The sequence below is a fragment of the Flexithrix dorotheae DSM 6795 genome, assembly GCF_000379765.1.
In the GTDB taxonomy this organism is placed as follows: domain Bacteria; phylum Bacteroidota; class Bacteroidia; order Cytophagales; family Flammeovirgaceae; genus Flexithrix; species Flexithrix dorotheae.
The window spans coordinates 1-115,343 of record NZ_KB903439.1 but is presented as its reverse complement, the minus strand read 5'-3'; the positions used below and the strand labels follow the sequence as shown (position 1 = coordinate 115,343).

The following is a 115,343-nucleotide window of genomic DNA, read 5'->3' as shown; positions in this document are numbered from 1 at the left end:
CAGTTTTCGATATTTAACTTTCAACCATAAAAGTGAAACAGGCAAAATAATCAATTTATTTTGCCTGTTCATTTCAGTATTAGGAAATACAGTCCATTACTATTGACAATTGATACAGTCTTCCTTGATGATGTTACCTTCCTTATCACTTAGTTTGACTTTAAAAGCTGCTTCAGGTCCTTTTTGGTGCTTGAATACATACTGAAGGTTTTTATAACCGTGACCAAGGTAACTATTTTCAAATACTACCCAAATTATCTGATTATTTTCATCGTAAACAGCCAGTTTTGCTCCCTCCACAGGAGCTTTAAGCTGACATTTTAAGATCCCTCTTTTAACTATAGGGGCATATCTTTTCGCATCATCCGCCTCCAGGTGGAATTCTTGTGCAACAATGGTTTTTCCATCTGCTTTTACTTTAAGGAAATATTTTTTCCCAAAGGGCAATGATCGGCCACTTTGGAAAATGGATTTATTAAATCCTTTTGGCAAAAGTTTATGATCTGCCAGTAAAATGTAGAGTTGATCATTTTCATCATAAACTCCAACACTGGCTTTAGTATCTTCAGGAAGCTCGTAGGTTACAAATTGTTCTGTTTTCATTTCCTGTAGTTTGATAATGGTATCAGAAATCACAACTTGTTTCTCAGAAATGATTCTAGCAGTAGTTTCCAGTTTTAGGTTAAATCTGGCAGAATCTCCCAGTGTATGGTTCATCCCAATTTTAAATTGGTAGAACCCGGGTTGCAGGTCTTTTTCTGAAAAATAGGACCTTATTCGATTTCCATTTTCATCATACATGGTGAGGGATAGGTTTTCAGCATAATCGGGAATCAAACATTCAAGGCTGGTTTTAATGGAAGTAATGCTGTGATTTCTGGGTTGCAGATTTTTACCAGTGCATGGTTGGCCGGTAGCTTCACTTACCACTTTACATAATTCCTTCACCATGGTTGTATCCTGGCCATAAATTTCACCTATAGAATTTCCATCAGTTATAGCCCAAACAGCAGATTGTGCGGTACTTGTCTGGTAATTTTCTGCATCAATCAATTTGGTTAGTTGCAAAAGATAACCTTTTGCCAAAGTTCCTAAATGATAAAGTTCATCGGTGTCGGGTCCTGCATTTTTCAATTGTGTGCACATGGTTTCTAATACAAATGATGCCGTGGCATTTGGATTGAGTTTAAAAGCAAGTCTTTTCACTACTATTAAATCCTGAACCCAATCATTGTCGCTTAAAAAAATACTTCCGGGTTCAACTGCAAGGTTTAGCCTGTAAGAAGATTTATTAGTCACTACAATTTCCAGACATTCTCCCCTATAACAACCTTTGCCTTTTATTTTTACCTGTACAAGTTTTTTAGAAATGGCCTCCTGCAGACTTGTATCATCAGCAGCAATTAATGGAAGATGAAGATAGGTTAAAAATGGAAATAAAAGTAAAATTTTAATGAGTGAAGGTGGCATTTTTAAAGTTCAGGATTTAGTTCAAAACTTTTAACTTCAAAACACTTACCAATATTTTCAGGTAGAATAAATTCAATTTGGTAATTACTTTGTCAATCAGACTTTGGTATATCCATGGAAAGGAAACTGAAGAATGGAATTTTATTTTTATACTTTAATATTGTCGAATTAAAGAATTTAACACCTAAGCATCAAATATTAAAGAAATTTTATTTTAATTGTAGTTTTTTTTGAAAGAAGGAAAATTCTAATAAAAAAATCCTTACTTCCGCTAATATCGGAAATAAGGATTTTATCAATTATTCAAATTCAAAACAATCTACTTGGCATATTGGAAAACCAGTTTGTTCAGTTTCTTCACTAAATCTTCCAATTCCTTCATTGATTTTTTATCCTGATCATTAATTACCCTGTTCATACTGGAAAGGATATTCGCTTTTATACTTTTCAGTAATTCATCTCTTTGCATAAAAACATCACCTCTTTCATCCCATTCTGCAGAGATATTTCTGGTTTCTTCCTGCATCACTTCGGTAAGACTGGCTTCCATTTTTTTGTCCTTAATTCTTTTAGCTTTAAGCCTTAAGTCCTTTTCATTATGAATCCTGGTCTTGCCATCGGCCTCTGAAATTAACTGCACTTCAGCCCTGTTGACCCTGATGTCTCCCGACAAAATTTTGTTTTTAAGTACAGGATTACTTTTGGCTATTAATTCCAAACCTTTAGTAAATTGAGCGTCCCTTTTGATAGTATTTTTACTGACTTTAAAGACATCTGCAAGTAATTCTGATGTCAAAGGGCCTTTCTGGTCTTTCAACTTTACATATTGATACCCCCCTTTTTTCTTTTTCATTCGCTCATATTTGAACCCTCTGAAGTAACTAAGTTGGAATGGATTGAGGTTTCTTCGTCCTAGTTGGTTGTCAATCATCCAGTCCTTTACCTGATCAATATTTTTGAAAGTTTTAACTTCGAGTTTGAAATCAACCCCGTGTTTTTGGCAAATCTGATATCGGTTGTGTCCATCAATTAAAACATACTTATCATTATTTTCCCAAACCACTAAAGGGTCTCTACATCCGGCTTCAAGGATATTGTTCTCCAAAAGCTCCAACTCCTCTTTTGTAAGTGGAGTAATAAAATGTTTTAACGTATCTAAAATTGTAATTTCCTTACCTTCCGCGGCCATACTAGATTAAGGTTTGATTAAAAAATAAATGGTTTATTTGATACAAAAGTTCTTTGGAATTGTTTGAGTCTTCCTTTCATTAATGACGTAAACTTAATTTTATTATCTAGGTAAATATTCATTTTAAAAAGTTTCTGTCTACATTTTCCTACTACAAAAATAATAAATCATCATTTGATTTCATCATTTATTTTATTCTTCCTTTTCCTCCTTCAGCACAAAATAGAAGGCTGGGTCACTTTAATGCAAGCGATGCTCAGACTTACCTATTTGGATTATCGGATTCCGGCAAAGTTTAATATCAAACTTAAAATGAATCAGAATAGTAAATACAAAATTGGTCCATTGATTCCTACAATAAGAAATCAATGGATCAATTTTGTATAAATCTGAAAATTATTGGTAGGAAATCCTTTGTTTATGGTTTTCCTTATTTTCAGTAATATTTTTGTTCTCTTTTTGACTTTTTTTATAGGCTATTAAAATCTTGTAAAATTCCTTTTCAGTTTGTCTTACACTCATGTGACTGGGATCCATAGGTGCATGGCCTTTTTTTATCTTTTTATAACCAAAATAAGTATCGTTATATGTCTTGTTAAAATAGTTTACATAATCAGCCAAATTGGGAACCTGATATTTTACATGGCCTAATTCGTGTACTAAAAAAGCAAGTGCCTGTTCCAGAAATTTGTAAACTACCGACACACAAACTGTTTTGTCTCCATAAGCTGAAGTATATACATGAGGATTATCCTTTGACTGATTCAGGTTGGTGATCCCCCAAAATTTGCCTTTAAAAAAAGAAACATCCACAGCCTTAATATAAACGTCTGTTATATTTTCCTCCTTATCTTTTATATTGTCAATTTGAAGGAATAATATTGGGTGGATAGTATTGAGTGCATCAATTAATTTTTCGGTTTTGTGATGGAGTTGTTTTAGGCGTTTTAATTTTTGCTCAGCAATTTTCATTCGGGTTTGAAGAAAATCCCTTTTTTCGGGGCTTAGGTTTCCTGAGCCAATGTACTCAAGATTTTGAATACATTTTTCAGCAACTTTTATGGCTGGAAAGTAGCCATTTTTAATTTTGGCAATTACATTACAATGAAGAAAATAGCCAATCATTAGAGTGGTGAGTAGTAATTTCATGATATAAAAGTTTTAGGTGGTAGTACTTCATTTTCCAGACAATTACCTATGTGAGGATCAGGGTTAGTCTGGAGAAAACAAAGGAAGGGAAATCGCTGTGGGATAAAAGAAGTAATGTTTCAAATGTTTTAACAAATGGCTCAAATCTCCATATTTTGGAAAATATGAAACATTTGTGTTAGTAGTATTTAAATTATTCAATCCAATTGCCCAATAATTTCCCGGCATATAAATTTGGTATTTGGTGAAAAAAAAACTTTCACAAAAAGATGCTTGGCGTAATTCAGGATCGGATACTTTTATAATTGCAAGGATATTTAATTTTAAGCACCAGTGCTCCACACCGGGGTACTATTATTTACGAGAAAATGTAATCTCTCTATCAGTCTCAGAATTTATGGCAGAATAATACACGAATAATTTTGAATTACTATTTAATTATGCTTTTAGAAAACATTTTCCCAATTTGGGTTGTTCAACAAGCATGATTAATTCTGCCTTAAAACCCGATAAAACCTCGCACAAGTTTCTTCCTTCAAATGAAGAACTGGATGCCTTTCGCCAGGTAGGAGATCAGGAAGCTGATGCCATCATAGAGGAATTGATGGAGGTTGGTAAAAAAGAAGAGTTATATAAGGTTTTCAAGGCCAGAACTTTTAAGGATATAGCCTTGCTGAAAATCACAAATGAAAAACTTCGGTCTTTCTTAGAATCCAATAATCAGCTTCCCGAATGGGTAAATTCCAGTCAAATGAAAATTGCCGGAGAATTATTTAGAAAGCGGGCTAATGATTTTTTATTCGTTTTGGGAACGGTTTCATTGCCTTATTGCTATGCTGGGGCTAAAGGAGCGACAGCTTTATACCATACTGAAAAAATAAGAAAAAATACGGAGTTGAGATTATTGGATACTACATATTTTGTAGTGGAAATTATGGGTGAAAATGCTTTTAATGATTCAGGAGATGGTTTTTTATTGGTTAAACAAGTGAGATTGAGGCATGCCCTGGCCAGGTATTTCCTCAAAAAAATACCAGCAATTCAGGAGTTAGAGGAAACCCCCGTGAACCAGGAAGATATGGCCGGAACTAATCTGGCTTTTTCCTATATTCTCCTTCAGGCAATGGGTAAAATTGGAGTGAAACTTTCCCTTACCGAAAAGGAAGCTTATCTACATTTTTGGAAGGTAATGGGTTACCTTCTGGGAATTAAATTAAGTTTGTTGCCTTCAAGCTTAAAAGGAGCCTTCTGGCTCGAAAAGCAAATTGCAATGCGCCAGTTTTATCCATCTTTGGAAGGAAAATCCCTTACCAAACAATTGATTTCACATTATAAAAATACCATCCCTAATACTGGGACTAAAATTCTTATGCAGCCATTAATTGCATACTTGAATGGTAAGGAAGTTTCAGATGTAATAGGCATTTCTGATTCCAACCGAAATTCAACCTTACAAAAAATCATGGTCTTATTGCCACTTTTCAGAAAATATATATTCCCTCCTGCACAACCTTACTCTACCATAAAAAATCAAATTTTAAACAGAATGGAATTGATTAATAAAATCTAAATATGACAATTTAAAATTTTATAAATTAATTATTTAAACAAATTAAATCATAATAATAAATATTTTATAGAATAATAATTTCATAAATTAAATTATTTAAAAAATTAACCGCATATTTTATTATGGAATGCTGAATGCCTGCCTGTTATTCGATGGTTGTAACTCCTCATCGGGTTATTACCAGTATTTAGTAACCATTTTTAGTAGTTTTTAATTTTTTTTTTCATTTTCTGCTTTATTATTAGAATTTTATTCTTAAATTGGAAATGAAACCTTTTAAGGGTCCTCTTTTATTAAGTGATCTTCTTTTTCGGATGGAGTATGAATAAATGACTAACTATTTATTACAGGCTAGAATTTATTTAATTTTAAAAATTCCATGAAACATTTATTTTTTTTAGTGATACTAAGTTCTTTAACCTCAATTTCCTTTTCCCAGGAAAAGGAAATTGAGGTTTTGCACTACGTTTTTCCCGAATTTACACAAGGGACAGTTTTAATGAAAAATGGGAAAATCAATAAAGCTAAAGTGAATTATAATTCCATAACTGAGGAAATGCTTTTCCAGGATAGGGGAAATGTAATGGCCATTGGCAGAGATGAGATGAAACAGATTGATACCATTTTTATAAGCGAAAGAAAATTTATCCCCCTTAACCAAAAATTTGTGGAATTAGTCATTCAGTCAGATATTGAGTTATTTGCAGAATATAAATGCAAAGTGATTCCTCCGGGAAAAGATGTAGGACTTGGCGGTACTACAGAAACCACCGCAGTCAAGAATGTCTCAGCAATTAATTCTTCCGGCAGACTTTATGATTTAAACCTGCCAGATGATTATGATGTAAAACCATATACTTTCTATTGGCTCAAAAATGAAGGAAAACTGAAAAAGTTTACCAACCTGAAGCAACTAATGAAATTATATCCCGAAAAAAAGGAATTATTTAAAGCATATGTCAAGCAAAATGATTTAGAATACAATGAGCAGGAAAATATTGTAGAGCTCATTAATTACATGGAATCCATCTGATACCTTTCAAACAAATATTTTATTGAAAATTACCAATAAAGCTACCGGGGCAAAAAGTTTTATTAAGGTAGATTTTCTTTTAGAATAATAATGAAAAGTTATGGTTTCGCCTTTTCATGCCAGTCATGTTGTTTTTTCCAAACCCATTTAGAGCTTGTTTAAAATTAAGGATTCCTAAATGGGTGTTTCCAGCGCGAGATACTTCTCATTTAAGCATGTGCTTAAATGAGAAGTAAAAATTATTCTTTCCCATTTATTTATCCTATTTTTTTCTTTTAGTATTGTGAATGTCCTGAATAATCAGGTGGTTATGTTCCATGAATGAAAATAAATTTTGTAGAAGGGACTAAAAGTCCTGATGCCAATAAGCTTTGTATTAACTTTAGGGTATGGTCAAAAAAAAACTACAGAATAACCATTTAACTTACTAAATTGAAAAATATTGAAAATGAAAATCATCCATCTTACCTTAGTTTACACCACTTTATTTATAATTTATTCTTGTAATAATTTAAAGGATTCTAGTCAGAATGCAGGAGAAGCTGTACCACCACCTTCACCAAATATTATTTTCATTATGGCTGATGACCTGGGATTTGGTGATCTTGGTGTTTATGGTCAGAAGATTATCCAGACACCAAATCTTGATCAAATGGCAAAGGAAGGACTTAGATTTACCAATTGCTATGCAGGATCACCGGTTTGTGCACCTTCCAGAAGTGTATTGATGACGGGCTTTCATACGGGGCATACAACCGTAAGGGGAAATAACGGAAAAGGAGGAGTTGTAGGACTTGGGGGAAAACCGGGAAGAATTCCACTAAAAGCCAGTGATATTACCATTGCCTCCATGTTGCAGAAGAATGGCTATACCACAGGCATAATTGGGAAATGGGGTTTGGGTGAACCTAATACTACAGGGGAACCCAATGATCATGGTTTTGATGAATGGTTTGGATATTTGAACCAAAGAAGGGCACATCATTACTACCCTGAATTTTTGTGGCACAATAAGGAAAAGTATCCAATTCCGGAAAATGAAGGTGGAGCGTATGAAGTTTATTCCCACGACTTGTTTATGGAGAAAACCTATGAATTTGTAAAAACTAATAAGGATAACCCCTTTTTTCTTTACCTGCCTCTTACTATTCCCCACGATTTGTATGAAATTCCATCTAAAGTGCCATACGATGACAAGCCCTGGACCGAGGATGAAAAGACCCATGCAGCCATGATTACCCGGATGGATTCTGATTTAGGAAAATTGTTTGCATTATTGAAAGAATTAAAAATCGAAGAAAATACTGTCATATTTTTCTGCTCAGATAATGGAGCTGCAAGAAGATGGGAGGGAAGGTTTGACAGTTCAGGAGATTTAAGGGGAAGAAAAAGAGATGTGTATGAAGGGGGCATACGTACTCCCATGATTGTGAAATGGCCAAATAAAATTTCTCCAAATAGCCTGGATTCGGTAAATAGCTGGTATTTCGCTGATGTTTTTCCCACCTTATTGGAAATTGCTGGCATTGACCAAAAAAATGATAGGGATGGCATTAGTGTTTTGCCCACTCTTCTTGGAGAAAATCAGAAGGAATTAAAGGAAAGGCCGCTTTATTGGGAGTTTTTGGAACAGGAAGGAAAGCAGGCACTTAGGAAAGGAGATTGGAAGGTGGTAAGGTTGGATGTACATAAAAAAGGTTTTCATACGGATCTTGAATTGTATAATGTAAGGGAAGACCCTGCTGAAGAAAGGAACCTGGCTCAAAAAAACCCTGAAAAAGTAGCAGAGTTGATGACAATTATGGATGAACAACATATCCTCTCCGGGTTTTTTCCTTTTGAATTTGAAACGGTACAATAATTAAGTGTAGCAGACGGTATTGCGCAGCCTCTCCGGCCTTTTCTGGAGAGGTGAAACGTTGAGTTTGATTATTAACCAGGGTTGTTTAGCTTGCGGATTATCTTATGGTTTTTAGAAGAGGTTAATAAAAAAATAGCAAACAAATTCGTCATTTTAGATATAGGTGGATTTACCAGTTTAAGTATTAATTCAAAATTAATCGTGTACTATTTTGCCCTAAAAAACTGATAGAGAGATTACTATTTCTTGGAATTGATAGTACCCGGAGTGGAGCACTGGTGCTTAAATTAAAATTCTGTAAATAATGGATTGGAATGAGGAATTAAATCATATGAAGCACAGGAAATTTGAAAAAATCAGATATTTGGAAAGTTGGAATCCTGATTCAGATAATTTCATGAGTTGAGTTCAGCAATTAAATGATAATTATGCTTAAATTTATCATTACCAAAAATTTAATCAGAACCAGTACTAATTTTTATTGAGAAATATCATTTCATTATCAAACAGTTATGGCACAATTGAATAGATTTAATTTTGTCCAAACACTATTATATGAAATAAACACACATGAAGAGCAGAATAACCATTTTTATAGGCTTTCTAAGCCTAATGATATTTACATATTGTGGAGATGAAAACAAAGAAAAGGAGGCTAATAAAGAAGTCCCCAAAAAGGTAAGTTTTAATTTTCATGTTAAACCCATTCTTTCAGATAAATGCTTTGCCTGCCACGGGCCGGATAACAATAGCCGAAAAGCAGGGTTGAGATTGGATACAGAAAAAGGCGCTTTTGCAGCCTTAGAAGAAAATGAAGGTTTTGCAATTATTGCCGGTGATTTGGATAAAAGTGCAGTTTACCACCGGATAATTACTGATGATCCGGAGTTGGTCATGCCCCCGCCAGAATCTAACCTGACCCTGACAGCCTACGAAAAAGAGGTCATTACCAAATGGATAAAGGATGGCGCCAAATGGGAAAAGCACTGGGCTTATAATCCTCCTAAACAAGTAGAACCACCAAAAGTTGGAGATGAAGACTGGCTCCAAAACCCAATTGATAATTTTGTATTGTCCAAAATGCAGGAGAATAAATTGAAGCCTGCCGAAAAAGCTACCAAAGCACAATTAATTCGAAGAGCAAGCTTCGATATTACAGGCCTTCCCCCAACCTTAGAAGAAATTGACGATTTCCTGAAAGATGAAAGCCCCGATGCATTTGAAAAAGTAGTTGACAGATTATTTGCTTCCCCTGCCTATGGTGAAAAAATGGCTTCTATTTGGCTGGATGTGGCAAGATATGCAGATTCTCATGGCTATCAGGATGATCGGCCCAGAACCATGTGGCCATGGAGAGACTGGGTGATAAAGGCATTCAACAGCAACCTTACGTATGATAATTTTGTCACTCAGCAGTTAGCTGGTGATTTATTACCCAATCCCACTTTTGAAGAAATTATTGCCACAGGTTTTAATAGAAACCATGCCATCACACAGGAAGGAGGAATCATTGAAGAGGAATATTTAACGGAATATGCAGCTGATCGGGTGAATACTTTTTCTACTGCTTTTATGGGGGTGACAATGGAATGTGCCCGTTGCCACGATCACAAATACGATCCCCTTTACCAGAAAGAATATTTCCAATTAATGGACTTTTTCAACAATATTCCAGAACGGGGAAAAGTAGATTATCATAATCTGGCTCCAGAGCCAGCTGTGTTGCTACAGGATGAGGAGCTGGAAAAAACCATTGCTTATGTGAATGCCCAAATAAAAACTTTGGAAGAAGAATCGAATGAAAAAGAAACCAGTTTTTCTCCTGAGTTTGAAAAATGGCTTGACAATCAGTTTTCGAAAAAAGTGATTGAGGAAAATCTTCCTAAAGGTTTAATTGCCAAAGTTGACTTTGATAACAGGGAAGCCGAGAGTTACAAAAACAATGTAAATCCGGAAATTCCGGTTAGGGTTAACCTGGGTTTGCCTGCTAAAATTCCTGAACCGCAAATGGTGGAGGGAAAAAATGGAAAAGCCCTTTCCTTTGATGGAGATAATTATGCAACACTTGGAGATATTGCCGATTTCGATCATTGTGATCGATTTTCTTTCGGTGGGTGGATCAAACATTCAGGAGTACATGAGAAAAATGCTGGGCTTTTTGCCAGAAAGAATGGAGAGATAAAAAGAGAAGGCTATCATGTGGCCTTAACCCCACAAAATAAAATTCAGGTCAGATTACTCAATAGTCCATATAACCAGCCCCGATATCCCAAACATGGTTTGGAAGTGATGACAAAAAATACCATTAAAAAAGGAGAATGGGCACATGTATTTGTGACTTATGATGGTTCATCCAAAGCCCATGGTGTAAATGTTTTTATAAATGGAGAAAAACAAAAATTAGAGGTTATTCAGGATGATCTGGACAGACATTCCATTCTGAATGGCAATACCTTCCTGGTAGGGAACTGGAATCATCGAGCCAGAAAAACAGGAGAATTGATGGGTTTTGAAGGAGGGTTAATTGATGAGGTACGTATTTACAATCGGGAACTTTCTCCATTGGAGGTAAAACAAGTTGCTGGTTTTTCTATTGATCAATATCTGGCCAATAAACTTACAGATGAGCAACTAAAGAAAGATGTTTATCAGTTCTACCTGAATAATTTTGATGAGGATTATTTGGAAAAAGCCAAAAAACTCGATCATTTCCGGTATCAGGATGTGACTATTCCCTATGTGATGGTGATGGAGGAAAATGAGGAACCTAAACCTACATTTTTACTGGCTCGTGGGGTATATGATGCTCCCACAGAAAAAGTGGAGGGGGCTACTCCGGTGACCATTTTACCCTATCCAGAGGAATTTCCGAAAAACAGAATGGGGCTATCTAACTGGCTTTTTGATGAGAAAAATCCCTTAACGGCCAGAGTGATGGTGAATAGGTTATGGGCTAATTATTTTGGAAGAGGTTTGGTGAAAACTCCAGAAGATTTTGGTAATCAGGGTGATCTGCCTTCCCATCCGGAATTACTGGACTGGCTGGCTGTAGATTTTCGGGAGAATAACTGGGATATGAAAGCCATTCAAAAGAAAATGGTCATGTCGGCTACCTATCAGCAATCTTCTAAAATTGAGAAGAAAAAGTATGCAAAGGATTCGGAAAACAAATACCTGGCAAGAGGACCTCTTCAGAAGTTATCAGCTGAAATGGTGAGGGATAATGTATTGGCAGTGAGTGGTTTATTGGAAAATAAGATTGGAGGAAAATGGGTAAAACCCTATCAGCCTGCTGGAATATGGAAAGCTATGGCCAACCAGATTGGGGAAAATAAATACCGAGAAGGCAGAGGAACAGAACTTTACAGGAGAAGTCTATACACTTATTGGAAAAGGACAATTCCCCCACCATCACTGATCACGTTCGATGCCCCGGAGCGGGCGGTATGTACGGTAAAAAGACAGGCCACCAGTACACCTTTGCAATCTCTGGTATTGCTAAATGATCCTCAGTATGTAGAAGCATCCCGACATCTGGCTCAGCGAATAATCACGGAAGGAGGGACTTCTTTGGAGGAACAGTTGACTTTTGGTTTCCGTTTACTCACTTCCCGCTTTCCCCAGGATAAGGAACTGGAAATTTTAAAGGGATTATATGAAGAAGAAATCAAAAGGTTTGACCAGGCCCAAAAGCAGGCAGAAGCCTTAATTACAGTAGGAGCTTCCGCAAATGATGAAAAACTGGATAATAAAATGGTTGCGGCTTTTACTGTAGTAGCCAATGCCATGATTAACCTGGATGAAGCGAAATACAGGGGTTAATTTAAACTTACGATATTCAAAATATTAAAATAAAAGAACTATGGATCCTATTCAGGAACATTTGAATCAACTTAATCGAAGACATTTTTTAAGCAAGCTTAGCCTTGGCCTTGGGGGGATGGCTATGGGAAGCCTGCTGGGTTGTAGCAATGAAAAGAAAATTGTAGAGAATCCTTTGTCAGGAATCCTGGACAATACCCATGTGCTTTCTAAAGCCAAACGGATTATTTATTTATTCCAAAGTGGAGGACCATCACAAATTGAATTATTCGATTATAAACCCATGTTGGGCAAGATGCATGGAGAAGAATTACCCGCATCTGTTCGAATGGGACAAAGGCTGACGGGAATGACTTCTGGTCAGAGTTCTTTGCCATTGGCTTCTTCTCTTTTCGATTTCAAACAATACGGACAAAGTGGGGCATGGGTAAGTAACCTAATGCCCTATACCAGTCAGGTGGTGGATGATTTGTGTTTCATTAAAACCATGCACACGGAAGCCATCAATCACGATCCGGCCATTACCTTTTTTCAGACAGGTTCTCAGCAACCCGGAAGGCCGAGTATGGGTTCCTGGATGAGTTATGGTTTGGGTAGTTCTAATCAGAATTTACCTACTTTTATTGTACTGCTTTCCAGAGGAGCGCAAAGGCCTCAGCCTATTTATTCCCGATTGTGGGGAAATGGTTTTTTAGCTTCATTGCATCAGGGAGTACAATTCCGATCGGGAAATGAACCTGTTTTGTACCTGAATAATCCTAATGGAATTGACAGTAAAGCCAGAAGAGTAGCTTTAGACAAATTGGAAGAACTGAACCATTTCCGAATGAAGGATTTTGGGGATCCGGAGATTGAATCCCGGATCGCACAATATGAAATGGCATATCGAATGCAAACTTCAGTTCCGGAGGCACTTGATTTGTCGGATGAACCGGAAAGTACATTTGAAATGTATGGTCCGGATTCCAGAAAACCGGGGACTTACGCAGCCAATTGTTTACTGGCCAGAAGGTTGGCAGAAAGAGATGTGAAATTTGTGCAGTTGTACCATTTGGGGTGGGATCAGCATACTGATTTGCCTAGGGAAATTACTTCGCAGGCAAGAGATACTGACCAGGCTTCTGCAGCTTTAATTAAGGATTTGAAACAGAGAGGATTACTGGAAGACACTTTAGTAGTCTGGGGAGGTGAATTTGGCCGAACCAACTATTCTCAGGGAAAACTCACCAAGGATAATTATGGGAGGGATCATCATCCAAGATGCTTCACCATCTGGATGGCTGGTGGGGGAGTGAAGCCGGGAATTTCTTATGGGGAAACCGATGATTTTAGCTATAATATTAAAAAGGACCCCGTTCACGTGCATGATTTCCAGGCTACTCTAATGCATTTGATGGGTGTTGACCACGAAAAACTGACCTTCAAACATCAGGGAAGAAGGTATCGCTTAACAGATGTTCATGGAGAGTTGGTGAAGGGTATTTTGGCGTGATCATTTACATTTCCCTTTTTTGTCTTTGCAGGGTCTTCCCCAGGAGACCTTGCTTTCTGTGAGAAAAGGAGTACCAATTATCATTACTATACTGTGCTTTTTTGGAGGGCTTTTGATTTTTTATTTTGGGTTAATGATATGAACCACCCAGTTCAAGACCTGTACGTCAGGTAGGGAAACTTGATTTGCATTAATTTAAGTTGATAATTATAAAATCTTGCTCAAACTCCTTTTGATTAAAAGGTTTTTTATTCCTAACGCTTTCTAAAAAGGCGGCATAAAGGTTTAATTGCTTGTTATACTGAATAATCTGTGTTCTCAACTCTGATGTATCTGGCTGGTCAAACATATCCTTATAAAGATACCTCATAAGATATCCTGCAGTGTAGCTTTCATGCCCGAAAAGTTCTTTTTGTGAAACTTGTATCAATGAAGAATTTGACAACTCATCGAAAAGTGGAAATGGCTTATCTTCCTGGGTATTTGCTAGCATAAGAATAGGGATCGAGTAATCCAACTTGTGCCTATCAATTGTATCGAAAAGCTCCGGCCATCCATCTTCTGATTTTAAATAATCTACCGGTTTGCCTTCAAGTGTAGTTTCCAGTGACACGAATGCATTTGCCCAGTTGTTCTCATGAAGGAATTTGAAGCCTACCTGAGCACCGGCACTATGCCCAATAAAGAACAATTGATCATTGGTAGTTAAGGTCTTTGCAAATTGTATTACGCTTTTTGGAAGGGTAGTATCGTCAAATTCTATACCCTCGTATCCATAAACTTTATTTTCGAATGGTAAGTGAAAGTTGGATGTGACAACTATATAACCTCTGGAAGCAAAGTATTCTGCTAATATGAAGTTCTCATCAGATAAGCCTTGGCCTCCATGGTGGTACACAATAACCGGAAATTCCAGCTTATCATGAATTTTTTTGAATTGACTTCTGGTCAGAAATGTCTTTAAGGTATCCAGTACTTGAAAATAGGAAACACCATTATAGTCAATTGAATCATAATCTGTGAAATCCTCAATGATGTTGTATTGGATAAAGAAAGAATCCATTTTTGCAATTAATGGTTCGTACACACTTTGTAATTCATATTCCAGGTTTCGATTCCGAAAGTCTTTGAACATCATGTGTTTAAGATTCATTTGTTCTATAGGATGCCAGATTTGGAGAAAAAGGGGTGTTGGGCCTTTGTAATCATATTGAGAATAACTAGGACCTTCTACAGGGAGAAAGTCGAACCTAACATCAGCGTTATATATAACAGTATTAAAAAAACCAATACCGTATTCTCCCATTTGCAATGTATTGTAGAAGGAATCCCTTTGATTCTCAGAATCAGTTATTTTTTTTGGGGATGTATTACATCCAATAAAAATCAAAGAAAGGTAAACAAACAAAGACGCTTTATTCATATGGTATTCTCATTAATGCAAACAAATAGTGTTTTATAGTATGTTTGCTTAAACCATCTGTATAAATCTAATGAAAAGGTGTGATTTAATGGTAGAATACAACTGAAAATTCAGATTTAGCATATATGTTTCCTAAGTTGGGGCACGCGTGTGTCATTTTCTCAGCCTGTAAAATTTCTTGGCTGGAGGAACTCAATAAACACACTAACTCAAAATTCCTTTGATCACATTTCCATGTACATCAGTGAGTCTGATGTCCCTGCCTCCAAAATGAAACCTTAATTTTTCATGGTTCACTCCAAGCAGGTGAAGCATGGTGGCATGGATATCATGCACGGTCACCTTGTTTTCGATTACCCTATAACCGTAATCATCTGTTTTACCATAAATAACTCCGCCTTTAATGCCTGCCCCAGCCATCCACATGCTCCCTGCTGATGGATTATGATCTCTGCCATTAGTACCCTGGGCAAATGGCGTTCTGCCAAATTCTCCTGTCCAGATGACAAGTGTTTCTTCAAATAGACCTCTGGATTTCAGGTCTTTTAACAAGCCTGCAATAGGCTGATCTACAGCATGTGCATTCCGTTCGTGGCCATCCTTTAAATCACTATGCTGATCCCATCGGTCTGCTTTTACCTGAGGACAGGTTAATTCCACAAAGCGGACACCTCTTTCCACCAATCTTCTGGCAAGCAAACATTGAGCTCCATAACTTTGGGTATGCGGATCATCTGAATTCATGCCATATAAATCTTTGGTGGCTTTAGTTTCTCCCCTGAAATCTGTCAATTCCGGAACGGAAGATTGCATTCTGTAAGCCAATTCATAATTGGAAATGGCGGATTCTACTGCATCAGGATTTTTAAGTTTCCCCACCAGAGAATTATCGATTTGCTTAATAAAATCCAGTTTTTGATTTTGCAACCCTGGAGTTTCTTCCAATGGATTGATATTGGCCAGGGGCACTTTTCCCGCCCTCAAAATGGAAGCCTGATGAGATGCAGGTAAAAAACCACTATTGAAATTATCCACTCCCCCCGGAGGAATTAACCCGCCATCCAACACTACATAACCCGGTAAATTATCATTTTCACTGCCCAGACCATAAGTGACCCAGGCTCCCATACTTGGCCTGCCCTGAATACCGATTCCGGTGTGGAGGAAATAATTGGCATTGGTATGCTCTGGAAAATCAGAAACCATGGATCTTACCAGGGCAATGTCATCAACACAAGTGGCAATATGCGGAAATAATTCACTTACCGGCATGCCACATTCCCCATAGTTTTTAAATTTCCAGGGGCTTTTCAGGATTTTACCCACATTACCAAATTGGGTATCATCCACTTTGAATTTTTTATTGGGATCTTCACCATTTTCCTTTTCCAAACGGGGTTTGGGATCGAAGGAATCTACCTGTGAAACACCTCCATCCATATACAGAAAAATCACATTCTTAGCCTTTGGAGCATAATGGGGGATATTACCAGGAATCTGGGAAAATAATTTGGATTCGGCTTTTTTGCTACAGGAAATAGGAAGTGCTCCAAAAAGGCTGACAAAGGCCAGAGAGCCAAATCCTCCTTTACAAAGTCCCAGCATCTCTCTCCTGGAAATTGGTCTGCCGGTAGCATGGTTTCTGTTCGTCATATCAGGTAAATAAACTCTTTTAAATTAAAAATAGAATGACAATAGGCTTTCCATATTGCTGTATTTTCCAATAACTCCTGTTCAGGAATTTCAGCATTTTTTGCCAGGGATTGTATAAAAACTTTGGCTTGTTCCTTTTCTTCTGATTTTGCATTCCGGCTCAATGTTCTTAAATAAATTACATCAATTTTTTCATCTATGTCCAGATTTTTTTCATTGACTATTTCCTGCGCTAAAAGGCCGGCCTGCGCTTCTACAAAAGGATCATTCATTAAAATTAAAGATTGAGCAGGTACATTGGTTACATTCCTTTTCCCAAAAGTAGAGAAGGGGATAGGACGATCGAAAGTGAGCATCATTGGCTGTAAAAAATTTCTTCTTACTTCCAGATATATGCTTCTTCTGCCATTTCCATCCATAGGTCCTGATCTGTAGGGTCTGCCTCTTCCCTGCATAAAAGGGGTGAGATAAACGGGCACAGGAGCACCGTACATGGTTTCATCCAGATTACCTGCCACCATAAGCAAAGCATCACGAATGGCTTCAGATTCCAACCTGCGGATGGGGAAATTTGCCAGATAAAGATTATCAGGATCGTTGGATTTGTTGCCATCAGGAACTTCCACGGCTCTTCTGAAAGTTTGGGACATCACCATATATTTTATCATTTGTTTGATGGAATACCCCTCATTTTGAAATTTTAAAGCTAAAAAATCGAGCAGCTCAGGATGACTTGGGAGTTTTCCCTGCAGCCCAAAGTTGTCCACTGTTTCTACCAATCCTCTGCCAAACAAATAATGCCAGATTCTATTGACCATCACCCTAGAAGTTAGTGGGTTTTCCGGATCTACAATTGCATTGGCGAGTTCCATCCTTCCACTACCTTCAGAACGAAACTGATTTTTTGAAAAAATTCCTGAAAGAAAGCCTCTTGGTACTACATTTTTGGATAATTCATTGTGGCTTCCCCGAATAAAAATTTTACTATTAATGGCAAAACCATCTGTAATTCCTTCAAAAAAGGAGGTATCCTGCATTTGGCCCTGAAGCTGATTTATTTTATTGGAATAGGTGTTGATTTGATGATAATTTCCCCGAAATTGATTCGTGGCAATAAGTTGGTTTATAGCCCTGATTTCCTCAGGAGAAGCGGAATTTTGAGCCCAGTTTTCCAGGGCAGTATTCATTTCAACCGGTTTCTCAAAAGATTCATTAGTGGGAACCTGAGGCCAGTCTCCATTAAATGCAATGATATATTTTGCCTCCACAAACGCCTCTTTGGGAAGTTGGTAAACATGTTTGTTATATTGTCCGGGAATAATTTCCACATAGGCTTTATGTCCCTTCCATGCGGCAACATTGAACTTCAAATCAGTCCATTCATCTGCCTCTACTTTTTTAGTTAAACCACCATAAATAGGGTCTTGAATGAGTTGGAAATTATCAATTATAATCCTAACGATAGCCTTCTTACCCAGTGCTTTTACCCCAATAAAGTCTTTTTCTATTATAAAATCCGGAGACCTTAAAGCACCAAAAATTCCAGGGCCAAAAGTTTTACTGGAGGCTTTTCCAGTACTTAAGTTTGTCAGCTGACTATTTTTCCCAAAGACAGGATTACCCAAAGTGGTTCGTTTTCCAAATGCAAGCCCGTCACTTTTCCAGCCATCCAGATTTGCTCCCCGAAAATCTCCTAAAATTTCAAAGTCGGAAGATTCAGAAACTTCATTGCTCATCTGTTTTAGTTCGGAACTCAGGGGGAATTTTTGGTTTTCCCACTTGCTGGCCAGAAAGATTTTGATAGAATCCTTTAAAGCGGAAATAGCATCAATATCTTTTTGTTGATGGTAGGTCACATTAGTTGGTTGTGGGGAAATCCGGGTACTTTCGAATATGCCATAAAGGCTATAATAATCAGAAGTGGGAACTGGATCGAACTTGTGATCATGGCATTTGGCACAGGAAACGGTTAAGCCCTGAAAGGCTTTTGTAGTCACATCGATAATGTTATCAATTCGGTCAACTTCTTCCTTTTTAATGTCAACCGGGCTGTGTTTGCCTTCTCCTAAAGTATAAAAAATTGTACCCAGCTGTGATTCATTCATGCCATTTTCAGGGTTCCACCTTACGGTATCCAAAAGGTCACCGGCAATTTGTTCTTTCACTAGCTGATCGTAGGGCACATCCTCATTAAATGCGCGAATTAAATAATCCCTGTATTGCCATGCCCCTGATATTGAATAATCAAATTCATGCCCTTTGGTTTCCGCATATCGGGTAATATCCATCCAGTGTCTGGCCCACCTTTCTCCAAAAGCTTCATCATTTAAATAATGATCTACCATTTTTTCATAGGCGTTTGCACTGGAATCTGCCAGGTAGTTATTGAGCTTTTTGGGAGTAGGAGGCAAGCCTGTCAGGAGGTAGGACACTCTTCGGATAAGGGAATTTTTCCCGGCTGTAGGTGCATTGTTGAGTTTTTTGGAAACAATCTTTTCCTCGATGTAATCATCAATTTCGTTTACCGAATTGTTGAACTTTTCTGGTTCAGTAATTTTCGGGGGAATAAAGGACCAATGAGGTTTCCATTCTGCTCCCTGATCAATCCATTTGGTAAGAATATCAATCTCATACTGGCTTAATTCCAGGTTAGATTCCGGAGGAGGCATCACCAGGTTAGGATCATCATAATTTATCCGTTTTACCACCTCACTTTTACCAGGATGACCAGGATCAATAGCCTTTCTGCCTTCTTCCAATAAGGCGGTTGCCCCTTCAAAAGTATCCAGCCTTAAATCACCTTCCCTGCTACTTGGATCCGGACCATGGCAAAGAAAGCATTTTTGAACTAAAATGGGTTTGACATGAAAGTTGAAATCGACTTTTTTAGGAAGAGTAGAAGAATAATCCTGAGTACATTGATGAAAGCTCGCGCTTAAAATGGACAGGAAAAAAACCCAAATCAGGAGTTTTAAATATGAGTTATTTATTTGGTTAAACACTTTTGAAACCTTCATTAAATCTAATAATACAATTTCCCAAAAAATTGAGAAATACCAAAAAAATCAATATACAAAATGTGTATTTTTCCAATTGGAAGCAATTATTAAGTAAATTTAATTTTTAGAACTTTCAAACAAGATTGCTTGGAGAAGGGTGTTTTGTCCGCTATAACCAGAAATTCCGGGCTGGAATAAGATTACAAAATAAATAAGTGGACGACTGCTAAATTGAAAAAACATAAAAATTGAAAATGAAAAACAAATTAACTGCAGACCTCCAAATATTAATCATTAGCCTTTTCTTTATTCTTCCAATTCATTCATACGCTCAGGAATCAGATATTGAAATTTTGAGGAACCGTCTTGTAGAAGGGGCCTTAAATTTAGAGTTTAGACCGAGAACGGATCGTTATATTGCTTCCGACTACAGTAAAGCAAATGTTTATTTAGCAGAAATGAATTCTAATGGTAGTTGGAATGATGTGGACTATCAGGACAGGGACAACAATTGGTCTGCATTAGTCCATCTGGATAAAATGTTGGTGATGACCATCAATTATTCCCGGGAATCTTCTTCCTATTTTCAGAATGAAGAACTTTTAAATGGCCTGGAAAAAGCCCTCACGTATTGGTATCAGGTAAACCCGGTTTCTGATAATTGGTATAAAAACAAGATTGCCAAGCAGTTTTATTTAAATATTATCGGATTACTACTGCAAAATAAAATAGACAATCAGCTTCATGAAAAGATAGTTAGTGACCTGACTCCCGTTCCTACCATGACTGGCTCCAACAGGACATTACTGGCCACTTCTACCCTTTATCGGGGAGTAATTGAAAGGAATGAAGATCGTATCAAATCGGGAATAAAGGGAGTGACTGATCAAATAGAAATATCATCTGAGGAAGGCATTCAGCCGGATTTTAGTTTTCATCAACACGGTCATTTTATTTATAATGGCAGCTATGGGCTCAATCTTTTGAGAGAATCCATCTGGCTGGCTACCATAGTACATGGGACTGCTTTTGCCTATTCCGAAGAGCAAATTGAAACGCTGAGAAAATACTTTTTGGAAGGAACCCGCTGGATGATACGAGGAGGATTAATTGATTACAATGTGAGGGGAAGACAAGTAGGCAGAACAGATGGAGATTTATTACTTGGAGAAGAACTTTTACCTCAACTGGAAAGGTTAAAAATAGTCGATCCGGCCTTTTCCTCTCCTTATCAAAGCTCAAAAACGCACATTGAAAATAAAACATCTCAGGAAATTGAGGGGAACAAACATTTTTGGAGATCAGATTATACCGCTCACCACAAGGATGGTTATTTTACAGCATTGAAAATGTGTAGTGAAAGAACTGTAGGAATTGAGCTGAATATGAATTCAGAAAATAAACTGGGCTACTGGCTGCCCTATGGGCTTACCTATATTTACCGAAGAGGAAATGAATACCAGGGAATTTTCCCAGCCTGGGATTGGGCCAAATTGCCCGGAGTTACCAGCCCTCATCAGGAATTTGTAGAACAGAAAAAAGGGCCAAATTACACACAGAAAACCAGTTTTGTAGGTGGGGTAAGTGATGGGAATTATGGCGTTTCGGCTATGGATTTTTCCAAAGATAAAACCAAGGCTAAAAAATCCTGGTTTTGGTTTGATGAGGAATGGGTGGCTTTAGGTGCGGGAATTAATTCCTCCCATGAAGCTGCAATTGTAACCGGGATAAACCAATGTCACTTGCAAGGTGAGATTGAAATTGATGGCCGGAAATTTACGAATACCATGCAAAGTTTGAAAAATCCAAAATTGATCGTGCATGATAGCATTGGCTACATTTTTCCAACAGATCAGACCGTGGAAATTAAATCTGATGTGCAGCAGGGTAATTTGCAAAGGATATATGGATTGGGAAAAGATACAGTTTATGCCCCAAGAGTATTTTCACTCTGGTTTGATCATGGACCATCGCCTAAAAATGCCCAATATGCCTATATAGTGGTTCCTGGAAAAAGCTCCGAAGAATTAGCCGCATACGCTAAAAATACCTCTATAGAAATACTTTCCAATACACCAGAATTACAAGCAGTGAAAAATGCTCCATTAGATATGATTGGAGTGGTATTTCACAAAGCGGGGAATATTGAGGTAGGGCAGGGGATTAGTCTTCAGGTCAATCATCCAGCTTTGGTTTTATTAAATCTAAAAAATGGTGAGGTTTCTGTAAGTGATCCGACCACCAGACTCGGTGAATTAAAAATCACATTAACTAAAAAAGGAGCTCATCCCCAAACGCAAAACATTGCTTTACCTTCTGGTGAAATGGCTGGAAAATCGGTAAATTTTTCTATCGCTTTTTCCACCAAATGATAAAGCCTGTAATAGGTAATGAGGACATAATCAGAGAAGCCAGGAAAACCAAAAGCCTGCCAGGGAATGAAAAAATATTACCCAAATGGATAGCGTAAACTAATCCATTTATGGTACTAAAAGTAGAGGCATCTTTATAAAGTCCGTTTTTAAAATTGCCAGTAATTTCTTTCCCGGTATATCGGTCGAAAAAATAATGGTCAATTTTATGGACCAGCATTTCCGGACTTGCCACCGTTACATTTATCGGATCAGTGGCTTTATGTGGATTACTCACCCTGATATAATTGTCGGGGAATTTCTTGTGGAAAGTTTTCAAAAGACTGTCCATCAATAAAAACTGGTTATTCCCATTTTCTTTTAAGGTTTCATCTGATTTCGGAATGTCATAGGTCAGTTCATTTTCTCCTGTGATATGCTGTAATCCGGTTCTCACCATTTCAAAACCCCAGAAAAGCCCTGTAATGACACTGAAAATGGCTATCCAGGTGGCATAAAAACCAAATACATTGTGCAAATCGTAATTCAGTTTTTTGGGTTTAGCATTCCATTTTATGGTAAATCTCGATTTTCTGGAAGCCTTAGTTTGAGGCCACCAAATCACCAGTCCGGTAATCATCATGATGAGGAAAAGCAGGGTAGTCCAGTGCACGATTTCCTCTCCAACTTTCCCCAGCAACAAATTACGGTGAATTCCTTTGAGGTAATTCAACCAGCCTTTTTTCATATCCTGCAGATGAATTAATTCTCCGGAATAAGGATTGACCTGGGCGATATAATATGTACCGGGCACAAATAATAATACCTCTATGGCTTTCGCCTTATCCTTAAAAAATACGGTTCTGAAATCTCCCTCAGGAAATTCTTTCTCCATTATTTTTTTGATTTCCGGTACCGAAACAATGGGTCTGTTTTCCGGAGTAACATTTTGTTTATATTGAATGGCACTAAATTCTGGTTCCCAGGTATAAATAGCTCCTGAAAACGAAACGATAAAAAAAAGGATGCCTAAAGGAAGTCCCAGCCACAGGTGAATTTTTGTAATAAAAAATTTCATAAAAGAATTAAATGTAAATCTGCAAAAATGCTTCAGACAGATTGCCCAAAATAAAGAAATGTAACTGACATCCCAAAAATGCTAAACAGGAGAATATTAAATCATTTTTAAGCAAGTAGATTGTTGGTAGTCGCAAGGGGATTTTTCTATATTGTATTTAGAAGAAATCTTACTTATTTATATATTCACACCAGCCATTTACACCAACTAAAAATTTCATCCCTTTAAGGGCAATTCAATACATTTTTTAAACACAATTCTGCTTATAACTATCATGGTAAAATCACTGATTCTATTTCTACTTTTGGCATGCACTTTTCCCGGGTATGCACAAGACTATTTTTTCAAAAAACAAGCTCCCTTTAATCCGGATATTCCCTCACCAGAAGATTTTTTGGGCTATCCCATTGGTTTCCAGCATACCAGGCACGATATGATTGTGGCTTATCTGGAGAAATTGGCGGAGGCTTCTGACCGGGCAACTATAACCTATTATGGAAAATCTCACGAACATAGAAAACTGGTGATCCTGAATATCAGTAGTCCTGAAAATATCAATAAACTGGAGGATTTGCGTCTTCAGCAGGTCCAGGTAGCTGATCCGACTAGTAATATGAATGCGGATAATTTACCCATTTTTGTAAATCTGGGATATAATGTACATGGTAATGAGCCGTCCAGCTCAGAGGCAGCCTTATTAACAGCTTACGTATTAGCTGCTTCTACCAACCAGGAAATTGTTGATTTACTGAATGAAACAGTAGTTTTTCTCGATCCCACTATCAATCCTGATGGCAGAGACCGGCATACGCATTGGGCCAATACGCATAAAGGAAATCCCTTGGTCGATGATCCTATGGATATTGAGCACAATGAAATTTCCCCCTCGGGAAGAACCAATCATTATTATTTTGACCTTAACCGGGACTGGTGGCTGGCCATACATCCGGAAAGCCGGGGAAAGCTGAACTGGTACCATCAATGGTATCCGAATGTGGTGACAGATTTTCATGAAATGGGTACGAACAGTACTTACTTTTTCGAGCCTATGAAGGTGAATGCCAGTAAAAACCCGATCATGCCAAAGGAGAATTATACTACCCTGAATGAAGCTTTTGCAAAGCATTTTTCCAAAGGTTTGGATGAAATTGGTTCCATGTATTTTACCAAAGAAGTGTTTGATGGTACCTATCCTGGTTATGGTTCTTCTTATCCGGATTTGCAGGGTGGATTGGCTTTATTGTTCGAACAAGCCAGTTCCAGAGGACATGTACAAAAGCAAAATACCGGGGAGCAACTGACTTTTGCCTTTACCATTCGCAACCAATATACCTCTTCCCTTACGACTTTAAATGCAGCACTGGAAAATAAAACCATATTGCAGGAATATCAGAAGAACTTTTTCAAAAGTGCCATTTCGAATGCGGCCAAAAGTAGGGTGAAAGGCTATGTATTTGGAGATGAAAATGATAAAGCCAGGACAAATGCCTTCATCGATAAACTACTGATTCATAGAGTGAAAGTATATGAATTGGGACAGAATATCAATACTGGTGGAAAATCTTTTAAAGCTGGGGAAGCTTATGTAGTTCCTACCGAACAGCCCCAATACAGGTTGGTGCAAAGTGCATTTGAAACTTATAATGAATATACCGATAGTGTTTTTTATGATGCTTCAGCCTGGTCACTGGCTAATTTTTACAATATGCCCTTTGGTGAAGTTTCTAGTTTTCAAATGGGAAAAGAATTGAAAGAAGTTCCGGTCTCAGGTTTCACCGCTCCTCAAAAATCATCCTATGCCTATATCATGACCTGGAATGAATACAATGCTCCGGCTGCTTTGTATTTTCTGCAATCAAAAGGAGTAGTGGCTACCAGTGCCTTCAAACCTTTTGAGATTACCACTGATAAGGGTAGGAGGAATTTTGGTTTTGGAACCCTAGTGTTTCCAGTGGGGAGGCAATTTATCTCAGCCGATTCGCTTCATCAATTATTAACCCAGGTAGTGAAGGATTGGGAGGTAGATATTTCTACTACAAAAACCGGATATAGCACATCGGGAATCGATTTGGGAAGTGGAAACTTGAAGGTGCTGGAAAAACCCAAAGCGGTGATGTTGGTAGGAGAGGGGATCAATTCTTACGAGCATGGGGAAGTCTGGCACCTTCTGGATACGAGGGTAAATATGCCAATCACCAAAGTACCCATGAGAAATTTCAGCAGACTCGATTTGAATAATTACAATGTAATGGTGATGGTATCCGGCAGTTATAACCAATTGGATTCAAATGACATTTCAAAAATTAAAGATTGGGTCGGTGCGGGAAATACACTCATTACTTCACGAACAGCCTCTAAATGGGCAATTGAGAAAAAACTGGTAAATGAGACATTAATTGAAGAAGAAAAAGATACGATCCCAAATAAGGAAGTTAAGCGACTGGATTTTGTAGATTCCCGGGAGCATATTGGGAAAAAATCAGTTGGAGGAGCCATTTTTGAGACAGATTTGGATATTACCCATCCGCTGGGCTTCGGCTACACCAGCCGAAGGCTACCGGTTTATCGGAATAGCACAGTTTGGCTGGCTCCAAGTAAAAGTCCTTATGGCACTGTGGCAAAATACACTGAAAATCCTCACATCGATGGATTTATTACAGATGAAAACCTGAATAAATTTCTTAAACCCTCGGCCTCCTTAATTGTGAGTCCTGTAAAATCAGGAAGGGTAATTTTATTTGCGGATAATCCTAATTTCCGAGGGTCCTGGTATGGCACCAACAGGCTGTTTCTCAATGCGCTGTTTTTGGGTAAATATGTTGCTGTTCCAAAATAGCAGGAATTCATAAATTGGCATATTGCTGTAAAACATTAAAAATTGGTTGAAATGATAAGGCAAAAAAGGAGGGTGCTCACCTCCAAATTTCACTTGGTTTCAACCAATTATTTTATTAGAAAAAGACTTACTTCTTTTCAAGAATATGTCTTTTTACAAAAATTACCGGGAGTACCTGTAGTTAAGAGAGGTTTGAAAATTAAAAAAAACAGACAAACCATTAGGAAATTAACATTTTGGGAAATGAATATACCCGGATAATTCACCCAAGATTTCTATAAAATTCCAATTATTTATAAAAAGAATTGTAAATCCTAAAGCAAATTTCTAACTTGGAATTGAAGAAAAGTTGTACTAAATAAAAATTACCCATAAATCATTTTCTTACGTCTGGTTAATACTAACATTCAATTTGAAGGAAACTCTGGTGATTTTCTTAAACATTTTCCTTAGAATAATGTTTCCCTCACAACTCCCTTTTCTTTCAACCAGAGTAAGAATAACAATATTTATGGAGACTCAATACTACTGATATGAAAATGGAAAAACTGCGGAAAAATCCACTTACGGATGCCAAAAACCTTCATCCTTACCCTGAGAAGGAAAGTAACCCGCGAGCTTATTTTAGTCAGAAAAGTGAATTACAAATTTGGAAAGAATTTAAGAATGGTAGTGAGGTAGCTTTGATCAATATTTACAAGTTCTACTACAAAACATTGTACAATTATGCCAGTCAATTTACCTTCGATAAAAACCTGATTCACGATGTTATTCAGGATTTATTTATTGAATTAATCAAAAAAAGGCAAAAACTTTCGGATACCACCTCTATTAAATTTTACTTGTTCAGGTCTGTTAAAACCAGATTGATTGGCAAATTAAGAAAAAATAAAAAAATTGATTACAAGGAAAATATACTGGATTGTTACGACTTTGCTATTAGTTTTTCCACCGAAAGTATTTTGATCAATCAACAAATAAAAGAAGAGCAGAAAAAAAGGCTAAATGCGGCATTACAAAAACTAACCAGTAAGCAAAGGGAGATTATCTATTATTATTATTTTGAAAATTTAAATTTGGCAGAAATTTCAGTCCTCATGAATTTTTCTAATCCTAAATCTGCCCAAAATTTATTGTATAAATCAATTCATCACCTTAAAGGAATAGTGTTAATCTCCTACATCATTATTTTAACCTACCTTTTCAGGTTTCTTTAAAACATATCAAGAGGCATTTGCAGAGCAAAATCTGAACTTTTTAAAGTTTTTTTTAAAAAAAATAAAAAAAACGATGGAAAATGAAGGCCTGGGGTCTTTTATAATCAAAGGGATAATTTATGAAGTATAATCAATACGATATTGAAGATTTTTTAATGGATCCTGACTTTATTGCATGGGTTAAGGGGGATCGTCCGGAAAATGAATCATTTTTTCAGGAATGGATCAACTCTACTAATGAAGAGAGCAGGGAGAGGGCCTTAATGGCCAGAGAGCTATTGTTTGGAATGAAAAGATCCACTTTAGAACCTTCACATGCTGAATATGAACGAACTTTAAATAGCATTTTGTCCTATCAACCTGAAAATGCTTCTGAAAAAAGCTTGAAAGAAAAGGGTAAAGCACAAACTTTTGTATTCAATAACTTTTTTAAAGTGGCAGCCACCATTTTACTTTTTATTGGAGTGGGCTGGTTTTATTTAAATGAGGATGGACCGACAGAGGAAAAAAAGGATACAAAAACCGAGTGTATAACAAGGAGTACAACCAATGGAAATAAGCTTTCTTTAAAGCTTCCCGATGGCAGTATGGTTAAATTAAATGCGGGAAGTAAAATAACTTTTCCCAAGCATTTTTCACAAAACAGAAAAATATCCCTGGAGGGAGAAGCCTTTTTTGATGTAGTCAAAAACAAACATTTTCCCTTCATTGTGAACACGGAAAAATTAAAGATTAAAGTTTTGGGGACCTCATTTAATGTAAAGTCCTTTCCGCAGGAAGAAACAGTGGAGGTTGCGGTACTCTCCGGTAAGGTAATGACCTCTGGAAATGAGGAATCAGAAATGGAATTTAGTGAGGTATTAACTCCAAATGAGGTTATTTCTTTCAGAAAGAAAACAGGTCAGTATCAAAAGGTATTCGTAGAGAATTTAAAAATTTATTGGAAGGATAACATTCTTGTATTTAAAAATGCAGCTTTTCATGACGTAATCAAGGAGCTGGAAAGATGGTATGGGTATGAATTTATATTTCCCGGTGGAGATTTCCACGATATTCCGGGAAAAATAAACGGTACTTTTTCAGATAAATCCCTGGAAAAAGTAATTGAAGGTTTGCAGTATTCCCTGAAGTTTAAGGCAAAAATTAACACGCAAAAAAAACAGGTCATTATACATAAAACTGAAACTTAATATGAACAGCAGCTAAAAAAAACGGAGCCCTGAGGCTCCGAGATTTGATTTTTTTCAATTGCTCTAATTTGATTGGTCGTCAGACGAGCAATGGAAAATAAGCAGAAAAATTTTCCCACTTAACATTTAAAGATATGAAATTGAAACTACTAAGACAAATTTGGTATATGTCTAAATTAAGTTTTTACGGGTTCATTCTCCAACTGACATTTTTTAATTTTTTGTCGGCTGAGAATACATCCGCACAGGTCAAAAGCATCGAAGATGTTTATCTGAACATTGATGCAGAAAACGAGCAGCTCAAACAAGTGTTTTCTAAAATTGAAGAGAATACCGGTTTTAGCTTTACTTATAGTGGCGAATTGGTGAATGACCGATTCAGGATAAATGCCAATCAAAAGAATGTCTCCCTGGCCAACCTTTTAAGAAGCATTTCCAAAGAAACTGGTTTGGGTTTTAAAAGAATTAACGAAAACATTTATGTAACCAAAAGGAAAATAGGTCAGCCTAAAATCAGGGAAGAAATAGAGGAATCCCTATTCCAAACAGTTATTTCCGGATCAGTATCTGCCTCCGGAACTGATGAACCTTTACCAGGGGTAAGTATTATCGTGAAAGGCTCGAGCACCGGTACGACCACTGATATTGATGGGAATTATAAAATTTCTGTTTCAGTGGAAAATGCTATTTTGGTCTATTCCTACATTGGCTATGTAACCCAGGAGGTTACCGTAGGCAACCAATCTTCCATCAATGTACAGTTGGAAGAAGATCTTCAACAATTGAAGGAAGTAGTGGTAGTTGGATACGGTACTCAGGAAAGAAGAGATCTGACAGGAGCGGTTTCATCCGTTTCCGGGGATGAATTTAAAAACGTTTCCGTAACCACAGTGGAACAAGGATTACAAGGAAGGGTGGCCGGAGTAAATATTCAGCAATCAGGAAGACCGGGTGGTGCCATGGATGTACAAATCAGGGGAGTAGGCTCTATAGGCAATTCTCAACCACTTTTTGTAATTGATGGAATCCCTGTTATTAATGCTAATATTGGAAGTGGAAGGGTAAATGCATTAGCCAATATCAATCCTACTGATATAGAGTCAATCGAAGTATTGAAAGATGCATCAGCCGGGGCAATTTATGGTGCAAGAGCGGCCAATGGTGTTATCCTGATCACTACAAAAAGAGGAAAAGCCGGGAAAACGCAAGTTACTTTTAACTCTTATATTGGTACACAGGAACCTTGGAGGAAGCTGGAATTGACAGATATCAATGGATATAAGGAAATTTCTGATGCTTTAACCGATAATGCTGGACTTCCCAGAGTGGTAGCACTTCAGGATCCTAACGAACTTGTGAATCTTACCGACTGGCAGGAAGAGGTTTTCCAAACTGCTCCAATTTATAATATTGATTTTGGTGTTTCCGGTGGTACAGAAAATGCCAGATTTAATGTATCGCTAAATTATTTCGATCAGACGGGAATAGTAAGAAGTACAGGATTTGAAAGATATAGTTTAAGAGTCAATACAGACTTTAAACAAGGGAAATTTAAATTTGGTCAGACTTTAAGTGTAAGTAGAACTTTTACAGATGAAGCTGATATTGGAGGCATTTTCTTTGGCATGCTTCATTATCCTCCCAACAGACCAGTTTATGATGAAAATAATGCGGGAGGCTTTTCAGGAAACAGAATTATTGATGAGCAGGATGCCAATAATCCGGTAGGGGTTGCAGAATTATTTGATGATCAAACCACTCGTCATAGAATATTGGGTAATGTTTACGGGGAATATGAGATTTTGAGAGGCTTGAAATATAAATTAAGTCTGGGAGGAGATGTTATTATTGCAAACAGATATTCATTCCGGCCAATTTATGAATTTGGAGATAGAAGGAACCAGCCATTTGCTTCTTTATCAGAAAACAATGTCACCTCAATTTCTCCTTTGATTGAAAATACCCTTACTTACAGTAAAAACTTTGGAGAGGAACATTCCCTGGAAGTAATTGCCGGATACACAAGACAAACCTACGACCAGAGGAATGCACTGGCCTCAGGAAGAAATACTACTAATGACATTGTAAGGGTATTAAATGGAGTAAATGCGGTACCTGCGGTAAGTGGTACTTTACAAAAATTTGCCCTGGTATCTTATCTGGGTAGGGTAAACTACAGCTTTAAGGATCGTTACCTGTTAACAGCCAATATCAGGCGGGATGGTTCTTCAAGATTTTCAGATGGAAATAAATGGGGTGTTTTCCCCTCAGCCTCTTTAGGTTGGAGAATAAGTGAAGAATCATTTTTCGATAATGTGACCTTCATTAGTGATTTAAAAGCAAGGGCAGGATGGGGACAAACTGGTTTTCAGGAAATTGGTAACTATAGTTTCCAGCCTGTATTGGAATCCACCATCAATTATATTTTTAATGGGACCCTGGCCACTGGAGTTGGGCAAAGACAATTAGTCCCTGCCACTTTGCAATGGGAAACGTCTACTCAAACCAATGTGGGGCTGGATGTTGGTCTTTTTGATAATAAGCTAATCCTGAATATGGATTATTTTGTGAAAGAAACAGAGGATATTCTTATTCCGGTTCCGCCTCCGGTATCCACTGGTATCACGAATGCCCCTACCAGAAATGTGGGTTCAGTAAGAAACAAAGGATTTGAACTGGCGGCTACCTACCGAAAATCTTTTGGGGAATTTCAATATAGTGTTTCAGCCAATTTTGCTACACTTGATAATGAGTTTCTTGATTTAGGTGGAGCCCAACCTATTGTAGATGGAAATGTAAATGTAACAAATGTAACCAGAATAGATGAGGGGATTCCAATCGGATCGTTCTATGGGTATGAGATGGATGGCATTTTCCAGAATCAAACAGAAGTGGATAACCATGCTACTCAGCCAAATGCGGCACCTGGAGATATTCGATTTAGAGATTTGAATGGGGATGGCGTCATCAATCCTGATGACAGAACCTATCTTGGTGATCCTATTCCTGACATCACTTATGGATTAACCTTAAATGCATCTTATAAAGGATTCGATTTTAATATGTTTTTACAAGGTGTAGAAGGTGTGGAATTGTATTATGGTTACAGGTACTTTTCCGAAGGAATGTTGAGAACCTTTAATTTCGAGCAAAGAACCTTGGGTTATTGGAAAGGGGAAGGAACTTCCAACACTATTCCAAGAGCAATTGGTGGTGATCCGGCAAATAATACCAGAGAATCAAGCAGATTTATTGGAGATGGAGCTTATTTAAGAGCCAGAAATATCACCTTTGGTTATAATTTCTCTCCGGCTATCCTGGAAAGTTTTAGCAATGGAGCTATTTCCCGATTGAGACTTTATGCTACCGCCCAGAATTTATTTACCATAACAAGTTATGAAGGTTATGATCCTGAAATCAGTTCTGATACTCAGGATCAAAGTCCGGGTTCTTACAGCAGGTCAAGAGGTATAGATGCTAACAATTACCCTCAACCAAGATCATTCCTGTTTGGTGTTCAGGTTACCTTCTAATTAACCATGTTAAATTAAAATTGATAGAAAATGAAAAGATATTCATTATATATAAAAACAGGGTTGGTAACGCTGGTTTTACTGACCTCAGTCATTATTTCCTGTAATGACGAAAAGCTATTGGATATTGATAATCCAAATGCAGTAACTGTAAACACATTTTACCAGACTGAACAAGATGCTTTGTTGGGACTTACCTCAGTTTATGCCTCCTGGCAGGCCAGAGGCTTATGTAACCGAATGTATTTTTTTGGTAATGATATGCCTACTGATGAAAGTCTTGGAACCAACAACCTCCAGGCTGTTTTAAGACAGATGCTGGATTACAGCTGGGAGTCGGACAATACAGTAATCTTTGAAATGTGGCGGGATTATTACCAGGGTGTTTCCAGGGCTAATAGGTTCCTGGCAGGGGTTGCAGATATTGAAATGGACGAAACTCTTAAGAACAGATTAATTGCTGAAGCAAGATTTTTAAGAGCTACCTTTTACTTTGACCTTACCAATAAGTGGGGAGGGGTACCATTGATTACGATTCCCCCGGATGATGCAATTAACCAGCCAAGAGCTTCTCAGACTGAAGTTTACAATCTCATTCAGGAGGATCTCACATTTGCCAAAAATAATTTACCCACACGATCGGAATATGACGGAAGTGATGCTGGAAGGGCTACTTCCGGGGCTGCTGCCGGTTATTTGGGTAAAGTATATCTTTATCAGGAAAAATGGGCTGAGGCCGAAGCTGAATTCGATGCAATAATTAACGGGAATTATGGATTATACGGGCTGGTGCCTAATTTTAGATGGAATGGTATAGGGGAAGAACAAGAACCACTTGCCGAAAATAGCGTTGAATCCCTTTTTGAAGTTCAGTTTCAGGATGCTCTTGGATCTGTTTGGGGAATTGATAATAACGGAGGAGGTGAGAACACTTTTAGAGGAGTAGAATATGCCTTTGCAAGTTTCAATAACGTGCGACCAAGACAGGATTTTGCTGATAGATTTGAATTGGGTGACCCAAGATATGAACAAACCTTTTACGATGACAGTGTAGCCTGGTTTCAGGGAACTTTCACCAAAGAGGAGTTCGGTGGTTTAATTGCCTGGAGAAAATACCATAACTATGATATTAGAGATGACAGGAACCAAAGTTCTGGCATTAATTTCCGGTTAATGAGATTTGCGGATGTGCTTTTGATGGCGGCTGAGGCAAAATTGAATAATGGAAAGCCAATTTCCGAGGTGTTGGAATTGGTGAATAGAGTAAGAAAAAGAGCGCTTGATCAGAAAACCAATCCTAATATTCAATTGTATATGGACAGAACACTGGATCATGACCTGACCCTTTATCCTACAGCGGATTATCCAGCCAATACCACCGAGGATGTGATGAAAATCATAATGCATGAAAGGGAAGTAGAATTGGCCGGAGAGCAACACCGTTACAATGACCTTAGGAGATGGGGATTAGATGATGATATGGCGCTGGCCGATGGAAAACCGTATGTGGTGGGTAAACACGAGTTGTGGCCAATTCCGCTTAGAGAAATTGATACCAATTCCGAAATAAGTCAGGCAGATCAAAACCCAAATTACTAGTGTCACAGGAATTAAATAAGAATAGGAGTTTCGTATTGATAGTCAGCTTGTTAATTCACTGATAGATCTCTCTTATTTTCTTAGGACAGACTTTCTAAAAGTCACACTAGTTCACCTATTTTTCACAAAAAGGATTACTGAAAAAGTAATCCTTTTTTTAGTGATAATGTGCCGATTTTTTTGACTCGAAATCCAAAATTTTTAAATGAATTTCCTCCTGCCTGGAATTGTTTTCCCTTAATCTGTAATATTTATTCACCTCCAGGTTTTGGAAAATTTGAGGGTTTTCATTTCCAGTCCAAAAAACACTCAATTGTTTAATTTTTCTAGCCAGTCCCAACCCGATGTGCTGTCGGAGAGGATTACTGCCAAAGCTCCCACCCGAGTTTACATCTCTGTAAATTTTCCTTATGCCTGTTGAATCTTCTATCTCAATCTCTATTCTGCAACCAATCCCAAACCGGTTGGAGGTTTCCCCAACCAGGGAAATCATCACCCAGTTGTTTTCCTCCGGAGTTCCTGCTATCGGATTCTGGTAAAAAGTATTTTGATAGACATCGCCTTCAAAAGCTCCTCCCATGGAAATAAGTACATCCTGGTCACCATCATGATCCAGATCGGCAAAGGCCACGCCATGTCCTTTCTGAATGTTTCCAAACCCTCCGGCAGTAGTTACATCCTGAAAAGCTTCTCCATCCTTGTTGCGAAACATCTTATTTGGCATAATGGTATTCAATTCTATATTTCCAGTTCCCAAATACATATCCAGAAACCCATCGTTATCCAGATCTCCAAAATTTGCCCCCATGGCATAAATAATTCTATTCAGGTTGGTTGCTTCGCTGACATTTTGAAAAGTGCCATCCCCATTATTTTTATATAAAAATCCCTTTTCTGCCTGATGAGCTATCCCCGAATATTCCAGGGCAATGTCCTTGATGATACTTCCTCTGAATTCTCCTCTGAAATAACTTGAAGCAAAAATATCCGGATGACCATCATTATTGTAATCCCAAAACCAGGTGGAAAAAGTAGAATTTTGCCCACCTAGCCCTGCCTCTCTGGTAACATCGGTAAAAGTCAATTCGCCATTTTCATTTACCCCATTATTTCTGAACAAAAAATTCTGGGCCTTTTTAAATACCCCAGTAGAAACATAAATATCCTGCCAGCCATCATTATTATAATCCCCGGATGTCACTCCTTTAATGTAATAGGAAGATAATCTAAACCCTGCCTTATTGACAAGCAAACCCGCTGAACTGGCTTTATCGCTAAAAGTCCCATCCTGATTGTTGAGGAATAATTCACTGAAATGAAAGCCTTCATTTGTTCCGTTAGATTCATTCCCAATAAATAAATCCAGCCAGCCATCATTGTTAAAATCATTCCAGGTGGCGGACTGGGTAGGATGGTATGACAAAAGCCCTGAAGAAATGGTTACATCACTAAAAGTATTGTCTCCATTATTTTTAAGCAAAGAATTGGGTTGCTTGCCAAATTCATTGAGCCATGCCCCCCTAAGGATGAAAATATCCAGGAATCCATCATTGTTATAATCGGCCTGAATCATGTTTAACCCTCCGGTAATTTCCTGAATTCCCGCCTGTAGAGTGAGGTCGGAGAAGGTTCCATCTCCATTGTTATTTAAATAATGCAACTGATCATCCGGACCCCATTCCGAAACCATAATATCCAGCAATTCATCATTATCGAAATCATCCACAATTAACCCACCGGCTAATCCTCTGAAATCAAACCCAATGTTTTGTGCAATATCGGTAAACGGGGGAAGCGGATAGTCAGATGCAAATGCAGAAAGTGGAATTAGCCAGTCTGAAGGAACCTGTTCCGGATATTTCCCCAATGTCATATAAGCGATATTCAAAAGCCACCTGGTAGCAAAATCATTAGGTTCATTTTTCAGGATTTGTGTAAAAGTTTCTATCGCCATTTCGGAACCTTCCTGTTTGGTATGAAAACCTTCATGGGAAATGGGAATGATACAGGAAGCTGAAGTATGGTTTAAGATACAATTTTCCTGTTCACCAATCCTCAGATAGCTCAATCCAAGATAGAAAGGAATTTTCCGGATTTTATCCATGAATAATCCCGACTTTAATAAACGCTCCTTTTTTTCCTGTTGGAGCTGGTTGAAAATTTGAGCTGCCTCATGAGAATGACCGGCTCTTAGTAAATTGATGGCTTTTTCATATAATAAGGGGAATTTTTGTTCCTCAGCGGAAACAGCTAATAAACTATCCAAATATTTAATTCTTGAAGAATTGGCAAATAGGTTCTGACCATTTTCAAAATTCAGATTCACTTCCTTCAAAATTTCCGTCATTTCTTTGTGATTACTCTGGTCCGATTCCTCATTAGTGGTCATACAGGCTGAAAAAACGAATATGGAAAATAGCAATAATTGTAATTGAGGGAAAGATGTGGCTCTTAAAAAGTTTTGGTGCATTTCATAGAATTAGATAGTATCAGTATAAAAATACATATAATACCTAAGGATAATAAAAGAATTATGGTAAAATGGTTTGCTGGTTTGCAATGAAAAAATGCCCCTTTCCGATCAGGAAAGAGGCATTTAACAATTTACTTAAAAATTAACTCCAGAGTCTGTCCCAGGCTCGGATTTCATTCCATTCAGGAGTAGGAGCGAATAATTTTTCCCCTTTGATCAGGTACTTTTTCACCATTTCCTCATTCAATTCCACCCCAATTCCCGGTTTTTCCGGAACGGTTACATAACCATCTTTTACAATCGGGCCGTCAAATCCGGTGACCAGATTCTCCCAGTCTTTTTTGTCTACGGCATGGTGCTCCAGCCACATAAAGTTTTCAGTTGCAGCTGCACTATGTACACAACCCAGGAAGGATATTGGACCTGCCGCATGATGATGCATGAACCCAATGCCATGTTTTGAAGCAAAATCACCAATACGTTTGGTTTCTAAAATACCTCCGGCTGTATTGGGATCGGGATGTACAATATCTACCGATCGGGTAGTGATTAATTTTTCAAAACCGCCTTCCAGCATATAAATATCTTCACCAGTCTGAGTAGGTGTAGTAGAAGACATGGTGATTTCTTTCCATTGTTCATCCATTTGCCAAGGGATAATATCTTCAATATAAGCCAGGTTATATGGCTCGGCTGCCCGGGCAATTTTTATGGCTTCATTTACCCCAAAATGTCCCCAATGGTCGGTACCCATTGGCACATCATACCCAATTTTCGATCGCATTACATCCAGATATTCCATCAGTTTATCCAGTCCCTTTTCTGTGATTTGTACCCTGGTAAACGGATGTTTGGTTTTGTTGTAATCGGTATAATCATATTGATAAGGATTATACTTGGCATCCGGAGAATTGATCAGGGCTCCGGGAATATCTTTTATCAGATTGATACCAATATCCATTTTTAATGCGGTATAACCCTGGTCTATCCGAGCCTGCATTCTGTTCGCATATTCCACCGGATCTTTAGAAACAGTGGTGTCACAATAAACCCTTACTTTTTCCCGGTATTTGCCCCCCAGTAACTGGTATACCGGAACACCATAGGCTTTTCCCACAATATCCCAAAGGGCCATTTCCACTCCGGAAACGCCTCCACCTTGTCGGCCATGATGCCCAAATTGTTTGATAATGCCAAATAACCTTTCTACGTTACAAGGATTTTCTCCAAGCAATCTGCTTTTTAGAAATAAAGCGTATTCTTTGGCTGCTCCATCTCTTACATCTCCGTGTCCAATAATTCCCTGATTGGTATAAATTCTCACAATTGGAGTTCTGAAAACCACATCTCCCCCGATTTCTGCTATTCGCATGTCGGTGATTTTTAGTTCTGAAGGACTGGAATGCCGGCTAACGTTTTGAGTAGCATATGCTACCTGGTCCTGAATAGAAGCCATGCCTAATCCAGCCAGACTCAAACCTCCTAATCCTGCTTTTTTGAAAAAAGAACGTCTGTTTTTAGTCTGTTGTTCTTTTTCTTCCTTTACGGTGCTTCCAAAAATTCTCTGTAGTTTTTTGTTTTTGTATATCATAGTACTGCTTTATAAAATTGATTTAAATATGTTCGGTAAAAGGTCTTTCCCTAAAAGAATTTTTCACAGGAATTTTCGGGAAAGAAATGGAATTCAAAAAATTGACTCACCTCAATTAGACATTAATTAATTTGGCTTATTTAGCATTTAACAAGCTCTGATTTTCTAAAAAAGGATTCAATAAAAAGTTATCTTATTCAGGATATTTGCTGGTTGAATTTGAGTAGATATAAAAAATCTGAATTTTGCCTAAGGGCGGGAAAAGCATCAATTTATGCTCCTCCTGCTTTTTCCAAAAAGTACCCTTTTTTGGAGAAAATATCAATTAAAACCACAAATTAAATTGTGGGCAAAACATGGTCTATCTTTCAGCTATAAGAGCCTTTAGTTGTGATAATGTATATAAAGAGAAGTGGCTTTTTTTGCTCAATGAGGAATTTATAAGTATTGGAAGGGAAATTCCGGATTTAAAAAGAGAACAGTGCAGTTATTTCCCCAACATGGAGGCAATTGGTTTTAAATTTTCACTGTAGGAAAAGACTACTTTTATCACCGCAATGATTGGGACAGCTAATATCAAACCGATCAATCCCCACAATTGTCCAAATGCCAGCAATCCAAAAATAACTGCAAGGGCATTTAAGTCTACCTGTGCACCCACAATTTTTGGGGTAATTAAATTACCCTCCAGAAACTGAACCAGCCAGTAAATTCCAACTACTCCGGCAGGATACCAGAGGGAATCTTTCGTGACAAGGGCAATTAAAACAGGTATTAGCCCTCCAACCACCACACCGACATAGGGAATAACAGTGAGCAATGCAGAAAAAACACCTAAAAGAATGGAATATTTGATTCCCAAAGCCAATAGTCCGATAGAATTCAACACGGCTATGATACTAATTACGATCAGCAAACCCAGAAAATACTGCTGTACGGTTTCTTTTATCTCTACTATAATGGTTTTTATTTTTTTACATTTCTCTGATGGGAAAAAGTCCAGAAAGGCATTTTTGAATTTATTTCTGTATAGTAACAGCAGAAAACAATAGATGGGCACAAGGGTGAGAAAGGATATTAAACCTGAGGTGGCACCAAAAAATTTGGAGAGATATTTACTACCGGAACTCATTAAACCAGAAGAGTTATTTTGGAGAAAACTGACAGGGTCTTTGACCTCAAGGCCTAATTGTTGGTTCAAATCCTGATAAAAATTCCCAGCGCTTTTTTCTATTTTGTCCTGAAGGTTAGGGAAATCCTCCAGAAAGTTATTGAATTGGGAAATAAAAAAGAAGGAAATAATCCCAACCAAGACAGTTGACATAAGTAAAACAGCAAGGATAGATATTATCCGGTTGATTTTCCAGGATTCCAGCTTCTGGCAAATGGGTAATAATAAAAGGGAAATAATGGCCGCAAAAACAAGAGGTGTTAATAGTGAGCTAAGGAAATATAGTCCCACTATTAACAATGCTGAGATAAATAGGATTTTACTCACTAAATTAACCTGCTTGTGATTTATCATTTTTGAAGCCAGATTGAAAGGGTTATTGGGGAAAAATTAATTAATAAGGATTTTAATAGGATTCAACTTCTTGAATATCATTTTCCAAAATCTGTTCAAATCTCGGTAAATCATTTTTTACAATATCCCATACTGGTCCGTGATCCAATTCAGCTTCCTGGTGATATCGGGCATTTCTAAAACTTGACATAATTTTATAAATCTCCTGGTTATCCAGAGTTGATAGATTTAGGTTGATCACTTCCTGAGCGGCCTGCCCAATTTCCTGTATTTGGGAATACAGCATTTCTTTCATTTGTTCATTTTGTTGAAATTCCTCAAAAGAAACCCCATTTGTTTCTGCCAGGGTCTGGTGAATTATTTGTAAAATGAAATTTTGATGTTGATATAATTCAGTTTTATGTTCCATGATTTTGATTTATTTTTTCTTGGTTTTACCTGAGAAGTTCAAAGATTTGTGCCAGTTGCCCAAAAGAGGCTTTAAAGGGGAGGAAATCACTTTGTTTTAATTCTGGATTTTGGTTTGCTGTAAAGTTTGAAGATTTGATACAACAATCAATCTGGTTAATCACGGAATTACTTACAAATAATTGAAAGTCAGTGTATTGATTAGTGAATTAGGAATAAGGAAAATGTGATAATTTCCAATTTTATGGGATTGAAAACAATAAAATACCAAAAATCAAAAACTAAAAATAGCAGGTAATCTGGGGAGAGGCTAAATTTTTAAAATCGTGGAATTTTACCTTCAATATTGTAGAATGGGTTCTTCAATAAAAGCTTTCCCTTACCACATGGGCTGTAGTAAGGGAATCTTTTTTAATTTACTTCATTTGATAAAGGAACTAACCGGGCTGACAAATCCGGGTCTGCCATATCTTTGTCCAATGGGAAAATAGGCCTTTTCAGTCTTTTGTAATCCAGTCGCTCCAGGTCCTGATCAACACCTCCGGGGGTAAGCGCCATTATCCAGTCTCCTCTCATATTATAAAGCTCAGGAACCAGGTAACCAATTTTTACCACCACAATATCAGATGCTTTAGGATTCAAGCCTAACCGGGTAAAATCTGCTTCCTTGTGGTAAGGCTTTCGTTTTTTTGTCACGATCACATGAATACTTCCTGTTTTTATCACCACTTCTGTTTCAGCATGGGTATCACCATGTTCAATAGCTTCAATAGTTCCTGAAAGTTTTACCGGAGGAGCATATCGGTCATCAATAGCAGCTCCGGCCAATGCTTCAATTTGTCCACCAACGCCTACTTCAATAGCTTTGGCAACAAATTCAGGCCCGGGAATAGAAGCGTAAATCAGGGAAGGTCCATTTTCTTTTTTAAATTCTGGTCTTTTCAAAATTTCATGTAATGTCCAGGTAACATCTCCGGCTCCGCCTGCGGTAGGATTGTCTCCCATATCGCTAATCATGAAGGGCTTTTTCTCGCTTTTAATGGCCATATCAAGGCTTTCTTTCAAGGTAGCAGTTGGAGCAACGAATTCAAATTCATTCCGGACATCCCAGAAGCTTTGTGCCAGCTTTTCAGCACTTTGAGTTACTTTTTCTTTATCGTCACCGTATGCCATTATTACTGCGTGGTTTCGAGGCTCATCGGCCCAGGCGTAGCCAATCCAGATGGCTGCGTCAATTACACCATCTTGTTTGGTTAAAGGGTCAACTTTGGCATATAAACTTTTCCCCGGATCAATTCGGGTACTGGTCTTCTCACCGGGTAATAAAACAGGTACTGGAATCCAGGCCTTATAAGCAGGCTTTCCTTTTCCTGCTTCAAGTCTGTCCAGTAAATTTTCAACCGCTCTTTGTTTAGATTCCAATGCATCTTCGTGAGGAGCCATTCTATAGCAGGTGATCAGGTCAGTATTTTGAGCAAGGCGCCAGGAGACATTTCCGTGCAAGTCCATACATGTGGAAATAAGGGTTTCCGGACCAACGACATCCCGAACTTTAAGGATAAAATCTCCCTCAGGATCATCAATTCCAACTACACTCATGGCGCCATGAATATCGAAGAACAGCCCATCATATGGCAGATTTTCTTTTAACATTTCAAGGGTTTTGCCCACCAGCGAATCGTAGGCTGCCCTGGTTACAATTCCACCTGGAAGCGCATGAGCTCTTAGAGTTGGATACCAGTCAGCACGTTTTCTGTTGGCTGAATCAATAGATAAAAATGGGTAAAATGAAAAAACATCATCTGCTGTCTTGGCATGAAATGCTTCTTCATGAGTTTGTGCGGGTGAAAAAGTACTGGATTCAATGGCTAACCCAGCAATGGCCACCCGGGGAAGATCTTTTTTGTTTTCTTCATTTTTCTGTTCGCCATTACAGGAAATTAGAATTTGAGCAAGTAAAAATAATGAGATATAGAATAGTCTATTCATTTTAGTTTAAACAGGTTTATTTTAGTTAATTTATTGATTTACCTGCTAAAATAGACCTAATAAAAATCTAATAGAAATTTCTTCCCATAATCTGTGCATCACAACCGCTTTTCAAGTTTTTTTTATTTTTCAGATAGATAGAAACTACTAGGGAAGCTGAGGTTAGATTTATTTACTTGCCACTAGGCTAACCATCTCCCTACAAAAAATTTACCTGGAAGGGGGAATGGCTAGCGGATTAGTTTCTAATTCCCATTTTATTCCCCCTTATTACTTTCCTAAAACTTTAATAAGCCTTTATTCATTTTTTAAATAATAAAAGTGGCCATCTTCAGCACCTAATAGCAGATCAGGTTTCCCGTTTTTATCCCAATCTACAAGAGTAGGGCTGGTGGTATGTCCTGCTAATTTGTGGTCCGATAAATTTCCTCTGAATGTCATTTGGACCTGATCATTTTTAGTGCCTGTATTTTCAAAATAAACGGCATTTATCCCATTCACAATTAGGTCCTGATCTCCGTCATTATCCCAATCCCCAAATGCTAGTTTTCTCCTGCCACTTCCCCCGTATTTCCTTTCATTCAACCTCAAATTCCCCGGAAGACTATCCACCACCTCATTTTTGCTGCTATAACCTCTATGATTCGAATGAAAAATTTTTTCTGGTGCTCTAAGTACTAATTCATTGTCTTTTTTAAATCGCTCGAAATAACATAAGTATCCTTCATGATCGAGCATTACCAGATCCATAAGGCCATCCTGATTCCAGTCTATGGCAACAGGTGTCGTTCGCCACTGGCTTACCAGCGTATTTTCTTCAGGGTCCCACCAATACCAGTCAGGTTTTGCAGAAGTGCCTTCAAGTGCTATAGGCTGCTCCTTAGCCAGTTTTGGTGCTCCGGAAGTTCCGATATTTTCATACCATAATAATTTCCCCCAAACTGAATTTACAATAATATCTTTCAATCCATCATTATTCCAATCCGCTACAGTTAAGGTGGTATACCCCCATTTGGATTCGCAAGGCCCTTGAATTGAACCATTTTCCCCAGCCTGAATTCTAATGATTTCATCTGCTGCTTTTAAATATACAGGTGGTGCCCAGCCAGGATTTTCTGAGCCATCCACATTTTCTATAAAACCGATATAACCGGCCGAATTTCCACAAATTAAATCTTCATCTCCATCATCATCCCAATCGGTGCTAAAAGGAGTGACCAAAGCGCCAAATTTTAAGTATTCTGCTTTTTGTTGAAAATATCTGGGAGATTCGAAAACAGGCATTTTGTCTTTTATAACTCCGGTATTTTCCATAAAAGCGACTCTCCCATCTTCATCCCCAACTATTAGATCTATATCGCCATCCTTATCCCAGTCAATGGAAACGGGCACAATCATTTCCAAATCCATGGTAATAATACCTTTGTCATTCGAAAGGTATTTGCCCTCGGCATATTTGGGATTTTCCCGGGTTCCAATATTCTCAAACCAGGTAAATTTATCAATAAATTCCCCGCAAATAATATCCAGGTCGCCATCATTATCAAAATCGTCAAAATTTGGAGAAGGAGCACCGTAAACATCGATTGGTTTTCCCCCCGCCAGAATTTTGTCTTTTAGTTCATAAGTCCCATCAATATTTTCAATAAGATACACGAAACCATGTAGCGGGCCATTCGTCCATACGCCTTCATCATTAAAAGCATTATCCCATCCGTAATCCTCTCCATCCTGTATCCCCACAATGATGTCCAAATCACCGTCATTTTCATAATCCACATATTTCCATTGATTAAAGCGAATTTTGTTGTGTAGTTTATCAAAAGCATCTCCGGGGAAAAGCGATTTGGGTTTTGTATCAAAGGCATTTTTAAAATCTACCAATTCCTGGCCGGGCTGTAAAACCTTTGGTTTTCCATCCACATAGGAAATTTGAATATTTTTAACTGCATCAGCAATTCGAACGGGCGGTTCAAATACAGGAAAGGCTTCACCTGTTGTATTTTCAAAGAAATAAATACCATTAAAAGGGACATCCTTGCAGGAAACCAATAAGTCATAATCTCCATCTTCATCATAATCAATTGGTAAAGGCCAGGCCCATAACCCCACTCCCAGATCAACCACAAGGTCTGAATTGTTGTAGGAAATTCGCTCAAATTGAGTAGAAGTTTTTTCCGTATCAGATTGGTTTTTCTGAGGGTTGCAGGCAATTAAAAAGGCAAAAGACAGGGCAGTAATAATGTTGTTTTTCGATATCATATTTAAATTTTAACTTATGAGGTGATTGGTTAATTTGGATGGGTTTTTAGTGAGTTTATTAAAATGTAATCTCCCTTATAAAATGGGGCATTAAAAAAGGGCTGCAATGTAATCATTAATTTTTATGAATTCAATAGTATAAAGTATTTGAAAATAGAAATTGCCCCCACAGTACAGGATGCCTTTCCGTAAAATTTCGGTTAGCTTGTGGTAATATAAATTTTATTAACTTTAATACTATCTTGTAAGCCCATCCAATTTTGTTTTAATTGCCTTATTTAACAAGGTGGGAGTATTGTGTCTGGGTACTCTTTGTTGAACTATTGCTGAAGTTTAGGTATTTGTTCCCAGAGCATTAACCAAATGAAAGTGAAAATAAATTACTAACAAAATGAATGACGGTCAAATAAATGAGTTGTTGGCTAAAATGAGGAAATTTGAGGACCTCAAAGCCTTTAAAACTATTTTCAATCATTTCTATTCAAAGCTCATTGCGGTTTCCCGAATTTACGTTTTGGATGAATTTTATGCCGAAGAAATCGTTTCTCAGGTTTTCATTAAACTTTGGGAATCCAGGAAAACTATTGGAAATATTGACAACCTTCATGGGTATCTGTATGTCATGACCAAAAGATTGTCTTTAAACCACCTTCGTGACAATCAGTTTAACAAGGCATATACAATGGATCATTTAAAAATTCCTGCAACAATTTCTATATCTAATCCAGAAGAATCCCTGCTAAATGAAGAATTAGTAAGTATTATTGAAAAAGCTTATAATAAAGTTCCCCCAAAGGCAAAAATTGTCTATCAGATGGTGAAAGAGGATGGATTGAAATATAAAGAGGTCGCCCTGGTTTTAAATATTTCCGTAAAAACTGTAGAAAAGCATGTAGGGAATGTTTTAAAAATTATGCGGCAGGAAATTGAAAAGTATAGGACAAATGCTGATATTAAAATTGTTTTATTAAATTTATTTATTCCATAAAGCTTATTTTCTCCACTCAGAATCTATTTTCCCGGAAGATTTTTTAATTTTTTTTCATTCATGAGGTAGGGTAAAACCCTTTCCTTGTGTCATCCTTTTAAAACCAGGCAAATGTAAAATTTAAATAGGACTGTAATAGAAAATGACAGGCTATTACTTAATTCATTAGTTTGTTAAATGATATGGACGAGGAATATATACATAACCTTATAGGAAAATCACTGACCAGAGAAATCAATAAGAATGAAAAGGAAGAATTGGAATCCTGGCTTTCTTTTTCCGAAGAAAATACTGAAAAGTATGATCAGATTAAAGATTTATGGCAAAATACAAATATCCAATTTAATTATGCACACAATCAGGAAGAGGTTTTTAATAGGATATTAGTGGAAATAGAGCAGGATCTTCCACATGGAAAATCAGTAGGAATTGATCTCCATCCTAAAAAAAGGAAAAATAATTACTGGAAGTTTTCTGCTGTTGCAGCTTCCATCCTCATTTTATTAGTGAGTGTATATTGGGGTTTAGAAAAATCAAAGCAACGAGAAATTTCAGTCACTCAGGTTATAGGAATAAAAGAAAAGAGAAATTTAGCTGGAGAAAAATCAATCATTACTTTAAGGGATGGAACCAAGGTAACTCTAAATTCGGGCAGTACCTTAAGATATCCGGAAATTTTTGGAGATACCAGATCGGTTGTGTTGGAGGGGGAGGCTTATTTTGATGTGGCTAAAGATACTTCAAAACCTTTCATTGTCATTTCAGATGTTTTTAAAACAATTGCCCTGGGAACCGCTTTTAATATCAGGGCATTTCCAGAGGATAATGAGTTAAAAATTTCTTTGGCAGAAGGAAAGGTTTTATTGGAGAAAAGCATAAGGAATAAAGAATGCATATCTGCATGCAAATCTATTGTTCTTAATCCGGGAGAGGAGATCAGGTACATAAAAGAAGAAAAGGCGGTGGTGAAACAAAAATTTGATCCGGAAGAAATCCTGGCCTGGAAGGATGGAATATTAGTTTTTAGAAATAAATCTTTAAAAGAAATTATTCCGGTACTGGAAAGGTGGTATGCAGTAAAATTTGAAATAAAAAATTCCACAAATACTTCCGGGAAAATATCAGATCAGTTTCAGAATGAAAGTCTTGAAATTGTGATGGAAGGGATCGCCTTTGCTTTTGGGTTTAAGTATAAAATTGAAGATCGAAAGGTAATTATTAACTAAACAAAAAAAGGAAAATGGACACCTCATAGATAAATAAAGAAAAAGCTCTCAAAACTGCACATTGGGGAATGGAATCAGTTATCGAGAGCTCCTCAAGATTAAAAATAAATTTTTAACCAAGACTTCTAAGATATGAAAATGAAATTACTTAGGCAAATAGTCATTATGTCAAAATTTGCAATTATAGGATTAGTACTACAGTGTGGGTTTTATTCCCTGCTGGTAGCTTCAGATGTAACTGCTCAAAATACCAAATTGGAAGATATTTCCATTTCGGTCACTTTGGAAAATGTCTCTTTAAAAAGAGTTTTTAATGAAATAGAGAAACAGACAGATCTTAAGTTTGTATATAACAATGCACGAATCAATGACTGGCAGCGAGTAGAAATTTTTTCAAGAGATGAATCTTTACATCATCTTTTAACTTCTATCGCTAGAGATTACGACTTGCAGTTTAAAAGAATCAACAATAAAATTTATGTAAACAAGCGTGATAATATCGAAAAGGGGAAAAAGATATATGATGAAATCATTGATGTAATTCAATTCCGGGTATCAGGAAAGGTCACCTCTTCCAGTGATAATGAAGTTTTGCCCGGGGTGAGTATTCTTGTAAAGGGAACTACAGTGGGAACCACTTCTGATATGAATGGAGCCTATAGCCTGCAGGTAAATCCCGGAGATATTCTTCAATATAGTTATATAGGTTTTTTGACTAAAGAAATTGAAGTTAACAATCAAACTGAGATAAATATTTCTCTAGAGGAAGATTTGGAACAACTTGATGAAATAATAATTGTAGGATATGGTACCCAGGTAAAGAAAGAAATAACAGGAGCTGTTCAAACTGTGGATGCTGAAGAATTAAAAGATTTTCCTGTTTCGCAAGTAACCCAAAAGCTGGTTGGACAAATGGCCGGAGTTCAAATTAATCAGACTACAGGTAAGCCAGGGGCTGGTATGTCTATAAGAATCCGTGGTCAGCTTTCAGTATCCGCAGGTAGTAGTCCATTGTATGTAATTGATGGTTTTCCAATAACCGGAGATATCAGCACCATCAACCCGGATGAAATTGAAGATATCACCGTTTTAAAAGATGCTGCATCTACTTCTTTGTATGGATCCAGAGCTGCGAATGGAGTAATTTTAATTACTACAAAAAAGGGCAAAGCCGGGCAAACGAATGTTAGTTTTAATGCTTCCTACGGAATCCAGGAAGTTCCAAAAAACGGCAGATTGGAAATGATGGATGCTGTGGAGTTCGCGCAGTTTAAGAAAGAATATTATTCTGATGCTGGTCTGCCCGTACCAGATATTTTCCAGGACCCCTCTCAGTACGAAGGTAAAACTAATGACTGGTATGATGCCTTATTGAGGCAAGCTCCTATTCAGAATTATAACCTTACAGTAACCTCTAATACAGATAGATTAAGTACAGCTGTTGTGGCAGGTTACTTCGATCAGGATGGGGTTGTTATAAATTCTGATTATAAGAGGTTTTCCCTGCGATTGAATATGAATTATGATGTTTCTCCTAAAGTGAAGGTGGGTTTTAATTTGGCTCCGTCCTACATAAAAGATAATACACCAAGAACAGATGGGACCCGGGGGACAGGTATTTTATTTAATGCTTTACATACCTGGCCAATTATGCCAATTTATGATGAAAATGGGGAGCTGACTTATTATAACCAATTTCCGGCAAGTACAGGAAATATATTCTCTTATGCCAATTGGGTGAGGTCAGCGGAGGAAATTGTAAACGAAACCACAGAGCTTAATTTAATTTCAAGTTCCTATATTGAATTTAAACCAATAAAAGATTTAACATTAAAGTCGAGTATTAATGCTGAAATTTATGGGTCAAAATATAAATTCTTTAGCCCTACTACCGCTACTTTCCGAATTAACAGACCAATTCCGGCAACTTCCGAATCTTCACGGGATGAATTTAATGATTTATCCTGGTTGAATGAAAATACAGCAACGTATGTAAAAAGTGTGGGGAATCATAATTTTTCAGTTCTTGGAGGCTTTACTTATCAAAGGTATCGTAGGGATAGGTTTAGAATGGGAATGGATACTTTTGCCGATGATAGAATTTCAACTGTACAAGGAGCTGCCAACCTCAATAGAAATTCCACCACTGATGAAGTACAGGAATGGAGTTTAGTTTCCTTCCTTTCCAGGTTGACTTATAATTATAATGGCAAATATTTATTAACTGCAGCCATTCGCTATGACGGGTCTTCGCGGTTTGGATCTGAAAACAGATGGGGTACTTTCCCATCAGTATCGGCTGGCTGGATTGCCTCTGATGAGGTTTTTTTGGAAGATGTGAATGCCATCTCTCTGTTAAAACTGAGAGCAAGTTATGGGATCACCGGAAATAACAACATTGGTAACTATACCCAATATGCTCTTATAAATAATACGGTTAATGCTGCATTTGATAATAATTTAGCACCTGGATCGGCAGTAAATTCATTAGCTAATCCTAACCTGGGTTGGGAAACAACAAAGCAATTTGATATAGGATTTGATTTAAGTCTGTTCGATGACCGTGTTAGCCTGGTATATGATTATTATAAAAAGAATACGACTAACCTGTTGTACAATGTACAGGTTCCAAGAGAATCAGGGTTTACAAATTTTAGTGACAACATTGGAAATATCCGTTTTTGGGGCCATGAATTTGGGATAAATACAGTCAATACTACAGGCAAAGTGAAATGGACGACTAATGCCAATATTTCATTTAACAGAAATATTGTAGAGTCTTTAGCTGATGGAATTGACAGGGTTTACGGGCAATATCATATTACCCAGGTAGGTCAGCCATTCGGGCAGTTTTATGGACATATTGCGGATGGTGTTTATATGAATCAGCAAGATCTGGATAGTTCACCACAAGTGCCAGGAAGATCAACTGTTGGAAGTATAAAATTAGTAGATGTGAATGGAGATGGAGTAATTACCAGAGGAGGGGATGATGATGACAGGGCGATTATGGGAAATCCCTTTCCAGATTTTACTTATGGATTTACCAATAGTGTTTCCTTTGGAAATTTTGACTTCAAGATTTTGTGTACCGGTTCCCATGGCAATCAATTATTAGTCCGTCACTTATACAGTACAACCAACCTGGATGGTGTTTTTAACCTCATGAAGGAAGTAAAACACCGTTTTAGATCGGAGGAAAATCCTGGTAAAGGCTTTTTTGGAACTACCGTTGGCGGAGGTAATGTAACCGGAATTGAAAGAGACTGGATGAACAGTCGGTTTGTGGCTGATGCCTCTTATTTGAATATCAGAAATATTACCCTGGGTTATACCTTCAAAGGAATCGAGAAGTTTTTCAAATCAGCTCGCTTGTATGCATCCATCCAAAATGTATACGTATTTACCAATTATTGGGGAGGTTCCAATCCTGAAACAAGTATGCAAAACAATGGAGATGGAGATGGTGGAAATCTCAGCCAGGGGGTTGATTTGGCCGGATATCCGGTACCGAGAATTTACAGCTTGGGTGCGAATCTAAATTTTTAATTCTATTGTGATTACATAATTGTATAAAAATATAAACATGTTGAAAATGAAAAAAATAATCTTATTAATCGGGCTTATTTGTGGGATGACGATGAGCTGTGAGGATCAACTGACAATTTTCCCGGAAACGTCCCTAAGTACACCAACTTTTTTTAAAACTGAGGCAGATTTTTTACAGGCGGTAAATGGAGCTTATGCTCCTTTAAGGGATATTGTCAATTCAAGAGCTTGGCTTTTAGGTGAGATGCATTCTGATAATACTTATTATGCCAGGAATGTGCTTTTTGGAGCTACCGAGCAACAAGAAGATATTGCAGACTTTGCCATTCCAAGTGATAATGGAGTAACTACAAATACTCATGTCTACAATCAATATGTATTAGATTATCAAATAATCGCCCGTACAAATCAAATCTTGGAGACTATTGATGATGCGGTTTTTGATGAAAGTGCAAAGGCTAATCTGAAAGGGCAGGCCCTTTTTTTAAGAGCTTATGCCTATTTTGAACTCGTGCGGTATTTTGGAAGTGTTCCTTTACACTTAACTCCGGTGACAGTGAGACAGGAAGCTGCTCTTCCTTTATCTTCGGAAGAAGAAATTTATGCACAAATTATTTCGGATGTTGAGGCTGCAATACCCTTATTGCCACCAAAATCACAGCAGGAGGCAGGAAGAGTGACCTCCGGAGCAGCCAGAACATTACTGGCAAATATTTTTATTATTCAACAAAAATGGGCAGAGGCAGAAACCCTCCTAAAAGAGGTGGTGAATAGTAATGAATATATTTTAATGCCTAAATATGAGTTGGCCTTTTCGGGAAATACCGATAATAAAAATAATTTAGAATCAGTATTTGAGGTTCAATTTAAAGAAGGTCCGGAGGGTTTAAATGGAAATTTCTTGTACAGCTTTTTACCTCGACCTATTTCTGCGGAGGAAGTTGAATCTATTACTGGTACTTCTAATCCTCAACCTGTAAATGGGGAAGGCAATAATATCCCAACTCCAGACATCATTGCTGCTTATGAGGATGGTGATTTGAGGAAGGATGTTTCCATTGGTTATATTACGCTAAGTGGTGGATTTTGGAAAGATGGGACCTATCCCTATATAAAGAAATATGCTAAAACTCATTCCTTGCATAATAATCACGGTACGAACTGGCCTGTATATCGATATTCAGAAGTGCTTTTATTTTTAGCAGAAGTTTTAAACGAACAGGGAAAAGACGGAGAGGCGGCCACTTATTTAAATCAGGTGCGAAGTCGGGCTGGTTTGGGCACTGCAACGGGAGACTTACGTGAGGCTATTTTTAAAGAAAGAAGAGTAGAATTGGCTTTTGAAAACAAACGCTGGTTCGATTTAGTAAGAACCGGAAGAGCAATAGATGTAATCACTGCATATGGAAACAGGATAAAAGCCAATCCTTCAGATTATTATTATCCAGGTGATGCTGAACCAAGAGGCAATGCTTTTTCCAATATTTCCCTTTTCTATGCTTTACCAGCTGCAGAAGCAGATTTAAGCCCCCATTTTTGATTACCCTATTCTGCAAACCTGTAACCTCACTTTTATAAAGAAGGTTACAGGTTTTATTTTACCCCACAGTACAGGATAACTATTTGATTAGTTCATGTTAGTTTTAAGTCAAAAGATTTAATTAAATGCACAAACTATTTCACCTAAGCCTTTACCTTTTACTATTAGGATTCTTTTCCTGCCAACCAGAAAAGCCAAATCAGGAAGTGGTCACTAAAAGTGCCCCCAATATTGTTTTAATTTTATCTGATGATCAGGCCTGGAATGACTATGGGTTTATGGGTCATGAAATAGTAAAAACTCCAAACCTTGATCGTTTAGCCAGTGAGGGCATTCTCTTTCCGAGAGGATATGTACCTACTGCTGTTTGCCGGCCTTCATTAATGACACTGGCAACCGGTCTTTATCCCCACGAACACAGAATTACCGGTAATGATCCGGCTGGTGGATGGAAAACCCCCAAATATCCAAGAGAAGATTTATTGGAAAATGTGGACAGGCTGCAAACACTTCCTCAAATTTTGGAAGCCAATGGGTACCTCAGCCACCAATCGGGAAAATGGTGGGAAGGAGATTATAAAAGAGGCGGATTCTCCTACGGCATGACCAAAGGACAAAGGCATGGTGATGATGGCCTGACTATAGGAAGAGAGGGAATGGATACCGTTTTTAATTTTATGGATTTTGCTGTAAAAGAAAAAAAGCCATTTTATTTATGGTATGCTCCTTTTTTACCCCATTCACCTCATAATCCTCCACAGCGCCTATTGGACAAGTACACTGAAATGGACCTTACTGAATCTCAGGCAAAGTATTATGCCATGGTAGAGTGGTTTGATGAAACTTGTGGGGATTTGATTAATTACCTTGACGAAAAAGGTTTGAGAGAAAACACACTTATTTATTATGTATGTGACAATGGCTGGATTCAAAATCCGGAAAGTAGCAAATTTGATGTGGGTTCCAAACAAAGTGCCATGGACGGGGGTGTGCGAACCCCTATTATTCTCTCATGGCCGGGAGTATTGAAACCTGAAAGACGAGAGGAATTGATTTCCAGTGTGGATTTGATGCCTACTATTTTAGATGCTGCAGGGATTGAAACTGACCAGGAGATGTCGGGAATGAACCTTTGGCCAAATTTGATTGGAAAAGATACTACGCATAGAAATATTGTATTTGGTGAAGGATTTGGGCATGACATAGTGGATAAGGATAATCCCGAAGCTTCTTTGGGTTACAGATGGTGCGTGGAAGGGGATTGGAAATTAATCTTGTGTTATGATGGGCAAATCGAAGGCCTGGGAATGTATACGCATGAGGAAATGAGAAAGGAACCTGTTCGCCTTTATAAAATTACAGAAGATCCTTTTGAAACCAATAATTTATATCAGGATTATCCGGAGATAGTCAAAAGGCTAAAAACTAAAATTGACAATTGGTATCCATTGAAGGAAAGGAAACTATTGGGGACATTGTAATGAATAAAACTAAAAATTAAACCTGTAAAAAATTCTAAATGTATATCCGAAAAGGAAATTATAAATCTTTGTGGAAATAGTATTCATGAGTAGTAAGAAATTTTTTATTTAAAGTATTATAGATGAAGAAAATTTAGGTCCTGATTTGACCGACTTCGGTATGGGAATATCGGCCTCTATATAAATTAATAATGGAATTAAATCATGATTTATTTATATTCAGGTTTATCCAGCCATTTTGTTTTAATTCCTAATTAAAACAACTGGTAATCAGGTTATTATGTAATATTGGATTTTAAATTAAAAGAGGATTGAATACAAGTATTTTACAGGTTAAACACAGAAAAAGACAAGTCATAAAGAATATGAAATTGAAACTAATACAGCTTTTACAGGGAGCATTCATTTGCTTAATTTTAATGCCATCATGTAGGGAATATCCTGATAAGAAGGCATCTAATCCCAAAATAGATAAACTTAAACTACAGGCCGGATTCCAGGCTGAACATCTTATTAGTCCTTCAGAAAATGAAATGGGTTCATGGGTATCCATGACATTTGATGATAAAGGCAGATTAATCACATCCGATCAATATGGTACACTATATCGTATGGAAATTCCCGAGATCGGAGCAAAAGACTTAAAGCCAACCATTGAAAAATTAAAAATTCAAACGGAGACACCAGTTGCCGATAGTGTAATCCAAATGGGATATGCTCAGGGTTTACTGTGGGCTTTTAATAGTCTGTATGTGATGGTAAATCACAAAGGTGATGAAAATTTTGAAAAGGGAAGTGGCTTGTACCGATTGGAAGATACTGATGGCAACGATCAGTTTGATAAAATCACTTTATTGAAGGCAATGAAAGGAGGTGGAGAGCACGGTCCTCATAGTGTCATTCCCGGACCAGATGGAAAATCACTATATGTGATTGCCGGAAATCATACCGATGATCCGGAAATGGATATTTACAGGAATCCTAAAATATGGGAAAATGATAATTTATTCCCAGAATATAAAGATCCGAGAGGCCATGCCAACAGCAGAAAAGCACCAGGAGGATGGATTGCCAAAACCGATCCTGAAGGAAAGCATTGGGAGCTTTTTAGTTCGGGATTCAGAAATCCATTTGATATTGCCTTTAATGAGGCTGGCGATTTATTTACTTATGATTCTGATATGGAGTGGGACCTGGGAATGCCCTGGTACAGGCCAACCAGAATCTGTCATGTGACCAGTGGCAGTGAGTTCGGATGGAGGACAGGAAATGGAAAATGGTCTCCTTCCTATCCTGATAATTTACCACCAGTTTTAAATATTGGACAGGGTTCTCCTACGGGAGTATTGTATGGGCAAAATGCAGCTTTCCCAGCCAAATACAAATCCACTTTATTTGCTTTCGACTGGAGTTTTGGAATTATTTACGCCATTCATCTAAAACCTTCAGGATCAACTTATTCAGGAGAAAAAGAAGAGTTTTTATCTGGCTTACCACTGCCTTTAACGGATGGAGTGATTGGTCCGGATGGGGCATTGTATTTTATGACAGGAGGAAGGCGATTGAACTCGGATTTATACAGGGTCTACTACGATAACCCTGAAAATGCAGGCAGTTCTTCACCGGTTGTGGCTTCTCCAACTGAAGAGAACAAAATCAGAAAACAATTAGAAGAATTTCATACTCAGCCAAATTCTGAGGCTATTGAGTTTGCCTGGCCATATTTAAGTCATCAGGACAGGTTTATTCAATATGCCGCCCGGATTGCCGTAGAACATCAGCCAGTTGATCAGTGGAAAGATTTGGTTTATAAGGAAACCGATACAGATGCTTTCACTCAGGGGGTTATTGCACTGGCCAGACAAGCGGATAAATCCCAGCGGGATCTCATGTTGAATAAACTTTTGGAGGCAGACTATGGAAGTCTTTCAGGAATTCAAAAAATTAACCTGATTCGGGCTTTTGAACTGACTTTAAGCAGGTTTGGATTACCTTCATCTGCTCTAAAAAATAAGGTAATCGCTTATTTAAATCCCGGATATCCTGCTCATGATCACGAGACGGACAGGTTGTTAAGTAAAGTATTGGCTTATTTGGAAGCTCCGGGGATGATCGAAAAAACCATTACGCTATTAGAAACTCCTGTGGATAAGGAGGATGCTTCAACCATGAACAATACCGCCACCGATGCATCCGATTTGATTCAAAGAAATTTGCAGTATGGACTGGACATCGCCCAAACGCTAAGTAACATTCCTCCACAACAGCATACTTATTATGCGCTGGTGCTTAGTAAAGTAGAATCGGGCTGGACTCCTGAGCTTAGGGAAAGATATTTCAAATGGTTTTACCATGCTTTTAATTTTGAGGGAGGAAGAAGTTATATCGGGTTTATCAACAATGCCAGAAAAGCAGCCCTGGCTTATCTACCCGAAGATCAATTTGAATATTACAATACCTTATCAGGTGATACTTTGCTCAGTAGTTCCGGAAATGATCTGGCTAATGTGGCAGGTCCGAAAGGTCCTGGAAAAAGGTATAAAGCTGAAGATATTAAACCTCTCTTGGCAGATGGCCTTGGCCAAAGAAATTTTGTGAATGGGAAAAATATGTTTAAATCATCCATTTGCAGTTCCTGCCATATGATGAATGGAGAAGGAGGAATTAGCGGGCCTGATTTGACTCAGTTGGGAACCCGGTTCTCTCAGGAAGATATGCTCATCTCAATAATTGAACCCAATAAAGTAGTTTCTGATCAATATGCTTCATCAGTAATCTCCCTAAAAGATGGCTCTTCCATTGTTGGGAAAATTATTAGTGAAGATGATCAAAATTTTAAGATTTCGCAAAATCCTTTTGCACCTGATATGCTTAAGGAAATTCCCAAAAATCAGGTGGTTGATCATAAACTTTCGGAAGTTTCTGCTATGCCTGGCGGGCTGATTAACCGATTAAATGAAGAGGAAGTAAAGGATTTGCTGGCTTATCTGATTTCTGGTGGAAACCCTGACCATGGTATTTATCAGGCGGAATAAAAATGTATATTGAAATTAAAACTAATTGAAAAACATGCCTTATCGAAAAAATAAAAAGCTATTAATTTTTGAAGTTATATTGCTCATAATCATGATGAGCAGTATGACACTATCTGTAGATGAAGCTGAAAATACCGACCCTGACTCTGCGAAAGCGGATTTTGTCTCCATATTTAATGGTGAAAATTTGGAGGGTTGGGAAGGTGATCCTACCTATTGGAGGGTGGAAAATGGTTGTCTGGTGGGTGAAGTAACCCCTTCAACCCTTTTAAAATCAAACACTTTTATCATCTGGAAAGGAGGCGAACCAGGAGATTTTGAATTAAAAACTGAATTTAGAATTACAGAATCTGGCAATAGCGGAATCAACTACAGAAGTGATCGCCTGGAAGGTGTTCCATTTGCCTTAACAGGATATCAGGCTGACATTGATGGAAAAAACAGGTACACTGGCCAGAATTATGAAGAAAAAAAGCGTACCACACTTGCCTATCGTGGTGAAAAGGCGGTGATCACCAGCCAGGGTAACCCAAATGAAGAAGGTTCTTTAAGGGCAAATGTGCAGAAAAATTGCTGGCAATCCAGGAAAGTTGTCAAAAGTTTGGGAGAGTCTGAAGCTTTAAAAGCTAATATAAAAAGTGAAGACTGGAATGAATGTCATCTTATAATCAAAGGAAATAAATTAAAGCATTATGTTAATGGAATTCTGATGAGTGAAGTGATTGATAAGGATGCCATAAACAGGAAATTATCGGGCTTACTAGGAGTTCAGGTGCATGTAGGCCCTCCGATGAAAGTGGAATATCGAAATATTCGGCTTAAAAAACTTTAGGACAATGGTAAAAATCGGGTTTAATGTTTTGGCATGGTCTGCGGTAAATTCTGAGGATTTAATTCCAATACTGGACCGGATAAAGGAAATCGGTTATGATGGTGTGGAGTTTTTAATTGGTTCTCCGGATATACAGGCCTATCAAAAGTTGGGTAAGCATGCACAGGATATAGAATTGGAAACTACGAGTGTTTTTGTGCTTAGTGAATCCGAAAACCTGGTTTCTTCAAATCAATCCATCAGAAAGAGTGGTCTGGACAGAATCAAATGGGCAGTTGATCGTGCTCAGGAATTAAACTCAGAGATTATTTGCGGTCCTTTTCATTCTGCACTTGGGGTTTTTTCAGGAAAAGCACCAGAGGAGCAGGAATACAAATGGAGTGCTGAAATTTTACATGAAGCAGGGGAATATGCTGCACAGGCCAATGTAGTTTTTGCGATGGAAGCCCTGAACCGATTTGAGTGCTATCTGTGTAATACCATGCAACAATTGATACATCTGGTAGAAATGACAGATCATCCAAATGTGCAGGCTATGTTTGATACACACCATGCCAATATTGAAGAGAAAAATATTTCTGAAGCAATTAATCTTATTTCCCCTAATCTGAAGCATGTGCATATCAGTGAAAATGACAGGGGGACTCCCGGAGATGGACATGTACCTTGGGATGAGGTGTTTTCCAGTCTTTCGAATATTGATTACAAAGGCTGGCTGACCATTGAAGGATTTACCAGAAATGATCCTGATTTTGCTAATGCCTTAAAAGTATGGCGGGAATTTGCCCAGCCCTGGGATATGGCTGAGGAAGGCCTAAAATTTATTAGAAGTATGGTTGAAAAACATACGCTTTAAAAAGAAATGGAAGCAGAAAAAACAAAACAGTTGTGGAAAGAAAAGATTTCCAATGCCCGGCAACTTGGTGGGATTGAAACGGCTGTTTTGGATAATGGACCGGGTAGGGGAACAAGAATTGCCTGGATCAATACCGGTACAGGATTGCGGTATAAGGTGGTGATTGATCGGGCCATGGATATTGCGGATGCTTTCTTCAATCAGCACAGTTTGTCCTGGCTGAGCCATACAGGAATTACCTCTCCTGAGCCATTTTCCAACAAAGGAATTGACTGGCTTAAAACTTTTGGAGGGGGCCTTTTAGCCACTTGTGGACTTTCCCATATAGGTGGTCCGGAAAGTGACGAATTTGGGGACAGGGGGGTACACGGACAGATTAGCAATACTCCGGCAGAAATTGAATCCATTATTCAACCTGATTTAATTTCAGGGAATTTGGGAATGAGCATTTCCGGAAAAATGAGGGAAACACAAATTTTTGGCCCAAGGCTGGAATTGAAAAGAACGATTTCCAGCACACTTGGGAAGGCAGTTATAAAAATCCAGGATACTGTCACCAATGTGGGAAATACGCCTGCACCACATATGCAGTTGTACCATTTCAATTTTGGATGGCCTTTAGTGGATGAAGGAACAGCGATTATCTGGAAAGGTAAATGGCAATCCAGAGGGGGAAAACAAGATGATGAAATTTTTAATGAAGGAAATAATTTCCGTACTTGTTCTGCTCCTTTGGAGTCCCATTCGGGAAGTGGAGAAGCTGCTGGCTTTATTGATGTCGCTGAAGACGAACATGGGAAATGCCAATGTGGATTGTACAATTCAAAATTGAATCTGGCAGTAGCATTGAAATTTAATAAAGCCCAATTACCCTGGCTTACCAATTGGCAGCACTGGGGAAAAGGGGAATATGTGACCGGACTGGAACCAGGAACCAATCCGCCTATTGGCCAGGCGAAGGCCAGAAAGGATGGAAGCCTGATTTTTTTGAAACCGGGAGAATCAAAAGTTTACGAGATAGAATTAGCATTAATAACAGATGAAAATCTTATCCAAAAATTTTATAAAATAGCCTAAACATAATTAAAATTTATGAATAAAAGATTAGCCGAAAACGCCTTAGAACAAGGAAAAGGAATTTTAAGATTAACCCCTACTTGGGTACCCAGGTCATTTTGTGTTCCGGGAAGACGAATTAAACTGCATCCTGATGATTATTATGTGTTAGGAGGTGTTCGTGGAGGAATTGATGAAAGATGGTTTTCCTCAACTACCCCTGCCAAAAATGGTCCTTTGACAGGTGAAAATGAGGGATTAAGTTTTATCGTATTGAAGGATGGTGACAAGGAAGTACAAATTACCCTGAGAGATGCTATTGATGAATTAAAAGGAAATATCATTGGCGATCGGCTTTGGAATGAATACAAAAGCTGGCCAATGTATTCCAAGTTTTTTGATAACATGGGTCCATTGCCGCATCATGTGCACCATAATGATGAAAAAGCAGCCTTAATTGGACAAAAAGGGAAACCGGAAGCTTATTATTTCCCCCCTCAGTTGAATAACCACGGTGGTGATTTTCCTTATACCTTTTTTGGAATTACTCCCGGAACTACCAAAGATCAGATTAGGGAATGCCTGGTTAATTTTACCAAAGGGGATAATAAAATTACCAATTTTTCATCCGCATTCCGATTAGAGCCAGGAACTGGTTGGGATGTTCCACCGGGAATGTTGCATGCTCCGGGTAGTCTTTGCACATACGAACCTCAAAAAGCATCGGATGTATTTGCCATGTATCAGTCCCTGGTGAATGAAGCCATTATTCCTGAAGAATTATTGTGGAATGGTACGCCAAAGGACAAAATTGGGGACTTTGATGAATTAATGGATGTGCTCGACTGGGAACTCAATACTGATCCAAATATGCTGGAAACCAGATTTATGAATCCTATTGTAATAGGAGAAAAAGATGCAGCAACTTCGGGCGCTTATGTGGAGAAATGGATTTGTTACCGTTCTGATGCCTTTAGTGCTAAGGAATTGACGGTATTCCCTGGTGAAACGGTAACCATTAAAGATAGTGCAGCTTATGGCATGATCATGATGCAGGGCCATGGAAAAATGGGGGAATTTGAAATTGAAACACCCGCCCTTATTCGATATGGACAACTGACTAATGACGAGTTTTTTGTAACGGAAGATGCGGCAAAAGAAGGGGTGAAAATCACCAATTATTCTTCTACCGATCCTATCGTCATGCTGAAACATTTTGGGCCGGAAAATCCTGACCTGAAATTGTAGAAATTAGTGGTTTGCCACTAAATTCTTTTTTAATTTAACCAGGTGGGAATGAGCCAGTTAATGGAATTTCAAATATTCAATAATTTGGTTTTAGGCCCACTATTTTTTAAACACATATTTTATTAAATATAAACAGATTGAAAATGAATAACTATCCAAAATTACATAATGCCACCTGGCCCGGAATAGTTGGGAAAGGACCGGATTCAGAACCGCCCATTCCATTCGATACCATGCTTGAAATGACAAGTAAAGCAGAAGTAAATGGAGTAAAATTCGATGGAATTGATCTGGGTTTATTAGATCCGCATATTGACATCAATGGTTCTGATGATGATTTCAAAAGGATTGCAGATAAAATTGCAGGATATAACCTTAATGTAGGCAGTTTGGTTGCTCCCATTTGGGGTGGTTCGGCCATGGGGGATAAAGCTGCCAGAGAAACCTTTGTGGATATGGTAAGGAAATCTTGCCACTTTGGGAAAATTATGCGGGAACAGGGTGTGCGTACCTATGGTGTTATCCGAATAGATTCTGCAGCGAGTCCTGATGCCTGGGCAGCCGATCCGGTGAATAACTCAAAATTAATCGTACAAACTTTTCAGCAGGCTTGTGATGTGGCTGCTGAATATGATGAAAAACTGGCTGCAGAAGGAGAAATCTGCTGGGGAGGAATGCACAGCTGGAAAACCATGGTAGAAACCCTTGAGGCGGTTGAAAGAGACAATATGGGATTTCAGGCAGATATGTCGCATACTTTATTGTATTTGCTGGGTTACAACAAACCAGAAGACAGAATTCTTCCTGAAAACTTTGACTGGAATGACAGGGCTACCCTTGAGGCCGGATTGAAAAAAGTAAGTGATGCTTTAAGACCTTGGACCATTGATTTCCATGTAGCGCAAAATGATGGCACTGTTCACGGTACGGGCTCTCACGATAAAACTGGTCGTCATTGTCAGGCTACTGATCCTAATGGAAAACTGGATGTGGCTAAAGATGCTGGTTTTTGGCTGAGAGATGGAGATGGTAAACTGACAAAAGCTTTTAAACATATTTGTTGGGATGGTTGTATGTTCGATAATTCAGTGATGATGAATCAGCAGACCTGGAATGATATTCTGGCTACCATGATTAAAGTTCGTGAGTTACACGGCTGGGAAGGGTAGTGAGTTGTTTAAAATTGAAAATGAAAATCATTAAGAAATGAGTAATCAAAAAGAATTAAGAATAGGATTAATAGGTTGTGGGTTTATGGGAAGAACCCACTCCAATGGCTATAACAGATTGGCTAATTTTTTCCCGGATCTTGAGTATAAACCCGTATTGAAAGCAGCTTGTTCCCGAAATAAGGAAAGGGTACAGGCATTTGCCAAACAATGGGGATATGAATCTTTTGAGACAGACTGGAAAGCACTGATTGCCAGAGAAGACATTGATGCAGTAGACATCTGTACTCCAAATGACACCCATGCGGAAATAGCCATTGCGGCTGCAAATGCCGGGAAAATGATTCTGTGTGAAAAACCTCTTTCCCGAACTTTGGAAGAAGGTCAGAAAATGGTAGATGCCATTGAAAAAGCAGGGGTAAAAAATACAATTTGGTATAATTACCGAAGGATTCCGGCTGTAACCCTGGCGAAAAATATTATTGATTCAGGTAAATTAGGAAAGATTTTTCATTACCGGGCCAACTTTCTACAAGACTGGACCATAAGTCCGGAATTGCCACAGGGTGGTGAAGGTTTATGGCGGCTGGACGCAAATGCAGCTGGCTCCGGGGTGACGGGTGATTTATTGGCTCACTGTATTGATACTGCCATGTGGCTGAATGGTGGTATAAAAGATGTGTCTGCCATGACGGAAACATTCATTAAAGAGCGGGTTCATCAATTGAGTGGAAAAACCCAGAAAGTGGGAATTGATGATGCCTGCTTATTCCATTGCCATTTTGATAATGGCTCGCTTGGACTATTCGAATCTACCAGATATGCAAGAGGGCATAAAGCCTTATACACTTTTGAGATCAATGGGGAGCATGCTTCAATTAAATGGGATTTGCATGATTTAAACAGACTTGAATATTTTGACCACTCGGATGATGCTATTGTGAGAGGTTGGAGATCGATATTAGTGACTGATGGAGATCAGCCCTACATGGATAAATGGTGGGTGCCTGGTTTAATTATTGGGTATGAACATACCTTTGTCCATCAACTGGCGGATTTCTTCAAAAGTTTAGAAACAGGGGAACCTTGTCATCCAACTTTTAAAGATGCTCTTCAAACCCAAAAAGTTTGTGAAAGTGTCATTGAATCGGCTAATTCAAAAAGCTGGAAAGATACCGGTGTGGAATGGGAGGAATAAAAATTGAGATTCAGTCTTTTAATTAGGTTTAAATTTAAAAGGGATTTATGGGAAACTGTAAATCCCTTTTTTTAGGGAAAAATTTAAAATTTAACCAGGAAAATGTGCTTTTCTGGAATTGAAATCCGGAAATACTATTAATTAGAAATTCAATCCGAATTTAGTTATAAGGGTTGATAAAGCGTTTTAAAAATGCTACTGGGCAAAACTTATCTAAGATGGAAATTTTCCATCTGAAATTAAACCTGTTTGTTTTTTATAATTACAGTTAAAACCTCCTCCCCGGTATCCTTGAAGTGTCAAACCATCGGGATGCCGAATCACTCCAGAGGAGAAAAATTAATTTCCACCTCGGTTATGGGGCTAAGGGTAGGGAATAAATAGACTAAATGAAGGATAAAAGATTGGATTTTCGGGAAGCTTGCCTGGGATGGAAGTAAATTCGGTTTGATTGCATTATACCAAATTTCTAAGATATGTTGATGGGTTTTAGTTTTGAAATTCTTAATTAATAATTACATTTGGAATATACCCTGTTCGATTATATAGTTTGTTTTTTAAATCCTTGAAGACCAGAAATATGGATGAAATATCCATTAATTATTAAGGGTAAATTATGTCAAAGTTTAAACTTCCCCCAATTTCCCCATTGGCAGGTACTACACTTCCCAATTTCCTGAGGGTTTTAGCCGGGAATAAACCTGGTTTCAAACACCTGCTCAAGGTAGGGCTTACCTTTATTTTAGTGGCCATTAGTACTCCTTTTCATTGGTTTGAGCATTTGATATTTAAAAAAAAACAGCGTTCGGTTGAGTTAGCTAAAGCCCCCGTTTTTATCATTGGCCACTGGCGAAGTGGGACTACTTTTTTACATAATTTACTAACTACAGATCCTGAAGCAGGGTATGTTACTACTTATCAGTCTGTTTATCCCAATAACCTGAAAAGTAAGTTTATTTTTAAAAATTTTATGAGGAGTTTGATGCCTGGGGAAAGGCCAGGCGATGGAATGAAAATAAATGTGGATTATCCACAGGAAGATGAATATGCTTTAAGCAATATTACCCATCAGTCCTTTTACCACTTTTTTTACTTTCCTTCCAATTACTACCTTTTGTATAAAAAATATGTCAGGTTTAATGGGTTGTCAGATCGTGAAAAAGAAAAGTGGAAGGGGTTGTTTAAGGAAATGGCAGGTAAGGCCCTGGTGAATACTAAAGGAGAAAGATTAATTTTAAAAAATCCTGTGAACACCGGAAGAATTTTAACCCTGCTTGAAATTTTCCCCCATGCTAAATTTATCTTCCTAATCAGGAATCCCGTAATTGTTTATTTGTCCACCAAGAAGTTTTTTACCGAATTATTTCCTACGCTTAACCTTGAAATTTTTTCAAATGAAGAAATATCCCATATGATTTTGGATTTATATGTCATGTTATTGAATGATTACTTGTCTGATAAAAAGTTGTGCCATGAGCACAATCTCATAGAAATTCGTTACGAACATCTTAAAGACAGACCATTAAGCGAGCTTGAAAAAATATATTCGAAATTGAGCATCGGAGAGTATAATGAACTGGAACCGGTCTTTTCCCAATATTTGGAATCACAGAATGGACATCGGAAAAATGGTTATAAAATATCACGAAAAGAGCTGACCAGAGTAGTGAACAAACTCAATTTTGCCATGGAACAATGGCATTATACCGTTCCTGCAGAGCTTGAAATTTATGACGATTAACTTTCCCGGATTAGTCAGCACATTTCAGGTTAAACTAAGAGCATGTTTAAATTTTAACTGTTTCGTTGCAAACGCCCAATTACGAAACCTCACTTCAAAAGAAATTTTCCAAATAGCGCTGCAATTCAATAATTTTCTTTTGAAGTGAGAACCCAAAACTGGAGGTTTTCAAGCAAAAACCTCCAATTTTAAACACGCTCTAAATACTTGCTATTTGTTCCCCTTTCCAAAAAGCGTTTAAATCTTTCTGGGTTTCCTTTGCCTCTTCAGTTTTGCCCAATTTTTTTAAAGCATTCATTTTTCCATTTAAAGCCATAGCCCGTCCGGGAGCTCTTTTGAGACTTAGATCATATTGAACAATTGCCTCTTCGTAGCGCTCATTTTCCATCAGCCAATTGGCATATAGTTCGAATGATGGATAGGGGATATCCGGTGGACCATAAGAATATTCCGAGTTGGTTTCCAATTCAGCTGCTTTTTGGAAATTTGTTTCTGCATTTTTATTATCCTTTTCCAAAAGAGCTGCCATGGCCTTCATTTGATGGATTATAATATTGGCCCTGTTCAGGCTCTCCTTATTTGGGGCATATCTGGTGGGTCCAGCACTGCATCGGGCTATTCCACCGGCTGAAACCTCCAGCTTAGCTACATCATAAAGGGTTTCTGTTTTCTTGATTTCCTCCCTAATGGCAGCCACATCATTTTGTTGAAAGGCCAGCATACTTTTAAAGAAATTTTGTTGTGCTTTTGTAGTTAGTGCAAGGTCTTCATAATCCACAAACATGGGAGCAGCTTTTTGGGCCCATTTCCCGGTGGCAATTAGTTGCATATTTTGCATGCTGATCAGATAGCTGCGTGCACCGTTTGAAGGTGACCTTTCTGTATAAGTCATCATGTCATCCAGGAGTTTTCGGGCATCCTCATACCTGCCTTGTTGTAAATATCCATAATGTAACCAGGAGTAGGAATGATATCCCCGTGCTTTGTCATCTAGGCCTTTAAGCTCCATTCTTTTCACACTGGCCGCATAGGAAGCTTCATTAGAGGAGACTACATCATTCCACATGCCCATTGCCAGATAAATATGGGAAGGCATATGTAAGGCATGGGCAGCATCCGGAGCCGTTTTAGCATATTTATTTGCCGCTTCAGTGGCAAACTGAGCGTATTTAGGATCATCGTAAGCGTGAATAATATAATGAATGGCTCCGGGATGGTTTGGGTTTTCTTCCAGAATACCTTCTGCAACTTTAGCAGATTTATTAAAAACTTCTTCATCTCTTCCCAAAGGAACAGACCACATCAGGCCCAGGGCATAAAAGGCAGCTACTTCCTGATTTCCCGGATGCTTTTGGTAAAGCGCTTCCATATGTTTGGCATATGCTTTATTTCGATCTGCCAGTTCTCCTTCTCCATATAATATTTCAATCCCTAGCCAGAAATCTTTTTCCAGTTCATTATCCGCCTTTTCAAGTCTTTCCTCTTTTGTTTTCCCCAATTTATTCATGACTTCACGTCCGGCTTCTATATCCTGAAGTCCCCAAAGGGCCTTATAATAAGACATGGTTTCACCCCAGTAGGCCATCATTTCACCCGGGTCCGCTTTTATGGCTTCCTGAAAAGATTCCCGGGCATCCTCATATTCAAAACTGTGTAATAACAACAACCCCTTGTTAAATGGTACTGCTGCCTCCTCCGATATATTAAATTCATGTTGTAAATCTCCCAAATGGGAAGCCTTCTCACCAGAATCTTTAGCAGGTTGGCAGGAACATAAAATTAAAAAGGAAGCCAAAATGGAGAATATGGTTTTCATATAAATTTGATTTGATAGAAGTAGAGTGATCTTGATATTTTTAAATTTTTATTAAAATAATTGGGCTGGCTGGGTTTTATGGAGTCATCATGAGAGCATGTTTAAATTTTAACTGTTTCGCTGCAAACGCCCATTTATGAAACCTCACTTCAAAATAAAATTTCCAAATAGCGCTCGCTGCTATTCAAAAATTTTCTTTAATCGTGAGAACCCAAAACTGTACGTTTTCGCTTTGGTCCGACATTTCGGAAAACCTAAATTTTAAACTCCCTCTAAGGAAATACATTAACTAGTTTTAATCCCCAAATTTATTTCCATTCAAGTAAACAATTTAGCGGAAGAAACCGAGTAATCCAAGAGATGGCAAAATATTCCATACTTATAGTCAAGTATATCCTGTCTTTAAGTATTTTGTTATTGAAAAGGTGAAGGTAAAGAATAAGTTGAGGAATTAAAGATAGAAAGAAAATTCCCCATCCACTAATTTTAAATTGGATTATGCAATCTATTGTGGATATGACAGCATAAATTCAAATTACCGGGAAATTCCGGGAGGATACAGATGGATAAAGACAAAAGGATCAAAATTCATTTCCTATTCATTTAAAGAAAATATTTGAATTCTATTTTTGAAATCGATAATTCTTAGGGAAAACTTTTTCTCTTTTATTCTTCTTGCATCAATTAACCATTTCAGATTATTTTGGGATGGTTTTTTTTTGTAAATTAATTCCTATAAAAGCAATTTGTTTTAAAGAATTGATCCTTTCGATGATAGCCAGTTTTGACCCTGGGAAAAATGTCTTCATTTCTTAACATTTTATTCTCCTTTAGGCCTGTTTTATTTCCTAATTTCAAAACAAAAAATCAAATGAAATTTTACGCTAAAACGTACCTTTATTTTACTTGCATTACTCTCTTTTTTGTGCCGTCACTGGTTTCTTTTGCTCAGGAAACCGGAGCAAAAATAATTGTGGACATTCCCGAAGGACCTAAGCCCTGGAATAATCTAAAGTTGAATAATAATCCTTCTACATTCCAATTTGCGATTGTGACCGATCGCACTGGTGGCCATCGGCCTGGTGTTTTCCCCGATGCCATTAATAAGCTTAATATCTTACAACCCGAATTTGTAATGAGTGTAGGAGATTTAATTGAGGGTTACACAGAAAATCAGGAAGAAATTGACCGTCAGTGGAAGGAATTTAATGGTTTTATTGACAGCTTAAGTGTGCCTTTTTTCTATGTGCCTGGCAATCATGATTATACCAATCCGGTTTTGGCCGAAAACTGGAAAAAATTATTTGGGCCATCCTATTACCATTTTACTTATAAAGATGTCTTGTTCTTATGCCTCAACAGCGAAGAAGCTACCAAAGGTTCTGGAAGAGGGGCTATTGAAGATGAACAATTTGAATACATTCAAAAAACCCTGGAGGAAAACCAGGATGTAAAATGGACGCTGGTTTTTATGCATCAACCCCTTTGGAACCAAAAGGCACCTGGAAGATGGCCGGATGTAGAAAACATGCTAAAGGATAGAAAACACTCGGTATTCGTAGGTCATAATCACCAATATGTAAAATACGAAAGGAATAATGGCAAATATTTCATACTGGCCACCACTGGTGGGGGAAGTAGCTTAAGAGGACCGTCTTTTGGGGAATTCGATCACGTAGTTTGGATTACAATGACAGATGAGGGCCCAATCATTGCCAATTTAATGTTAGAAGGGATCTGGGGAGAGGATGTGGTAACTGATGATGTGGCAAAATGGATTCATCCTCTGGGAAGAAAATTTCCTGTGGTTGCAGAGCCGGTATTTGTTTTGGGAGATAACTTTGAAGAAGCCAGTCCTCAAATTAAGCTGACCAATGATAGTGATGTGCCCCTGGAAGTAACAATAGATTTTCAGGCTAATACGCAATTAATTCCGAGCATGGCTGAAATTACTAAAACCCTAAAGCCCAATTCGGTGGAAATGCTGGATTTGGTGATTACACCGAATCAGGATTTAAAGGAAATTAGACCATTAAAAATGCGGTGCAAAGCGGCCTACCTACCGGAAAATCACCCAAAAGTTGAATGGGATTCGGAAATTAATTTATTCCCTGAAACACAGAAAAATATTGAAAGTACTTCTGAAGAGATTAAGATAGATGGAAACCTGGAAGATTGGGGAAAATTGTCTTTTTCTTCGGAAAAATCGATGTTCCTTGAAGCCAATCCTTTTTCACATAGTGGTGCAGAAGATGCTTCCTTTGAGTTCGATGTCAGGTATGATGAGGATTTTTGGTATATAGCAGTAAATGTAACAGATGATGAAATAATTGCAGCTCCCGGCCGATTACCTGCTGAACAAGATGGGGTAAGTGTATTATTGGATGCAAGACCACTGACGGTCAGTGCCCATGGAGATGGGAGTCGCCCATTTAAAGACTGGATGTATTTTGGTCAAAGTCCATTGGAAGGGGAAGGATTGTATGGCAAAAAATATATGGAAGTTCAGCCTGAATCCGCCTGGAATAGAACCGAAAATGGATATACCCTGGAATTGGCATTGCCGATGGAATACTTCAAAAAAATGCAGGATGAAGATTGGAAAACTTTTAGGTTGAATCTGGTGGTCACTGACTACGATATGGATGGAAGCCATGAATCTAAATTGTTTTGGAAACCTGACTGGAGAGGAAAAGATAATTATGTAGGGTCAGGTACTTTTTTCAGGGCAGTGGATAATTAAGTTATTTTAATTCCTGTCAGTTGAAAAGCAAAAAAGGGGAGTGTAAAATTTATTTAAGTAGTAATTCATAATTAATCGTGTTTTATTTTGCCATAAAAGACTGATAGAGAGATTACTATTTCTCGGAAATAATAGTACCCGGTGTGGAATACCCGGTGTGGAGCACGGGTGCTTACTCTCCCCTTTTGGTAATTCTAAAATTAGCTACAAAAGGCAGGTGATCGGATACCGTTTTTCTAAATCGCTCCCGTCCCATATTCATGGCCCAGTGCATCTGAAATAATCTTAAACTACCCCGGATATACTCAGTACTAAATGTTCTGCTGATGGCAAATCCATCCAAAAGATTTGCCCTGCCTGCTTCAAGAATGTGAGAGTATCGGTCTTGCAGGTCCCATGAGGAAATAAAATTCATTAAATCATCTCCTCCCAGATGATGAAAATTACTTACATCCTCTCCGGGAATCATATTGAAATCTCCCACAAGAAGAATATCTTCCCGACTTTCGTCTCTCAATTTGGTAATAAATTCACCAATTACTTTGGCCTGTTCGTCACGCAATTTCTGATCTCCTTTTCCTCTGCCGGATTTAAGGTGAACAATAATCATGATAAAATCAAAATTTCCCACCTTTACCTCAATTACAAAGGCTTTTCGTCTTTCAGGAAGATTTAAATCCGAATTTTCCAATAAGAATGGTTCGCCCACTTCAATCCCTTCCTTAAATAAAATCCCGATATTTAAATCATTGTTTTGCTTTAAAATTTTATGCTTATAATTTAATCCATTTTCCGCAAGTCCATCCTGTAATTTTTGGATTACTTCGATGGGGTTCACTTCCACCAAAGCCAATACTTCTGCATCCATTAATGTAAGCCCTTCCACCTGTTTGGCTATTCGCTCATCAGGGATTCCTCCATATCCACCTAAATTCCATGCACCTACTCTTGCTGAAGAATTTTGAAATGTATTGTTCATTTTTCTGTTTCTTTAAATGAAAAATTAATGAAAGAAGTGAAAATCATTAGAACTGTTTTGATTTCAATTTCAAAAATTTTCAGATGGGAAAAAAGTGAAACCAAAAAATTTCATCATTAGGCCATTACCCCTTAATTCTGGATTCATATCATCAAAATAACTTTGAAATATCTTAGTGTGTAGAATTCACTTCAAATAAACCTTGTGAAAAGTATCTTATAAATGTAGGGTACTTTTTTTTGTATGGTACCAGTTAGAAATTTTTCTGTTATTATAATTTGTATTGATAACCTGGTACAAATTTATAAATAATCCTATTGCCCCTCAAGTGGCTTTTTCTCACTGGAATTTACAGTCTTTTGCACAATTTTATAGCACAAAAATGAGCAGGTAAGGGTGAGTAGTCCCCCAATGATCAGTTCATATTTATTTTTGGCAAATAGGTTACCAATTGTATTGAAAGCAAAAAAGACTACAAAGACCCAAATGAAGAAATCAATAACCCAGTTATTCTTTGCTTTTTCTATCAGTTTAAACTTTATAATCAGGATGATTAAAATAAAGCTATTGACTAAAAGGGAAACAGTTTCAAATTTTTTCATTTCCTCCACAGAATTTAATTTTCCTGCCCAAATCATATCATAGGGGAGTATTTGGGCAAAAATGAGGATGTGGAATATCAGGAGTATTCCAAGGATAAAAAACATGATGATAAGGGCTATTTTTTTGCTCAAATCCGGGAAATAAAATCAGTTAAACCAGGCTTAAAACTAGCAAAATAAGAGAATTTTAAATAGTGTTATTCAAATTATTATTTAACTGAAATCACCTGGTATAGATTGCCTGATGTTTTTCTGGTGATTATTTACAAAGTTGCCTTATGAAATATTTCCTGCTAATTAAAGATTAAGCTCCTGCTCTTTCAAAAATTGGGAAGGTGGCATCCCTTTGTGTTCTTTAAAAATGCGATTAAAAGAAGATTTGGAGGAAAATCCACAACTCATTGCTATAGAAAGGATATTAAGATGTCTGTTCTCCTTTTTACCTGCTTCGTTTAAAAATTCTGATACACGTAAAGAATTCACATAAAAAGCAAAATTGGACTGGTTTACCTGATTAATTGACTGAGAAAGATATTTTGTGTTTATTTTTAGCTCCTTTGCCAACATGTCCAGAGAGAGGGAGGGGTTTTTGTATAATTTTTTTGTTTTCACCAGCTGGTCAATCTTATTAAATAAATCATCTTTTTTATCCTGCACATATTTTTCTGAGGTAATCAATATTTCCTTTTGTATTTTAGATAATAATCCCATGTTGTGAAGGAGCCAGCCTTGGTAGCCCAAAGTCAATAGGGTAATCCCACCCAGAATAAAACCTGTGAGATAAGCTTCATTCGGGTTTCCGGCCGAACTATCCAAAATCAACTGTAAGGCATGAAATACGATAAAGAGGATACTATATTTTTTTCCAAAACCTGTTTTTTCATCTTCCTGATGAGGATTTCCCCGATATACAAAAAGCAATTGTTTTATTGCATACAGAAAGAGCATACCCACAGCTCCAAAAATTTCTAAGCGAAACCAGATGGAATTGTAAAAGGAATCGGATTCAAGAATAAAAAGGACAAGGTTTTGAAAAAGGAGGGCTATTGGGAAAATGTAATGGTAGGCGATTCCTCTTAAGTCTATTTCCTCAAAATTATTTCGGAGATATAAATAGGAAGAAGCCGCATAAATGAGCATCAATATAATCTGAATATTGAATGAAATTAGTGATTCTCCTTTTGAATTTAAGGTATACCAATCCGTAATGACAGCGCAAATTAGAGCAAAAAGATAGCCCATGATGAACCACAGAGTTGATCCTTTTTTAAGCAAAACAATTTGATCAAATACAATTGCAGAAAGCAAGATCAGTTCTGCGAAAATTACAAGCAGTTCCATGCGGTGAATTTATATCATCTTCTTCATTTTTCCCTATAATGGGACGTCTCAATTCAGGAAATAGTACCTCTTTTCCCGCATTGGTCCCATATCACATCATTTTTCCCGTTTGATTTGGAAAAAAAACGATGAAAAATTCAATTTTTATTCTGCTTATTTCAATACTGCTTTCCAATTGTAGGGAGCCGGAGTTATCACTGCCAGAAAATTTTATAGATGAATCTTTCTGGGTGGAAATCGATGGAGCACATTTATTTACATCAGCCAGGGGGAATATGTCTACAGATTTGGTAATCATAAATGTTCATGGAGGACCTGCATTAGGAGCTCATCACTATTATTATGAGCGACCAATTGCCTATAAGGCTATGGAAGAGGCAGGTATTGTGGTTTATTACGACCAGAGAGGTGTGGGGCTTTCCACTGGTAGTTTCGGAAAGGAAAAATATACGATGGAACAATTTACAATTGATTTGGACCAGGTTGTGGATGTGGTCAGGTTAAAGTTCGGAAAGAACAATAAAATCTTCCTTTTTGGAAGAAGCTGGGGAGGAAAACTTACCACTAATTATTTGTTAGATCCAAAAAAGCAAGAAAAAATAACAGGCTGGATTAGTACAAATGGAGCTCACGATCTTCCTTTAATGAGGGGCAAAGGGAAGACGATGTTGCTGGATGTAGCCAATGAACAGATTTCAAAAGGTAACTCTCCAAATGATTGGAAAACCATTATTGAGTTTGCGCAACAATTTAACCCAAATGACACCACGGCCCGGAACCACAACGATTTTGGAACAAAGGCTTATGAAGGTATGGAAATTTTGAAAAGAGATAATCAGATAATTGAAATAGATGAATCGACCTGGTTATCAAAAAATGAATTGTATCACAATACTGCTATGTCGGGAACAGAGATTGCCTGGAATGACATGCAGGATGTGGCAGGTAAAATTTATGAAAAATTATACACCGAATCCTCCATGGATCGCTTACATAATATCAAAGTTCCCACATTATTTATTTTTGGGGAGTATGACCTGATCTGTCCTCCGGAAATGGGGAAAGAGGTTTTTGACCAATTGGGGACACCGGAAGAGGATAAAAAAATGCTTATTTATGAAAAAATAGGACACCTCAGTTTAAATGCACCAAACCGGTACATTAGAGATTTCGAAGCCTTTATTTCAAAGTATAAAAAATGAAATTGCTCTGCTTTTGCAATTGCATATCGGGGAGGTTTAAATTTCTTCGATAGAAAGAGTTAAACTATTATTTTAAATCTTTATCTATAATTAAGATGAATCCTAAGAGGTTATATTTTCTATTAATTATTCTTCAATTTAGTTTATTTTCTGAATTGATTGCTCAGGGGGAAAAGTCTGTGGAGCTGAATTATTCTGCAGATCAATTTGAAACACCGGGGGTAAGTTTACGATATCAGCACTCTCTAAAAAATCACATCAAAATCAATAAGAAAGGAAAAGAAATTGAAAAAATGATAAGTCTTGGTATTCGTTATTCCTGGTATCACAGAAAAAATCACCATTCTGCTCATATCCTTTCTCCATATATTCGTTTTGAGCGGAAAAGCCCCAATCAGATAATTGTTCAAAGTGAACTTGGACTGGGATATTTCTTACGAAAACAAGAGAACCCTACTTACAAAGTGGTAAATGGAGAATTACAAACCAAACAGGTTATTTTACACCGAATTTATCCTTATTTCGGACTTGGAATAGGTTATAATTTTAATCACATTACTGGACTTCCGGTAGAGGCTATTTTTCGCCCAAATGTGGCTTTTGAAATTCCCAACAACACAGGGTCCATGATTCACATGCAAATGGAGCTTGGGCTACGGTATATATTCCAAAAGCACTCTGAAAAATAAGACTTTAAAAATATTTCCTACTATTTTTGATTCATAAACCTAAGCACAGACAGGCCGATTAATGCAGAAATAGTAGAAGCGACCAGGATACTTATTTTTGCTGAAGTAAGGGAATCCCCTGAAAAAGCACTTGCAGCCACAACAATTGACATGGTAAAACCAACTCCAGCCAAAGCTGAGGCTCCGATAAGCTGTATCCAATTTATTTCCTGAGATAATTGGGCAATTTTAGTTTTAGCTGCAATCCAGCAGGCACCTACAATCCCAAGCGGTTTTCCCACAACCAAACCCAATAAGATTCCTAAGTTTCCAGGATCGGAAAAACTGATTTCGGATCCTGATAATAGTATTCCTGTGTTGAAAAAGGCAAATAATGGAAGGATTAAAAAATTCACCATTTTTTCCAGGGAGTGCATTAAATAATCACTGGGTTCTCTCAACCGTTCTACGGCCTGCTTTAAAATTTCTATCGATTGGTACCCAATTGTTTTTTGAGGATTATTTACATCCTGTATTTTTTTTATTTCCCGATTGAAAGTAATGTTGATCTGCTCTGCAATTAAGGCGAGGTCCGCATTTTCCCTAATAGGAATTAAAATAGCTGTAATCACTCCTGCGAGTGTGGCATGGAGTCCACTTTCAAAGGTGAAATACCAGAGGATGATCCCTAAAAAGATGTAAACCGAAATATTAAAAACTTTTCTTCTGTTGAGCAAAAACATTAAGCCTGTCACTAAAATGGCACCGATAAAAGGCAAAATATGAAATCCATGCCCATAAAAAAGAGCAATTACTACAATGGCTCCGAGATCATCTGCTACTGCTAATGCAGAAATAAAAATCTTGAGGGCAATTGGTACCCGATTTCCCAAAAGTGCCATCAGCCCTAAGGTGAAGGCAATATCAGTGGCCATTGGTATGCCCCAGCCATTTGAAGTGGAGGCCCCTACATTAACCAGGCCGAATAAAAGTGCGGGAATGATCATACCTCCAATTGCACCTATTATCGGCATTGCCGCTCTTTTTACATCCGAAAGCTCTCCATTAAGGACTTCCTTTTTGATCTCTAGGCCAATCATCAGGAAAAAAATGGCCATAAAGAAATCATTTATCCAAATTTCTAGTGGGAGAATGAAACTTTCATTTCCCAGGGTAGAACCAAAGTTCAAATGACGCCAGTGTTCATAAACCTCCTGAAAGCCGGAATTGACCATAATCAGGGCTGCAATAGTTGCAATTATCAACACTGCCGCTGCTGAAGCACCCCAATCAAAAAAGCTCTCAATAGCCTTGTTAATTTTTTTCCCTCCACTTTTTTCGATGGCATCAAACAAAGAATAATCATCCCATGTCCCATTATAAGGAAATCCATTTATAGTAAGGCCAGGAAAGACATGTAATCCACAACTTTTAGCATCTTCAATATCCCGAAGAATTCTTTCATTGGTTTGAGGACTTCTAAAATCCACCTTAAATTGTTCCATATTCAAGCCCTTACTTTCCACCACATTAAAAACCATTTCCTCCGTGAATTCCTGAGGGTTTCCTGCAAGTGATTGGTAGATTTCTTCTGATTTATCCTGATTTTCAGCAGCGACTACAGCTTTAGCCGCCAGCATTGCTGAGGGTTTTTCGTTTAAATCCGGGCAATATTTGTAGCTGAAAATGACTGAATTATTGTATCGCTTCAGAGAATCCCTTAAGGATTGAGAGGATGAACCTGCAATCTTATTTTTTAAATCCCTGTAAGCTTCAAGTATTATTTTTCTATTGCCTGTCATTTTCTTGCATTTTCAGTTTTCTATATGCAAAGCAATTAAAATATCAGGCCCTTGTTGTTACCGAATATTTAAGTTTTTTTTAAAATTCCTTGTTTCAACTTGAAGAAATTGTGACAGAGTAGCTATAGGAATAGCTATATATAGGATGATATGTCTGTTTTTACTTTCTGTAAATTTTTTCGGCACCATTCCATTCATCTGGTACACCTTTTTTTAAATATTTCTCTATTCTTTTTAAGTAGAATTTAAAGGTGGGATCATTTTTACTTTGATGAATCAAATACTGGAAACCTTCTTTTGCCTTTAAAAAATCCTGTGCCAGGTAGGCATTAATAGCCTGATTGAAATCCTCCTTGGTACTCATTTTTAAGTCGAACTCCCGGTCGGGCAGTCCATTTAATATTTCAAACAGAGAAATGGGTTTTGCCTTACCCTTTACCTTTACTTTGTCAAGATATCTAAAGGAATATTTATCTTTGTTCCTGAGGTTATAAAGGACATCTCCACTCACCAAAATATTACAACCGTAAACTTTGGTTAATCCTTCAATTCTGGATGCGGTATTAACTGCATCTGAAATAACAGTTGTTTCCATTCTGTTTTCAGTTCCCACCGTTCCCAATATCATGTGGCCAAAGTGGATTCCAATTCCCAGATTTATTTTTTTAAAGCCTTTTTGCCTCAGGTGTTCGTTAAAAACTTTAAGGCCACTAATGGCATCAATTGCGGTATCAATAGCATTATCCGTTGTGTTAGGGAAAATTGCCATTATAGCATCTCCAATATATTTATCAATAAAACCCTGATTTTTCCTGACAAGCGGTGCCATATTTTTTAAATAGATATTGATAAAATCAAAGTTTTCCTGTGGGCTCAGTGCTTCAGAAATGGCGGTAAAGCCCCTTATATCAGAAAACATGGCAGTCATTTCTTTGTCAACCTGGTCACCCAGATTAATGTCAATTATACTTTCCTTTCCCAAAAAATTTAGAAATTCGTTGGGCACAAACTGGCTATTTGCCTTATTTATTTTCACAAGCTTTTCATTGGCCAGTGATAATTCCTGAGTCCTTTCCTCCACCTTTTGTTTAAAGAACCTGAGTTGCTCGATTATTTTATCGCGCATAATGTTGAAATTGAGCGTCAGTTTGCCAATTTCATCATCTTTTAATCTTGAGTTAGAGTCGCCTTCAATAAAGGAAAAATCGCTGTTTACAAATTCGTTGATATACATTGTTAATTCTATAAGAGGCCTGGTTATCTGGCTGGCGATTAAAAAACTCAGTAAGATTCCCAATGCCACAAAGCTTAGGCCTGAGATTAAAAAATCCCTCAACAAATCCTGGTATAATTTATCCTTACCATTTTTGGTCATAAATAAAAAACTGGAAAAGGCATTGCCTAACTCATCCACCTTTTGATCCAGTTCCAGTTTTAAACCAGTATTATCTTTTAAACCCAGGACGGCCTCTAGCCTTACTACGTTTTCAAATCTATTTTTGTAGTTTTCTAAAAATGCCTTTTCACTTAAATTCGCTGAAGAATGATTTTCCAAATCCTTTAGCACCTGAATCACTTTTTCGGCATAAATGGGATCATTCCGTAACAAAAAATCTTTTTCATGTCTTCTTAAAGACAATAACAGGGTTTTATCTACTGTTTGGCTGGCTTCAAGGCCATGTGCCGCTTTCCTCATTTCTCCTATTTCCCCAAAATCCTTAAATCCTCTTTCCAACACAAGTGTGACTAATTTATTAAAAAGGCGGTCATACTCATCCAATAATGGAATTAATTCACTTACAGGATCATTAAAATCCAGGTAATCATTTTCTTTGTTTTCCTTAATCAGCAATAATTTTTCTTTAACCTGGAGGAGTAATTTCTGGTGTTTATCCAGATAAGCACTTTGAGAAGATTGGTAAAAAAGTGGATTTCGAGTTTCTTGGATAAAAAAATTCAATTGAGCATTGTAGTCCTCCAAAAAAATTTCATTAACCCGTTCCACCTGATTCACCAATTCAGCAATTTCTTCCCGGGATTTTAAGAAATTATATCCTAAAACAAAGGTGATAAAATTAGAGCTTACAAAAATGAGAAACCAAAAAAACAGCTTATGCCTTAAACTTTTAAACCCAATCATATATGTTGGCTGGTAAAAAAGAATTAAGGTAGTACTAAAATGTTAATTTACCGATTGGGGACTGTAAAGAAAAGGTTAAACTTTCAATGAATCTAATTGTGTAGATTGTGAAGTCATGCAGGGTTAATTTTTAGCCAAATTTTTAATAAAACCGCAATCTCTTGAATTAATCGGTTTCATTAATTTCAACTATATTAGTTAAATCTTCAGTTCACATTATTTCTACTACTAACCAGATTTATATTGGATACCTAAGTTTTGGTTGATCTCTTTTTAATTTTTATAAATAATAATTCTCTCCTAGAAATTCTGCTGAATCTATGGGAAAACAATTCATTTCTATATTCCATTTTATTGATTAAATCCGTGATTCCTTTTGAAGTTATGATTTAAAGGATGGACCTGGTGTCAGAAAAAAACAACCACAGCCAAAGTGTTGTGGTTGTTTGTCCAGGTCAGCGGATCATTGTGATTGAAAGTTTTGTTAATGCACTTTTAGCCATTCTGGCAAATGAGGGCAGGCATCTTCTGTAAATAGGTCTGCATAGTCAAGATCTTTAAATCGGCCCTTTTCTGGTATTGGTGATCATGCATTTATGGCAATCAAACCTAAAAATCTCCATTATTTGGCCCAAATAAATGTGTATATAAACCAATCTTTTTATTCATTCAGACTATAAAATCTGCAGGTAAATAGAATATTAAATTTATGTTGTATTCCATTACCAAATTGGGTAATTTGAAATGAAATAAGGTAAATTGGAACCTTTTGGTAATCATTCAAAAAAACTAAATTATGCCTTCTGTCAAACCTGTTATTCAACATGAAGACGACCGGACCGGTCTGGACCTCGAAACCTTAAAAAGAGCCTTTTTAGATAATCTGTTTTTTTTGCAGGGTCGATATCCTGCCGCAGCCACTAAAAATGATTTATACATGGCACTAGCCTATACTATCCGGGATAGGTGTATTCACCGATGGCTTTATTCTCAAAATGCTTATTTAGATAGTGATGCAAAGGTGGTAGGGTATTTATCCGCAGAGTTTTTGATGGGTCCTCATCTGGGTAATAATCTCATAAACCTGGGTTTATTTGAAAAAATTGAAGAGGCGATGGAGGACTTTGGGCTCGATCTTAAAGAAATCCTTGACCAGGAAGAAGAACCAGGACTTGGAAATGGAGGTTTAGGGAGATTGGCGGCCTGTTATCTCGATTCAATGGTCACACAAAATATTCCGGCTGTGGGATATGGTATTAGATATGAGTTTGGCATATTTGATCAGGAAATTAAAAATGGCTGGCAGGTTGAAATTACTGATCGTTGGTTGAAATATGGAAACCCATGGGAATTACCAAGAATTGAAGCTGCAGTGGAAGTTAAATTTGGAGGATATACTGATAAGGGGTTTGATGAGAATAATCACTATCATGTAAACTGGATTCCGAGTGAAGTGGTACAGGCTGTTCCTTACGATACACCCATTTTGGGATATCAAACCAACAATGCGTCAATTTTAAGGTTATGGAAGGCGGAAGCCTGTGAGTCTTTTGATTTTCAGCGATTTAATATGGGGAATTATTTCGGAGCTGTGGACGATAAGGTCCGATCTGAAAATATCACCAAAGTGCTTTATCCTAATGATTCCCAAATGGCTGGGAAGGAACTGAGATTGAAACAACAATACTTTTTTGTTTCAGCTACTCTTCAGGATGTATTAAGGTATCATTTGACCCTTAGAAAGCATCCCATTGGTCTATTGGCTGAAAAAATTACCCTCCAATTAAATGACACCCATCCGGCCATTGCGGTGCCAGAACTTATGCGGTTATTGGTGGATGTACATGCCATGACCTGGGATGATGCCTGGGATGTGACCAAAAATACTTTTGCTTATACCAATCATACCTTGCTTCCTGAAGCACTGGAAAAATGGCCAATGGAAATGATGGGGCGGTTATTACCCCGGCATTTAGAAATAATTCTGGAAATTAATTACCATTTTCTTGAAGAGGTAAAAGCACGATTTCCGGGAGATATAGATCGTTTGTCACGGATGTCCATCATTGATGATCATGGTGAAAAATATATCCGGATGGCTAATCTTGCCACTGTGGGAAGCTATGCAGTGAATGGGGTAGCAGCCTTGCATACGGAATTGTTAACCAGCAAAGTGTTGCATGATTTTTATGAAATGTGGCCGGAAAAATTTAGTAATAAAACCAATGGAGTTACTCCAAGAAGATGGGTTGTGTTGAATAACCGGAAGCTGACCAGGTTAATTACCGACAAAATTGGAGATGGATGGATTAAAGATTTAAGCCAACTCAAAAAACTTGAATTATTTGTGGGAGATAAAAAGGTTTTGAATTCCTGGAAGGAGGCGAAACTTGCGGCTAAAAAAGAACTTGCAAGTTATATTCAGGACCACTTAAACATTCGGGTGGATGTCAATTCAATTTTTGATATTCAGGTAAAGCGTATCCATGAATATAAAAGACAGCATCTCAATGTATTGCACATCGTTACCCTTTACAACAGGATTAAGGAAAACCCTGGGAAAAAGTTTGTACCCAGAACGTTCATTTTTGGTGGTAAGGCTGCACCGGGCTATTTTATGGCAAAAATGATGATTAAACTTATTAATGCAGTAGGAGAGGTGGTGAATAATGATCCGGTTATAAAGGATAGAATAAAGGTTGTTTTTCTACCTGACTTTAATGTGACCAATAGCCAACGGGTGTACCCTGCTGCAGATTTATCAGAGCAAATTTCAATGGCCGGAAAGGAAGCCTCAGGGACCGGCAATATGAAGTTTACCATGAATGGTGCCCTTACTATCGGAACACTCGATGGTGCAAATGTGGAAATAAGAGAGGAAGTGGGAAAAGAAAATTTCTTCATTTTTGGGCTAACAGTGGAGGAAGTCCAGGAATTGAAAAACAATGGCTATAACCCCAGATCTTACTATGAGGAAAATGCGGAATTAAGAAAATGTCTTGATATGATTTCTTCCGGCTACTTTTCCAGAGATGAACCGGGTCTTTTCAAGCCTCTGGTGGATGCTTTACTATACCATGATGATTATTTATTGTTAGCCGATTACCAATCCTATATTGAATGCCAGGACCGGGTGAGTGAAGCCTATAAAGACCAGGAAGTATGGCAAAAAATGTCAATGCTGAACACTGCCCGATCAGGGAAATTTTCCAGTGATAGGTCAATTCAGGATTATAATGATGATATATGGAAATGCAAAAGGATCAATGTGTCTTTACCAGAATACAATCCACATGACAGGACTAATATTAAATTGAAATAAGTAATGAAATGAACCTACACAAGCAGAAAAAAGGTGCTCCCAGGACAGAGCAAGCGGGAACGGGACTTTTGAAATTCCCAACTGGACAAAAGGCCTGTTCTATCTTGATTACCAGATAGTTAATAAATGAATGAATTGAATTTTGCCAGGTCTTCAGTTGAAGTATTTGGCTTAAAATATTGATTTTCAATGCAAAATCCTTCAACTTTCATTTCAACAAGAAAAAATTAAATTTCATTATCAGTTTGTGATAAAGCTCAAAACCATATTCTCTTGTTGTTTTGTACCTAACAATCTGTGCCAAATTGATCCTCCCTAATTTCCTTTTATGGCCTTGCAAGCTGATTTAACTAATTTTTAATACAGGGATAATTTAATTATCTGTTAAAAGTGAATTTCAAAGAATTGCTATAACTTTACACATAGAGTAATTGAATAGCTAAATCAAATGGAAAGAAAACCAATCCCTGAAGGTTTCCAGGAATATATCATGACAGAGGAGGAGTATGAAGAGATTCTTCTATTGACTGCGGGAAATGAATATGGCCTGGTTGAGAATAGTATATTAATTACTTTTTGGAAGAAACTTGCTGACAAGTATAATTTTGAGTGGCACACTGGGGAAGAAAGTCCAAATGGAGGGAAGTATTTTCTGGCTGTTCCCAGAAAGGATTGAAGAATGCCCCAAACCAGGGTAAAAACACCTGAACTTCATTTTATTTAGGAAGTAAATTGCGGCTTATCTGTATCATATATTATTAAGTTCCAGACTTCGGATTCCTCAATTTTCAGATGCATCAATTGATTTTTCAAAAAGGATACCTCCTTTAAACATTCCTTTTAATATAGGATGTATCTCTCTACCAAGTCCTGTTAAGCTATATTCAACCCGCGGAGGGACTTCAGGGAAAACAGTTCGATTGATTAACCCATCAGTTTCTAATTCTTTTAGTTGCTTTGTTAGCATCCGTTCACTTATATCGGGCATTAGTTTCACCAGCTCATTATACCTTTTATCTCCCTGCTTCAGGTGTAAAATAATGGTGCCTTTCCGTTTACCTTTAATTGCATTTATGAATGTATCAATTGGACAATAACTTTTTTTCATTTTTTTTCTTCTCTTAAAGCATTGAGAATCTGTAAAACTGCACAAAATGTTCGTAAGCCAACATTTTGTAAGTTGTTGATTAACAGTTTAATTATGCTGATCTTAGTGCAAAAATAAGTAAAATTAAAAGATAAATCATGAAACAGGATAAATCCACATTTAAGGCATTTAGAGTTGAGGAAAAGGCTGGAAATTACAAAGGTTCAATTCAGGAAATAAAGTTTAGTCCTTTAAATGAATCCGAAATTCTGGTTAAAGTACATTATAGCTCACTGAATTATAAGGATGCATTATCCGCTTCCGGTAATAAAGGGGTTACTAAAAATTACCCTCACACCCCTGGCATCGATGCGGTAGGGATAATTGAAGAATCAAAAAGCAAGGCATTTAAAGAGGGGGATGCTGTAATCGTCACCAGTTATGATTTAGGTATGAATACTGACGGGGGATTTGCCGAGTATATAAAGGTGCCGGCTGACTGGGCTGTTAAATTGCCTGAAAATTTGACAATGAAAGAGGCAATGGTTTATGGAACCGCTGGATTGACAGCCGGAATGTCTGTTTTAAGGTTAACTGAACTAATAAAGCCAGAGGATGGAAAAGTAGTAGTTTCAGGAGCTACCGGAGGAGTTGGCATATTGAGCATTGCCATTTTAAGTAAACTGGGCTATTCAGTGATTGCCATTACCGGTAAAGAAAAGGAGAGGGACTATTTAATTAATCTTGGAGCAAGAGAAATAATGCTGCGAAAAGAGATTGAAAATTTCCATAAAAAGCCATTATTAAAACCTTTGTTTGCAGGAGCTATCGATACAGTTGGAGGGGTAATTCTTGAAAATATTATTAAATCAACTGATGCAATCGGTGTGGTAACCTGCTGTGGAAATGTGGCTTCTCCCAAGATTGATTTAACCGTTTTTCCCTTTATCTTGAGAGGGGTTGCACTTATTGGAATAGATTCTCAAAATTATCCAATGAAATATAGAAGAAAAGTGTGGGAGAAGCTGGCTGGTGAATGGAAACCGGTACATTTAGATTACGCTTGCAACGAAATTAAACTTGAGGATTTACAACCTAAAATTGATTTAATGTTAGAGGGAAAGTTAAAAGGAAGGACCATTTTGAAAATGGCTGTATAGCACATGTGGGATAATCCTTGATCAGTTCATATCCATAATATCTTCATAGGTTGAGGACTAAAAGTACAGATATCCTTCAATAGATGATCATGCAAGAATCTTTGCTGTTGAATCAGCTATATTTGGTATAACCCTAGTATTTTCATGCCTGGATTAGCTTGGCTTTAGGGCTTTGGATTGTTCAATTCCTTGCGCTATATTCACCGGTTAAAATCCATTAAGATGTCAATTTCCAAAGACAGGTTTAATTATTTGCAAATCATATGGTCAACAAATGCTTTAATGGGGAGTTGCAAGTTGCCATATCCAGAAGGAAGATAGCTTCAACCGGAGCAGATAATTCAATATCTTTGGGCTTAAAATCCTGAAATAAAACAAGGAAACTGAAATTCATATACTAAATTATTATTAAGCCTTACATGAAATTATTTTTATTGGGTGCAATCCTACTAACTTCAAACCTTCTTTATGCTCAACAGGTGAATCCAAATCCATGGGTTATGAAACCTGATTCCACATTGGAAGTTACTTACAGGAACCCTGTTATTCCAGGTTTTTATTCCGATCCAAGTGTATGCCGGGTAGGTGAAGACTATTATCTCGTAACAAGTACATTTGAGTATTTTCCAGGAGTACCTGTATTTCATAGTAAAGATTTGATCCACTGGGAACAAATTGGCCATGTCATTCACAGAAAAGAACAGATCCCAAAAGACCTTAATATATTCGCTCCAACGCTAAGATACAATAATGGCGTCTTTTACATGATCACCACCAATGTGTCTACAAGGGGTAATTTTTTTGTGACGGCAAATCATCCCTCAGGACCCTGGTCGGACCCGGTTTGGATTGATGTTTCCGGTATTGATCCTGACTTGTTTTTTGATGATGATGGTAGAGTTTACGTAGTTAATTCCAATTTTGAATTGGTAGAAATCAATGTTGAAACAGGCACATTAATAGGAGAAAGGCGGAAAATATGGAACAGTACAGGAGGACGCTACCCGGAAGCTCCACATCTGTACAAAAAAGATGGCTTTTATTACCTGATGGCAGCCGAAGGAGGTACTGAAGAAGCGCATTCCGTAACCATTGCCAGAAGCCATTCTATTTGGGGCCCCTACATCGATAACCCAGGCAACCCTATTGTTGCGCATGCGCATGTGGCCGGTATGGGTAATCCCATTCAGGGTGTGGGCCATGCGGATATGGTATTGGCCCATGACGGGAATTGGTGGATGGTATTACACGGATACCGGAGCGTGACCGGCTATCCTCCACATCACACATTAGGAAGAGAAACATGCTTAGTACCAGTTAGTTGGGTAAAAGGGGGCTGGCCGGTTGTAAATGGTAATGGAACAGTTGGGGTGGAAATGACCCATCCAACGCTTCCGCAGCACACCTTCGATTCAAAGCCTGTGCGAACTTCTTTTAAGGAGGAATTGGGCCTGGAATGGAACTATATTCAGCCTTTCAATGAAACGAATTTTAAATTAAATCATAAAACAGGCACACTTACACTTAAAGGATCACCTTTGGAAATCGGTGAAAAAGGGAATCCTACATTTATTGGGAGACGAATAACTGATATTAAATTTTCTTCCAGTACCCGGCTACAATTTGACCCTAAAAATGACAATGAAGAAGCAGGGATGACCCTTCAAAACAATGATACTCATTTTGACCTGATGATTTCTTCAAAGGCTGGCCAAAGGTACCTTGTGGTAAAACTGCGATTTGGCCAGACGATTTACCATTCGAATCAAATTGATCTAGCCCCAGGGCCAGTGGATTTGAAAATAGAAGGAACAGGACCTGAATTTATCTTTTCTTATGCTCAGGATGGAAAAGATTTTCAAGTGATCGAAAAAGCGGATGCCCGTTTTTTAAGTACGGAAACTGTAGGTTGGTTTACAGGAGTTTATGTAGGTCTTTATGCCACTGGGAATGGGAAAGCATCAAAAGCAGAAGCCAGCTATGAGTGGTTTGAATATTCTGGTAAATAAACCACCCGGCTCTAAAATGAAAGTGGAATACCAAGGTTAGTCACCATTAATTGAGTAACAGGCAATCAGCAACTTCAATTTAAAATGGGTTTTGCTCCTAATAATTTAGACTTAATCCAGGTTCAAATTTATTTTAGAGGCTCTTTTCATAAACTTTTTGAATAAATCCAGGCTTGTTTAATTAGAGATGTAAAACATAAAAACCTAAAACTATGTCAATAATTAGATTATCCTCGAATTGTTCAAATTGTTCGGCCGTTTCAGATTCTGCTGAATGTACTATTCATCATGTAAAAATAAATGAGCATTATACATGCGATAGTTTTTCATGGAAAACAAGTTTAACAGATGAAAGACAATGTGGAAATTGTTCCCGGTATGGTAAAAGTTCTTGCGCACACCCTTCCAAAGCTTCTGAAGATATGTTATGTTCAAGTTGGGCTCCATTGCCAAACTAATTAAAGCTGGAAAAAATTTACAATCCCTTATGGCAATTATTGGATACATTGCATTAAGGGATTTTTTTATCCACTATCATGATATCAATCGATATTCAATTTTACCTTTTCCATCAAATAAAGAGGTAAATTTTGGGTGCTCCCCTCAATAAATTTCCCGAATCCTGCTAATTATTAAAAACCATATATTTAGATTCATTCCTTCACCTAATTCCTGTCCTTTTTCTTCAGCCGCATAAAAAACGCTTTTCAACTGACGGTAAGGGTTTTACCCATTTTCATCAAATAGGTTTTATACCGTGTCCTGTGCAGGGCAAGTAAATTTATTTTGTAGGCAGATTTAAAGTTAAGCTGCTTCAAAATTTTTGTAGTAATCAGTCGGTAGCCAAAAAATATTTTTAAACACTATTTCTGATAACTTTTTTATCAATAATGTCTCCATCAGGCTGAAAATCAGAGGAGTTGATTTTAAATCAATGCATACGGTAGAAGAATGGGATTTGGGTTTAGGAAACCAGCGTAATTTTTCGGGATTTTAAAGTTAAAATTAACCATTTTTTCTCCCTCAAGAAATACAAGTAATAACTAATTAAAAGGCTTTCCTAAAAATTTAAATTAACTCTTTGAACCACTAATTAAAATTAAATGCTGATAAAAATAATCATGAAAAACAAAATTTCACTAAAAAGAATTCTATTCTGCCAAACGCTGATTATCTTCCTGATTTATTCGGGATGTACATTCAATGAGGATCCCAGTGCAATACCAACTGAGCAAAGGGGAATGGAGGAAATCAATGTTCCTGAAGACTTTAATTTTGAAACCAGCCAGGAAATAAGTATTAAAATTGAAGACAAAAAACCTAGTGCCAATAGTCGTTACAATTTTTATTTGTTAAGTGAGACAAAGGAAAAAATATTGATAGGTTCTCAGTCAAATGCTAATAAAAACAGCTCAGTTTCCTCATTTATAATTCCAAGAGATGCTCAAAATTTAAGAGTTGAGCGGATTAATGGAGGAAAAGTAGAAACTTATACCTTAGCAGTGGAGGGGGAGAATACCATAGATTTAGAATTTTCAGGAAATGATGATGTGGTGGAAAGTGAAGTTGCCAATCCATCGAATGGTCGGATTACCGGAGATTGTTACGAAAAGCTATATGCAGTTAATAATTCAGGAGGCTTTTATAGTATTAACAATGAGAGCGGGAACTATGAAGAAGTTGTACTTCCTAAACTTCAAGGTGGTGGATCAATTGCCTGTGCGGTAAACAGGTCTGAAAAAAAGGTATATTATAACACTAATACTACCCTGAGGTATTATGACATTGAGTTGGAATCCTTTCACGTATTGAGCCAAGGAAATCCATTCAACGGGGCTTATCCGCGAATGGAATATAACAATACTAATGGGTTGCTCTACATTGCCAGGGATGCAAAAATGTATATAATTGACCCAATTTCTAATGAGATCAATTCTACCTTAAATATACAAGGCCTTGAGAACCCAATTGGTGGAGGTGATCTTGCGATTTCTCTTGACGGGACAATTTATATGTGTGCTTTTTCAGGTTTATACAGGATAAATATTGAAAATGAAGTTGCCATTGCTACCAGAATAAGTGCGGACAATTTACCCTTTAAGCCAACCTCCATGGCAATCGATAGAAATGACAGGCTTTATTTAGCGACCAATGGTTCAAATTCGCAATTAATTGAAATGGATAAATTTGATGGGGCATGGCAAGTCGTTCAAACTTACAATCATGCTATTAATGATTTAGGTTCCTTACCTTGTACCCAGGATGAGTTAAACCAAAATGATAGTGATAATGATGGAATCTGGGATGTAAATGATGATTATCCGGACGATGGAAATAAAGCCTTTAATAGTTTTACCCCAAGTGAGCTGGGTTGGGGAACTTTAGCATTTGAGGATTTATGGCCTTTAAAAGGAGATTATGATTTTAATGACCTGTTGCTAAATTACCGTTTTATTGCCGTTGCAAATCAGGATAATGAAATTGTTGAATTAAAAGCAAAGATTTCCATCAACTCTATCGGAGGGGTTCTGCATAATGGTTTTGGTTTTCAATTGCCAGTTTCCCAGGACAAAATTAAAATGGTAACAGGTTATCATTTAAGTAAAAATATTGTCACACTTAGCGATAAGGGTATGGAAACAGGTCAGGAAAAAGCTGTAATTATAGTTTTTGAAGATGCTTATGATTTAGCAGAACCCGGGGTTTGCAATAGTTCTCAAAGTAACCTTATTGAAATAAATATTGAATTTGTTTCGCCTATATCTCCCGAAGAACTGGGTCATCCTCCCTATAATCCTTTTATTTTTATAAATGGAGAAAGGGAGATGGAAGTACATTTACCGAATAAGGCTCCAACCGATAAAGCACAACAGAGTGTTTTTGGAACGCAGGATGATGCCAGTGATGTACAAAATGGTAAATTCTACAAAACGAATAAAAGCTTACCCTGGGGCATAAATATTATTCACAAACTCAAACCTATGAAAGAAGGAAGGGATATTAACCTGGGATATAACTTTTTTTATTCTTGGGCTGAGTCAGGGGGAAATAATTATAGTGGTTGGTATAAAAACAATTCAGGATACATTAATGAGAATGAGATTTGTTTAGATTAAAGGATTTTCTGGAGAATATCTAAGGAAAGCCAAAATTCAGGAATAAGTTTAGGTTTGATCATATGGGATTGGGTGTCGAGACACTCAATCCTTTTTTTTATGTAATTGGCATTGTAGTTAGGCTCATTGGTTACTCCTTTGTTTTCCTGGTTTAAAAAAAATTATCAGCTAAAAGGCAGGATTCGAATTTGCGACAAATTTATAATTTAATGCGACAAATTTGATATCAAAATTTGTATTCACAAGAGTTTTGAGGCCGTTTTTAGGGTATTTAAAATATAATCATTTTTGTACCATATCAATATTTTACTATGACCAAAAACTTTATTACTTTACTTTTATTAAGTGTGGCAATTAATGCATTTGCACAATTTGAGAAAAACCAAAGCGCTTCGGATTCATTGATGAATTTGGTAGAATCCAGTGCCGATTGGGGGGACTACGACCAGGACGGAGATCTGGATTTAGCAATTTGCGGTACATATGGAACAATGTACACGATAGTTTACAGGAATGATAATGGGAAATTCATCAATATAAATGCAGGACTTCAAGGTGTTAGTGAGGGAAATATTTCCTGGGGAGATTTTGATGACGATAATGACCTGGATTTGCTATTAACTGGTATAATAAATAACGGGTTTGAAAGTATTCGAATCACTAAAATTTACAGGAATGATGATGGGACATTTGTTCCCATCGAAGCGGGTTTAACTGGCTTTTCAGAAGGAACATCAAAATGGGGGGACTACGACCAGGATGGTGATTTGGATATTGCACTGATTGGACGAACAGATGAGGATGGTACAAAAGATTTATTGAAAGTTTATCGAAATGACATGGGTATGTTTGTAGAAATGGATTTACCCATTCAACCCACTATAATAAATTTACATGGCTCTGTTTCCTGGGGAGATTATGATAATGATGAGGATCTGGATTTATTGGTGACTGGGCTGGGTTATAATCAGACAAACGATGATTTTATAACCCGAATTCTGAGAAATGACCATGGCATTTTTAAAGAAGACACAACTGAATTGGTTGGTGTAGTAAATGGAAAGGCAGAATGGAATGACCATGACATGGACGGAGATTTGGATATTGCAATTTTAGGAGAGCGGTTCGACCTGTCATTTGTAACAGCGATTTATAACAATGATGGTCAGGGAACTTTTATCTACAATGAAGCACCTTTCCATCAGGTAAGCAATGGATCAATTGATTGGGGTGATTACGATAATGATGGTGATTCAGATTTATTAATTACTGGAATTCAGGAAAATACTTATTTACCCGTAACAAATATTTATACCAATAACAACGGAGAATTTGACAGCCTACAAAACGCTCTTCCTGGGGTTTGGGGAACGGCTAATTGGGCAGATTATGATCAGGATGGTGATCTGGACATTTTAATTAGTGGACTTGATGAAATGTATACAAATGAATTCACAGTGCTATTCAAAAATATGCATAAATTAAATCAAACCATAAATTTTGAACCAATTCAGGATAGGGTTTATGGGGATTCCAGTTTTAACTTAAAAGCATCAGCCAGCTCAAATTTACCTATTAGCTATCATTTGGTTAGTGGTTCGGTTTCCATTACAGGGGAAGTAATTAACATAACTGGAGTGGGAGATGTTGTTATTGAGGCCAGGCAAACTGGAAATCATGAATATGATTCTGCAAAATCTATTCTTCAGACTTTTAGCATCTTAAAAAAGGAACTAATTGTGGTGGCAGATAGTCAGTCCATATACTACGGAGAACCTCTGCCAGATTTTACTTTTTCCTACCATGGCTTTGCTTATGGCGAAGATTCATCTGTTTTAGACTCACTCCCTGTAATTAGTACAACTGCATCTGCTGAAAGTGATGCAGGTAATTATGATATAATATTAAATGGTGGGAAATCAGATAATTATGATAATTTACTGGTAAATGGGAGCCTTACAATAAAAAAGAGTAATGCCACAATAAATATTGAGGATTTGGAACACATTTTTGATGGAACAGTTAAAACACCTCTCATTACAACTATTCCTGAAGGATTAAACTATACGGTGACTTATAACGGAGATAATACCCTACCCCAGGAAGCAGGAGAATATGAGGTGAAAGTAATCATTGAAGATAAAAATTATATTGGGATAGAAATTACATTTTTAAACATAAATACGCCATTAGGATTACAAAATGAAGAAAGCAAACCAAAGATCTTGATCTATCCAAATCCATCAGATGAAATAATATTCTTAAGCGGAAAGATTTTACCCAAAACCAGCGTGCAAATTCATAGTTTAGATGGAAAAATGCTATTAAATGAATTAACTTTTGAAAGACGCTTTCTAAATATTGAACATATTCCATCCGGCACTTATATCTTAAGCCTGCAGGATCAACTAAATAAACAGTACTTTGCCAAAACAATAGTGATAGATTAATCTTTGTTGGCCATTAACTTTCCTTGCAAAAATGGTATAGCTCCTTTCTTTATAGTTAAATGTGAGTCTTAGTTATTCTTCCCAACTCTTTCAAATTAAATGGAATAATTGTTAAAAACTATTTAATTAAAATCAAACCATTTACGAATAATTTTGAAGGGTTGGGAAGTTAAATAACCACTTTTTTAATAACTAAAAACAGATTTTCGAACCACTTTGATTTGTTCATAAAATTTTTTCCAAAATAATGTCCCAAATCAAAAATTAATGCCTCTTTGAAATATAAACAATACTTAAATTAATTTTCTAAACTTATTTTTAAAAAACCTAACAATGAATATCCGTAAGAATATCAGAATACTTCACCTTTCCAGTTTGGACAATGCAATGTTATAAGGTTGTTAGAGAATTATGATATATATTTCAGTTAACGAAGAGCTTTACATGTGGTAAATTTGGATAAAAATTTTTACCAAACTACAATGAAACTTCGGGCAAAATTCACCTGAAAATGAATAATACCTTAACAAACTAACAAAAGGGAAAAATGCGGTTCTCATCTATAATTTTCCTGATTTATCTATTTGGTATTGTACCAGGGCTTATGTATGCTCAAAACAAACATATCCGGTTCAATAAAATCACCAGTGAAGATGGGCTTTCTCAAAGTCATGTGACCTCCATTTTAAAAGATAAAAAGGGTTTGATGTGGTTTGGTACGTTCGATGGGCTTAACCAATATGACGGCTACAATATAAAAGTATTTAAACACGATCCTGAAATATCAGGAAGTATCTCAAGTGATTTTATTAAGGCGATTTTTGAAGACAGATCAGGGAATTTATGGATTGGTACAGCAGGAGGAGGATTAAGTTTATACGATAGAGCTAAAGATAGTTTTATCAACTATTTGCCGGATGAAAAGAAAGAAGAGCATATCCATGTTTATACGGTTCAGGCTTTTTTTGAAGATGAAAAAGGTAATTTGTGGCTGGGCTCAGACAAAGGTTTGGAATATTTTAATCCAAAAACACAAGTCTTTAAGTTTTATGCTTCTGACAGTTTAAACCAAAGGACACTGAAGGATGATCATGTGGTTTTTATTGGCGAAGACGGGAAAAACAGGTTGTGGATAGTTACCCAAACAGGTATTCATCTGTATGATCCTGAATTGGATAGTTTTACCCGTTTAAATTATTTTGACAGTAATCTTTACGGTTCCATCAACCGGTTTTTAATCGGCAGAGATGGAAATTACTGGATTGGAACCCATGGTAAGATGGGTTTATATTTACTTGATTTTCAGAATAATAGTATAATTCCAGTTGAAGGTTTAGTCAAGAATAAGGTTGTTTATGCATTAGGCGAAGATGCCTTGGGAAATCTTTTAATAGGAACTGAATCCGGTGGATTTTATATCCTGGATAAACATACTAAACAAATCACCAGATATTCCAATGACCCAGTCGATAAAACCAGTTTAAATGACAAATCTATTCAGTGTTTTTACCATAGTGATGACGGAATTGTATGGATGGGGACCAATATTGGCGGGGTGAATTATTATAACCAGTATGCTAAACCGATTGCTCTTTTTCAGCATCAACCAAATAAAAATAGCCTAAGTGGAAATAATGTATTAAATATAGTGGAAGATGACCATGGAATGGTTTGGGTTGGAACAGATGGGAAAGGACTGAATAGGTTTTCCAGGTCTGAAATGTACTTTAAGGAAATTTTAGTTGATGAAATTACGGATGATGTCATTAGGGCTATGGAATTAGATACTGATGGGAACTTGTGGTTGGGGACCTACAGGGCAGGTTTAAATATATTAAATACAGAAAATGGTATTTTATGGAATGTGAATAATCATCCTAATTTCCAGGCTTTAGGAAAGAGAATCGATGAAGTTTATGCAGATAACAATGGAGGTATTTTCCTTTCCGGAGATAAGGTTTTTAAGAAGAAGTCTGATTCATTTGAATTTGAAGTGTTGGTTTCCTTGGCCGAAAAAACCAACACTATTTTACAGGATCACTCTGGTAACTATTGGTTTGGAACACATAATGGCCTTTACAGATTAAAAAAGAATAATGACCAGCCCAAGAAATTTAACACACATTTAGGAGACTTTCCAAGATTGAGTGCAAATGGGGTTAGTACTATTTTGGAAGATTCAAAAGGTAACATCTGGGTAGGGACCAGCAATGGATTGAACGTTTTCCAGGAATTTACAGAAACCTTTAAAGTATATAAGGAAAAAGATGGCCTCACAAATAATAATATCCATGGGTTGTTAGAGGATGGTCATGGCAATTTGTGGATCAGTACCAATAATGGAATTTCCAAATTTTTGAATGCGGTTTCTATTCCGGATGATCCTGTTTTTATGAACCTGAGTGTAGAAGATGGGCTACAGGGGAAAGAATTTAATTCTAAATCCGCTTTTAAAAACAAACAGGGTGAAATGTATTTTGGGGGGAAAAATGGATTTAACCTTTTTCATCCTGATAGCATCATGGAAAATGAATTTCTACCTCCTATAGTATTTACCGATTTCAAAATTTTTAATAAAGATGTGCCCATCGATAATGCCCAATCCCCTCTACAAAAACACATTAGTGAAACAGATACTTTGTGGTTGTCTTATGAACATTCAGTTTTTACCATTTCCTTTTCTGTGCTCAATTATTTAAACCCGGGGAATAATCAGTATGCCTTTAAACTCGAAAATTTTGAAAAAGACTGGAATTATGTGGAAAATCAGCGTGCGGCTACCTATACTAATTTAGATCCTGGGACTTATACATTCAGAGTGATAGGAAGTAATAATGATGGGAAATGGAATAGAGAAGGCGCATCAATGACCATTATTATCAGTCCTCCCTGGTGGGAAACTGCCTGGTTTAGGCTTTTAGTGTTTGTCATGGTAATTCTTGGTTTTTATTCCTTTTATAAAATCAGAACTAGAAATTATAAACAACATAACCTGGAACTGGAAAGAAAGGTGAAATTGCGCACTGCAGAATTGATGGAAGCCAATGAAGAATTACAATTACAAAAAGAGCAGATTTCAAACCATGTTTCACAACTGACAGAGCTGGATAGATTAAAAACAAACTTTTTTTCCAACATTACCCATGAATTCAGAACACCATTAACCCTGGTGATTAACCCATTGGAAAAGGTAATGACAGCACCAAACCAGAATACACCCATTAAAAATTATAACGGACAGTTCCAGCTGATTTTAAGAAATGCCAGACGGTTACTGCAATTGATTAATCAGTTACTGGATACTTCAAAAATCGAATCCGGAGATAGTTTTTTGGAATTTTCCCATGGAGATATTATTATTTTTATTAAAGAAATTACAGAATCCTTTTTTCTGCTGGCCAGAAATAAAGGTATTCATTTGAATTTCCAAAGTAATCAGGATTGCTATCAGACATTTTTCGATAAGGATAAACTGGAAAAAATTCTTTACAATCTTTTGTCTAATGCGATAAAATTTACAGAAGCCAATGGTAAAATTGATCTAAACATAGCGGTTTTGAACCAGGGAAAGGAAAATGCAAGCCTTTCCATAGAGGTACGAGATACCGGTGAGGGCATTCCTGAAGCCGAACTGGGTAAAATCTTCGATCGTTTTTATAGCCATAACCCAACTGGAAAAGCAACTTCCGGAGGGACTGGGATTGGGCTTTATCTCACTAAAAAACTAGTGGAACTTTATAATGGAAAAATTCGGGTGAGAAGTAGTACTTTAAATGAACGCCATGGTACTTGTTTTCAGCTCTGTATTCCTCTAAATTGGCAGAAAACAGACATGGCTGAACAGGAACGGATAAAAGTGGCTTCTGAATCTGCCATTGACTTTGTGATTGAACCAATGGAAGCAATTGCCGCAGAAAAAAACCAGTTTACCTCTCCTGATACAGAAGGGGAACCACCAGTTTTGTTAATAGTTGAGGATAATAAGGATATTCGCCAATATATTTTAGAAGAACTTTCCAATGAATTTACGGTGAAGGAAGCCAGGAATGGAGCGGAGGGTTTGGAAATTGCAGAAAGTGTCATCCCAGATATCATTATTAGTGATGTAATGATGCCGGAAATAGATGGCATAACAATGTGCAGTAGTTTGAAAAATAATCCAGCCACAAGTCATATACCCATCCTTTTGCTTACCGCCAGAGCTTCCACCAAATTTGAAGTAGAAGGGCTGAATGTAGGGGCTGATGATTATGTAACCAAACCTTTTAACCTGCAGTTGCTTAAATCCAGAATATTTAATTTGATCAATAATCGAAAAAAGCTCAGAGCATATTATTCCAAAAGTCTAAGCCTGGAACCGAAAGATATTACAACAGCATCAGTTGACGACCAGTTCATTAAAAAGGTGGTGGAAATTACAGAAAAGGAATTGGCCAATCCGGATTTTGGGGTAAATGAATTTGCCAGGGAATTAGGATTCAGCCGCACCCAGTTATACCGGAAATTTCAGGCACTTACCGGGCAAAGTGTAAAAGAATTTATAAGAGCTTATCGGCTAAAATATGCGATCAAATTACTGGAAACCAAAGCCTACAGTATTTCTGAAATTGCGTACCAGGTTGGGTTTAGAAACCATCCTAATTTTACCCGGGCATTCCAAAAGCACTTTGGATATTCTCCTTCCGATTATTTGAATAATCTGGAAGGAAAGGATTGAACTCCATATTTTTCTTTCCTTTGCTTTCCATTTTTTTATCAGTTTGATTCAATGGTACACAAAGGAAAGGCTTCAGTACGCCAGGAGAATGTTTTCATAGTATATTCTCATACCTTCAATGATTATTTATCAAAACATTCCATCAATAATTAATGAAAATGAAAAGACAAAATTTTACTTTTTTAAGGGCTAAATGGGTATTGATGCTACTTTTATTTATAGGATATCTTGATACTTCAGCCCAAATGTATGTTGACGGTTGGAGACTGCGAACGGATGAAGGAGAACAAGTTGTACTGAGGGGAGTGAATAAAATGGTTTTTTATCAGGACAGAGATGGAGATAGTTTTTATCCTGAAATTGCTAAAACCGGTGCCAATGTTACCCGAATATTTTGGTTTACTTCAGGAACTGCTGCAGAATTAGATTTAACTATACAGAATTGTATTAATGCGGGGATGCTCGCTATGCCAGCGGTTTGGGATGCGACCGGAGACTGGTCTAAATTACAGCAGTGTATCGATTATTGGGCAAGACCTGATATTGCTGCGGTAATTCAAAAGTACAAACGCTATGTTATGCTTAACATCGCCAATGAAGCGGGTAATATCCAGGTCACGGATGCACAATTTCGAAGTGTTTATGCTGCAGGGATTCAAAAAATAAGAAATGCAGGTGTAACTGTTCCGCTTGTAATCGATGCGGCACATTGGGGTAGAGGAGAATGGTATGTACTGGACAATGGGGAGTATCTGCTTGACCAGGACCCATTGCATAATCTGATGTTTTCATGGCATCCTTGGGATATTAACCAGACAAATGCCAGGTATGATGATGCCATTGCCGATGCTAAGAACAAAGGATTATGTTTTATTGTGGGAGAATTCGCAGAAAGAACAGTGGGTTGTGGTTGTTGTATCAGTTATGAGCATATTATGGACCAGTGTCAGCAGGAGCAAATAGGCTGGATGGCCTGGTCATGGGGACCCGGGAATGGAGATTGTGCCGATATGGACATGACCTCTAATGGTAATTTCAATACCCTGCATGGCTGGGGACTTGAAACTGCTGTAAATTATACCAATAGCATTATGAACACTTCGGTAAAGCCCAATATTTTAGGCGGAAATAATGTGGCTGTTTCCACCACCTCCCTGGCGAATGCTCTTGTTGGGCAATCCTATAGTCAAAACCTTGAAGCGATTGGTGGTGTAACCCCCTATTCCTGGTCAATTACTTCAGGAAATCTGCCTTCGGGATTAAGCCTTAATGGAAGTACAATAAGTGGAACACCTACTTCAACAGGTACTTATAATTTTACCATTAAAGTAACTGACAACGATGGAGCAGAAGATACAAATGATTTATCGATTGAAGTATTTGGCAGTGTGCAGCAACCTTATTCAGGTACACCAATTGCCATTCCGGGAATAGTTGAAGCAGAAGATTTCGATGTACAACTTATAAGTGGAGAGGCTTATTTCGATTCGGATGCGGGAAATAATGGAGCGGCCTACCGGGATGAAGAAATTGATATCGAGAATACAACTGATGTTGGTGGAGGTTATAATATAGGATGGATCCAGGCCGGTGAATGGATGGAATATACTATTAATGTAGCGAATGCAGGAAGTTATACTATTGAGGCACGAGTGGCTTCCAATAATGGTGATGGAAGTTTTAATATTTCCTTTGAAAATGGTGCAACAACCGGAAATTATGCTGTTGGTAATACAGGAGGGTGGCAATCATGGACCTCCATTAGTAAAACAGCAGTAACCTTGGAAGCTGGTGAACAAATTATGCGGATCGATATTGCCGAAGGAGGATTTAACCTGAATAATATTACTTTTACCCATGAAGGGAGTAGTAATATTCCGGTAACAGGAATCTCGGTAGGCCCTGGTTCGGTTACGCTTGAAGAAGGTGAAACTACTCATTTGAATGCAACTGTTGCACCGGCTGATGCTTCTGATCCATCAGTAAGCTGGACATCTGATGATAATAGCGTAGCTACTGTAAATGAAAATGGATTAGTGACGGCAGTTTCAGCTGGAACGGCCAATATCACGGTAACATCCAATGATGGAAATTTTACCGCAACCTCTTCTATTACTGTGAATGCTCCGCCAGTTTGTGATGAGAACGTTAATATCGCCTTAGGAAAAACAGCAACAGCCTCTTCAGAAGAAAACAGCCAGTATGGTGGATATTTACCAGCTTCAAATACCATTGACGGAAACGCTACTACAAGGTGGGCAAGTGACCAGTCTGATCCTCAATGGATTACTATAGATTTGGAGGAATCTCATACCATTTCAAGAGTGGAACTCAATTGGGAAGCTGCTTATGGCGCTGATTACCAAATTCAGGTATCTGATGACAATACCAACTGGATGACCATCCATACGGTAACAAACGGAAATGGAGGTACAGATAATTTGACTGGTTTTTCGAGTACAGGAAGATATGTGAGATTGTTCGGCATTGCAAGAGGAACACAATGGGGTTATTCACTTTATGAATTTGAAATTTACGGTTGTCCTGAAAATTCAAGTCCTGTAGCCGTAACAGGTATTGCTATTAGCCCAACTTCATTAAGTTTAGAACCAGGTCAAACCAGCCAGTTAACAGCTACTGTAAATCCTTCGAATGCCAGCAATACTGCTGTAAGCTGGTCATCAAGCAATACCAGTGTGGCTACTGTAAATGCTGGAGGTTTAGTCACTGCTGTAGCCGATGGGACTGCTTCTATCACCGTGACTTCGGCTGATAGAGGTTTCACAGCATCGAGTTCCATCAGTGTTTCCACAACGAATATACCTGTCACCGGATTGGAGGTTAGTCCAACAATACTTAATCTTGAGGAAGGACAAACCAGCCAGTTGGTTGCCACTATAAGCCCTACGAATGCAACGAATCAATCTGTAAGTTGGTCGAGTAGTAACACCAGTGTGGCTAGCGTGAATTCAAGTGGATTGGTCACAGCAGTAACAGAAGGTTCTACAACCATTACCGCAACGAGCAGCGATGGAGGTTTCATGGCCAATAGTGCTGTAACTGTCACCACGGTTTCAATCGGTTCAGGATACCGATATTTACGCTATACCACCACCAGTGCCAATAATTTTAAATTACTGGAGTTGGACTGGAAAAATGGAAGTGCTTCTGTGCCTTCATCCAACCTCAGCAGTAACAATTCTGGTGGAGTAATAGTATCAGGAAATCCTGGGTCAACATCTTTCAAAGCATTTGATGGGCAGTCCAATGACAATGGAGGCTTATGGGTTGGATCAGGCAGTGGGTTGAATCACCAGATAACGCTTGATTTAGGAGCAGGAAATGAAATTAGTCCAACAGCCATTACCATCCATAAATTCTCATGGGCAAGCGTAAATGGCTTCCGAGCGGAAGGCTCAAACGATGGCAGCAACTGGGATTTGTTGTTGGAAGAGACCAATGCCAATGGGGCGTTTTCCAGTGCTGGAGGAAGCCTTCGGGCGGCCACCTATGCGATAGGGAGTTCCTCCAGAATAGCTAATAATTCAATTAAAGAACAAACTGTACCTGTGTCGGAAATAGGTATTTATCCCAATCCGGGAACAGGAAATTTTGTAATCAATTTCAATAGTGATTATGAAGGAAAAATCGGATTAATAGTTCGTAATGCTTTGGGAAAAGAAATTCAGGTTAAGGAGATAACAGGAATCTCTGAATATAATCTGAATCTCAGCGCTTTTCCTAATGGATTATATATTGTGGAATTCCAATTAAATCATACCAGACTGACCAGGCAAATTGTCATTAGTAGATAATTGTCTAAATAAATCACTTAAGCCACACAGGTTAAATAGCTTAACCAGTGTGGCTTTTTTTATTTGCTCAAACCCTTACATAATTCAGAATGAAAATCTTTAAAATTACAAAAAAATATGTTATAATTCTGTTTTTTTATGTTAAAACGCTATAGAAATATTATAAATAAATAGCGAGTGTTTTATCTTTAAGTATAGTTTTTACCACAATACAATTGATAAAATGAAAGCCTTCTTTACCCTGCTGTTTTTATTTTGCTGTAGCCTTGTTTTTGGTCAACAAGAGGAGTATTATCCCAAAAACAATATAAAACTTCATCTTCCTTATACCATTTCCTGGATCCGGAATGCAGAAGTAGAAGTGAACTTTGGATTCGCTTACGAAAGAAAAATAGGACAAATAACCAGTGGAGAGATAAAGTTTAGCCAATTAAAATTGAAAAATGAATTTCCATACCGGAGGACATTGGAACTTGTGTTGAAAGTTTACCTGAGAAAGAAAAAGGATAAATATTTTAATGGACCATTTGCAGGAGTGGTACCGTATGCACAATATCAATTTGGGAATGTGCACGAAGACCTCAATGCTCAGAAAGACACTGTTACCCATTATTTTAATGGTATGGGTGGTGTACTGGGTTACCAGCTTACAGCTTTTAAAAAGCTATCGTTGGAAATATCTACAAGCGTGCTATTTGGAAAGGATGTGCGTCAACATTCCCTTCCCGGTTCCGACACCAGAAAAAGTATGAACGCCTTTTTTATCAATCCAGTTTTGCTCTTGGGTTTTAATTTTTAGCTGATGTTTAAACAGCGACTGTATATGTTGTTGTTTTAAATTAATAACTTTTCCTCATCTTCATTTTTATCAAAAAATCCCAAAGCCTTTCCATTTTGTTCCTAAATTTTAAAATAGTACAAATTGATAATTTTTTGGGATAAATAGCCTATTGGGAGCCGTGATAAGCCTCTATTTTTAGAGATCATATCCTTAATAGTAAATATAAAAATGAAATGATGAGACTATCAGAATTTAAACGCTATTATTTTATTCCGGGGATACACAGGCTTAAAAAGCAGTGTAATTTTGCCCTGGTTTGTACATTTTTTTTATGCCTGGGTTTAAATGAATTATTTGCTCAGGGTTTACCCAATCAAACCTGGCCTCAGGGTACTTTCATAAAGCATCTGCCTGGAGAAGGAGGAAGAATTTCAACCTATCACAGAGGGTATTTAATACTCAATGGTTATGAGGGCCATCATACCAGTATTTTCGATATTTCCGGTTTGCCCAATACCGTTAAGTTAAAGCAAATCAATCAGGGAAGCAATGGCCATCGTTGGTGGAAATTTGGAGATTTCTTTGTAAGGGAATACGATACGGATTTAGGTACTTCCTCCAAATATACAGATATCAGTGATCCGGTTAACCCTGTAAACTGGACAGGTCCGGCTCCGATTGTTTTGGGAGGAAATGAAAATGTTTCAGTTCAGGGAATTTCTTCTTATCCTTTTCGATTTCAGGGTTGGGATGATAAAATAATTGATTCCCGAAATGAGCAATTAATTACTACTTACGACATAGAAGCCAATAAAGGAGTGAATTCCAGAAATTCTCTTACAATAGGTAATTATTGGTTCTGGTGTCCTGGTGATGGGCAAAGTGGCATTTCTGTTTTTGATATGAGTGATCCGGCTAATCCTCAGTTGTTGGATGTGTTTCAGGGGGTAAAACAGTATACCACTACCGTGCAGGTATGGAGAAATTATATTATTTTAATGACTGGGGACAATTCCAATATGAATGGGAATAACCTGGTGGCTGTGGATTTCAGTGATCCTACTGATTTGAAATATGCCTTTGGGATGACAGATAGTGACGCCAGAGGTCGGTATATTTTCTTTCAGGATGAATTTGGCTTCTGTGGTCGTCATAACCGGGGGATGAAAATAAACATGGAAACTCAACAAGTGGTTCAGGAGTTTTTCCCTCCCGCAGGGGAAAGTTTTGGAGATTTTCAATGGATTCCTTTGGGACATGTGCTGCAGATTACCAGTGGTGAAGTTTCTGAACAGGAAAGCTTCTTTTATGCTCACCAAAATGGTTTGGATACCAGAGCGCCATCTGTAAGTTTCCACTTTCCACAAGATGGAGCTACAAATCAGAGTACCAGATCAAGTATTGGTATTATTATAAACGAACAATTGCAGGATCATTTAATAAATGATCAAAGTATTACAGTGGCACCTTGTGGAGGAACTCCAATTGCAGGCGATGTTATGTCAACCCAATATAATGTGATTCAGTGGGTACCCAGGCAGCCACTATCCCCTAACACCACTTATGAGGTAACTGTCACCAGTACCATCAAAGATTTAGCGGGTAATTCAGCAACTCCTTATAGTTTTAAATTTTCAACAGGAGGTTCTATTTCATCTTCCTGCAGTGGGGGAGGCTGTAATACTCCCGGGGGACTTTCAGTCAGCAGTATCACTGAAAACAGTGCAACAATTAGCTGGAATGTGGCAAATGGTGCTCAGAATTATGATTTGAGGTACAGGATAAATGGAACCTCCACCTGGACGAATGTAAATGACATTACCGGAACAAGCAGAAGTTTAACAGGTCTATCTTCCAATACCGATTATGACTGGCAGGTAAGAACTTCCTGCAGTGGTTCAAATTCCAATTATTCCGCTACTCAGACTTTCCAAACCAGTGTGGGGAATATTGCTGTTTCCGGAGTTAGTGTTTCTCCTGTAAGCCTGAGCCTAGCTGTTGGACAAACAGGAGATTTAACAGAAGCTGTATCACCATCCAATGCAACTGACAAGACCGTAGTATGGTCTACTGGAAATAATGCTGTGGCAACAGTAAATGTTAACGGATTAGTTACTGCGGTGGCAGAGGGAACCACCACCATCACTGCAACTACAAATGATGGCGGATTTACAGCTAATGCTTCAATTACAGTAACTCCTCCACCCGCCTGTGATGGGACAAGTAATGTAGCCATTGGAAAAACTGCAGTAGCTTCTTCCGAAGAAAATAGTCAGTTTGAAGGCTTCCTTCCGGCTACTAATGCTGTAGATGGGGATGGCGGAACACGTTGGGCAAGTGATCAGTCTGATCCGCAATGGATGTATGTTGATCTTGGGGAAACTCATACTATCACAAGAGTAGAATTAAATTGGGAGGCAGCTTATGGCTCAGATTATGAAATTCAGGTTTCAGATGATGCCAGTAGCTGGACGACTATATTTACTGAAACAAATGGTGATGGCGGTACTGATAATTTAACTGGATTAGCCGGAAATGGCCGGTATGTGAGAATGTATGGAACGGCAAGAGGAACGCAATGGGGATATTCTTTGTATGAGTTCGAAGTTTATGGTTGTCCGTTAGGTGAAAACCAGGCTCCAGAGATTAATGCCTTTACCTCTTCTCCAGTTTCACCAATTGATGTAAATACTTCAGTTCAATTTACTGTAAATGCTACTGACCCGGATAGCGATCCATTAGAATACCGATTTGATTTTGGGGATGGTACTCCTCAAACCAACTGGGGAAGTTCCAATACCATTTCCCATACCTATACAAGCATTGGAAACTTTGCAGCACAGGTGCAGGTAAGAGACGGACAGGGAGAAATTACCGCCCAAATTTGGAATTTATCCGTTACGCAGCCACTTCCTGTAAATCTTCCTGGAGAATCTTCTCCAATTGCTGTAGATGAAACGGCCAGAAGAGTTTGGACTGTCAACCCGGATAACAATACGGTTACGGTAATCAATGCCGACAATTTGAATAAAGTGGCAGAATATACAGTTGGAGCTGATCCTACCAGTATTGCCCTGGATGGAAATGGAAAGGTATGGATCGCCTGTAGAGATGCCGGAGAAGTATGGGTATTGAATACCAATAATGGAAGTTTAGTTGGAACTGTTGATGTGGGCAGAGGTTCTATGCCTTATGGAATTGTAATAAAACCTGATGGCACTGAAGCTTATGTCTCGGAATTTGGTTCAGGGGAAATTAGCAGAATTAACACTGCAAACCGAAATATCACCGGAACACTGAATGTTGGAAAAACACCAAGGGCTTTGGCCATTACAGCCGATGGAGCTACTTTACTGGTAACCAGATTTATTTCCCCGGATGCCGGAGGAGAAATCAGGAAAGTGAACCTGTCTAACTTTACAGTAAGTGCCACCATCAGTCTTCCAGCGGATAATACCACCAATGATTCTGGTGCAGCAGGTAGAGGGATTGCCAACTATGTGGGAGGAATTGCCATTAGCCCTGATAATGCTACGGCATGGTATACCGCCAAGAAAGATAACATTTTCAGAGGTCAGGCTGTAGATGGCAATGACTTAACATTTGAAACTACCGTCAGGAATATTATTTCTTCTATCAATATTTCTGGAAATGCTGAAAATGTAGCTTCCCGAATAGATATTGACAATCACAACCTGCCTACCGGAATTACTTACAGCCCTTATGGCAACCATATTTTTGTGACCATGCAGGCCAATAACAGATTGATCATTATTGATCCTTCCACAGGAACTGAAATTACAAGAATGGACGTAGGATTAGCCCCAACCGGTGTGGTGTTGGATAAGCAAACCAACAGGTTATTTGTCAAAAACTTTATGGGCAGAAGTGTGACCGTTTTTGATGCAGATAATATGATTTCCAATGGCTCCTTAACCGTAACAGATCTGGGAACTATTTCTACTGTAGCCAATGAAACTTTGAGTGCTCAGGTATTAGAGGGGAAAGCACTTTTTTATAATGCCAGAGATGCACAGATGACTGATATTGAAAGTGCAGAAGCCGGATATATGGCTTGTGTGACTTGTCATATTGATGGCACTGAAGATGGCAGAGTTTGGGATTTTACCCAAAGAGGAGAGGGCTTAAGAAATACGATTTCCCTGAGAGGACGGGCAGGCACAGGACATGGAAATGTGCACTGGACAGCAAATTTTGATGAAATTCAGGATTTTGAACATGATATAAGAGGGGAATTTGCCGGAAGTGGTTTCATGAGCAATGCCGATTTTAATGCGGCCAATACTCCACTAGGTGCACCAAAAGCAGGAAAATCAGCAGAATTGGATGCGTTGGCTGCTTATTTGGAAAGTCTGGATACTTTTGATCCCAGCCCCGACAGGAACAATGATGGTTCATTAACTAGTGATGCTGTAGCTGGAAAAGTTTTATTCCAAAACTTAGGTTGTGATAATTGCCATTCAGATGCGGGGTTTACCAATTCTGCAACTGGCCTGATGCATGATGTGGGAACGATAACCTCCACCAGTGGGGATCGACTGGGCCAGCCATTACTGGCACTGGATGTACCAACATTGAGAGATATCTGGCAAACAGCTCCATATCTTCACGATGGTTCAGCAGCAACCTTGGAAGCAGTGTTCAACAACCATGCAGGTGCAGAAAGTCTGAACGCAGGAGAACTGAACCAGTTGGTTGCTTATTTGAATCAAATTGGTGGAGATGAACCAGCAGCAGGTACCAGCTATTCTTTAACTGTAACAGCCACTCCTTCTGTGGTACAAAATAATCCGGTGAGCTTAGGAATAGGTACTAATATTTCGGGAATTAGTTCGGTGCAATATTATGCCGATGGCCAGTTAGTCGCTACAGCAACCAGTGCGCCCTGGGATGCCAGCTGGACGCCAGCTTCCACTGGAAACTTTGCCATTCAGGCCAAAGCCATCCATGGAAATTTTGGTTCATTAAGTAAAATGGTAGATGTAAATGTGAGTCCATCAGTTTCATTGGCCGCTACATATGGCAATGGAGGACAGCCCGGAACAGGGAACCCATGGATATTAAGTGCGAACTCAACTGTAAGAATAGAGGCAGAAAATTATAACCAGGGAGGACAAGGCGTGGCCTATAATGACACTGAGGCTGCCAACAATGGAAATGGTTATAGAAGTGGGGAAGGGGTAGATACTCAGGGAACTAGTGATGCCGGAGGTGGCTCGAATGTAGGATGGGTAAACAGTGGAGAATGGCTGGAATACACGGTGGATGTGCCTCAGACAGGAAGCTATAACATCAGTCTTCGAATGGCCAGACAGCCCTCAGGAACTTCCAATTTGAACATTCTATTTGGTCCGGAGAGTAGTAATCTTACAAATGTTTCTGGAACTGTAAGTATTCCAAGCACTGGAGGATGGCAGTTATGGACCACTACTATTGTTTCGGGGATTAACCTGTCTGCCGGTGTTCAGATTATGCGAATCAATATGACTGGTTCAGGTATCAATTTTAACTGGATTGAAATAGAGGGTACTCAGGTGAGTAATGTTCCCGTAACTGGAGTTACGGTTAATCCGACAAGTTTAAATCTGGAAGAAGGTGAAACAGGCCAGTTATCTGCTACAATAAGTCCTGCAAATGCTTCGAATCAATCTGTGAGCTGGTCGAGTAGTAATACTAGTGTGGCCACGGTCAACCCAAGTGGTTTGGTGACGGCAGTGGCTGAAGGTACGGCAACCATAACAGTCACTACAAGTGATGGAGGTTTCACGGCCAATAGTGCTGTGACTGTTACTTCCCCCACAAGTGCTTCTGGTTACCGGTATCTGCGTTACACTACCACCAATGCCAATAATTTTAAATTACTTGAACTGGACTGGAAAAATGGAAGTGCTCCTGTGCCTTCATCAAATTTGACTAGTAATAATTCCGGTGGGGTAACGGTTTCCGGAAGTGCGGGAACATCATCATTCAAAGCATTTGATGGTCAATCAAATGATAATGGAGGCTTATGGGTAGGATCAGGTAGTGCGCTAAACCATGAGGTTATTGTTGATTTAGGAGCTGGAAATGAGATCAGCCCTACAGCTATTACCATTCATAAATTCTCCTGGGCAACAATAAACGGTTTTACAGCAGAAGGCTCCAATGACGGGAGTAATTGGACTTTGCTATTGCAGGAAAACAATGCCAATGGCAACTTTAGCAGCATTGGAAGCAGTGTGTATTCCGGTACTTTTTCTATAGGCAGTTCAGGAGCCAGAATGGCAAGTAATTCGATAAAAACCCAGCTTGATACAGAACCTGAAATAGGAATTTACCCTAATCCGGGTTCTGGATTGTTTAATATAGATTTATCGGGTGAGTCAACGGGTCCGGTTTCTATTTCTGTTTATAATGCTTTAGGCCAAAAGATATATTTTAATAAGGCCATCAAAACAAATCATTTATATCAACAAAAAATTGAATTAAATGGACAATCAAAGGGGATTTATTTTTTGAAAATCCGCTATGATGGAAAGGAATGGGATAAAAAGCTGATCCTTAAATAGGATTAATGCCTTCATCTTTACAAAAAAAGAACCTTCCAGACCATCAATGGTAAAGGAAGGTTCTTTTAAACTTTTAATAAACTAATTAATATGATTAAAAAAGTGATCTTAACTTTCAGCAGGCTATTTCTCGGGATAACAAGCTTTACGGCTATCCTGTTTTTTCATAGGTCCAATTTAGGATTAGGAGTCATTTCAAGATGCCTCATTAATATTCCGATGCCCGGGATTTTACAGGGAGAGTTTTTTAAGAAACTATATTCCAATCAAATGATTGGAATCTCCTTATAATCGGATTGCTACTTTTTAATGGAGATAAATTAAAATAATGATGAAATCTGTTCAAAAAAAATGGCTCCCGGAACCCAAAAAAGTGGCATTTGGTAAAAGTCTCATCCAATTAAATCAATTGGGGCTTGGGGAAAAATCAGATAAGGAAATCTGGCAATTGTTTAAGGAGGGAAATGAAGATGCCTTGTGTTTTATATATAATTTTTATGTAGAGAAATTATACGTTTTTGGGCATCAAATCACCAGAAATAAGGATGAAATCAAGGATGGAATACATGATTTATTTGTTCATTTAAAAATAAGAAGGAAATCTCTGGGAAATGTCATTTCTATAAAGTCATATTTATACAGGTGTTTGTGGAGGTTGTTGCAGGATAAATCGAAGAAAAAAAGTACTTTAGTTTTCGAAGAAAATCAGCATTTGGAAGGATTTGCCATCAAAATAAATGCGGAAGTGGCATTAATAGAAGGGGAAGCCTATCAGGAAAAACTGCAGTTTTTGTCCAGGGAGCTGAATACACTATCTAAAAAGCAAAAACAGGCTATAGTTCATTATTACTATGAAGGTTTTTCTCATGAAGAAATCGCGTATATCATGGGATTGAAAAATAAAGATTCAGCCAGAAAACTTATTTACAGGGGAATTGAAAGTTTGAAAGAGAGAATAGGCTGAGAAAGCGGTTTACATTATTACCAGGTAGGTTAAAACCTTTTGAGGTAAAATTTTAAAAATAAAAAACTCCCTCAGTTTTTAGAGCTGAGGGAGTTTTTGTTCAAGGGCTTAAGTCCAAATTATTCTTTAACTATTTTCAGGCTTTTGGAATAGGTTCCGTAAACTGCTTTTACCAAATAAAGACCATTGGCAAATTTGTCTAAATCCAGCCTATACTCTTTATTTTCCGGACTAAGTATCATTAGGGTATTTACCACTTTTCCCGAAAAATCATAAATCAATATTTCAGCTTTATCAATTCCATTTAATTTTCCTGTAAATGTGATATTTACCGGACCATTAGTTGGACTCGGATAAATCATAATTTCGGGTTGTTCAGAAAATAAGTTTTCAACCATATCAGTAGCCGCTTTTCGAGCATTTGGATTTACACAACCTGTAATGTATCCATTGGAACAGTTATAAATTTCCACCTCACATTCATAGCCTAGATGAGCGCCTTTTATTCTACCATAAAATGGTCGGCTGGACAGTGACCATGAAACAGGTACAACAGTTCCCGGTTCTACATCTGGAGCCCCAGCAGCCAGACATTGCCCACCGGTTATTTCAAAACCTAATTCATTTATGGCATCAGCATAAACGGTTCCCCCATCGGCAGAAATATCTGTGACTACAAATTTCCAGTTATGGTGATACTTCAGCCCCGAATGTGAATTATTCGGTAGCTCACTGCTATTTTTAGCAGCTCCTTGTCTTAATGGGTGGATAGTACAATCATTGTGAATTTCCCAGGCTCCGGGCTTTCCATCTTTGCGGTTTCCTGCAATTACTCCAACTACATAATTGCCATTTGATCTGCTAAAATCGGCATAATCGGCTGGGGCAGAAGCCACTACAGTCCACAAATCTTCAGGGAAGGTAGATTTTTCTATTTCACAGGTTCCACCATTCGTAATTGGGAAACTTGCCACTGGCTCGCAATATGCTCCCCCGGATGCCTTCGTTTTTGATTGTTCTTCACCGTTTTCATTCTCCCAGTAAATTTTAGTAGTATTAGCTCCGGCAATAGCCTCTGTTGTAAAATAACTAAGTCCAGGAGTAGCCACTAACATTTCGGTCTGGTTTGTCCCCACAACTTCATAGGAGTAGTTTACATCAAATGCATTAGGATTGGTTACTCTCCAATTGCGGGTTTTTCGTGGGTCTTCGGAACATTCTGAAGTAAGGTTTAGCGATTCCACCGTAGTAAGGCCTTCCAGATAAGCTGTGCCAAATAAAGAAGGATTTTCCCAGGCATTGTCCTGTGTTCCCCACCAGGCAATTTTTCCTTCTCTGTTTCCCCCCTGGGTATCGTTATCAGCTGCCATTACTTCTATACCCAAATAGTGCCCTGTATTAGGTGTCAACCCCATATCTGACCAGGCAAAGGCAAATTCGGTTTGGTAACCTGAAGTTGTGATAGTTTGTGCGGCTTGTGCATTTTCATAGGACATTAAGCCACTTGCTCCTACAAGTTCACCCTGATAGGTAAAAACAAACTGTCTGTCATTGGTATTATATGATGTGGTTTTATCATTTGTAATGTCCAGGTAAACTTCCACACCATCGTAATTCCAGATTTTGGTTTCATCCTCTACCGGTACCAGCGCATTATCAGTTATGTTTACCAAAATATAAAGGTAATTATCATCCCATAAAGCTTTAAAATATCCAGAAGCATCTTCCGCTCCGTCTACAGTTCCTAGGCTGATTTTTCCCAGAGGATATTGAGAAGCATTTTCCCAGGTTGCATCAGCTGTTCCATCAATAGTTAAGGCCGCATTTGTTTTATTTACAATGGCTTTATCTACCGCTTCCACACTAAGTGTGGCTGGTTCACTGGTGATTTCTCCATAAGGACTGGTGATTTTCACCGTATATTGTTTACCATTTTTATCAGCGGTAACCTGTGGAAGTGCCAATGTTGCAGCAGTTTCTCCATCCAATAACACACCATCTTCAAACCATTGGAAACTCATAGGTTGAAAACCAATTACGGACAATGAAAAGTTAGCACCGCTTCCCTCGGCAATGCTTACATCTTCTGGCTGATCCATAATTAAAGGTGCTTCAATAGGTTGATTTCCTTCATTAATAGCCTGCCAATCTTTTAGTGCTCGGTATTTATAGGCTGTTAGCTCAGGTTGGCCAACGTATTCTTTGGCTCCCCATGCCATTCCTCTGGCATAAGGTGCCAGATGTACAAATTGAGGAAGAATGTCCATGTACGGAGAAAGCGCATTGAGATAATTCATATAAGCCTCGTAAATCACAGGTCTTCTGTTGGCAATTTCACCTGCATTGGTAATATGCTGTCCGGCTTCGTAAGCTACTAATGGAATATTCATGCCTGAAGAAGAAAGGATAGCGTAGTGTCTTTTTACTTTGTCTACGGACTCATCTGTACTGGACAGGACTTGTTCTTCAAAGTCAGGGTTGGCTCCACTCAGACTTCCGGCAAAATATGGTGCGATAGCATAAACATCAGGGTAAATTCCATTCGGATTAATTAATTCTTCCCCCAATGCATCAAGGTGGATTTGTGTCACATCCGGTTGTCCGTGCCAACCAGAGAGAACTTTTACAAAATCACCACTGTGACCCTGATACACATTACCAAAAATTCCATAAATCTGTACTGCCCGGTGTACATAAAATCTAAATCGGGCATACCATTCATCTCCAAACCAGGCGTATCGTTCAAAGTCCCCCTGATCAAAGCCTAAAGCCTGGCCTTGCTGAGTAGCATAAACTTCAGCTCCAAATCCTCCCCAAACTTCATTAGAGTATTCCACAAAAACCTTTAAAGAAGGATCCAGGTGCGCTTTGATTGTACTTGCCAATTGCTGAATATAATCATCGTTTGCTGCATGGGGGATATTTATCCATAGGTCAGCACCAGTAAGGTTGCATAATTTAATCCACCACTCAATCGCAACCCCTTTTACAATTATCTGATTATCTTTATTGTAGTTTTGATTGACTGCCTGATCTGGATCATCTGGTTGTCTTCTATCGGACCAATTCTCAATCCAGTTGTTGTTGGTGGGTAACATGTCCATAAATCGCAGCACCTTGTAGTGGGAAATTTCATCTATGAATACAGGGTTAAAAGGATTGGCATTTTCATAATCAGCCCATTCTGCGGCAAAATCTACCCCATTTTTCCAAATCCCAGTGGTGTAAGAACCTAGCCCTGCACCAATGGTCATTTTCCCCAGACTTGGAGCCAGACTATTTGTGGATAACTGAAAAGGTGCACTTGTAGTAGAAACATTGCCTAAAATATCACTTGCATTTATTGTAATTTCATAGGCAGTAGAAGGAGATAATCCGTAGATCGTTACTTCAGGAGATTTGGTATTTTCCCATTCTTCCCCATTGACAAAAACTGTATAGCCTGATACACCAACTCCTTCATCAGTGGAAGGAACCCAGGAGATTTGGGCTGAAGTTGAAGTGATTTCATCTACATTAATGCCTGTAGGAACTGAAGGAGCAGTCACATCCAGATCTGGCGGAAGGATCGTTCCAAATTCAAAAATGCCTCTTCGCACACCGTTTTCAACAGTTGGATAATCAGAGGATGAAAGACCATCCCGATTGTATAGCTCTGTCCAGTTCTCCCCATCGTTGGAACCTTCGCAACGGAAGCCGTTTAACGCTGCCCAACTATAGGACGTAATTTCCACACCTGTGGGGTAAACCGCAAAGTTTTTAAAATGCAGGGTCATTTCTTTACCTTCGTCTACATACCAGTGGGTATTGTCAATTTCGTCAAAAGATTTATAAGGTCCATCGAACGCATATATATTATCATTACTACTCAGAATTTCGATATCTTCATTTCCTGCGGCAGAAATAATGGCTTCCAGTGGAAGTTTTTTATCTCCCATCAGCCATTTTAAACCCACCAGTTGAAATTTACCAGAATTTGGTGTTTTCATTACCCAGAACCTGAGGTATTCAAAAGCCTCAGCAACAGGGGGAGGTGTTGTAGTAATATTTATCTCAGCCTTTGAAGAAGCATTATATTCACTATCATAGGCTATTACTTCCACTTTATATTCGGTAGAAGATTCCAAAAATTCTACAAGAAAATTGTTGTTGGATGTAAATCCCTGCGCAACACCATCCAGAAAAATTTCATAACCGGCAATGCTACTTTCGCCATCCAATACTTCCGGCCAGGAAACGGTAAAACTATTGTGAGTAACTACATCTTCTATTAGTTGAGGGGCTGGGGGAGGGGTTTCATCCACTGGCACAGGATCGAAACCAAAATTAAACTCTCCAATAGTACCATTAAAAAGTGTTCCCACTTCGTCCGGAGATTCATAAAGGATATCCCAGGTGCCGGCAGGATCGTTGGACGCCTCTACTCTGAAACTATGCATATAGCTCCAGCCTGGTTTTGTAATCCGAACCCCTGTTGGGTAAATTACATGATTTTTAAAATTGATGGTTATCGGACTTTCACCAGAAGGGGTTTGATTCACATAACCACTAGCATTGGTTTTATCAAAAACATTCGGGTTATTGTAACTTCCTTCAAATTTAGCTTCAAAGGTTCCTGTGTTGGAGGTAAAGGGAATTTTGGGATAAGCTACGGCTCCGTTGAGCCATTCCAGTTCCCAGATATGGACACCATTGGTATTTTGCTCTATCACCAGTCTGACATACTGGTAACCCTGTGTTTCTGGATCTGGCGCTTTTTTGGTGGTAAAACTGCTTAAAAAAAATAAACAAAGGATAAGGTACCACAGTACCTTTAATTTAGTTGCACTCATTTTATTTTTATAGTTTGTAATTAAATAGTTATTTGATAGTCGTCAGGTAACTTAGGGCCATAAATAACCTGATGGAGATTTGCACCCACTTCAATTAATTTCCAGCCATCTGGCATATTTTAATTTTTGGGCATAAAACTCCATGTCCTATAAATCAGAAAGACTCATAGGCAGAAATTCAAAAAATTGTTGAAAAATGTTAGTTCAGGAAGAAACCTGATAAAATCAGATTCCTTTTCACTCATTATGCAGTAACGCGTTTACTGAATTTGGAAAATAATTAGTTTCATCTCCCTGGTCTCTAGAAAATTTCAGGCGCTTTATTTTACCTTATAAGCGAAATGCTCATAGGTAAAAAATAAAATTTCCTATCTCCGGGAAAGACATTACCTATACAAGGTTTTTAAAGATATAGCTTATGCATTTCAGCAGTATCATGTACTATCATGCTTTTTTCCAAAGGCTTTCGAAATCAAAAATAAATCTAATCATTGTTTAAACAAGGCAGTACATCCTGGCTAAAATATGGTTCCTGATTAACCCAGAACATATAATTGATTCTAAGGAAATCCTTGGCAAAAGCATGCAATAAAGGAACAAGATTTTTCCGTCCGCTTAATCCTGTATCCTCATTTTCCTTATAATCCTGATCTGCACCTGTTTTTCCAATATAATTCCCATCCTGAATGGCGATTCCAAGGGGAACAGTATATTTATTTTCGTGCATCATGGTAATCAGGTGGTTGAGCTGACCTTTTCTTTGTACCATTAAATCGGGGCCTCCTAAGCCTACGCCAATTTCCTTGCCATATTGATAAAGGGAACGTAAATAACCTTCATCTTCCCAGGGTAGCCATTCTCCAGGCATAAAATTAGCATATTGCATGGTAACTGATTTTGGGAAAGCCTTTTTTAGAGCCAGCATATTTTCCTTAATACATGCTGCATATCGTTTTGGAGTAAATGTTTTGTCCTTTTCATCCTTTGATTCAGCAGCGCTTTCCTGTAGATTTATCCCTTCGATCTTGCCATCAAACGCTTTTCCTAAAGCCTCCATTAATAAAGCAAATCGTTGTTGAAGTTTAGGGTTCCATCTTTTGGCTACCCATCCTTCTGCCTCACCATTGTCATTAAAGGATTGGGTACATCCTCCATCGAATTCTTCAGTTAGTAAATAGTCAGGAATTGCTATGTATGAAGTACTAAAACTTACGTCCTGAAACTGGACAAATAATTTTTTTCCATGTGCCAATAAATAATTTAAATCTTCCTCAATAATAGAAAAATCGTATTCATCTTTTTTGGGTTCCAGCTGCCGCCAGGAATACATTATCTGAGCACCGGCTAATCTGGGTGTTGTCAGAAGGGGATGGTTTTGAATTAATGCTCTATCCTGGGAAAAATATACAAAATGCCTGATACTGTCTTTTTCTATAGGGCAGGTAGCATCCAAAAATTGTTTGTAAGCATCGGAGTATTTATTGGCTGGATTTTTATACTGTCCGAAGGTATTGGTAGTGAAAAATATATAAAGTAGGATTATTGATATTTTTTTCATTTTCAAATGAATTGTTAGGATGTTTTTACTAGTTGAAGTTTTCCAGAGCAAGTTTAAATTTTAACTGTTTCGCTGCAAACGCCCATTTATGAAACCTTACTTCAAAATAAAATTTCCAAATAACACTGCTATTCAAAAATTTTCTTTTTTCGTAAGAATCCAAAACTGGATGTTTTCGCTTGAAAACCTAAATTTTAAATACGCTCTAAAGTAAAAAATGCTCAAACTATGTATTTAAGGAAAACCCGACAATCTTAAGTTGAACATCATTAATGACTATATTAACCAAAGATATAATAAAAAAACTAAGATATTGTCGCATTTAACGCAAAACTAGAAGGGACTTAAACTATCTGAAAATTAGCTAGTTAGTCTTGTTAAGTTGGTGTTATATCGCATGAAGACTGGATATCAATAGCCAGAATTATCCATAGGTCAGAATAAGAATGTTCCCTACCGTTGGCAAAGTGTCTTTCACCTTTTACAGGCGGCCCTGTTTAGCCGATGGTGAAACAAAGGTTGTTGGCAAATGAATTGGGAACTCCAGGTTTGAGATAATTTGGATCAACTTGACTTAACTAGGGCTCCAATGGATGGAATAAAATTTTTTTTTTTTTATGAACCCTGATGAAAAATTTGTCTGTAGTGCGTTTGGGACAGCTACCCTTCTAAAATGGTTTAGCCTGAATTTGCTTGTTTTTTATCATATTTACCAAAAAAGTTAAACACTACTTAAATTTAGATAACTCCTATGTCAGCGAGAAGTCATAAAACAGATTATAAGAACAGGAAAAGCTTATTTTTAGAAATCAATTTCCTTTTTATCCTGATAGTATTTTCATCCTGCTCTGACATCAAGGAAAATCCGCAGGCGGAAATTTCTGATGATATTTCAAAAAAATCAGTAAAAGTTATTTTTGATACAGATATGGGTTCTGATTGTGATGATGTTGGGGCGTTAGCGCTGCTTCATCAATATGCTAATCAATATAAAGCCGAGATTGTAGGGTGTATATACAGTTCAGGAAAAATACCCTACGGGGCAGGGGTGGTCGATGCAATTAATCATTATTATAACCGACCAAATATCCCAATTGGAGCCGCATTCGATACGCTTGTAGGTGACAAGGTGGATAAAATGAGTGCTGAAAAGCTAGCCAAAGATACGGCTGCATTTGGTCATACCATAGTTCATAATTTTGATGCAATTGAACAAACTGTACTTAACAGGCAATTGCTTGCCGAGCAGGAAGATAATAGTATTGTCTATATCACAATAGGTCATACCAAAGGTTTGCATGACCTATTGGTTTCTAAACCTGATTCTATTTCCCCACTTTCAGGAGAGGAATTGATTACCCGGAAAATAAGTCATTGGGTGGCTTTGGGAGCACTTGGTGCCAATAATACAGAAGGGGATCGCAAAAAGGACTGGAATTTCTTTTTTAACAACACGGCTCAATATACTGAATACTTAGTAAATAATTTCCCAAAACCGATCTATTTTGTAAACGGAGGGAGTAAAGTGATGACCGGCAAATCTCTGGAAACTACTCCTAAAGGAAATATTGTGAGGCAGGCATATACAGATTGGCTGGAATGGTATGATGGAAAAAAGCTGGCAGATCAAAGACCTAGTTGGGATTTAGCAACCGTGTATTTTGCTATTGAGGGAAAGGGAGAATATTTTGAATATGAGGAGAATGGCAGGCTTGATTTTGATGCAAACTCAGGCTGTGTCTGGAAGTCAACGGAAGAGGATTTTAACCAGTTTTATATCACACAAAGGCCAGATACGGATATGAAATTTGCTGAATACTTAAATAAATTAATAGCTCTTCCCCCTGAAAATTAATGGCTGTGATGATGGAATTCACAAATTTTTCTGAAATTCCATAATGAGATTAAATTGCAACTATTGTCTTTTACCAGTAATTCAAAAGTGAATATGAACGAAGGTGCACCAAAATATTATTCAATTTTAATCCTCAACAATTAGGAGACTGTCATCTCTTTTTGTTGAGGATTTTACCTTTCT

61 protein-coding genes are annotated in these 115,343 nt (G+C 37.8%); 39 read left to right on the top strand and 22 right to left on the bottom strand.

Going from position 1 to position 115,343, the window contains the following annotated elements; translation table 11 throughout:
• Positions 1–99: 99 nt before the first annotated feature.
• The 3 genes from A3EM_RS0113385 to A3EM_RS0113370 form a co-directional block, all read right to left on the bottom strand.
• Positions 100–1,470, bottom strand: coding sequence for a hypothetical protein (locus A3EM_RS0113385; protein WP_020528728.1), 1,371 nt, complete (start codon positions 1,468–1,470; stop codon positions 100–102).
• A gap of 319 nt (positions 1,471–1,789) precedes the next feature.
• A complete protein-coding gene (locus tag A3EM_RS45820; RefSeq protein WP_020528727.1) occupies positions 1,790–2,659 on the bottom strand; it encodes a ParB N-terminal domain-containing protein in 870 nt (289 codons plus the stop codon).
• Positions 2,660–3,055: 396 nt separating this feature from the next.
• On the bottom strand, positions 3,056–3,808 hold the full coding sequence (locus A3EM_RS0113370) for a hypothetical protein (protein ID WP_157637874.1): 753 nt from the start codon (positions 3,806–3,808) through the stop codon (positions 3,056–3,058).
• Positions 3,809–4,292: 484 nt separating this feature from the next.
• Between A3EM_RS0113370 and A3EM_RS0113360 the strand changes: the two genes are divergently transcribed.
• The 5 genes from A3EM_RS0113360 to A3EM_RS0113335 all read left to right on the top strand — a co-directional run bounded on the left by A3EM_RS0113360 (position 4,293) and on the right by A3EM_RS0113335 (position 13,586).
• Complete coding sequence (locus A3EM_RS0113360) at positions 4,293–5,378, top strand: oxygenase MpaB family protein (RefSeq protein ID WP_020528723.1); 1,086 nt, start codon at positions 4,293–4,295, stop codon at positions 5,376–5,378.
• A 379-nt stretch (positions 5,379–5,757) separates the two neighbouring features.
• On the top strand, positions 5,758–6,411 hold the full coding sequence (locus A3EM_RS0113355; protein ID WP_020528722.1) for a hypothetical protein: 654 nt from the start codon (positions 5,758–5,760) through the stop codon (positions 6,409–6,411).
• Positions 6,412–6,859: 448 nt separating this feature from the next.
• Positions 6,860–8,272, top strand: a complete 1,413-nt coding sequence (locus A3EM_RS0113350) for an arylsulfatase (RefSeq protein WP_020528721.1) — start codon at positions 6,860–6,862, stop codon at positions 8,270–8,272.
• 570 nt (positions 8,273–8,842) lie between these two features.
• Positions 8,843–12,094: a DUF1553 domain-containing protein gene (locus A3EM_RS0113340; protein ID WP_044238325.1), complete on the top strand. Its 3,252-nt coding sequence runs from the start codon at positions 8,843–8,845 to the stop codon at positions 12,092–12,094.
• Between the two features lie 40 nt (positions 12,095–12,134).
• Entirely contained in the window at positions 12,135–13,586 is a 1,452-nt protein-coding gene (locus A3EM_RS0113335; RefSeq protein WP_020528718.1) for a DUF1501 domain-containing protein, read from the top strand.
• A gap of 190 nt (positions 13,587–13,776) precedes the next feature.
• Here the strand turns inward: A3EM_RS0113335 and A3EM_RS0113330 are convergent, their stop codons facing one another.
• From A3EM_RS0113330 to A3EM_RS0113320, 3 genes are all read right to left on the bottom strand, one after another.
• The gene (locus A3EM_RS0113330; RefSeq protein WP_157637873.1) at positions 13,777–14,892 is read right to left on the bottom strand and encodes an alpha/beta hydrolase family protein; all 1,116 of its coding nucleotides are present in this window, start codon (positions 14,890–14,892) and stop codon (positions 13,777–13,779) included.
• 321 nt (positions 14,893–15,213) lie between these two features.
• A complete protein-coding gene (locus A3EM_RS0113325; RefSeq protein ID WP_020528716.1) occupies positions 15,214–16,662 on the bottom strand; it encodes a DUF1501 domain-containing protein in 1,449 nt (482 codons plus the stop codon).
• Positions 16,659–19,664 (bottom strand): PSD1 and planctomycete cytochrome C domain-containing protein, encoded by a 3,006-nt coding sequence (locus tag A3EM_RS0113320; RefSeq protein WP_245576504.1) that lies wholly within the window; start codon positions 19,662–19,664, stop codon positions 16,659–16,661. Before A3EM_RS0113320 ends, A3EM_RS0113325 begins: the two co-directional genes overlap by 4 nt.
• 251 nt (positions 19,665–19,915) lie before the next feature.
• Between A3EM_RS0113320 and A3EM_RS0113315 the strand changes: the two genes are divergently transcribed.
• Entirely contained in the window at positions 19,916–22,033 is a 2,118-nt protein-coding gene (locus tag A3EM_RS0113315) for a polysaccharide lyase 8 family protein (protein WP_020528714.1), read from the top strand.
• Here the strand turns inward: A3EM_RS0113315 and A3EM_RS0113310 are convergent.
• Positions 22,011–23,090 (bottom strand): PepSY-associated TM helix domain-containing protein, encoded by a 1,080-nt coding sequence (locus A3EM_RS0113310; RefSeq protein WP_020528713.1) that lies wholly within the window; start codon positions 23,088–23,090, stop codon positions 22,011–22,013. The two genes, A3EM_RS0113315 and A3EM_RS0113310, sit on opposite strands and share 23 nt — an antisense overlap.
• 274 nt (positions 23,091–23,364) lie before the next feature.
• On the opposite strand from A3EM_RS0113310, the gene A3EM_RS0113305 reads away from it, so the two are divergent.
• From A3EM_RS0113305 to A3EM_RS0113280, 5 genes are all read left to right on the top strand, one after another.
• Entirely contained in the window at positions 23,365–25,926 is a 2,562-nt protein-coding gene (locus tag A3EM_RS0113305) for a M14 family zinc carboxypeptidase (RefSeq protein ID WP_020528712.1), read from the top strand.
• A gap of 539 nt (positions 25,927–26,465) precedes the next feature.
• Positions 26,466–27,143, top strand: a complete 678-nt coding sequence (locus A3EM_RS42335; RefSeq protein ID WP_157637872.1) for an RNA polymerase sigma factor — start codon at positions 26,466–26,468, stop codon at positions 27,141–27,143.
• A 119-nt stretch (positions 27,144–27,262) separates the two neighbouring features.
• Entirely contained in the window at positions 27,263–28,333 is a 1,071-nt protein-coding gene (locus A3EM_RS0113290; RefSeq protein ID WP_020528709.1) for a FecR family protein, read from the top strand.
• Positions 28,334–28,467: 134 nt separating this feature from the next.
• A complete protein-coding gene (locus tag A3EM_RS0113285) occupies positions 28,468–31,866 on the top strand; it encodes a SusC/RagA family TonB-linked outer membrane protein (protein WP_083925229.1) in 3,399 nt (1,132 codons plus the stop codon).
• A gap of 30 nt (positions 31,867–31,896) precedes the next feature.
• Positions 31,897–33,465 (top strand): RagB/SusD family nutrient uptake outer membrane protein, encoded by a 1,569-nt coding sequence (locus A3EM_RS0113280; protein WP_020528707.1) that lies wholly within the window; start codon positions 31,897–31,899, stop codon positions 33,463–33,465.
• 157 nt (positions 33,466–33,622) lie between these two features.
• Here A3EM_RS0113280 and A3EM_RS42330 read toward each other — a convergent pair whose 3' ends face one another.
• The 6 genes from A3EM_RS42330 to A3EM_RS0113235 all read right to left on the bottom strand — a co-directional run bounded on the left by A3EM_RS42330 (position 33,623) and on the right by A3EM_RS0113235 (position 43,713).
• A complete protein-coding gene (locus A3EM_RS42330; RefSeq protein WP_083925228.1) occupies positions 33,623–35,935 on the bottom strand; it encodes a CRTAC1 family protein in 2,313 nt (770 codons plus the stop codon).
• Positions 35,936–36,080: 145 nt separating this feature from the next.
• Entirely contained in the window at positions 36,081–37,529 is a 1,449-nt protein-coding gene (locus tag A3EM_RS0113270; protein WP_020528705.1) for a mandelate racemase/muconate lactonizing enzyme family protein, read from the bottom strand.
• Positions 37,530–38,016: 487 nt separating this feature from the next.
• A complete protein-coding gene (locus tag A3EM_RS0113255; protein WP_020528702.1) occupies positions 38,017–39,054 on the bottom strand; it encodes an AI-2E family transporter in 1,038 nt (345 codons plus the stop codon).
• A gap of 52 nt (positions 39,055–39,106) precedes the next feature.
• Positions 39,107–39,463 (bottom strand): HepT-like ribonuclease domain-containing protein, encoded by a 357-nt coding sequence (locus tag A3EM_RS0113250; RefSeq protein WP_020528701.1) that lies wholly within the window; start codon positions 39,461–39,463, stop codon positions 39,107–39,109.
• A 410-nt stretch (positions 39,464–39,873) separates the two neighbouring features.
• Complete coding sequence (locus A3EM_RS0113240) at positions 39,874–41,451, bottom strand: M81 family metallopeptidase (protein ID WP_020528699.1); 1,578 nt, start codon at positions 41,449–41,451, stop codon at positions 39,874–39,876.
• Positions 41,452–41,748: 297 nt separating this feature from the next.
• Complete coding sequence (locus A3EM_RS0113235) at positions 41,749–43,713, bottom strand: FG-GAP repeat domain-containing protein (protein ID WP_020528698.1); 1,965 nt, start codon at positions 43,711–43,713, stop codon at positions 41,749–41,751.
• A gap of 391 nt (positions 43,714–44,104) precedes the next feature.
• On the opposite strand from A3EM_RS0113235, the gene A3EM_RS0113230 reads away from it, so the two are divergent.
• From A3EM_RS0113230 to A3EM_RS42325, 13 genes are all read left to right on the top strand, one after another.
• Positions 44,105–44,701 (top strand): RNA polymerase sigma-70 factor, encoded by a 597-nt coding sequence (locus A3EM_RS0113230; RefSeq protein WP_020528697.1) that lies wholly within the window; start codon positions 44,105–44,107, stop codon positions 44,699–44,701.
• Positions 44,702–44,883: 182 nt separating this feature from the next.
• The gene (locus tag A3EM_RS0113225) at positions 44,884–45,927 is read left to right on the top strand and encodes a FecR family protein (protein WP_020528696.1); all 1,044 of its coding nucleotides are present in this window, start codon (positions 44,884–44,886) and stop codon (positions 45,925–45,927) included.
• 132 nt (positions 45,928–46,059) lie between these two features.
• Complete coding sequence (locus A3EM_RS0113220) at positions 46,060–49,476, top strand: SusC/RagA family TonB-linked outer membrane protein (RefSeq protein WP_020528695.1); 3,417 nt, start codon at positions 46,060–46,062, stop codon at positions 49,474–49,476.
• A gap of 46 nt (positions 49,477–49,522) precedes the next feature.
• Positions 49,523–51,016, top strand: a complete 1,494-nt coding sequence (locus tag A3EM_RS0113215; protein ID WP_026210274.1) for a RagB/SusD family nutrient uptake outer membrane protein — start codon at positions 49,523–49,525, stop codon at positions 51,014–51,016.
• A 125-nt stretch (positions 51,017–51,141) separates the two neighbouring features.
• Entirely contained in the window at positions 51,142–52,497 is a 1,356-nt protein-coding gene (locus A3EM_RS0113210) for a sulfatase family protein (RefSeq protein ID WP_020528693.1), read from the top strand.
• A 365-nt stretch (positions 52,498–52,862) separates the two neighbouring features.
• Entirely contained in the window at positions 52,863–55,532 is a 2,670-nt protein-coding gene (locus tag A3EM_RS0113205) for a c-type cytochrome (protein WP_157637871.1), read from the top strand.
• Between the two features lie 103 nt (positions 55,533–55,635).
• Positions 55,636–56,364 carry a 3-keto-disaccharide hydrolase gene (locus tag A3EM_RS0113200; RefSeq protein WP_020528691.1) on the top strand — a complete coding sequence of 243 codons (729 nt, stop codon included), beginning with the start codon at positions 55,636–55,638 and terminating at the stop codon, positions 56,362–56,364.
• A 4-nt stretch (positions 56,365–56,368) separates the two neighbouring features.
• Positions 56,369–57,220, top strand: a complete 852-nt coding sequence (locus tag A3EM_RS0113195) for a sugar phosphate isomerase/epimerase family protein (RefSeq protein WP_020528690.1) — start codon at positions 56,369–56,371, stop codon at positions 57,218–57,220.
• A gap of 6 nt (positions 57,221–57,226) precedes the next feature.
• A complete protein-coding gene (locus A3EM_RS0113190; protein WP_020528689.1) occupies positions 57,227–58,297 on the top strand; it encodes an aldose 1-epimerase family protein in 1,071 nt (356 codons plus the stop codon).
• A 15-nt stretch (positions 58,298–58,312) separates the two neighbouring features.
• Positions 58,313–59,524, top strand: a complete 1,212-nt coding sequence (locus A3EM_RS0113185; RefSeq protein ID WP_020528688.1) for a cupin domain-containing protein — start codon at positions 58,313–58,315, stop codon at positions 59,522–59,524.
• 143 nt (positions 59,525–59,667) lie between these two features.
• A complete protein-coding gene (locus A3EM_RS0113180; RefSeq protein WP_020528687.1) occupies positions 59,668–60,693 on the top strand; it encodes a sugar phosphate isomerase/epimerase family protein in 1,026 nt (341 codons plus the stop codon).
• 37 nt (positions 60,694–60,730) lie between these two features.
• Positions 60,731–61,891 carry a Gfo/Idh/MocA family protein gene (locus A3EM_RS0113175; RefSeq protein ID WP_020528686.1) on the top strand — a complete coding sequence of 387 codons (1,161 nt, stop codon included), beginning with the start codon at positions 60,731–60,733 and terminating at the stop codon, positions 61,889–61,891.
• A gap of 616 nt (positions 61,892–62,507) precedes the next feature.
• Entirely contained in the window at positions 62,508–63,632 is a 1,125-nt protein-coding gene (locus A3EM_RS42325; protein WP_020528684.1) for a sulfotransferase family protein, read from the top strand.
• Positions 63,633–63,831: 199 nt separating this feature from the next.
• Here the strand turns inward: A3EM_RS42325 and A3EM_RS0113160 are convergent, their stop codons facing one another.
• Positions 63,832–65,448, bottom strand: coding sequence for a tetratricopeptide repeat protein (locus A3EM_RS0113160; RefSeq protein ID WP_020528683.1), 1,617 nt, complete (start codon positions 65,446–65,448; stop codon positions 63,832–63,834).
• Between the two features lie 871 nt (positions 65,449–66,319).
• On the opposite strand from A3EM_RS0113160, the gene A3EM_RS0113145 reads away from it, so the two are divergent.
• Positions 66,320–68,191, top strand: a complete 1,872-nt coding sequence (locus tag A3EM_RS0113145) for a metallophosphoesterase (protein WP_169513356.1) — start codon at positions 66,320–66,322, stop codon at positions 68,189–68,191.
• A 172-nt stretch (positions 68,192–68,363) separates the two neighbouring features.
• Here the strand turns inward: A3EM_RS0113145 and A3EM_RS0113140 are convergent, their stop codons facing one another.
• From A3EM_RS0113140 to A3EM_RS0113120, 3 genes are all read right to left on the bottom strand, one after another.
• The gene (locus A3EM_RS0113140) at positions 68,364–69,170 is read right to left on the bottom strand and encodes an endonuclease/exonuclease/phosphatase family protein (protein WP_020528680.1); all 807 of its coding nucleotides are present in this window, start codon (positions 69,168–69,170) and stop codon (positions 68,364–68,366) included.
• 314 nt (positions 69,171–69,484) lie between these two features.
• Positions 69,485–69,904, bottom strand: a complete 420-nt coding sequence (locus A3EM_RS42320) for a hypothetical protein (protein WP_044238322.1) — start codon at positions 69,902–69,904, stop codon at positions 69,485–69,487.
• A gap of 165 nt (positions 69,905–70,069) precedes the next feature.
• Positions 70,070–71,113 (bottom strand): helix-turn-helix domain-containing protein, encoded by a 1,044-nt coding sequence (locus A3EM_RS0113120; RefSeq protein WP_020528676.1) that lies wholly within the window; start codon positions 71,111–71,113, stop codon positions 70,070–70,072.
• A gap of 128 nt (positions 71,114–71,241) precedes the next feature.
• On the opposite strand from A3EM_RS0113120, the gene A3EM_RS0113115 reads away from it, so the two are divergent.
• Both A3EM_RS0113115 and A3EM_RS0113110 read left to right on the top strand, forming a co-directional pair.
• Entirely contained in the window at positions 71,242–72,315 is a 1,074-nt protein-coding gene (locus A3EM_RS0113115; RefSeq protein WP_020528675.1) for an alpha/beta fold hydrolase, read from the top strand.
• Positions 72,316–72,410: 95 nt separating this feature from the next.
• On the top strand, positions 72,411–73,004 hold the full coding sequence (locus A3EM_RS0113110; protein WP_020528674.1) for a hypothetical protein: 594 nt from the start codon (positions 72,411–72,413) through the stop codon (positions 73,002–73,004).
• A 20-nt stretch (positions 73,005–73,024) separates the two neighbouring features.
• Here the strand turns inward: A3EM_RS0113110 and nhaA are convergent, their stop codons facing one another.
• Both nhaA and A3EM_RS45815 read right to left on the bottom strand, forming a co-directional pair.
• Positions 73,025–74,785, bottom strand: a complete 1,761-nt coding sequence (nhaA, locus tag A3EM_RS0113105; RefSeq protein WP_020528673.1) for a Na+/H+ antiporter NhaA — start codon at positions 74,783–74,785, stop codon at positions 73,025–73,027.
• Between the two features lie 160 nt (positions 74,786–74,945).
• The gene (locus A3EM_RS45815; protein WP_020528672.1) at positions 74,946–76,925 is read right to left on the bottom strand and encodes an adenylate/guanylate cyclase domain-containing protein; all 1,980 of its coding nucleotides are present in this window, start codon (positions 76,923–76,925) and stop codon (positions 74,946–74,948) included.
• A 796-nt stretch (positions 76,926–77,721) separates the two neighbouring features.
• Between A3EM_RS45815 and A3EM_RS0113090 the strand changes: the two genes are divergently transcribed.
• Complete coding sequence (locus tag A3EM_RS0113090; RefSeq protein WP_020528670.1) at positions 77,722–80,247, top strand: glycogen/starch/alpha-glucan phosphorylase; 2,526 nt, start codon at positions 77,722–77,724, stop codon at positions 80,245–80,247.
• 448 nt (positions 80,248–80,695) lie between these two features.
• The gene (locus A3EM_RS0113075) at positions 80,696–80,923 is read left to right on the top strand and encodes a hypothetical protein (protein ID WP_020528667.1); all 228 of its coding nucleotides are present in this window, start codon (positions 80,696–80,698) and stop codon (positions 80,921–80,923) included.
• Between the two features lie 105 nt (positions 80,924–81,028).
• Here the strand turns inward: A3EM_RS0113075 and A3EM_RS0113070 are convergent, their stop codons facing one another.
• The gene (locus tag A3EM_RS0113070) at positions 81,029–81,355 is read right to left on the bottom strand and encodes a winged helix-turn-helix transcriptional regulator (RefSeq protein WP_020528666.1); all 327 of its coding nucleotides are present in this window, start codon (positions 81,353–81,355) and stop codon (positions 81,029–81,031) included.
• A gap of 137 nt (positions 81,356–81,492) precedes the next feature.
• Here A3EM_RS0113070 and A3EM_RS0113065 point away from each other — a divergent pair, with 137 nt between their 5' ends.
• From A3EM_RS0113065 to A3EM_RS42280, 9 genes are all read left to right on the top strand, one after another.
• A complete protein-coding gene (locus A3EM_RS0113065) occupies positions 81,493–82,494 on the top strand; it encodes a YhdH/YhfP family quinone oxidoreductase (RefSeq protein WP_020528665.1) in 1,002 nt (333 codons plus the stop codon).
• Between the two features lie 500 nt (positions 82,495–82,994).
• Entirely contained in the window at positions 82,995–84,503 is a 1,509-nt protein-coding gene (locus tag A3EM_RS0113055; RefSeq protein ID WP_044238350.1) for a glycoside hydrolase family 43 protein, read from the top strand.
• Positions 84,504–85,624: 1,121 nt separating this feature from the next.
• The gene (locus tag A3EM_RS45810; protein WP_157637870.1) at positions 85,625–87,619 is read left to right on the top strand and encodes an LruC domain-containing protein; all 1,995 of its coding nucleotides are present in this window, start codon (positions 85,625–85,627) and stop codon (positions 87,617–87,619) included.
• A gap of 311 nt (positions 87,620–87,930) precedes the next feature.
• The gene (locus A3EM_RS0113035) at positions 87,931–90,069 is read left to right on the top strand and encodes an FG-GAP-like repeat-containing protein (RefSeq protein ID WP_020528659.1); all 2,139 of its coding nucleotides are present in this window, start codon (positions 87,931–87,933) and stop codon (positions 90,067–90,069) included.
• A gap of 547 nt (positions 90,070–90,616) precedes the next feature.
• Positions 90,617–94,786 carry a two-component regulator propeller domain-containing protein gene (locus tag A3EM_RS0113030; RefSeq protein ID WP_157637869.1) on the top strand — a complete coding sequence of 1,390 codons (4,170 nt, stop codon included), beginning with the start codon at positions 90,617–90,619 and terminating at the stop codon, positions 94,784–94,786.
• A 158-nt stretch (positions 94,787–94,944) separates the two neighbouring features.
• The gene (locus A3EM_RS45805) at positions 94,945–98,601 is read left to right on the top strand and encodes an Ig-like domain-containing protein (protein ID WP_169513355.1); all 3,657 of its coding nucleotides are present in this window, start codon (positions 94,945–94,947) and stop codon (positions 98,599–98,601) included.
• Positions 98,602–98,824: 223 nt separating this feature from the next.
• Positions 98,825–99,400, top strand: a complete 576-nt coding sequence (locus tag A3EM_RS0113020; protein ID WP_020528657.1) for a DUF3575 domain-containing protein — start codon at positions 98,825–98,827, stop codon at positions 99,398–99,400.
• Positions 99,401–99,615: 215 nt separating this feature from the next.
• Complete coding sequence (locus A3EM_RS45800; RefSeq protein WP_083925226.1) at positions 99,616–105,951, top strand: Ig-like domain-containing protein; 6,336 nt, start codon at positions 99,616–99,618, stop codon at positions 105,949–105,951.
• 328 nt (positions 105,952–106,279) lie between these two features.
• Positions 106,280–106,915 carry an RNA polymerase sigma factor gene (locus tag A3EM_RS42280; RefSeq protein ID WP_020528656.1) on the top strand — a complete coding sequence of 212 codons (636 nt, stop codon included), beginning with the start codon at positions 106,280–106,282 and terminating at the stop codon, positions 106,913–106,915.
• A gap of 119 nt (positions 106,916–107,034) precedes the next feature.
• Here the strand turns inward: A3EM_RS42280 and A3EM_RS0113005 are convergent, their stop codons facing one another.
• The gene (locus A3EM_RS0113005; protein ID WP_020528655.1) at positions 107,035–111,747 is read right to left on the bottom strand and encodes a sugar-binding protein; all 4,713 of its coding nucleotides are present in this window, start codon (positions 111,745–111,747) and stop codon (positions 107,035–107,037) included.
• Between the two features lie 484 nt (positions 111,748–112,231).
• Positions 112,232–113,305 carry a hypothetical protein gene (locus A3EM_RS0112995; protein WP_020528653.1) on the bottom strand — a complete coding sequence of 358 codons (1,074 nt, stop codon included), beginning with the start codon at positions 113,303–113,305 and terminating at the stop codon, positions 112,232–112,234.
• Positions 113,306–114,056: 751 nt separating this feature from the next.
• Between A3EM_RS0112995 and A3EM_RS0112985 the strand changes: the two genes are divergently transcribed.
• Entirely contained in the window at positions 114,057–115,160 is a 1,104-nt protein-coding gene (locus A3EM_RS0112985; RefSeq protein WP_020528651.1) for a nucleoside hydrolase, read from the top strand.
• Positions 115,161–115,343: the final 183 nt, after the last annotated feature.

Coding starts and splice junctions, on each gene's coding strand:
- A3EM_RS0113385 (WP_020528728.1), bottom strand. CDS start 1,470: ATGCCACCTTCACTCATTAAAATTTTACTTTTATTTCCATTTTTAACC.
- A3EM_RS45820 (WP_020528727.1), bottom strand. CDS start 2,659: ATGGCCGCGGAAGGTAAGGAAATTACAATTTTAGATACGTTAAAACAT.
- A3EM_RS0113370 (WP_157637874.1), bottom strand. CDS start 3,808: ATGAAATTACTACTCACCACTCTAATGATTGGCTATTTTCTTCATTGT.
- A3EM_RS0113360 (WP_020528723.1), top strand. CDS start 4,293: ATGATTAATTCTGCCTTAAAACCCGATAAAACCTCGCACAAGTTTCTT.
- A3EM_RS0113355 (WP_020528722.1), top strand. CDS start 5,758: ATGAAACATTTATTTTTTTTAGTGATACTAAGTTCTTTAACCTCAATT.
- A3EM_RS0113350 (WP_020528721.1), top strand. CDS start 6,860: ATGAAAATCATCCATCTTACCTTAGTTTACACCACTTTATTTATAATT.
- A3EM_RS0113340 (WP_044238325.1), top strand. CDS start 8,843: ATGAAGAGCAGAATAACCATTTTTATAGGCTTTCTAAGCCTAATGATA.
- A3EM_RS0113335 (WP_020528718.1), top strand. CDS start 12,135: ATGGATCCTATTCAGGAACATTTGAATCAACTTAATCGAAGACATTTT.
- A3EM_RS0113330 (WP_157637873.1), bottom strand. CDS start 14,892: ATGGGAGAATACGGTATTGGTTTTTTTAATACTGTTATATATAACGCT.
- A3EM_RS0113325 (WP_020528716.1), bottom strand. CDS start 16,662: ATGACGAACAGAAACCATGCTACCGGCAGACCAATTTCCAGGAGAGAG.
- A3EM_RS0113315 (WP_020528714.1), top strand. CDS start 19,916: ATGAAAAACAAATTAACTGCAGACCTCCAAATATTAATCATTAGCCTT.
- A3EM_RS0113310 (WP_020528713.1), bottom strand. CDS start 23,090: ATGAAATTTTTTATTACAAAAATTCACCTGTGGCTGGGACTTCCTTTA.
- A3EM_RS0113305 (WP_020528712.1), top strand. CDS start 23,365: ATGGTAAAATCACTGATTCTATTTCTACTTTTGGCATGCACTTTTCCC.
- A3EM_RS42335 (WP_157637872.1), top strand. CDS start 26,466: ATGGAAAAACTGCGGAAAAATCCACTTACGGATGCCAAAAACCTTCAT.
- A3EM_RS0113290 (WP_020528709.1), top strand. CDS start 27,263: ATGAAGTATAATCAATACGATATTGAAGATTTTTTAATGGATCCTGAC.
- A3EM_RS0113285 (WP_083925229.1), top strand. CDS start 28,468: ATGAAATTGAAACTACTAAGACAAATTTGGTATATGTCTAAATTAAGT.
- A3EM_RS0113280 (WP_020528707.1), top strand. CDS start 31,897: ATGAAAAGATATTCATTATATATAAAAACAGGGTTGGTAACGCTGGTT.
- A3EM_RS42330 (WP_083925228.1), bottom strand. CDS start 35,935: ATGCACCAAAACTTTTTAAGAGCCACATCTTTCCCTCAATTACAATTA.
- A3EM_RS0113270 (WP_020528705.1), bottom strand. CDS start 37,529: ATGATATACAAAAACAAAAAACTACAGAGAATTTTTGGAAGCACCGTA.
- A3EM_RS0113255 (WP_020528702.1), bottom strand. CDS start 39,054: ATGATAAATCACAAGCAGGTTAATTTAGTGAGTAAAATCCTATTTATC.
- A3EM_RS0113250 (WP_020528701.1), bottom strand. CDS start 39,463: ATGGAACATAAAACTGAATTATATCAACATCAAAATTTCATTTTACAA.
- A3EM_RS0113240 (WP_020528699.1), bottom strand. CDS start 41,451: ATGAATAGACTATTCTATATCTCATTATTTTTACTTGCTCAAATTCTA.
- A3EM_RS0113235 (WP_020528698.1), bottom strand. CDS start 43,713: ATGATATCGAAAAACAACATTATTACTGCCCTGTCTTTTGCCTTTTTA.
- A3EM_RS0113230 (WP_020528697.1), top strand. CDS start 44,105: ATGAATGACGGTCAAATAAATGAGTTGTTGGCTAAAATGAGGAAATTT.
- A3EM_RS0113225 (WP_020528696.1), top strand. CDS start 44,884: ATGGACGAGGAATATATACATAACCTTATAGGAAAATCACTGACCAGA.
- A3EM_RS0113220 (WP_020528695.1), top strand. CDS start 46,060: ATGAAAATGAAATTACTTAGGCAAATAGTCATTATGTCAAAATTTGCA.
- A3EM_RS0113215 (WP_026210274.1), top strand. CDS start 49,523: ATGAAAAAAATAATCTTATTAATCGGGCTTATTTGTGGGATGACGATG.
- A3EM_RS0113210 (WP_020528693.1), top strand. CDS start 51,142: ATGCACAAACTATTTCACCTAAGCCTTTACCTTTTACTATTAGGATTC.
- A3EM_RS0113205 (WP_157637871.1), top strand. CDS start 52,863: ATGAAATTGAAACTAATACAGCTTTTACAGGGAGCATTCATTTGCTTA.
- A3EM_RS0113200 (WP_020528691.1), top strand. CDS start 55,636: ATGACACTATCTGTAGATGAAGCTGAAAATACCGACCCTGACTCTGCG.
- A3EM_RS0113195 (WP_020528690.1), top strand. CDS start 56,369: ATGGTAAAAATCGGGTTTAATGTTTTGGCATGGTCTGCGGTAAATTCT.
- A3EM_RS0113190 (WP_020528689.1), top strand. CDS start 57,227: ATGGAAGCAGAAAAAACAAAACAGTTGTGGAAAGAAAAGATTTCCAAT.
- A3EM_RS0113185 (WP_020528688.1), top strand. CDS start 58,313: ATGAATAAAAGATTAGCCGAAAACGCCTTAGAACAAGGAAAAGGAATT.
- A3EM_RS0113180 (WP_020528687.1), top strand. CDS start 59,668: ATGAATAACTATCCAAAATTACATAATGCCACCTGGCCCGGAATAGTT.
- A3EM_RS0113175 (WP_020528686.1), top strand. CDS start 60,731: ATGAGTAATCAAAAAGAATTAAGAATAGGATTAATAGGTTGTGGGTTT.
- A3EM_RS42325 (WP_020528684.1), top strand. CDS start 62,508: ATGTCAAAGTTTAAACTTCCCCCAATTTCCCCATTGGCAGGTACTACA.
- A3EM_RS0113160 (WP_020528683.1), bottom strand. CDS start 65,448: ATGAAAACCATATTCTCCATTTTGGCTTCCTTTTTAATTTTATGTTCC.
- A3EM_RS0113145 (WP_169513356.1), top strand. CDS start 66,320: ATGAAATTTTACGCTAAAACGTACCTTTATTTTACTTGCATTACTCTC.
- A3EM_RS0113140 (WP_020528680.1), bottom strand. CDS start 69,170: ATGAACAATACATTTCAAAATTCTTCAGCAAGAGTAGGTGCATGGAAT.
- A3EM_RS0113120 (WP_020528676.1), bottom strand. CDS start 71,113: ATGGAACTGCTTGTAATTTTCGCAGAACTGATCTTGCTTTCTGCAATT.
- A3EM_RS0113115 (WP_020528675.1), top strand. CDS start 71,242: ATGAAAAATTCAATTTTTATTCTGCTTATTTCAATACTGCTTTCCAAT.
- A3EM_RS0113110 (WP_020528674.1), top strand. CDS start 72,411: ATGAATCCTAAGAGGTTATATTTTCTATTAATTATTCTTCAATTTAGT.
- nhaA (WP_020528673.1), bottom strand. CDS start 74,785: ATGACAGGCAATAGAAAAATAATACTTGAAGCTTACAGGGATTTAAAA.
- A3EM_RS45815 (WP_020528672.1), bottom strand. CDS start 76,925: ATGATTGGGTTTAAAAGTTTAAGGCATAAGCTGTTTTTTTGGTTTCTC.
- A3EM_RS0113090 (WP_020528670.1), top strand. CDS start 77,722: ATGCCTTCTGTCAAACCTGTTATTCAACATGAAGACGACCGGACCGGT.
- A3EM_RS0113075 (WP_020528667.1), top strand. CDS start 80,696: ATGGAAAGAAAACCAATCCCTGAAGGTTTCCAGGAATATATCATGACA.
- A3EM_RS0113070 (WP_020528666.1), bottom strand. CDS start 81,355: ATGAAAAAAAGTTATTGTCCAATTGATACATTCATAAATGCAATTAAA.
- A3EM_RS0113065 (WP_020528665.1), top strand. CDS start 81,493: ATGAAACAGGATAAATCCACATTTAAGGCATTTAGAGTTGAGGAAAAG.
- A3EM_RS0113055 (WP_044238350.1), top strand. CDS start 82,995: ATGAAACCTGATTCCACATTGGAAGTTACTTACAGGAACCCTGTTATT.
- A3EM_RS45810 (WP_157637870.1), top strand. CDS start 85,625: ATGAAAAACAAAATTTCACTAAAAAGAATTCTATTCTGCCAAACGCTG.
- A3EM_RS0113035 (WP_020528659.1), top strand. CDS start 87,931: ATGACCAAAAACTTTATTACTTTACTTTTATTAAGTGTGGCAATTAAT.
- A3EM_RS0113030 (WP_157637869.1), top strand. CDS start 90,617: ATGCGGTTCTCATCTATAATTTTCCTGATTTATCTATTTGGTATTGTA.
- A3EM_RS45805 (WP_169513355.1), top strand. CDS start 94,945: ATGAAAAGACAAAATTTTACTTTTTTAAGGGCTAAATGGGTATTGATG.
- A3EM_RS0113020 (WP_020528657.1), top strand. CDS start 98,825: ATGAAAGCCTTCTTTACCCTGCTGTTTTTATTTTGCTGTAGCCTTGTT.
- A3EM_RS45800 (WP_083925226.1), top strand. CDS start 99,616: ATGATGAGACTATCAGAATTTAAACGCTATTATTTTATTCCGGGGATA.
- A3EM_RS42280 (WP_020528656.1), top strand. CDS start 106,280: ATGATGAAATCTGTTCAAAAAAAATGGCTCCCGGAACCCAAAAAAGTG.
- A3EM_RS0113005 (WP_020528655.1), bottom strand. CDS start 111,747: ATGAGTGCAACTAAATTAAAGGTACTGTGGTACCTTATCCTTTGTTTA.
- A3EM_RS0112995 (WP_020528653.1), bottom strand. CDS start 113,305: ATGAAAAAAATATCAATAATCCTACTTTATATATTTTTCACTACCAAT.
- A3EM_RS0112985 (WP_020528651.1), top strand. CDS start 114,057: ATGTCAGCGAGAAGTCATAAAACAGATTATAAGAACAGGAAAAGCTTA.